98 protein-coding genes, 3 tRNA genes, 1 pseudogene and 2 riboswitches (1 of these 104 running past the window's edge) are annotated in these 115343 nt (G+C 38.1%); of the genes and pseudogenes, 80 read left to right on the top strand and 22 right to left on the bottom strand.

Features of this window, described 5'->3' with window-relative positions:
• The 6 genes from mnmG to ACFQRG_RS19575 form a co-directional block, all read left to right on the top strand.
• On the top strand, positions 1-1863 hold the 3' portion of the coding sequence (gene mnmG, locus ACFQRG_RS19600; protein ID WP_380969312.1) for a tRNA uridine-5-carboxymethylaminomethyl(34) synthesis enzyme MnmG. 30 nt of this gene lie to the left of the window's left edge; only the last 1863 of its 1893 coding nucleotides appear in the window; its start codon lies off the left edge, out of view; its stop codon occupies positions 1861-1863.
• A gap of 14 nt (positions 1864-1877) precedes the next feature.
• Positions 1878-2585, top strand: coding sequence for a 16S rRNA (guanine(527)-N(7))-methyltransferase RsmG (rsmG, locus tag ACFQRG_RS19595; protein ID WP_380969310.1), 708 nt, complete (start codon positions 1878-1880; stop codon positions 2583-2585).
• 128 nt (positions 2586-2713) lie between these two features.
• Entirely contained in the window at positions 2714-3553 is an 840-nt protein-coding gene (noc, locus tag ACFQRG_RS19590; protein WP_380969307.1) for a nucleoid occlusion protein, read from the top strand.
• Positions 3554-3613: 60 nt separating this feature from the next.
• Positions 3614-4375: a ParA family protein gene (locus tag ACFQRG_RS19585; RefSeq protein ID WP_380969305.1), complete on the top strand. Its 762-nt coding sequence runs from the start codon at positions 3614-3616 to the stop codon at positions 4373-4375.
• Positions 4368-5228 (top strand): ParB/RepB/Spo0J family partition protein, encoded by an 861-nt coding sequence (locus tag ACFQRG_RS19580; protein ID WP_380969303.1) that lies wholly within the window; start codon positions 4368-4370, stop codon positions 5226-5228. Before ACFQRG_RS19585 ends, ACFQRG_RS19580 begins: the two co-directional genes overlap by 8 nt.
• Positions 5229-5466: 238 nt before the next feature.
• Positions 5467-6183: a DUF554 domain-containing protein gene (locus ACFQRG_RS19575; protein ID WP_380969301.1), complete on the top strand. Its 717-nt coding sequence runs from the start codon at positions 5467-5469 to the stop codon at positions 6181-6183.
• Between the two features lie 37 nt (positions 6184-6220).
• Here the strand turns inward: ACFQRG_RS19575 and yyaC are convergent, their stop codons facing one another.
• Positions 6221-6856 carry a spore protease YyaC gene (yyaC, locus tag ACFQRG_RS19570; RefSeq protein WP_380969299.1) on the bottom strand — a complete coding sequence of 212 codons (636 nt, stop codon included), beginning with the start codon at positions 6854-6856 and terminating at the stop codon, positions 6221-6223.
• 92 nt (positions 6857-6948) lie between these two features.
• On the opposite strand from yyaC, the gene ACFQRG_RS19565 reads away from it, so the two are divergent.
• The 7 genes from ACFQRG_RS19565 to rpsR all read left to right on the top strand — a co-directional run bounded on the left by ACFQRG_RS19565 (position 6949) and on the right by rpsR (position 12613).
• Entirely contained in the window at positions 6949-7986 is a 1038-nt protein-coding gene (locus ACFQRG_RS19565) for a YkvI family membrane protein (RefSeq protein ID WP_380969297.1), read from the top strand.
• A 322-nt stretch (positions 7987-8308) separates the two neighbouring features.
• The gene (locus tag ACFQRG_RS19560) at positions 8309-9691 is read left to right on the top strand and encodes a glycine--tRNA ligase (protein WP_380969294.1); all 1383 of its coding nucleotides are present in this window, start codon (positions 8309-8311) and stop codon (positions 9689-9691) included.
• 18 nt (positions 9692-9709) lie between these two features.
• Positions 9710-9910, top strand: coding sequence for a DUF951 domain-containing protein (locus tag ACFQRG_RS19555; protein WP_380969291.1), 201 nt, complete (start codon positions 9710-9712; stop codon positions 9908-9910).
• A gap of 199 nt (positions 9911-10109) precedes the next feature.
• Complete coding sequence (gene ychF, locus ACFQRG_RS19550) at positions 10110-11210, top strand: redox-regulated ATPase YchF (RefSeq protein WP_380969288.1); 1101 nt, start codon at positions 10110-10112, stop codon at positions 11208-11210.
• A gap of 276 nt (positions 11211-11486) precedes the next feature.
• On the top strand, positions 11487-11777 hold the full coding sequence (gene rpsF / locus ACFQRG_RS19545; protein WP_380969285.1) for a 30S ribosomal protein S6: 291 nt from the start codon (positions 11487-11489) through the stop codon (positions 11775-11777).
• Positions 11778-11802: 25 nt separating this feature from the next.
• The gene (ssb, locus tag ACFQRG_RS19540) at positions 11803-12297 is read left to right on the top strand and encodes a single-stranded DNA-binding protein (protein WP_380969282.1); all 495 of its coding nucleotides are present in this window, start codon (positions 11803-11805) and stop codon (positions 12295-12297) included.
• Between the two features lie 88 nt (positions 12298-12385).
• Positions 12386-12613 carry a 30S ribosomal protein S18 gene (rpsR, locus tag ACFQRG_RS19535; RefSeq protein ID WP_380969280.1) on the top strand — a complete coding sequence of 76 codons (228 nt, stop codon included), beginning with the start codon at positions 12386-12388 and terminating at the stop codon, positions 12611-12613.
• Between the two features lie 19 nt (positions 12614-12632).
• Here the strand turns inward: rpsR and ACFQRG_RS19530 are convergent, their stop codons facing one another.
• Together ACFQRG_RS19530 and ACFQRG_RS19525 are read right to left on the bottom strand one after the other, a co-directional pair.
• Positions 12633-13136 (bottom strand): chemotaxis protein CheW, encoded by a 504-nt coding sequence (locus ACFQRG_RS19530; RefSeq protein ID WP_380969278.1) that lies wholly within the window; start codon positions 13134-13136, stop codon positions 12633-12635.
• A 203-nt stretch (positions 13137-13339) separates the two neighbouring features.
• Positions 13340-14242: a cation diffusion facilitator family transporter gene (locus ACFQRG_RS19525; protein ID WP_380969276.1), complete on the bottom strand. Its 903-nt coding sequence runs from the start codon at positions 14240-14242 to the stop codon at positions 13340-13342.
• Between the two features lie 439 nt (positions 14243-14681).
• On the opposite strand from ACFQRG_RS19525, the gene ACFQRG_RS19520 reads away from it, so the two are divergent.
• The 8 genes from ACFQRG_RS19520 (at position 14682) to ACFQRG_RS19485 (ending at position 21883) form a co-directional block, all read left to right on the top strand.
• Entirely contained in the window at positions 14682-15620 is a 939-nt protein-coding gene (locus tag ACFQRG_RS19520; RefSeq protein ID WP_380969274.1) for a YybS family protein, read from the top strand.
• A gap of 29 nt (positions 15621-15649) precedes the next feature.
• The gene (locus ACFQRG_RS19515) at positions 15650-17626 is read left to right on the top strand and encodes a DHH family phosphoesterase (protein WP_380969271.1); all 1977 of its coding nucleotides are present in this window, start codon (positions 15650-15652) and stop codon (positions 17624-17626) included.
• The gene (gene rplI, locus ACFQRG_RS19510; RefSeq protein ID WP_380969269.1) at positions 17623-18066 is read left to right on the top strand and encodes a 50S ribosomal protein L9; all 444 of its coding nucleotides are present in this window, start codon (positions 17623-17625) and stop codon (positions 18064-18066) included. Before ACFQRG_RS19515 ends, rplI begins: the two co-directional genes overlap by 4 nt.
• Positions 18067-18099: 33 nt before the next feature.
• Complete coding sequence (gene dnaB, locus ACFQRG_RS19505) at positions 18100-19467, top strand: replicative DNA helicase (protein ID WP_380969267.1); 1368 nt, start codon at positions 18100-18102, stop codon at positions 19465-19467.
• 490 nt (positions 19468-19957) lie between these two features.
• Positions 19958-21244, top strand: coding sequence for an adenylosuccinate synthase (locus tag ACFQRG_RS19500; protein WP_380969265.1), 1287 nt, complete (start codon positions 19958-19960; stop codon positions 21242-21244).
• 207 nt (positions 21245-21451) lie between these two features.
• Positions 21452-21528 (top strand) — tRNA-Met (locus ACFQRG_RS19495).
• Between the two features lie 184 nt (positions 21529-21712).
• Positions 21713-21788, top strand: a tRNA-Asp gene (locus ACFQRG_RS19490).
• Positions 21789-21807: 19 nt separating this feature from the next.
• Positions 21808-21883 (top strand) — tRNA-Phe (locus tag ACFQRG_RS19485).
• 53 nt (positions 21884-21936) lie between these two features.
• Here the strand turns inward: ACFQRG_RS19485 and ACFQRG_RS19480 are convergent.
• The 4 genes from ACFQRG_RS19480 to ACFQRG_RS19465 form a co-directional block, all read right to left on the bottom strand.
• Positions 21937-23148, bottom strand: coding sequence for a Gfo/Idh/MocA family protein (locus ACFQRG_RS19480; protein ID WP_380969263.1), 1212 nt, complete (start codon positions 23146-23148; stop codon positions 21937-21939).
• A gap of 103 nt (positions 23149-23251) precedes the next feature.
• Complete coding sequence (locus tag ACFQRG_RS19475) at positions 23252-24061, bottom strand: sugar phosphate isomerase/epimerase family protein (protein WP_380969261.1); 810 nt, start codon at positions 24059-24061, stop codon at positions 23252-23254.
• 2 nt (positions 24062-24063) lie between these two features.
• Positions 24064-25227, bottom strand: coding sequence for a dihydrodipicolinate synthase family protein (locus ACFQRG_RS19470; protein WP_380969259.1), 1164 nt, complete (start codon positions 25225-25227; stop codon positions 24064-24066).
• Positions 25220-26398, bottom strand: a complete 1179-nt coding sequence (locus ACFQRG_RS19465) for a Gfo/Idh/MocA family protein (RefSeq protein WP_380969257.1) — start codon at positions 26396-26398, stop codon at positions 25220-25222. Before ACFQRG_RS19465 ends, ACFQRG_RS19470 begins: the two co-directional genes overlap by 8 nt.
• A gap of 435 nt (positions 26399-26833) precedes the next feature.
• Between ACFQRG_RS19465 and ACFQRG_RS19460 the strand changes: the two genes are divergently transcribed.
• From ACFQRG_RS19460 to ACFQRG_RS19445, 4 genes are all read left to right on the top strand, one after another.
• Positions 26834-27514 carry a GntR family transcriptional regulator gene (locus ACFQRG_RS19460; protein ID WP_380969255.1) on the top strand — a complete coding sequence of 227 codons (681 nt, stop codon included), beginning with the start codon at positions 26834-26836 and terminating at the stop codon, positions 27512-27514.
• Positions 27515-27841: 327 nt separating this feature from the next.
• A complete protein-coding gene (locus tag ACFQRG_RS19455) occupies positions 27842-29395 on the top strand; it encodes an MFS transporter (RefSeq protein WP_380969253.1) in 1554 nt (517 codons plus the stop codon).
• A 103-nt stretch (positions 29396-29498) separates the two neighbouring features.
• Positions 29499-30917, top strand: a complete 1419-nt coding sequence (locus ACFQRG_RS19450) for a family 4 glycosyl hydrolase (RefSeq protein ID WP_380969251.1) — start codon at positions 29499-29501, stop codon at positions 30915-30917.
• A 137-nt stretch (positions 30918-31054) separates the two neighbouring features.
• Entirely contained in the window at positions 31055-33094 is a 2040-nt protein-coding gene (locus ACFQRG_RS19445) for a polysaccharide lyase family protein (protein WP_380969249.1), read from the top strand.
• Positions 33095-33161: 67 nt separating this feature from the next.
• On the opposite strand, the gene ACFQRG_RS19440 is transcribed toward ACFQRG_RS19445, so the two are convergent.
• On the bottom strand, positions 33162-34154 hold the full coding sequence (locus ACFQRG_RS19440) for a LacI family DNA-binding transcriptional regulator (RefSeq protein WP_380969247.1): 993 nt from the start codon (positions 34152-34154) through the stop codon (positions 33162-33164).
• 269 nt (positions 34155-34423) lie between these two features.
• Here ACFQRG_RS19440 and iolB point away from each other — a divergent pair, with 269 nt between their 5' ends.
• On the top strand, positions 34424-35224 hold the full coding sequence (gene iolB / locus ACFQRG_RS19435) for a 5-deoxy-glucuronate isomerase (protein ID WP_380969243.1): 801 nt from the start codon (positions 34424-34426) through the stop codon (positions 35222-35224).
• Positions 35225-35325: 101 nt separating this feature from the next.
• On the opposite strand, the gene ACFQRG_RS19430 is transcribed toward iolB, so the two are convergent.
• Positions 35326-36555, bottom strand: a complete 1230-nt coding sequence (locus ACFQRG_RS19430) for an MFS transporter (protein WP_380969241.1) — start codon at positions 36553-36555, stop codon at positions 35326-35328.
• A 239-nt stretch (positions 36556-36794) separates the two neighbouring features.
• Between ACFQRG_RS19430 and ACFQRG_RS19425 the strand changes: the two genes are divergently transcribed.
• The gene (locus ACFQRG_RS19425; protein ID WP_380969239.1) at positions 36795-37859 is read left to right on the top strand and encodes a Gfo/Idh/MocA family protein; all 1065 of its coding nucleotides are present in this window, start codon (positions 36795-36797) and stop codon (positions 37857-37859) included.
• 67 nt (positions 37860-37926) lie between these two features.
• Here ACFQRG_RS19425 and ACFQRG_RS19420 read toward each other — a convergent pair whose 3' ends face one another.
• Positions 37927-38475, bottom strand: a complete 549-nt coding sequence (locus ACFQRG_RS19420; RefSeq protein WP_380969236.1) for a PadR family transcriptional regulator — start codon at positions 38473-38475, stop codon at positions 37927-37929.
• Positions 38476-38680: 205 nt separating this feature from the next.
• On the opposite strand from ACFQRG_RS19420, the gene ACFQRG_RS19415 reads away from it, so the two are divergent.
• Together ACFQRG_RS19415 and ACFQRG_RS19410 are read left to right on the top strand one after the other, a co-directional pair.
• Complete coding sequence (locus ACFQRG_RS19415; protein ID WP_380969355.1) at positions 38681-39139, top strand: DUF3237 domain-containing protein; 459 nt, start codon at positions 38681-38683, stop codon at positions 39137-39139.
• Between the two features lie 15 nt (positions 39140-39154).
• The gene (locus ACFQRG_RS19410; RefSeq protein WP_380969234.1) at positions 39155-39640 is read left to right on the top strand and encodes a phenolic acid decarboxylase; all 486 of its coding nucleotides are present in this window, start codon (positions 39155-39157) and stop codon (positions 39638-39640) included.
• A 250-nt stretch (positions 39641-39890) separates the two neighbouring features.
• Here ACFQRG_RS19410 and ACFQRG_RS19405 read toward each other — a convergent pair whose 3' ends face one another.
• Positions 39891-41222 carry an MFS transporter gene (locus ACFQRG_RS19405; RefSeq protein WP_380969232.1) on the bottom strand — a complete coding sequence of 444 codons (1332 nt, stop codon included), beginning with the start codon at positions 41220-41222 and terminating at the stop codon, positions 39891-39893.
• Positions 41223-41574: 352 nt separating this feature from the next.
• Between ACFQRG_RS19405 and ACFQRG_RS19400 the strand changes: the two genes are divergently transcribed.
• From ACFQRG_RS19400 to rlmH, 16 genes are all read left to right on the top strand, one after another.
• Positions 41575-43644, top strand: coding sequence for a bifunctional aldolase/short-chain dehydrogenase (locus tag ACFQRG_RS19400; protein ID WP_380969230.1), 2070 nt, complete (start codon positions 41575-41577; stop codon positions 43642-43644).
• A 108-nt stretch (positions 43645-43752) separates the two neighbouring features.
• Positions 43753-44976, top strand: a complete 1224-nt coding sequence (rhaI, locus tag ACFQRG_RS19395) for an L-rhamnose isomerase (RefSeq protein WP_380969228.1) — start codon at positions 43753-43755, stop codon at positions 44974-44976.
• A gap of 197 nt (positions 44977-45173) precedes the next feature.
• On the top strand, positions 45174-45545 hold the full coding sequence (locus ACFQRG_RS19390; protein WP_380969225.1) for a sensory rhodopsin transducer: 372 nt from the start codon (positions 45174-45176) through the stop codon (positions 45543-45545).
• A gap of 108 nt (positions 45546-45653) precedes the next feature.
• Entirely contained in the window at positions 45654-47141 is a 1488-nt protein-coding gene (locus ACFQRG_RS19385) for a rhamnulokinase (protein ID WP_380969222.1), read from the top strand.
• Positions 47142-47236: 95 nt separating this feature from the next.
• Positions 47237-47998, top strand: coding sequence for a DeoR/GlpR family DNA-binding transcription regulator (locus ACFQRG_RS19380; protein ID WP_380969220.1), 762 nt, complete (start codon positions 47237-47239; stop codon positions 47996-47998).
• A 257-nt stretch (positions 47999-48255) separates the two neighbouring features.
• Positions 48256-48987 carry a (Fe-S)-binding protein gene (locus ACFQRG_RS19375; protein ID WP_380969218.1) on the top strand — a complete coding sequence of 244 codons (732 nt, stop codon included), beginning with the start codon at positions 48256-48258 and terminating at the stop codon, positions 48985-48987.
• Positions 48988-48990: 3 nt separating this feature from the next.
• The gene (locus ACFQRG_RS19370) at positions 48991-50427 is read left to right on the top strand and encodes a LutB/LldF family L-lactate oxidation iron-sulfur protein (RefSeq protein ID WP_380969215.1); all 1437 of its coding nucleotides are present in this window, start codon (positions 48991-48993) and stop codon (positions 50425-50427) included.
• The gene (locus ACFQRG_RS19365) at positions 50427-51122 is read left to right on the top strand and encodes a LutC/YkgG family protein (RefSeq protein WP_380969212.1); all 696 of its coding nucleotides are present in this window, start codon (positions 50427-50429) and stop codon (positions 51120-51122) included. The genes ACFQRG_RS19370 and ACFQRG_RS19365 overlap by 1 nt, the downstream gene beginning before the upstream one ends.
• A 269-nt stretch (positions 51123-51391) precedes the next feature.
• Positions 51392-52093 carry a response regulator YycF gene (yycF, locus tag ACFQRG_RS19360; protein ID WP_380969210.1) on the top strand — a complete coding sequence of 234 codons (702 nt, stop codon included), beginning with the start codon at positions 51392-51394 and terminating at the stop codon, positions 52091-52093.
• Between the two features lie 6 nt (positions 52094-52099).
• A complete protein-coding gene (gene walK, locus ACFQRG_RS19355; RefSeq protein ID WP_380969208.1) occupies positions 52100-53923 on the top strand; it encodes a cell wall metabolism sensor histidine kinase WalK in 1824 nt (607 codons plus the stop codon).
• Positions 53920-55248: a YycH family regulatory protein gene (locus ACFQRG_RS19350; protein ID WP_380969206.1), complete on the top strand. Its 1329-nt coding sequence runs from the start codon at positions 53920-53922 to the stop codon at positions 55246-55248. The genes walK and ACFQRG_RS19350 overlap by 4 nt, the downstream gene beginning before the upstream one ends.
• Positions 55245-56093: a two-component system regulatory protein YycI gene (locus tag ACFQRG_RS19345; protein WP_380969204.1), complete on the top strand. Its 849-nt coding sequence runs from the start codon at positions 55245-55247 to the stop codon at positions 56091-56093. The genes ACFQRG_RS19350 and ACFQRG_RS19345 overlap by 4 nt, the downstream gene beginning before the upstream one ends.
• 4 nt (positions 56094-56097) lie before the next feature.
• A complete protein-coding gene (locus tag ACFQRG_RS19340; protein WP_380969202.1) occupies positions 56098-56892 on the top strand; it encodes an MBL fold metallo-hydrolase in 795 nt (264 codons plus the stop codon).
• A gap of 326 nt (positions 56893-57218) precedes the next feature.
• Positions 57219-58427: a S1C family serine protease gene (locus ACFQRG_RS19335; RefSeq protein ID WP_380969200.1), complete on the top strand. Its 1209-nt coding sequence runs from the start codon at positions 57219-57221 to the stop codon at positions 58425-58427.
• Positions 58428-58496: 69 nt separating this feature from the next.
• Complete coding sequence (locus ACFQRG_RS19330; RefSeq protein ID WP_380969198.1) at positions 58497-58667, top strand: CxxH/CxxC protein; 171 nt, start codon at positions 58497-58499, stop codon at positions 58665-58667.
• Between the two features lie 82 nt (positions 58668-58749).
• Positions 58750-59229 carry a 23S rRNA (pseudouridine(1915)-N(3))-methyltransferase RlmH gene (gene rlmH / locus ACFQRG_RS19325; RefSeq protein WP_380969197.1) on the top strand — a complete coding sequence of 160 codons (480 nt, stop codon included), beginning with the start codon at positions 58750-58752 and terminating at the stop codon, positions 59227-59229.
• Between the two features lie 113 nt (positions 59230-59342).
• Here the strand turns inward: rlmH and ACFQRG_RS19320 are convergent, their stop codons facing one another.
• Complete coding sequence (locus tag ACFQRG_RS19320) at positions 59343-59762, bottom strand: hypothetical protein (RefSeq protein ID WP_380969195.1); 420 nt, start codon at positions 59760-59762, stop codon at positions 59343-59345.
• Positions 59763-59996: 234 nt separating this feature from the next.
• Here ACFQRG_RS19320 and ACFQRG_RS19315 point away from each other — a divergent pair, with 234 nt between their 5' ends.
• The 4 genes from ACFQRG_RS19315 (at position 59997) to ACFQRG_RS19300 (ending at position 63557) form a co-directional block, all read left to right on the top strand.
• Positions 59997-60242 (top strand): helix-turn-helix domain-containing protein, encoded by a 246-nt coding sequence (locus tag ACFQRG_RS19315; protein ID WP_380969192.1) that lies wholly within the window; start codon positions 59997-59999, stop codon positions 60240-60242.
• 97 nt (positions 60243-60339) lie between these two features.
• Positions 60340-60975, top strand: a complete 636-nt coding sequence (locus ACFQRG_RS19310) for a hypothetical protein (protein WP_380969190.1) — start codon at positions 60340-60342, stop codon at positions 60973-60975.
• Between the two features lie 259 nt (positions 60976-61234).
• Entirely contained in the window at positions 61235-62365 is a 1131-nt protein-coding gene (locus ACFQRG_RS19305; RefSeq protein WP_380969189.1) for a DUF5677 domain-containing protein, read from the top strand.
• A 313-nt stretch (positions 62366-62678) separates the two neighbouring features.
• The gene (locus ACFQRG_RS19300) at positions 62679-63557 is read left to right on the top strand and encodes a LysR family transcriptional regulator (RefSeq protein ID WP_380969187.1); all 879 of its coding nucleotides are present in this window, start codon (positions 62679-62681) and stop codon (positions 63555-63557) included.
• 38 nt (positions 63558-63595) lie between these two features.
• Here ACFQRG_RS19300 and ACFQRG_RS19295 read toward each other — a convergent pair whose 3' ends face one another.
• Complete coding sequence (locus ACFQRG_RS19295; protein ID WP_380969185.1) at positions 63596-64492, bottom strand: PhzF family phenazine biosynthesis protein; 897 nt, start codon at positions 64490-64492, stop codon at positions 63596-63598.
• 304 nt (positions 64493-64796) lie between these two features.
• Between ACFQRG_RS19295 and ACFQRG_RS19290 the strand changes: the two genes are divergently transcribed.
• From ACFQRG_RS19290 to ACFQRG_RS19240, 11 genes and pseudogenes are all read left to right on the top strand, one after another.
• Positions 64797-65573 carry an isocitrate lyase/PEP mutase family protein gene (locus ACFQRG_RS19290; RefSeq protein WP_380969183.1) on the top strand — a complete coding sequence of 259 codons (777 nt, stop codon included), beginning with the start codon at positions 64797-64799 and terminating at the stop codon, positions 65571-65573.
• 21 nt (positions 65574-65594) lie between these two features.
• Complete coding sequence (locus ACFQRG_RS19285) at positions 65595-66170, top strand: bifunctional transcriptional activator/DNA repair enzyme AdaA (RefSeq protein ID WP_380969181.1); 576 nt, start codon at positions 65595-65597, stop codon at positions 66168-66170.
• Complete coding sequence (locus tag ACFQRG_RS19280) at positions 66154-67071, top strand: DNA-3-methyladenine glycosylase family protein (RefSeq protein ID WP_380969179.1); 918 nt, start codon at positions 66154-66156, stop codon at positions 67069-67071. Before ACFQRG_RS19285 ends, ACFQRG_RS19280 begins: the two co-directional genes overlap by 17 nt.
• Positions 67055-67543, top strand: a pseudogene (locus ACFQRG_RS19275) (methylated-DNA--[protein]-cysteine S-methyltransferase). The gene ACFQRG_RS19280 and the pseudogene ACFQRG_RS19275 overlap by 17 nt, the downstream one beginning before the upstream one ends.
• Before the next feature lie 324 nt (positions 67544-67867).
• Positions 67868-70012 carry a BglG family transcription antiterminator gene (locus tag ACFQRG_RS19270; protein WP_380969177.1) on the top strand — a complete coding sequence of 715 codons (2145 nt, stop codon included), beginning with the start codon at positions 67868-67870 and terminating at the stop codon, positions 70010-70012.
• A complete protein-coding gene (locus tag ACFQRG_RS19265) occupies positions 70009-70452 on the top strand; it encodes a PTS sugar transporter subunit IIA (protein WP_380969174.1) in 444 nt (147 codons plus the stop codon). The genes ACFQRG_RS19270 and ACFQRG_RS19265 overlap by 4 nt, the downstream gene beginning before the upstream one ends.
• On the top strand, positions 70449-70715 hold the full coding sequence (locus ACFQRG_RS19260; protein ID WP_380969172.1) for a PTS sugar transporter subunit IIB: 267 nt from the start codon (positions 70449-70451) through the stop codon (positions 70713-70715). The genes ACFQRG_RS19265 and ACFQRG_RS19260 overlap by 4 nt, the downstream gene beginning before the upstream one ends.
• 23 nt (positions 70716-70738) lie before the next feature.
• Positions 70739-72040 carry a PTS ascorbate transporter subunit IIC gene (locus ACFQRG_RS19255; RefSeq protein ID WP_380969170.1) on the top strand — a complete coding sequence of 434 codons (1302 nt, stop codon included), beginning with the start codon at positions 70739-70741 and terminating at the stop codon, positions 72038-72040.
• A gap of 80 nt (positions 72041-72120) precedes the next feature.
• Positions 72121-73113, top strand: a complete 993-nt coding sequence (locus tag ACFQRG_RS19250; RefSeq protein WP_380969168.1) for a phosphotriesterase family protein — start codon at positions 72121-72123, stop codon at positions 73111-73113.
• A gap of 15 nt (positions 73114-73128) precedes the next feature.
• Entirely contained in the window at positions 73129-73869 is a 741-nt protein-coding gene (locus ACFQRG_RS19245; protein ID WP_380969166.1) for a creatininase family protein, read from the top strand.
• Between the two features lie 49 nt (positions 73870-73918).
• Positions 73919-74653 (top strand): SIS domain-containing protein, encoded by a 735-nt coding sequence (locus ACFQRG_RS19240; RefSeq protein ID WP_380969164.1) that lies wholly within the window; start codon positions 73919-73921, stop codon positions 74651-74653.
• Between the two features lie 152 nt (positions 74654-74805).
• Here ACFQRG_RS19240 and ACFQRG_RS19235 read toward each other — a convergent pair whose 3' ends face one another.
• From ACFQRG_RS19235 to ACFQRG_RS19220, 4 genes are all read right to left on the bottom strand, one after another.
• Complete coding sequence (locus tag ACFQRG_RS19235; RefSeq protein WP_380969162.1) at positions 74806-75594, bottom strand: sulfite exporter TauE/SafE family protein; 789 nt, start codon at positions 75592-75594, stop codon at positions 74806-74808.
• 56 nt (positions 75595-75650) lie between these two features.
• On the bottom strand, positions 75651-77000 hold the full coding sequence (locus tag ACFQRG_RS19230; protein ID WP_380969160.1) for an amidohydrolase family protein: 1350 nt from the start codon (positions 76998-77000) through the stop codon (positions 75651-75653).
• A gap of 65 nt (positions 77001-77065) precedes the next feature.
• The gene (locus tag ACFQRG_RS19225) at positions 77066-77518 is read right to left on the bottom strand and encodes a hypothetical protein (RefSeq protein WP_380969158.1); all 453 of its coding nucleotides are present in this window, start codon (positions 77516-77518) and stop codon (positions 77066-77068) included.
• A gap of 4 nt (positions 77519-77522) precedes the next feature.
• Positions 77523-78380 carry a DUF3100 domain-containing protein gene (locus ACFQRG_RS19220; RefSeq protein WP_380969156.1) on the bottom strand — a complete coding sequence of 286 codons (858 nt, stop codon included), beginning with the start codon at positions 78378-78380 and terminating at the stop codon, positions 77523-77525.
• A gap of 154 nt (positions 78381-78534) precedes the next feature.
• Positions 78535-78636: riboswitch (purine riboswitch) on the bottom strand.
• Positions 78637-79220: 584 nt separating this feature from the next.
• Here ACFQRG_RS19220 and ACFQRG_RS19215 point away from each other — a divergent pair.
• The 10 genes from ACFQRG_RS19215 (at position 79221) to ACFQRG_RS19170 (ending at position 95519) form a co-directional block, all read left to right on the top strand.
• Positions 79221-80750, top strand: a complete 1530-nt coding sequence (locus ACFQRG_RS19215) for a malate:quinone oxidoreductase (protein WP_380969154.1) — start codon at positions 79221-79223, stop codon at positions 80748-80750.
• Positions 80751-81202: 452 nt separating this feature from the next.
• Positions 81203-82609, top strand: a complete 1407-nt coding sequence (gene uxaC, locus ACFQRG_RS19210) for a glucuronate isomerase (RefSeq protein ID WP_380969152.1) — start codon at positions 81203-81205, stop codon at positions 82607-82609.
• Positions 82610-82882: 273 nt separating this feature from the next.
• Positions 82883-84298, top strand: a complete 1416-nt coding sequence (locus ACFQRG_RS19205) for a glycoside-pentoside-hexuronide (GPH):cation symporter (protein WP_380969150.1) — start codon at positions 82883-82885, stop codon at positions 84296-84298.
• 244 nt (positions 84299-84542) lie between these two features.
• On the top strand, positions 84543-85541 hold the full coding sequence (locus ACFQRG_RS19200) for a LacI family DNA-binding transcriptional regulator (RefSeq protein WP_380969148.1): 999 nt from the start codon (positions 84543-84545) through the stop codon (positions 85539-85541).
• 87 nt (positions 85542-85628) lie between these two features.
• Entirely contained in the window at positions 85629-87110 is a 1482-nt protein-coding gene (locus tag ACFQRG_RS19195) for a tagaturonate reductase (RefSeq protein WP_380969146.1), read from the top strand.
• 3 nt (positions 87111-87113) lie between these two features.
• Complete coding sequence (locus ACFQRG_RS19190) at positions 87114-88601, top strand: UxaA family hydrolase (RefSeq protein ID WP_380969144.1); 1488 nt, start codon at positions 87114-87116, stop codon at positions 88599-88601.
• 623 nt (positions 88602-89224) lie between these two features.
• A riboswitch (purine riboswitch) is annotated at positions 89225-89328 on the top strand.
• Positions 89329-89535: 207 nt separating this feature from the next.
• Positions 89536-90414, top strand: coding sequence for a 5'-methylthioadenosine/S-adenosylhomocysteine nucleosidase (locus ACFQRG_RS19185; protein ID WP_380969142.1), 879 nt, complete (start codon positions 89536-89538; stop codon positions 90412-90414).
• Positions 90415-90663: 249 nt separating this feature from the next.
• Complete coding sequence (locus ACFQRG_RS19180; RefSeq protein WP_380969140.1) at positions 90664-91284, top strand: PDDEXK-like family protein; 621 nt, start codon at positions 90664-90666, stop codon at positions 91282-91284.
• 29 nt (positions 91285-91313) lie between these two features.
• The gene (locus ACFQRG_RS19175; RefSeq protein ID WP_380969139.1) at positions 91314-92462 is read left to right on the top strand and encodes a hypothetical protein; all 1149 of its coding nucleotides are present in this window, start codon (positions 91314-91316) and stop codon (positions 92460-92462) included.
• Between the two features lie 243 nt (positions 92463-92705).
• Positions 92706-95519, top strand: coding sequence for a DEAD/DEAH box helicase (locus ACFQRG_RS19170; RefSeq protein ID WP_380969137.1), 2814 nt, complete (start codon positions 92706-92708; stop codon positions 95517-95519).
• 19 nt (positions 95520-95538) lie between these two features.
• On the opposite strand, the gene ACFQRG_RS19165 is transcribed toward ACFQRG_RS19170, so the two are convergent.
• A complete protein-coding gene (locus tag ACFQRG_RS19165) occupies positions 95539-95937 on the bottom strand; it encodes a (deoxy)nucleoside triphosphate pyrophosphohydrolase (RefSeq protein WP_380969135.1) in 399 nt (132 codons plus the stop codon).
• Between the two features lie 301 nt (positions 95938-96238).
• On the opposite strand from ACFQRG_RS19165, the gene ACFQRG_RS19160 reads away from it, so the two are divergent.
• The 4 genes from ACFQRG_RS19160 to ACFQRG_RS19145 all read left to right on the top strand — a co-directional run bounded on the left by ACFQRG_RS19160 (position 96239) and on the right by ACFQRG_RS19145 (position 103739).
• Positions 96239-99580: an Ig-like domain-containing protein gene (locus ACFQRG_RS19160; RefSeq protein ID WP_380969133.1), complete on the top strand. Its 3342-nt coding sequence runs from the start codon at positions 96239-96241 to the stop codon at positions 99578-99580.
• A gap of 205 nt (positions 99581-99785) precedes the next feature.
• A complete protein-coding gene (locus ACFQRG_RS19155; RefSeq protein ID WP_380969132.1) occupies positions 99786-100466 on the top strand; it encodes a helix-turn-helix domain-containing protein in 681 nt (226 codons plus the stop codon).
• A 300-nt stretch (positions 100467-100766) separates the two neighbouring features.
• Positions 100767-101039 carry a hypothetical protein gene (locus ACFQRG_RS19150; protein ID WP_380969130.1) on the top strand — a complete coding sequence of 91 codons (273 nt, stop codon included), beginning with the start codon at positions 100767-100769 and terminating at the stop codon, positions 101037-101039.
• A gap of 354 nt (positions 101040-101393) precedes the next feature.
• On the top strand, positions 101394-103739 hold the full coding sequence (locus tag ACFQRG_RS19145) for an Ig-like domain-containing protein (protein WP_380969128.1): 2346 nt from the start codon (positions 101394-101396) through the stop codon (positions 103737-103739).
• A gap of 582 nt (positions 103740-104321) precedes the next feature.
• Here ACFQRG_RS19145 and ACFQRG_RS19140 read toward each other — a convergent pair.
• Positions 104322-104915 carry a hypothetical protein gene (locus ACFQRG_RS19140; protein WP_380969126.1) on the bottom strand — a complete coding sequence of 198 codons (594 nt, stop codon included), beginning with the start codon at positions 104913-104915 and terminating at the stop codon, positions 104322-104324.
• 328 nt (positions 104916-105243) lie between these two features.
• On the opposite strand from ACFQRG_RS19140, the gene ACFQRG_RS19135 reads away from it, so the two are divergent.
• The 4 genes from ACFQRG_RS19135 to ACFQRG_RS19120 all read left to right on the top strand — a co-directional run bounded on the left by ACFQRG_RS19135 (position 105244) and on the right by ACFQRG_RS19120 (position 110597).
• Positions 105244-105384 carry a hypothetical protein gene (locus ACFQRG_RS19135; RefSeq protein WP_380969124.1) on the top strand — a complete coding sequence of 47 codons (141 nt, stop codon included), beginning with the start codon at positions 105244-105246 and terminating at the stop codon, positions 105382-105384.
• A gap of 168 nt (positions 105385-105552) precedes the next feature.
• Positions 105553-108774, top strand: coding sequence for a DEAD/DEAH box helicase (locus tag ACFQRG_RS19130; RefSeq protein WP_380969122.1), 3222 nt, complete (start codon positions 105553-105555; stop codon positions 108772-108774).
• Between the two features lie 67 nt (positions 108775-108841).
• Entirely contained in the window at positions 108842-108979 is a 138-nt protein-coding gene (locus ACFQRG_RS19125) for a hypothetical protein (protein ID WP_380969120.1), read from the top strand.
• A gap of 334 nt (positions 108980-109313) precedes the next feature.
• On the top strand, positions 109314-110597 hold the full coding sequence (locus ACFQRG_RS19120) for an MFS transporter (protein ID WP_380969118.1): 1284 nt from the start codon (positions 109314-109316) through the stop codon (positions 110595-110597).
• 78 nt (positions 110598-110675) lie between these two features.
• On the opposite strand, the gene ACFQRG_RS19115 is transcribed toward ACFQRG_RS19120, so the two are convergent.
• On the bottom strand, positions 110676-111050 hold the full coding sequence (locus ACFQRG_RS19115) for a cyclophilin-like fold protein (protein ID WP_380969115.1): 375 nt from the start codon (positions 111048-111050) through the stop codon (positions 110676-110678).
• Between the two features lie 284 nt (positions 111051-111334).
• Between ACFQRG_RS19115 and htpG the strand changes: the two genes are divergently transcribed.
• Positions 111335-113212 carry a molecular chaperone HtpG gene (gene htpG / locus ACFQRG_RS19110; RefSeq protein WP_380969113.1) on the top strand — a complete coding sequence of 626 codons (1878 nt, stop codon included), beginning with the start codon at positions 111335-111337 and terminating at the stop codon, positions 113210-113212.
• A gap of 264 nt (positions 113213-113476) precedes the next feature.
• Here the strand turns inward: htpG and ACFQRG_RS19105 are convergent, their stop codons facing one another.
• Together ACFQRG_RS19105 and ACFQRG_RS19100 are read right to left on the bottom strand one after the other, a co-directional pair.
• Complete coding sequence (locus ACFQRG_RS19105) at positions 113477-113677, bottom strand: putative holin-like toxin (protein ID WP_380969111.1); 201 nt, start codon at positions 113675-113677, stop codon at positions 113477-113479.
• A gap of 63 nt (positions 113678-113740) precedes the next feature.
• The gene (locus ACFQRG_RS19100; RefSeq protein WP_380969109.1) at positions 113741-114676 is read right to left on the bottom strand and encodes an aldo/keto reductase; all 936 of its coding nucleotides are present in this window, start codon (positions 114674-114676) and stop codon (positions 113741-113743) included.
• 311 nt (positions 114677-114987) lie between these two features.
• Between ACFQRG_RS19100 and ACFQRG_RS19095 the strand changes: the two genes are divergently transcribed.
• The gene (locus tag ACFQRG_RS19095) at positions 114988-115242 is read left to right on the top strand and encodes a hypothetical protein (RefSeq protein ID WP_380969107.1); all 255 of its coding nucleotides are present in this window, start codon (positions 114988-114990) and stop codon (positions 115240-115242) included.
• The last annotated feature ends 101 nt before the right edge of the window (positions 115243-115343 follow it).

Raw genomic sequence — 115343 nt, 5'->3', positions numbered from 1 at the left:
GTGATTGTTGTCGGTGCAGGCCATGCCGGTGTTGAAGCAGGCTTGTCTTCAGCCAGAATGGGTGCAAAAACGCTTATGCTGACAATTAATTTGGATGCCATCGCTTTTATGCCATGTAATCCATCAGTCGGCGGCCCGGCTAAAGGCGTTGTTGTACGGGAAATTGATGCTTTAGGCGGAGAAATGGGAAAAAATATCGATAAAACGCACATTCAAATGCGTATGCTGAATACAGGAAAAGGACCGGCTGTAAGAGCTTTGCGTGCACAAGCGGATAAAGTATTGTATCAACAAGAGATGAAAAAAACGCTTGAACAAACGGAAAACCTTACACTCCAACAAGGCATGGTTGAACGCTTAATTGTTGAGGATGGTGTATGTAAAGGTGTCATAACGAAGACTAACGCTGAATATCGTGCCAAAACAGTTATTATTACAACTGGCACATTTTTAAGAGGTAAAATTATTATTGGCGACCTGTCTTATGAAAGCGGACCGAACAACATGCAGCCATCCATTAATTTGTCTCACCATTTACAAGAACTTGGCTTTGATATTGTTCGTTTCAAAACCGGAACCCCGCCTCGTGTCAACAGCCGTTCAATCGACTATTCAAAAACTGAAATACAACCTGGCGACGCGGAACCTCGAGCGTTTTCATATGAAACAACGGAATTTATTACGGATCAAATTCCTTGCTGGTTAACTTACACAGGAGAAAAAACGCACGAAATTATTAATAACAATCTTCATCGTTCGCCGATGTACTCAGGAATGATTAAAGGAACCGGTCCTAGGTATTGTCCTTCGATCGAAGATAAAATCGTTCGCTTTAATGATAAGCCGCGGCACCAAATTTTCTTGGAACCTGAAGGACGAAATACAGAAGAAGTCTATGTACAAGGCTTGTCAACAAGTCTCCCGGAAGATGTACAGCGGGAAATGTTAACAACAGTACCGGGTCTTGAAAATGCTCAAATGCTCCGTGCCGGCTATGCCATTGAATATGATGCCATTGTTCCTACCCAACTTTGGCCAACGCTGGAGACTAAGAGGGTTAAAGGACTGTTTACTGCTGGACAAATCAATGGTACCTCCGGTTATGAAGAAGCAGCAGCTCAAGGCATTATGGCAGGTATTAATGCTGCGTGCACCGTATTAGGCAAAGATCCTGTTATTCTTGACCGTTCCCAAGCTTATATTGGTGTTCTTATAGATGACCTTGTAACAAAGGGGACAAACGAGCCTTACCGTCTATTAACGTCACGTGCGGAATACCGTTTGTTGCTGCGTCATGATAATGCTGATCTAAGGCTGACTGATATTGGCTACGATATCGGACTTATATCTGAAGAACGTTATAAAAAGTTCACAGAGAAGAAAGCCCTTATTAAAAAAGAACGTGAACGCTTATCACAAATATCAATTAAACCGACTGAAGAAGTACAAGCTCTTCTTAAAGAAAAGGGAGCGAATGAATTAAAAGAACCGGTTAAAGCCGATCATCTATTAAAACGTCCTGAATTGACTTACTATGATATTCTCAAACTTATTCCTGAGCCCGAGGAAACAATCACGGAAGATGTCGCTGAACAAGTAGATATTCAGACAAAGTATGAAGGGTATATCAGTAAGCAACTACAACAAGTTGAAAGAATGCGTAAAATGGACAATAAAAAAATCCCTTCAGATCTTGATTACTCAGCTATTAACGGTATTGCGACAGAAGCAAGGCAAAAACTGAGCCAAGTTAAACCATTATCTGTAGGTCAAGCTTCTCGTGTCTCTGGTGTAAATCCAAGCGATATTTCAATTTTACTTGTTTATCTGGAACAAGGTAAATTGGCTAAGGTTGCTGAATAAAAATGGAGGAAGCAATGGATAAGTTTACTAAGGTTTTAGAGGAGAAGGGGATAACCCTATCTCCTCATCAAATTAATCAATTCAAAAAGTACTATGAGTGCCTTATTGAATGGAATGAAAAAATGAATTTAACAGCCATAACAGATGAGGAACAAGTATACATAAAGCATTTCTATGATTCTCTTACACCAAGTTTTTATTTTGACCTAACCTCTGAATTGACCTTGTGTGATGTTGGTTCGGGAGCAGGATTTCCAAGCATTCCTTTAAAAATTGTTTTCCCCAATCTGAAAATTGCCATCGTCGACGCACTAAAAAAACGGCTGTCATTTTTAGATACTTTGGTCAAAGAACTTTCTTTAAATCATGTTACACTGTATCATGATAGAGCAGAGACTTTTGCAAAAAAAACAGAAATTCGCGAGACCTTCGATATTGTTACAGCCCGTGCTGTTGCTAAATTATCAGTACTCAGTGAATATTGTTTGCCGCTGACAAAGATAAACGGCACTTTTATTGCATTAAAAGGAGCAAGTGCCGAAGAGGAAATTAAGGCTTCACAAAAAGCAATAAAGGCCTTAGGTGGAAACATAAAAGATGTCCAAGCTTTACTTTTACCGGAGGAGCAAAGCCATCGCCACCTGATTTTTATAGATAAAATTGAAAAAACACCAAAAAAATATCCTAGAAAACCTGGGACACCAGGCAGAAACCCGTTGTAATCATAGATGGAAAAACGATTTTAATAACTTCTTGTCGTGTTTCACGTGAAACGATTTAAGTATGAAGGATTTAAAGCCTAAAAAGCGAAATTATTATTTGGGAAATAACGAAAAGGGTGGTGACATTTATGAAACATCCTTTTTCCAAAATATTTGGTCAAGGGGAAAGAGACGTGACTATTGATGAACTTGAACACGAACATGTTCAAGATATTGATATAAAAAATATCATCCCAAACCGTTTTCAGCCAAGAAGTGTTTTTAACAAAGAAAAGATTGAAGAGCTTGCACAAACTATCCAAACGCACGGGATTATACAACCGATCGTGTTAAGAAAAATTGATGATAAATATGAAATTATTGCCGGTGAACGGCGGTGGCGAGCGGTTACCTTTCTTGGTTGGAAAACTGTCCCCGCAATTATTAAGGAATTTGATGATGCTCAAACTGCTGCTGTTGCACTCATTGAGAACTTGCAGCGGGAAGAATTAACTGCAATTGAAGAAGCGGTGGCTTACTCTAAATTAATGGATATACACGGGCTTACGCAAGAAAGCCTTGCAATAAAACTTGGAAAAGGGCAGTCAACGATCGCAAATAAATTAAGATTGTTAAAATTACCAGACTCAGTACAAAATGCGCTTTTAGAAAAACAAATCACTGAGCGTCATGCCCGGGCATTAATCGGCCTGAAAGATGAAGAAAAACAAGAAAAACTTTTAAATGAAATTATTGAAAAACAGCTTAACGTGAAACAAACGGAAGAAAGGGTCAAAAAATTAAAAGAGGATCAGCCGGCGAAACCGAAAAAAAAGAAACGGGTATCGCTGAGCAAGGATATGAGAATAGCGGTTAATACAATAAGACAATCGGTAGGCATGGTTGAGGATACCGGCTTAAATATAGATACTGATGAACAAGATATGGGAGACTATTATCAATTTACGATAAAAATACCTAAAAAGTAATTTTGCCTTGTAAAATTTATTCAATGTCTGCAGGCAAATAAAGGTAGGTGAAATTGTGCAGTGGCCAAAATTCTAGCCATCGCGAATCAAAAAGGCGGTGTTGGCAAGACAACAACATCGGTGAATCTAAGCGCTTGTTTAGCATATTTGGGTAAAAAGGCTTTACTTGTTGATATGGATCCCCAGGGAAATGCTACGAGCGGTGTTGGTATCGATAAAGGCGATATAGATGAATGTATCTATGATGTATTAATAGAGGATGTTAATCCCAAAGATGTCATAAGACCGACAATCATAGAAAATCTTGAAATTATTCCTTCAACCATTCAATTGGCGGGAGCGGAAATTGAACTTGTACCAACTATATCAAGAGAAGTAAGGCTTAGCAGGGCGCTGGAAAAAATCGATAACCAATATGATTACATTATTATTGATTGTCCGCCTTCACTTGGATTATTAACAATTAATGCCTTAACTGCATCCAATGCTGTAATGATACCAGTCCAATGCGAATATTACGCGCTTGAAGGTTTAAGCCAATTATTAAATAATGTCCGTTTAGTCCAAAAGCATTTAAACAGTCACCTTCAGATTGAAGGTGTACTTCTTACTATGCTCGATGCAAGAACAAACCTTGGACTCCAAGTCATTGAAGAAGTGAAAAAGTATTTTCAAGACAAAGTCTATCAAACTATTATTCCTCGCAATGTAAGGCTGGGTGAAGCACCAAGTTATGGGAAACCAATTATCATCTATGATCCTAAGTCAAGAGGTGCTGAAGTATATCTTGAGTTGGCAAAGGAAGTGATGATGGATGAGTAGGGGATTAGGTAAAGGCATTAATGCTTTGTTTCCCACTAATGTCGTTGATGAGCAAGATTCCGTTCAGAAAATAAAAATTAAAGATCTAAGACCGAATCCCTATCAGCCGAGAAAAACATTTGACGACGAAACCATTAATGAATTAAAGACATCAATTGAAGAATATGGCATTATTCAGCCGCTTATTGTACGGAAAAGTATTAAAGGCTATGATATAGTGGCCGGCGAAAGAAGATATCGTGCAGCTATCGAGGCAAAATTAAAGGAAGTTCCTGCTGTTGTCAAAGACTTTACAGATAAACAAATGATGGAAGTCGCTCTCATTGAAAATCTTCAAAGGGAGAATTTAAATCCAATTGATGAAGCATTAGCTTACCGTAAACTTATGGATGAGCTTGGGGTAACCCAAGAAGAATTGGCAAAAAAATTAGGTAAAAGCCGCCCGCATATTACTAATCATATAAGGTTATTACAACTTCCTCAACCTCTGCAATCTCTGATAGCCGATGGGAAACTATCAATGGGACATGGCAGGACGCTTCTGGGATTAAAAGACAAAAAGAAACTGCCGGCGTTAGTTGATAAAATTATTAAAGATCAAATGAACGTTAGAGAATTAGAAAAGCTTATTCAAAAACTAAATCAAAACGTTTCGCGTGAAACACAAAAAAAAGACAAAATAAACCTTAATCCCGAATTAAAGCAGAAAGTGTCTTTATTAAGGGAAAAGTTTGGAACATCTGTTGCGATTAAGCCTGTAAAAAATAAAGATAAGGGCAAAATAGAAATTGAGTATTATTCGCAGGATGATTTAAACAGGTTAATTGAAATACTTGAAGGCCCGCAAACATAAGTTGATAAAAAACTTCTTTAATGAGCGTTGGCGAAGGTAAGCGACAGCATGAATATACATCTTTGCAGCTTTGTGACGAGAAATGGCGATGCTGCTATGAATAAACGTCGGCGTAGGAACGAGCAAAGCATCTCGGAAAAACAACGAGCTGCGACGAGAAGTGGCAATATTTTTTGAATAAGCTACGGCGAAGGAGCCAGCTACCCGAGTTAACATTTACAAAGTAGGTTTTTAAATTATGGTATTACTAGGGACAATCGTAAATACACTGGCAATTATTTTAGGTTCAATTTTAGGAAATATGTTAACAAGGATTCCAGAAAAAATAAAGCAAACAGTTACTCAGGGAATGGCACTTGTTATTGTTTTATTAGGTATACAAATGGGGCTGAAAACAGAAAATTCTTTGTATGTTATAGGTAGCTTAGTACTTGGCGGTATCATTGGTGAACTGTTTGATTTAGAAAGATTATTAAACCGATTTGGTTATTTTCTTGAAAAAAGAGTCGGAACAGGTAAAGATGGAAATATTGCAAAGGCATTTGTTACCGGCACACTCGTTTTTGTTGTCGGCGCCATGTCGATCGTAGGTGCGTTAGACAGCGGCTTAAGAGGCGATCATAGCGTCCTGTTCACAAAGGCTGTTTTAGATGGATTCCTGGCTTTAATTTTTTCGACAACATTAGGCATAGGGGTTATTTTTTCAGCTGTTTCAGTATTCCTGTATGAAGGGATCATTGCAATATTTGCAAAGTATATAGCAATGGTTATTCCCCATCCATTAATGGGACATTTTATCAATGAAATAACAGCAACCGGCGGCATACTTATCATAGCTATCGGTTTAAATTTACTCAATATCACTAAGATTAGAACAGCCAACCTTTTACCAAGCATTGTTGTTTGCGCATTGATTGTTTTGATCATTTATTATTGGAATATATCCTTTACATAAGGCACTCATTTTAAATCAATGGGTGTCTTTTTATTATTTATGTCTTCAAGTTTTTCTTAATCGTAATGTTTTCTTTAAAGTGTACTTTTTGTGTTATTAATTTATTTGTATGATTAGAGATTGCAAGATGAAGGCATTCGGAAATCACTTTTGCCATACTCATGACGAGACTTAATCTTGTATTTTGCAAAACGAAATACTCCATATAGCCGCTGACATTGACAATTCCGGTAATATGCATATTACCCACCGGTGAAAGCTTTTTATTAACCCCTGCCCCTGGCAATACAGGCCCCTCGCCAATTGAAATGGTACCAATATTGTTGTATTTGCCTAAGCAAGCATCAATAGCAATAATAAACGGTTCGGTGTAGGCATGGTTAATTTCCTGTAATTTTTCATCTAAATTGACAGCGTGAATCGGCTGTTCCAAAGTTCCGTAAACAGGATACTGATTGCCATTTAATTCTGTTAATTTTGTCCCGATAAGAGGACCTAATGAATCACCTGTTGACCGGTCTGTACCAATGCAGACAATAACAATGGGTACATCCTTATTATCAGGCAAAAGGTTTTCAATATTTTTAATCAACTTCATATGAGAAGGAAAATCATTGTAATGAATGCGGTTGTCAGACTTTTTTAATGCTGCAAACTTTTGTTTAAGATTCATAGGTTCCTCCCCTTAATAATAATACTTATAGTATACGGAATTTGTTGTATTTCTATACATGAGAAATGTTAATTTCGGAGGGGAAGAGACGCATGGTCAAAGCTGGACTGAAATGGATGTTTCTGATTAGCGGAACGTTAATTGGCGCGGGGTATGCTTCCGGCCGGGAATTATGGCAATTTTTTGGACAAGAAAGTGCCTTGGCCATCTTTATATTTACGATTCTTTTTATCATTTCGACGTATGTTATTATGAAGATTAGCTTTGATCAAAAAACGATGCATTATCTTCCGGTTTTAAAATATTTATTGGGCGATAAAATTGCGATGTTCTATGACTTTTTAATATTGCTTAATCTATTTTCTACAACGGTCGTTATGTTAGCCGGTGCCGGTACGTCGCTTGAAATCATGCATGTCCCGTATTGGCTTGGAGTGGCGTTAATTTGTATTTGTCTTATTTTATTATTTGTACGGGGTAATAAAGGAATGGTTCTAATGAATGCCATTGTCATTCCCCTGCTTATTCTTCTTCTAACCTATGTGCTTATTAAATTTATAGATACAACAGATCGTGTCCTTTCCTTTGATTGGCTTGAGCAATCCAATTGGCCGTCGGCATTTACATTTACCGCGCTAAATATCTTACCGGTTGTTGCTGTTTTGTCAGCTGTTGGACGAGATGTAAAAACAAAAGGTGAAATATGGATAGCAAGCATTGGTAGCGGTTTAATATTTGGCGGTATGTCCTTTTTATATAACCAATCCTTAGTTAAAATGATTAATGAAATAAGACTCTATGAAATTCCATTATTTATATTTGTTAAATCATATCCTTACACCATGACTATCATCATGTCATTTTTATTATTAACTGCTATTTATACAACATCAGCTGCAGGTGTGTTTGGGTTGATTACACGGTTTGAAAATTATTTCCGTGCACCGTTATGGAAACTTGCCCTTGTATTCATTTTATTGATGCTTCCGCTGACAACTTTCGGGTTTTCAACACTCGTTGCAGTTTTATACCCGATTTATGGCGTTTTAAATCTTTATTTGCTTGCTGCAATTTTAATATATCCAATTATTCACCGGCTTGACAATAATCATAAAATCTATAAAGAGTAAAACCAAATTTAAAAATAAATTAAAATATAATTGATTATTTATTGCAGTTTGTTCTATAATACAAATTATAAATCAAAAAGTTACGATAATGATAAACAGTGATGATGGAAAAGAGTATCTAAAGCAAACTTGATGACAAGCGACTAGGGATGGTGGAAGCCTAGACAAGACTTTAGAGAAGGGCGTTCCTGAGCTGCGGCAATAAAAAAAGAGGGTACGCTTTGCGTACCAATTAGGGTGGAACCGCGTGAGCTGGAGCTCTCGTCCCTAGGCTGAGCGCCTTAGGGATGAGAGCTTATTTTAATTTCTAGGAGTGATTGAAATGACTGTAACAATGGATCAAATTGTCAATCTTGCCAAACAAAGAGGATTTATTTTCCCTGGTTCAGAGATTTATGGCGGATTAGCTAATACATGGGATTACGGCCCGTTAGGTGTTGAATTTAAAAATAATGTAAAAAGAGCTTGGTGGAAAAGGTTTGTACAAGAATCTCCCTATAATGTAGGTTTAGATTCAGCTATTTTAATGAACCCAAAGACATGGGAAGCCTCAGGCCATTTGACTAACTTTAATGATCCTATGATTGATTGTAAGCAATGTAAAAGCCGTCATCGTGCCGATAAACTGATCGAAAGCCAATTAGATGACTCGCAGCTTGATCAGCCTGTTGATGGCATGCCTTTTGAAAAAATGGAAGAACTCATTAAAAAGTATCATATTAATTGTCCGGATTGCGGTGCGCATGATTTTACTTCGATTCGACAATTTAACCTTATGTTTAAAACGTATCAAGGTGTTACCGAAACAAGTGCCGATGAAATTTATATGCGTCCGGAAACGGCGCAAGGCATTTTCGTCAATTTTAAAAATGTGCAAAGAACGATGAGGAAAAAGCTGCCGTTTGGCATAGCACAAGTTGGTAAGTCATTCCGTAATGAGATTACACCAGGAAACTTCACCTTTAGAACAAGAGAATTCGAACAGATGGAGTTGGAATTCTTCTGCAAGCCTGGCGAAGAAATGAAATGGTTTGATTATTGGAAGACGTATTGTAAAGATTGGTTAATTTCCCTTGGCATGAACGAAGAAAAATTAAGATTAAGGGATCATTCTGAAGAAGAGCTTTCACACTACAGCAATGCAACAACAGATTTCGAATATAAATTCCCATTTGGCTGGGGAGAGTTATGGGGAATTGCATCAAGAACTGACTTTGATTTGAAACGCCATATGGAAGTTTCCGGGGAAGATATGAATTACATTGACCAGCAAACGAATGAACGTTATATTCCTTATTGTATCGAACCGGCATTAGGCGCGGACCGTGTCACTTTGGCTTTCCTCATTGATGCTTTTGAAGAAGAGAAAATTGGAGAAAATGACAGCCGCCATGTGCTTCATTTGCATCCGGCGCTTGCACCTTACAAAGCAGCAGTGCTTCCTTTATCTAAAAAATTAAAAGATGAAGCCCAGCAAGTTTTTGCTGATCTTTCCAAAGATTATATGGTTGATTATGATGAAACAGGATCAATTGGTAAAAGGTACCGACGCCACGATGAAATCGGCACACCATTCTGTATTACCTATGACTTTGACTCAAAAGAAGACGGCCAAGTAACCGTTCGCGACAGAGACACAATGGAGCAAGTCCGTATGCCGATTAACGAACTAAAGGCATTCTTAGACAGCAAAGTTAACTTTTAAAAGGTTAGGGGTGAGCTTATGAGTCAACAAGAGGTTTCGTTTGATTTAAATGATATTGTAGAGATGAAAAAGCCGCACCCATGTGGAACAAATAGATGGAAAATCATTCGTATGGGCGCTGATATCAGGATTAAATGCCAAGGGTGCGACCATAGTGTTTTGATTCCAAGGAGCCAATTTAAGAAAAAGTTAAAAAGAGTTGTTACCGAAGAAGAATAAAAAGTTTAAGTCGAAATTTCCCAGGAAATAGCGAATCAGCGCGATAGAATAGAAAGCAAACTGATAAATAAAAGAGGGTTAATAGCCCTCTTTTTTGTACGTTGTAATCTGGCTGTAAGTTGTCACTTGTATTTTATCTGGCCAGTCCATATAATTGGAATGGACTGTCATTGAGCGATTATATGAAGGAGTGTGGACGATGGCGTTAACGACAGGAATTGTTGGCTTACCTAATGTTGGTAAATCAACCTTATTTAATGCTATAACACAAGCTGGCGCAGAGTCAGCAAACTATCCATTTTGTACAATTGATCCAAATGTCGGCATTGTGAATGTACCTGATGAGCGTCTTGAAAAACTGACAGAGATGTATCAACCAAAGCAAACAATTGCAACTACCTTTGAGTTTACGGACATTGCCGGATTAGTTAAAGGGGCAAGCAAAGGTGAAGGTTTGGGCAACCAATTCCTGGCGAATATACGTCAAGTTGATGCTATTTCACATGTTGTCAGATGCTTTGAAGATAAAAATATTACCCATGTCTCCGGTAAAGTAGATCCTATAGATGATATTGAAACAATTAATCTGGAATTAATTTTGGCTGATTTAGAATCTATTAATAAGCGGATTGACCGCGTTGGAAAATTAGCCAAGCAAAAGGATAAAGAAGCTGTTGTTGAATTTTCTGCTCTCGCTAAATTAAAAGAAGCCTTTGAAAATGAACAAACTGCCAGAAGTGTTGAATTAACAGAAGATGAGGAGCATGCGGTTAAACACTTAAATCTGTTAACGCAAAAGCCTGTATTATATGTTGCTAACGTATCGGAAGAAGATATTCTTTCACCTGAAGACAACGAGTTTGTCAAACAAGTCAAAGACTTTGCTGAGAAGGATGGTTCAGAAGTTGTCGTTATTTCTGCAAAAATTGAATCGGAAATAGCAGAATTAGAAGGGGAAGAGAAACAAACTTTTCTGGAAGAACTGGGCATTGAACGTTCAGGCCTCGATCAGCTTATTGAAAAGGCTTATAATCTTTTGGGGCTGGCTACTTATTTTACAGCGGGCGAAAAAGAAGTCCGTGCCTGGACTTTCCGACAAGGTATGAAGGCGCCGCAGGCTGCGGGTATTATTCATACTGATTTTGAACGGGGTTTTATTAGGGCAGAAGTTGTTTCTTATGAAGATTTAATGGCTGCCGGATCACTCTCCGGTGCAAAGGAAAAAGGAAAGTTACGGCTTGAAGGAAAAGAATACATTGTCCAAGATGGAGATATTATCCACTTCAGATTTAATGTATAATTTACAGTCTAATCTTGTAGAGGATGTTCAAAAAGTCCGGGAAAAAGTGCTGTCGAATTTCCGCGTCAGCTTGCTCCTCCGCTCCTCACGTATTAAAAGTATACGCTCCGGTGCTCGGAGACTGCGCTTCCTTGAACTTCTCGGCTCTTTTTGTCCTCCTTTTTGAACACGTACTTGTAGAACCATTTTGGATTTGCTATAATAGATATCTGTGAGTGAGAAGACTTGCTCTCTGCTCCATAATGGAGCCGTTTAGACCAAAGGGAGGTGACTAACGTGCGTAAATACGAAATTATGTATATTCTTCGTCCGGATCTTGATGAAGAAAGCGAGAAAGCAGCTAAAGAAAAGCTTGCCGGCATCTTAACTGACAACGGTGCTGAAGTTAATAAAGTAGACGAAATGGGTAAACGCCGCCTGGCTTATGAAATCAAGGACTATAACAATGGCGTTTATACTGTCCTTTATGTAACTGCTGGAAATGAGGCTATCAATGAATTTGATCGTCTTGTAAAAATCAATGACGATGTTCTGCGTTTCATGGTTATCAGCGATGAGCGTGAATAATCTTTTTTAATGGGGAGAGGTTCTGATGATTAATCGAGTGGTATTGGTTGGCCGGTTGACGAAGGACCCCGAGCTTAGATATACGCCTAATGGTGTTGCAGTAGCTAACTTCACCATTGCAGTCAATCGTCCTTTTACGAATCAACAGGGCGACCGTGATGCTGATTTTATTCAAGTTGTCGTCTGGCGCAGACAAGCTGAAAATGCCGCCAATTACTTGAATAAAGGAAGTTTGGCAGGAGTGGACGGCCGCCTGCAAACGCGAAGCTTTGAAAATAACGAAGGCCGCCGGGTTTACATTACAGAAGTTGTCGCTGACAGCGTGCAATTTTTGGAGCCGAAGGGTTCGAGTTCCAGGAATAATAACAACTTTGGAAATGACTTTCAGCCAGGACCGCCAAGAGATAACAATAACCAAAATCATAATCAAAATCAGGACTATAAAAACCCGTTTGATGATGATCCATTTGCGAATGATGGTAAGCCGATTGATATTTCGGATGATGATTTACCATTTTAAAATAAGAGTTCAAAGCGGGGATGACTTTCCTCACGCTTTTTGAACAGCGTATTGAACGGATAAAAAAAGAATAAAGGAGGAATGTGAAATGGCACGTCGCGGACGCGGTAAACGTCGTAAAGTTTGTTATTTTACAGTGAATAACATCACTTATATCGATTACAAAGACGTTGACCTTCTCAAACGTTTCGTTTCAGAACGCGGTAAAATTTTACCTCGTCGTGTAACTGGTACAAGTGCAAAATACCAACGTCAATTGACTCGTGCAATCAAACGCGCTCGTCAAATGGCTCTTCTGCCATACACAACTGAGTAAATAAATAAGAACACAGCAGTCATGACTGCTGTGTTTTTAATTTATGTTTGTATATGTCCAGATACTTTCTCTGATTTAAAGTTTTTATTACGCTGAAAAGGGCATCAGTGTTTAACATGATTATCTCATTATCATTGTCCTTTATGACAGATGACACGATTGATTTTAAATCCTCAGAAAGAAAATCTTTTTCCAGCGATACGTGATTAAATTTATTTATTTGATTGACGTTTTGAACAGTAAGAGTAATTTTTCGATTATGATATGATGTTATAACATATTTCCCGCTGCTTTTGCTTGTTAAGGGCGGTTCTGAGACGCCAAAAACGTTATAAAGGTCTGCAACGGGAATAATATCGTTTCTGTGACGAATGAATCCTTTAAAAAAACGGTGGCAATGGGGGACGTTGACAACGGGAAGGGGTTCAATGATTTCCATTATGTGATGGATATCGAGCCCGATAACCTTGTTTCCAATATTGAAAGTCATTATTTCATTCACAGATACGTCAGTATAGGGCATTAAATCACCTCGTAACAATAGACAATAACTCTATTTATTATTTCGGCGAAAAAACCCGGATTTTTAACACTTTAAGAAAGTATAAATTTGCAGCACAGATGATAATTCGACGAAGGGGCAAATTTTAGGTATAAAGTATAAGCGCAACTAAGCAGTTGCCTGCGCCTTTACGGCTTGGCACCAGTCAAGTTTTCTTTATTTATTTATTTGTTTGGATGTTTTTCCGGATACCAAGGGTTTAAATGGATGAGGACTTCTTCAACGTCTTCGTTTTTTTTCATAATTGTATTACGAATTTTTTTCGTAACATTATGCCCTTCCTGGATGGTCATATTTCCAGGTACACTAATTCTTACATCAACTAAAATATAATTGCCATGCTCCCTTGCCCGAAGGCGGTCAATTCGCTTGACTTCCGAAAAGGATAAAATAATATCGCTGTACCCATCTTGCTTTTCTTGTGAAACACTGCTTTCCATTAGAACATTGACGGAATCCGCTCCCATTTTAATGGCGACTTTTAAAACGAGGATAGAGACAATAATACCTGCGAGCGGATCTCCATAAGCCGCAAGCGAAATATTAAATATGTCGCCGACCCAGGCAATGCCAAGTCCGATAACAGCAGCAAAGGAAGCATAGACGTCGGCAAGGTGGTCATAAGCGGTAGCAAGCAAACTCTTGCTCTTATCTCTTTTACCAATCTTGATCGTGTAAATATACAATAAATATTTCCAAACGAGTGAAACAAGCGCTGCTGCAAAGGCCCATAAGCTGATGTTTACTGCCGGTTTTAATAAAGACATCACTGACTCATAAATTAGAAATAAAGCGGCAAGCCCTAAAATGATCGCAATCATACCCGAAGCAATATCCTCAGCCTTGCCATGTCCATATGGATGTTCCTTATCAGCCGGCTGCTTAGAGAGTTTCATGGAACTTAGGGTTGCAATCGAGGCAATTACATCACCGCCGTTATGCACACCGTCAGCAATCAGTGCGGTACTATGGAAAATAGCTCCGACAAGGATTTTCAAAACGGTTAATAAAAAATTACTAATTAAACTAATCCATGCTGCAAATAATTTTGAACCTTGTACAGGCATGATTGAATCACCCCATTGAATTTGCCTTAAGGCAAAATAAAACCGACCCCGTATTATGGTCGGCATTTTCTTTATAATATATGTTATGTAAAATGATTTTATAAAAGGTCATAACAGCACCTGCTCAAAGTTTAAAGAATGTTTTAGATCATTCAATGATCTAAAGTGTAACTTAAGTATAAAGAAATCTTACTAAAACTTCAATAGAATACCATTTTAAATTCAGGTTAAAATATGATAACTTTGCATTTTGTATAGACTTTTGTATAGTAGATGTTATAGCATTATTTTTATATGCTTATTAATGATAAAGCTTAATCCTTTTAAAAATTAACAAAAGGATTTTTTATATAGGGGGTGTGTTCGGGGCTGGGACAAATATTTTCCTGACCTTTGAACAGTCTTTATATTAATGTGGAATTAGAGGTGGCGTTAATTAATGAAGCAAACAAGGGTTCTTGCTGAAGGAGCACTGTCTACCGCAATTTTTCTATGTATTTTTTTAATAACAACATACATCCCGTTTGTCAGTATTATTACAATGTGGTTCCTGCCGCTGCCGATAATCTATTTTACAGCGAAAAACAGCTTGAAACCAGGTATTTTGGTGTTAATAGTTTCTTTGCTTTTATCGCTGCTTCTTACAGGGATTTTGCCGCCTGTTATGGCTTTGTATTTTCTGCTTTCCGGATTAGTCATGGGCTATTTATTGCATTTAAAAAAATCTGCATTGGTGATATTATTAGGCGGAAGCTTAGCTAATATTTTTGTTATTATCTTACTTTATGGAGTGGTCGTCACTTTCTTCCATATAGACCCTATGGAAATGATAAAGCAAATGATGACAAAGTCTTTTGATACAGCCCAAAAACTGAGTGGTTCATTTCAGCAAGATGCCAAAAAGGAAATGGATATTTTACGGCAAAGCATGAATATGATGACTTATATGGTGCCTGCTGTAATGGTTATAACGGGTGTTTTCAATGCCTTAATCACTGAATTGGTCAGTACGCCTATCCTGAGAAGATTGCGCGTTGACTTTCCGAAATGGCCGCCGTTTAGAGAGTGGCGCTTTCCAAGAAGTCTTATCTGGTATTTCTTAGCCGCCTTGATTATCGAGCTTTTCGGTCATCTTGAGCCAAATCAATGGCTGTTTACTGTAGTGGTTAATGTTTATGCAATCCTTGAACTTGTGGTGATGATTCAAGGCTTTGCTTTTATCTTTTATTTATGTTACGCGAAAAATATCCATACATCTGTACCGATTATTGTAGTAATTATTTCCTTATTAACAGGACCGATCTTACTTTATATTATTCGCGTATTAGGTATAATTGATTTAGGTTTTGATTTAAGAGCGCGGCTGAAAAAGAAATAAATGCTCATTAAACAGTAGGAGCTGACAGTATGCCGAAACAACTTAAACATCGTTGGCGTAAAGATCAGCTAATAGTCCTTGGAGTATTATGTATCATATATATCGCCTTTACAGCCATTTTTAATTGGATTATTGGCTTAGTAGGGATTATTTTATTAGCTGTTATCTTTTATTGGGTCCTTCGCAACGATGCTGCGTATAAGAAAGATTTAGAAGCTTATATTAGCACGTTGTCTCATCGTTTAAAGAAAGTCGGCGATGAGGCATTGCTGCAAATGCCGATCGGAATTATTCTGTATGATAATGATCATAACATTGAATGGATGAATCCTTATATGGTCTCTCTAACCGGCGGAGAATCCTTTCTGGGTAATTCTTTAAATTTGGTTTCTGAAGCCCTCATCCCTATTATAAAAGGGGATTCCGAGGAAGAGGTTATCAAGATTCAGAAGCGGCGTTATTGTGTGACGTTTAGACGTGAAGAACGGCTTCTTTATTTTTCCGATGTCACAGAACTGACAGACATTGAAGCACGTTATAACAATGAACAGTCAGTCTTTGCTATTATATATCTTGATAATTATGATGAAGTGACGCAGGGAATGGAAGATCAGGTCAAAAGTAACATTAATAACGATATAACGGCTATGATTAAAGATTGGGGAGCCGATTACGGTATTTATTTAAAACGCTTTTCTTCGGACAAATTTTTTGCTGTTTTAAACCAACAAATATTAAAGGAACTTGAGAAATCAAGGTTTAGTATTTTGGATAATGTACGTGAATTAACAACACAAAGCCATGTGCCATTAACGTTAAGCATAGGTATCGGTTCTAACATGCATTCGTTAACCGAGTTAGGTCAGCTTGCTCAATCGGCATTGGATCTTGCTTTAGGGCGAGGAGGGGACCAGGTTGCGATTAAAGAACCGCATGGCAGAGTGAAGTTTTTCGGCGGTAAGTCCAATCCTGTTGAAAAGAGAACCCGGGTAAGAGCAAGGGTTATTTCCCACGCGTTATCAGAGCTCGTATCTGAAAGTGATCAAGTGATCATTATGGGACATAAACAGCCCGATATGGATTCGATTGGCTCGTGCATCGGGATCATGAAGATTGCCAAGGCTAATGACAGGAAAGCAAGCATCGTTCTTGATCCTGAGAATTATGGAACTGGCGTCATCAGGCTTATTGAAGAAATACGGAATAAAGATGAATTATGGAATAAATTTATTTCACCGGAAGAAGCTATAGATCGCATCACAGCACGGACGCTTGTTGTTGTTGTCGATACAAGTAAGCCGTCAATGGTTATGGAGCCTAAACTTTTGTCAAAGTCGGAACGTATCGTTGTTATTGATCATCACCGCAGGGGCGAAGAATTTATCAGTGATCCGATCCTTGTATACATGGAGCCTTATGCTTCATCAGCTTCAGAATTAATTACAGAACTGCTTGAATATCAGCCTAAGACATTAAGTCTTGATCTCATCGAAGCAACATCTATGCTTGCAGGCATTACCGTAGATACAAAGAGTTTTACATTCAGAACGGGTTCAAGAACTTTTGATGCTGCCTCTTATTTGCGCAGTCATGGCGCTGATACTGTCCTGGTTCAAAAATTATTGCGTGAGGACCTTAAGCAGTATAAACGGCGTGCAAAGCTGATTAAGAACAGCGAAATTTATAATGACAGCATTGCGATTGGCATGGGAGAACAAGATGAAAAATATGATCAAGTACTCATTGCCCAAGCGGCCGATATATTACTGTCAATGGATGGCATACGGGCGTCATTCGTTATTGCACTTCGGCTGGACGGAAAAGTAAGCATAAGTGCCCGTTCTCTTGGAGAAATCAATGTACAATTGATTATGGAAAGTCTGGGAGGCGGCGGCCATTTAACAAATGCCGCAACCCAGTTTGAAGATATAAGTCTTGAAGAGGCTAAGGAAAAACTGCAATCTACTATTAATGAGTATATTGAAGGGGGAGAAGAAGAATCATGAAGGTGATTTTTTTAGAAAATGTCAAAGGCAAAGGAAAAGCTGGAGAGGTAAAGGATGTTTCTGAAGGTTATGCACGCAATTTTCTTTTCCCAAAGAAATTAGCAGTAGAGGCTAATAAAGGCAACATGAAGCAGCTGGAAATTAAGAAGAAGGGCGAAGAAAAGCGCGCGGAAGAAGAACAAAAGCAAGCAGAAGAACTCAAAAATCACATTGAGAACTTAAATATTGAATTAAAGGCAAAGTCCGGAGAAGGCGGCCGTCTATTCGGTTCTATTACCAGCAAACAAATTGCACAAGCTCTGAAAAGCAAAAACATTAAAGTTGATAAAAGGAAAATAGAGTTAAATGAACCGATTAGAACACTCGGGTACACTGATGTACCTGTTAAGCTTCACCATAATGTTACAGCGACTTTGAAGGTTCATGTCACTGAACAATAAAAAGGTAACTTCTACAAGAGGAGATTTATATATATGAGTGACTTATTTGCGGACAGAACACCTCCGCATAGCATTGAAGCTGAACAGGCTGTTTTGGGGGCGATATTCCTTGAGCCCCCGGCTATTGTCACGGCTTCGGAAGTGCTCATACCTGAAGATTTTTACCGGGCAGCACATCAAAGCATCTATGCCGTGATGCTGGAATTAGCCGAACGTGGAGAGCCTGTTGATGTTATTACGGTAACCTCTGAACTTCGTAATCAGAAAAGACTTGATGAAGTCGGGGGTGTTTCTTATTTAAGCGAGCTTGCGGATTCAGCACCGACAGCCGCGAACATTGAATATTACAGTGAAATAGTCGAAGAAAAGTCATTGCTAAGGCGGTTAATACGTACGGCAACAAGCATTGTTTCAGACGGCTATACTCGGGAAGATGAAGTTGACAGCATACTGGATGATGCTGAAAAGACAATTCTGGAGGTTGCTCAACGGAAAAGAGCGAGCGCCTTTCAATCTATTAAAGATGTATTGATAGAAGCCTATGATAATATAGAGATGCTGCAAAACCGTAAAGAGGATATAACGGGCATCCCTACAGGATTTATCGAATTAGACCAAATGACTGCCGGATTCCAAAAAAATGACTTAATAATAGTGGCGGCACGGCCATCAGTTGGTAAAACAGCATTTGCCTTAAATATAGCTCAAAATGTTGCAACGAAAACAGATGATAATGTAGCGATTTTCAGTCTTGAAATGGGCGCCCAGCAGCTCGTGATGCGTATGCTTTGTGCAGAAGGCAACATTGATGCGCAAAGACTCAGAACAGGGCGCTTGGAAGAAGAGGATTGGCAGAAACTGACGATGGCAATGGGCAGCCTGTCCAATGCCGGTATTTACATTGATGATACACCGGGTATCAGGGTCAATGATATACGGGCGAAATGCCGCCGTCTGCAACAGGAAAAAGGGCTGGGCATGATTTTAATAGACTACCTGCAGCTCATCCAAGGCAGCGGCTCCAGCCGTTCTGAGAGCCGCCAACAGGAAGTCTCGGAAATCTCACGGACATTGAAGGCTATTGCCCGGGAATTAAATGTCCCTGTCATTGCCCTCTCTCAGCTGTCCCGTGGTGTTGAAGCAAGGCAGGACAAGCGTCCGATGATGTCTGACATCCGTGAATCGGGAAGTATTGAACAAGATGCGGATATCGTTGCCTTCCTGTATCGTGATGACTATTATGACAAAGAATCAGAGAAACAGAATATCATAGAAATCATTATTGCTAAGCAGCGTAACGGTCCGGTCGGCACAGTTGAACTGGCTTTTATCAAGGAATATAACAAGTTTGTTAATCTTGACCGGAAACACAATGAAAGCGATATGCCGCCTGGCGCATAATTTTCCTCCGCAATTTGCGGAGGATTTCTTTTTAGAAAATGAAAATGTTAGACGACCTAAATTCATAGCACCAATAATTTAAATCAAAACAAAAATACTTTTTATGTATGGTTTTTGCTGTTAAGATAAATAATGTTATACATACATAACAATTATTAAAAACAACAAAATATCGAACAATAAAGTTAGTAATATAATTTAATGTTCGTTTTTTCATTGACTTTTAATGCTTAAACTTGATAAACTTAATGTGTTGTTTAGAGAATGATATTTACTTACAGTGTGTGTCCAAAGGGAGGACAAACAGGGCCGACACTGGCTAAAAACGTCACGTCCATGTGACAACGCCAGTACTAGCACGTCCTGTGCGTCGGAAGTTCGAGGCGCGGAAGCCGTGAGAACCGGAGCGGCGCAACGAAGAAATTCGACAGCCATGTTTCCCGGACTCTTTGGATATCCTCTACATTTTGATAAATTTGGGGGCGTTACAATGTCTTCTGTAGTAGTCGTAGGAGCTCAATGGGGCGACGAAGGGAAAGGTAAAATCACTGACTATCTTTCTGGAAATGCTGAAGTTGTTTCTCGCTATCAAGGCGGCAACAACGCTGGTCATACAATTGTTTTTAATGGCAAGAAGTACAAACTGCATCTGATTCCATCAGGAATTTTTTATGATGATAAGATTTGTGTCATTGGCAATGGCGTTGTTGTTGATCCAAAAGCATTAGTTGAAGAAATTAAATATCTGCACGATAACGGTATTTCAACAGACAACCTTCGCATCAGCAACCGTGCTCACTTAATCTTGCCTTATCACATTAAACTTGATATTGCCGCAGAAGAAAGCAAAGGTTCAAATAAAATTGGCACAACAAGAAAAGGTATCGGCCCGGCTTATATGGATAAAGCAGCACGTGTCGGCATCCGGATGGCTGACCTTTTAGAGCCGGAAACATTTAAAGAAAAGCTTGAGAAAAACTTAGAAGAAAAGAACAGGCTTTTAGAAAAAGTTTATGAAACAGACGGTCTCCGTTTGGAAGATATTCTTGATGAATATTTAGGTTACGGTGAAGAAATTAAATCTTATGTATGCGATACATCCGTTGTTTTAAATGATGCGCTTGATCAAGGCAAAAGAGTTTTATTTGAAGGTGCACAAGGTGTTATGCTTGATATAGACCAAGGTACGTATCCATTTGTTACTTCATCAAATCCTGTTGCAGGCGGCGTCACAATTGGTTCCGGCGTAGGCCCTTCTAAAATCAAGCATGTTGTCGGTGTTACTAAAGCTTATACAACAAGAGTCGGTGACGGCCCGTTCCCTACTGAGTTAAATAATGAAATCGGCGATCGCATCCGTGACGTTGGCAATGAATACGGAACAACAACAGGCCGTCCTCGCCGCGTCGGCTGGTTTGACAGCGTCGTTGTCCGTCATGCCCGCCGTGTCAGCGGTATGACAGACCTATCTTTAAACTGCTTAGATGTTCTCTCAGGTCTTGATACGGTAAAGATTTGTGTGGCATACAAATATAACGGTAAAACGATCGAAGAATTCCCGGCAAGCCTAAACATCCTTAGCAAATGTGAACCAGTTTATGAAGAAATGCCAGGCTGGAAAGAAGACATTACGAACGCAAAAACATTATCAGACCTTCCTGAAAACGCAAGGCACTATGTTGAACGCGTATCTCAGCTGACTGGTATTCCTTTATCCATTTTCTCTGTCGGTCCGGATCGTGAACAAACACGCCTTGTCCGTGGTGTGTTTGCATAAATAAAGCTGTTTAGAGGCGCCAGTACAGGTTGCAACTGGTGCCTTTAAAATTTTTTTAAAAAACCCCTTGCATTTATTTTTTAAGGTGATATAATTAATTATGTTGTCGCGTTAAGTAATAACTTACCTCGGCGGTATAACTAAAACTGCATTTTAACTAGAAGAGGAAGAGACAGTTTAACGACTGCGTTCTTCATTGATTATCATCGCGGGGTGGAGCAGTCTGGCAGCTCGTCGGGCTCATAACCCGAAGGTCGCAGGTTCAAATCCTGCCCCCGCAACCAATATTTATCTAACGAACTACGTCGAATAAATTTCATGTTCGTTTTATATCTGAGTGTTTTAGTGCAACCAATCTAGAAATTAGAAGTAGAGATAAAGCTTTTCAGAGAAGAATAGTCTTTTTTCTAACGTCCAACATCTTATACATATATTACTTCTTATGAGAGTTTGTCTAACATCTAGGAAGGTCCCGTGGTGTAGTGGTTAACATGCCTGCCTGTCACGCAGGAGATCGCCGGTTCAAATCCGGTCGGGACCGCCATACATAAGTAAACGTTTGTGGCTCGATAGCTCAGTCGGTAGAGCAGAGGACTGAAAATCCTCGTGTCGGCGGTTCGATTCCGTCTCGAGCCACCATTTATTGCAAATTCAGCACGCTGTCCCATGACAGCGTGCTTTTTGGCAGTTAGTTACAAATTTTTAAAAACAGATTTATGATATGTTAAATCGATGGTCTTTCCTTTTACACTCCAGTTAATTCCTATCTCATTCGGTAACATCCAATGATCATAACAGTTAATTAAGGTTTCCTCTAGGCCATCTACCCAAATTAAATTTGTTGCTTTATCCCGTTTAATTAATTCTTTTGGAAAATTAGGAATATCAGTGACCGACTCCTGCATAGCATTGATAGATAAAGTGTGCGGGAAAGAAGCTTCCGGTCCGCAAAGGATGTCTTGATTTCCCTTTAAAATAGCTTCAATACATGTCTCGAATTTTTGCAAATGATTTTTTTCCGGATCGGTGTATCTTTTTTCTGTGCCATCATGAAAGCGGGCAATAACATCGGTTTTGTCTTCCATTGAATAGGTGATGGTTGCTTTTTCAAACTCCAAGGTAAACTTAGGGCCGATTTCGTCTTTAACAGGATGAGCGGCGTAAAATAAAATATCGATATTATCTTCTGTCTGTGCTTTAACGGCGCAAGTATCGAAATTTTCAATTTGGTTGGCGCGGTAAAGTTCAGCTGTTAAATGGGTTAAGCGGGCACTTTCATCGGTTTTAGAACCTAAAAGATAAAACATATGATGCAAAAAGTGAGCTGTTGCATTATTCGCCACGCTGTCCAAAATTAATTCGCCATTTTGGTTGCGTTTTTTTCCTGCCCAAGATGCACGATGATAATAATCTTCATTTCGTGGCCAAAGAACCATTGTTTTTAAGCGTTTAGGCTTTCCGAAAACTCCGTCAATAATATCCTGTTTAAGTTGTTGAACAGAAGAAGTAAACGACCAGTTGAATCCAATAGCAACAAATTTTTTGGTTCGGTTGCGTGTATTGATGATCATTTCAGCATCCTTGGCACTTGCACTCATCGGCTTCTCACAAAGTACGCTGCTGCCGTGATTTAAAGCATAACACGTTTGCGACGCATGAAAGTTAATAGGTGTAGAGATAATAGCTAAGTCAGCTGAATGCTTTTTATAAAAGTCTTCAATTGATGTATAAACAGGAATATTGTTTTCCTTAATCCAATCATAATGCTCGCAATTTTCCGGATGCGGATCTACGACACCTGCTATGGACACATTGTTTGGAAGGCTATTGTTCATGATACGGTTAACGTATAAATTTCCATAGCCCCCGATGCCAACTAAGACAACTGAAACAGATTTTACCATGACTTTTACTCCTTACATGAAGAAGTCTATGATCAATACAATCATAGACTTCAGCTATTTTTATTAGACCGGGTTAAAAATTTTAAACGTATTAACGATGTATCTAGACAAGTTCCAGAAAGCGTTCTTTTGTAAGTTTAAGGGTCTTATCACAAGGCATTTCCCAAATCTTATCGTTAAGAATTTCAACTTCGATTGGACCATTGTAGCCCGCGTCTTCTACAGCATGGCGAATACGTTTCAATTCTATCACACCATCGCCCATCATTCCTCTTGAGGTTAGCGGATTTCCTGCATCTTTACACCAGTCATTGACATGGAAACCTAATATATGTCCTGAAGAGCGTTCTATTTCCTCATAAAGCTTAGGATCCCACCATACATGGTAGACATCGATAACAACGCCTACCTGAGGAGATGAAATGCGCTCTGCTATATCATTTGCTTGCCCTAATGATACGATCACAGAACGGTCAGCGGCAAATGAAGGATGAAGCGGCTCAATCCCTAATTTAACACCGGCCTGCTCTGCATATGGAATAAGCGCTTCTATACCTTCTTCCACCATAGCTCTTGCACCATCGATATCGCGGTCAGGAGCGGCGCCGCATACAAGGACAAGGACATCTGTACCAAGTTCCGCTGCTTCATCAATAGCCCTTCGATTTTCGTCAATCCGTTTGAGCCGCTCAGCTTTTGAAGCAGCTGGGAACATGCCGCCGCGGCAAAGGCTTGAGACTTTAAGATTTGCCTCACGAATGATACGAGCACTTTCTTTTAGGCCGGCATTAGCTATTTTATGACGCCAAGGGGCAATCCAATCAATGCCTTCATTTTGACAATTTTCTACGACTTCTATTAAACTGTTGTTTTCGCATGTGATTTGGTTAAGACTGAGACGTTGAATATCCATATTTAAACGACCCCCGCTACATTAAGGACTTTTTCCATACGAACTGCTGCATGTTCCGGATCTAAAAGCATGCCGGCTTGGTCAGCCAATATAAAGAGTTCGGATAAATGGGCCGTTGAGCGCATGCTCTCAAGGCCGCCTACCATTTTAAAGTGAGATTGATGCCCGTTAAGGTAGGCGAGGAAGACGACGCCTGTCTTATAAAATTGGGTAGGCGCTTGAAAAATATGTCTGCTTAACGGCACCGTCGGCCCAAGAATATTTTTAAAACTTTGCGTATCGCCCGCGTCAAGTGACTTAAGGGCTGCGGATGCAAGCGGTGCAATCGCATCAAAAATACCTAACAGCGCATGACTGTAACCTTGTTCATCACCAAGGATAAGATCAGCGTAATTAAAATCATCACCGGTGTACATTTTAACGCCGTCCGGCAATCTGCGGCGCATTTTCACTTCAAGATCAGCATCCAGTAAAGAAATTTTAATACCATCAATTTTCGATGCATATTCATTTAAAATGGCTAAGCACAGCTCCATAGCCGTTTCCTTATCATGGTGACCCCAATAGCCTTTAAGCGCCGGATCAAACATATCTCCGAGCCAATGAATAATGACAGGCTGTGACACTTGAGAAAGAATTTTCCCGTAAACTTTGACATAATCATCAGGCCCCTTAGCAACAGCTGCCAGCGCACGGCTTGCCATAAGTATCATTCGCCCGCCGACCCCTTCGATATATTCACATTGTTCCTCGTATGCTCTTATGATGTCATCAAGGCTAATAGCGGGCGTTAAATCTAAATGATCGGTACCCGCTCCGCAGGCGATACCGCCGTTATAGACTTTTGCTTCGGCCACAGAGCGTCTGATTAACTCTTTTGTTGCATCCCAATCAAGCCCCATGCCGCGTTGCGCGGTATCCATGGCTTCAGCTACAGACAGCCCTAACGACCATAAGTAGCGTCTATAGGAAAGTGTCGCTTCCCAATCAAGTGCCGCACTTGATGATGGATCGGTAGTTGCGAGCGGGTCAGCAACAACGTGTGCTGCCGAAAAAACAGACCGGCTTTTTGACGGACCGTCAAGCGTTTCAGGCATATCCTTTTTTTTCGGAGTGTACGGTTCAATTTTTCCATTTGCCCGGGGGAGAAGGATTTGCTTAGACATGGTTAAGCCCCCTGTTAGCTGCCTGTTCAATCTTAAGTTCAGGAACATCAAGCCAACGGCGTTCATCCCAAGATTTCAAACCGAGCTCAGCCAATTGTACGCCTTTTGCTCCTTGCAGCAGGTCATAAGGGAATGGTTCATCATTGACGACATGTTTAAGGAACATCTCCCATTGAATTTTGAAGGCATTTTCAGGTTCATCGTTCAAAGGAACATCAATCCATTGAGAACGGTAGTCGTTTTCGTCAGGAATATCAGGGTTCCAAATCGCTTTTGGCGTATTCATTCGATGTTGAATTTTACATTCACGCAATCCTGCTACGGCACTGCCTTCTGTACCATCGACTTGCAGTTCAAAGAGTTCGCCACGGTTAACACGGACACACCAAGAAGAATTAATGTGGGCAATAATCCCGTCCTCGAGTTCAAATGTAGAATAAGCGGCGTCGTCAGCCGTTGCCTCGTATGGATGACCAGCTTCATCCCATCTTTTAGGAATATGCGTTTTCCCGTAACAAGAAACACTTTTTACCTCGCCAAAGATATTATCGAGAACATAACGCCAGTGACAAAGCATATCGACAATGATACCGCCCTCATCTTCTTTCCGGTAATTCCAGGATGGCCTTTGTCCAGGCTGCAAGTCTCCTTCAAAAACCCAATAACCAAATTCCCCCCGTACTGAAAGGATCTTTCCAAAGAAACCGCTGTCAATTAACCGCTTAAGTTTAAGGAAGCCCGGCAAAAACAGTTTATCTTGGACAACGCCGTTTTTGACATTCTTTTCATAAGCCAACCGGGCTAATTCCAGAGCTTCTTCAGATGACACTGCTGTTGGTTTCTCGCAATATACATGCTTGCCTGCCGCTATGGCTTTTTTTACAGAGTCGGCCCTGCGATTTGTCGTTTGTGAGTCAAAGTAAATTTCATAATATGGATCAGCCAATGCTTTATCCAAATCAGTACTCCACTTCTCTATATCATACTTTTCAGCTAAAGCTTGCAATTTATCTTCATTGCGCCCAATAAGAATAGGATCCGGCATGATTCTGGTTCCATCGGGTAAAACAGTGCCTCCTTGTTTTCGAATAGCAACAATAGATCGCTCCAAGTGCTGACGGGTTCCCATTCTTCCAGTTACGCCATTCATGATAATGCCAATCTTTCGCATATTGTTAATAGCCCCTTCCTAAGTAACTTAAATTACAATTATAGATTATATACTATATATTATTATAATATTTTATCAATTTCAAGGAGGGAAGTAAAATGACATTTTCGAATAATAATAGTTAATGCAGTTGATGCAGGGGTAAGGTAATTTTCAGGATGAAATGAATTTTATGAGAAAGAATGATTATCAGTTTACAAAGTAAATGATATTGTTTATTATAAAAATAAAATTATATATTATATATTTTTTAAACATTGCGTTAACTTTTAAAGACTAAATATGTAGTTAATTATCTCCCGGTTATGAGTTTACCTTATCCAAAGTATTATCTTTATCAAACTGGGGTTGGTATTACACAATGTCTATAAAAAGTTAATTATGTTATTATGATATACTGTTATAAAATTATGTTAATTATGGGGCGTGGGGCATATGGAACAGATAAAAATCCCTCAGAATGTTGTTTATAAGTCTAAACAAGAGTATGTCTTTCAAGTGTTGCGGGAAGCTATTATGCGCTGTGAACTTGAACCCGGGGAAAAGTTAATTATAGGAGATATAGCGAAACAGCTTTCGGTAAGTTCAATACCGGTACGTGAAGCGCTTCGCTTGCTTCATTCCGAAGATTTAGTAGAGTATGGGACACATACAGGTGCCATTGTTTCAGAAATTACGACTGAATCTATTGTAGAAACGTTTACTTTAAAAGAAGGATTGGAAACAGTGGCTTCCCGGGTTGCCGTTCAGAAAATGACAAATGATTATTTATCCGCGCTTAATGAACTATTGCTGAATATGGATGCGGTCATTAAGAATGGCAAATACGAAGATTGGGGAAAGCTGAATGCCGAGTTTCATATGACAATAGTCAATGTTACAGAAATGCCGATGCTTAAAGAAATGATATCAAAGGTCTTAAATAAATGGGATAGGATTCGGCGCTATTTTTTCAGCGAGGTTTTGTTTCATAGACATATTCAATCGCAAGAAGAACATCGTGCTATAGTAAAAGCGATAGAAGAGAAAGATAGTGTAAAAGTAGAGCAGTTAACAAAAGAGCATAATAGAAACGCTCTGAAAGACTACATGGATTACATTAACAGAAAGAAATAAATACTTTTAATTACCTCTTTTGTTTTTCACATATAAATTATTGCCATTATAATTTATATGTCTTTTTTTACCTAAAAACAAAAGTAAACAGTAATAAAATAACATAAATAAATATTGATATATTGGATTTAACAAAATATAAAGCAATGGTTTGAATTGAAGCTGGACTTTAAACAGGGTAGAAACTAACAAATCAGCACTTTTCTTAAGGGAGGTGATTAATAAGAAAAGTTGCTTGAATCATTTTAAGAATAACCCGATTTGAACATTTTATGAAAGCGTTTCCTTTCAAAACTAAAAATTTTTCTGGAAAAATGAGGTGAAAAAATGGGTGATCAAGTTAGAAAACCAAAGTTTATCAATTATATCGCATATGGTTCAAACGATTTTCTTGGCGCAGGGGCTTTTGCATTAACCAGCGCTTGGTTGTTGTATTTCTATACAACTTTTTGCGGTTTGTCAGCCGCTGAAGGCGGAATTATCTTTGCCATTGCCCGGGTTGTAGATGCTGTTGCAGCGCCGATTATGGGGTATATAACAGACAACTTTCATAAGACGAAATTGGGTAAAAGGTTTGGGAGAAGGAAGTTTTTTATATTAATATCCATTCCACTTGTAATTTCTTATACATTAATTTGGGTTGGCGGAATGAACTTTTGGTATTACCTGCTTACTTATATTTTATTTGAAGTAGTCTACTCGATGATATTGATTCCTTACGACACCTTAGCTGCTGAGATGACAACAGATTATAAAATACGCTCAAAATTTACCGGAGCCAGAATGTTTATTGCTCAATTATCTGCCGTTTTTGCGGCTTATATTCCAGGACGATTGGTTAAAGCATTAGGAAAAGACAATCCAACGACATTTTTGTATGCTGGTTTGATTTTTACAGTTATTTTTATGATTGTCTTGACGCTCGTTTATAAATTCACATGGGAGCGATCTTTAGAGGAAATAGAGGCTGGAGAAAAACAAGAAGAAAAATTGCCTTTCTTTGAAAATCTTAAAAAGGCATATATTGATCTCATATCAACCTTAAGGATTAAAACATTCAGGCAACATTTAGGTATGTATTTGGGGGCATATCTTAGTCAAGATATTTTCAATGCAGTGTTCACTTATTTCATTGTGTTCTCACTCGCGCAAAATGCTGTCGTTGCTTCGAATATGATGACAGTGATGTATATATTTCAAATTATAGGCGTAGGGATAGCCTTAACTATCACTGTTAAATTAAATCCTGGACCCGCATATAGAACGGCTATTATGTTTTTCTTGATTAGTGTCATTGGCTTAGTCGTCATATATTTTGCTAATCCATCAAGTTTGATGATGTTGTTGACTGTTATGATAGGTATTGCAGGATTAGGAAGAGGCGGACTTAACTATATTCCGTGGAATAACTACACATTTGTACCTGATGTTGATGAAATATTGACCGGCCAAAGGAGAGAGGGCGTATTTGCTGGGATGATGAGCATTGTCCGTAAGGCTTCCCAGGCACTAGCAGTCTTCCTTGTCGGTGAAATTTTAGATGCGTTTGGCTTTGTTTCGGGACATTCAAAACAGCCTTCTTCTGCTCTTAATGCTATTTTGGCTATTTTAATAGTTGGTACATTGGCTTTTCTTGTTGCTGGTTTGATCATTTCCTTTAGATATCAATTAACGAAAGAAACCCATCGGACCTTATTAAATGAAATAGAGAGATTAAAAAACGGCGGCTCTAAGAGTCAGGCAGATGATGAGACACGCAAGGTAGTTAAACAATTAACAGGTTGGGATTATGAGAAGGCATGGGGCAATAATCCAGTTGGTTATAAAAATAGAATGAAATACAAAAATAAAAACAGTCAGGAAATATCAAATTCTATATAGTCAAAATCTTCTTATCCTTGTTACAGCATATATTTATGAGATCAGTTAATGAATCAAAATAACAACGTTGTTATTAGAAATAATAATTTAGGAAGGTGTAAAAATGGCGTTAAAAGAATTAAAAGAAAACAATAAGGAACAAATTGAGGACACTGTCAAAGATATTAAGATTGCCTATATTGGCGGCGGATCACAAGGTTGGGCAAAAAGATTAATGTCTGACCTTGCGTTAGAAAGTAAAATTTCCGGAACAGTCGCTTTATATGATATTAACTTTAAAGCAGCATTAGATAATGAAAAGGTTGGTAATCTTTTATCAAAACATCCGGATGTTAAAGGAAAATGGCATTATCAAGCTGTACAAACCATCCAAGAAGCATTGCAGGGTGCAGATTTTGTTATTATTTCTATTCTTCCGGGTTCTTTTCAGGCAATGGGATCTGATGTGCATCAGCCTGAGAAATATGGTATCTATCAATCTGTCGGCGATACGGCAGGACCAGGCGGATTAATGAGGGCATGCCGTACCATTCCGATCTACGCTGACATTGCCAATCATATAAAAGCTCTTGCGCCTAATGCATGGGTCATTAACTATACTAACCCAATGTCTTTATGCACCCGAACCCTTTATGAAATATTTCCGGAAATTAAGGCATTCGGCTGCTGCCACGAAGTGTTCCATACACAAGAATTATTAGCTCATATGGTAACAGATTTACTAGAAATAGAAGTAAAAAGCCGAAAAGAGATAAAGATTAATGTTCTTGGAATCAACCATTTTACATGGATTAATCGAGCTTCCTATAAAAATATTGATTTAATGCCTTTGTATCAGACGTTTGTTGATAAGTATTATGAAGAAGGCTACGAGATAAAAAAAGGTGCCTGGCGGGAAAGTGTATTTGAATCATGCAACAGAGTGAAATTCGACTTATTTAAAAGATATGGGTTAATAGCCGCAGCTGGTGACAGGCATCTTGCTGAATTTATGCCGCCATGGTATTTAAAGGATCCTGAAACCGTCAAGGCGTGGAAGTTCAGGCTGACTCCAGTTGATTTTCGTATTCAAGATCAACAGGAGAAAATCAATAAAAATCAAAAGCTGCTTTCCGGAGAGGAGCAATTAGAAGTCAGGCCTTCCGGTGAAGAAGGAGTTGAAATGATTTTGGCGCTTCTTGGAATGGGGGATTTGGTCACTAATGTTAACCTTCCGAACCAAGGCCAAATTGCCGGGCTCCCATTAGGATCTGTTGTAGAGACAAATGCTTTGATTCGAAAAGACAGTGTGTTGCCTGTCATGGCCGGACAATTGCCGCTTGATATTCATAACATGGTTCAAAGACATGTATATAATCAGGAATCTGTTTTACAAGCCGCCCTAAATAAAGATAAACAATTAGCCTTCAATGCCTTTATTAATGAACCATTGGTTGCCAATATTTCCAGATATAAGGCAGAAAAATTATTCAATGAAATGATTGAAAATACAAAAGACTATTTACCTGGATGGGATATTTGATATTAATGGGGGGGATTGTTCATCACCACTGATGGTTACGTTGAACTTATTGGGATAAAACTTATAAACTCTTCGCAGTGAATGGCAAGGCTGCTAACCGGCAGTCTTGTAAAAAATCATAATAAGGGGGCATTTTAATGGGCCAAAGCTGCCTTAGATTTAAGAAATTTAAATTAGTAAGTTTAATTGCGGTCATTATTTTACTCCTAGGCAATCTTACAGTGTTTCATCCTGTAAAAGCTGCATCAAAAGAAAAAAACGATGAAAATGTAAGTCTTACTGTAAACGGGAAGAATGCAACTTTGTCGAATGGTTTAATAACAATAAAGTTTAATAGTCAGGGCATGGTCTATTCATTAATAAAAAATGGACAAGAGCTGGTCAGCCATTTAGATGGTGCTGAAAATGATCCGGATAAAAAACATACATTTTATGTAGATTATCATACGAAAGACGGGGTTAAACATTTAAACGTCAGCAAATTGAAAATCATCAAGCATACAGCAAATACGGCACACATCGCCTATATTGATGATACGGGTGAGCTTTATCTTGAGTATCATATTATTATGATGAAAGGAAAAAGCGGGATCTATTCTTATGTTGTCGCAAAGAACAATAATAAGAAAAGTGTATCTATTGAGGAATTGCGATCTATTTACCGGTTTGACCGCGATATTTTTGATTATGCCTACAATTCTGAAAGGACGGGCCAACAGCCGAGATACGGTTATTTAGAAACTTTGCCAGAAGTCCAGGATGAAACATGGCAGCTGCCGAACGGAAACTATTATACTAAATACGATTATGCCGGATATTTTAGCGATAATCCTGTATGGGGGCACTATGGACACGGGTTCGGCGCTTGGTTTATCCCGGCTGGCACAGAATATTACCCGGGAGGGCCATTGAAGCAGGATTTGTTAGTCCATCAAGACGCAATTGCCTTAAATTATATGACAAGCAGGCACTTTGGTACGGGTAACCTGACAGTCCCTCCAGGGTGGCAGAAGCTATACGGACCATGGTTTGTTTATATAAATGCGGGCAGTCATCAGTCGGTCATTAAAGATGCTAATCATCAGGCAAAAATTGAAGAAGCAAAATGGCCGTATAAGTGGATGAACGACCCTCTTTATCCAACAAACAGAACAAAAGTTACCGGCCGTTTACATGTTACGGATGGCCGTTCCGCTGCAGGAGCGATAGTTGTCCTTGCGCAGCCGGGAGGTGACTTTTACAGTCAAACAACTGGTTATATTTTCTATGGAAAAGCTGATTCTCACGGCAATTTTACAATCCCTCATGTTCGTCCCGGGAAATATTCGCTTTATGCCTACGCTGCAAATGGAACAATAACGGATCAGCTGGAGAAGGATAATGTAGAGGTTAAAGGTCCTGTTAAAAGTCTTGGAACTGTCAATTGGTCTCCTGCCAAAAATCACTTTATTCATTGGCAAATTGGTAAATCCGACAGAAAGGCAGGTGAATTTAAATATGGCGATAAACTGCGTAATTATAAATGGATGGGTATGACGCCTGCTGATCTAACTTATACCATTGGTAAAAGCCGGGACTCTAAAAATTGGTATTATGCTCAAACAAAAAAAGGGGATTGGCAAGTCAATTTTAACCTTAATAAACACTACAAAGGTGATGCTGATTTAACAGTAGCCCTTGCAGCTGCCTCTAACAACCCAAATATAGCTGTAAAGGTAAATGGGACGACCGTTAACAAACTTTCATATGATAATGATCAAGCTATTTATAGGAGTGCAAACCAAAGCGGGCATTACCATCTAGAGAAAATTAAATTCAATGCTGCATTGCTTAAAAAAGGAAAAAATACAATTACTTTTAATTTAACTAACGGCGGATCGGTCATGTATGACGCGATTATGCTTGATACAGATGAACCTGGAGACATAGCAACTGTCCGTCAATTAGTTAAAGGATTTTTATCATCTGAAAAGCTAGATCATCCTCTGGCAGACCAGCTGGAAAAAAGACTGGATTTGGCTCAGCATCAACTCAATAACGGAGATCATAGACTAGCAATAAAGCATTTAGAGGATTTTAAAAGATTATTAAATAACCGTTCCTTAAATACAGACGGCTATGAAAGTACAAAGGAAATTTTAAACACAGATTTAAATGCAATAATAGATAAAATTTAAATCCAAAAAAATGACAGTCTTTTGATCCGCGAGGCTGTCATTTTAATTGAAAATAGTATCCTGAGCCTTATTTTAAAGGAGGGCCGCATGATGCTCTTTCATTAAGTTCAATATCAATGTCATCGAAAGGATGAATCGAATCGGGGTGCTCAATAATTTTTAAAAGGGCTTCTACAAGGTTTTCAGCAAGTTTATCAACGGGCGTACCGACAGCAGTTAAGGGAATTTCTAAACCTGCCATTTGCGGGATGTTGTCATAACTGATTAGAGAAATATCAATAGGAATGCGTAATGACGCATCACGGACAGCCCGAATGATACCCGCGCTGAGGTCATAACTTGCACTGACAATAGCTGTGGGACGATACGATGATTGAAGCAGCTGCTTTGTTGCCCGAAAGCCTTCTTCCCAAGACAGCTTTTTTACGTGGACAGCCATATCCGGGTGTGATACTAGGCCAAATTGCATTATACCTTCTGAAAAGCCAATAAGTTTTTCCTGCTGATTGGCTTCTTTGTGGGATAAGTCTCCAATGTATGCGATCCGGCGATGGCCCATCTCAGCAAGATAACGGACAGCCTCAAAGATCGCCTTTCTCCGGTTAACATTAATTTCAGGATAATGGCTGCTGCCTGATTCTCCATAAAACAATATTGGTACAGTTGATTTGATATCTGTACTTTCTAACAAAGTCCGTTCTTCTTGGAAAACAAGAATGCCATCCACCCGGAACTGGTTAAAAATTGAAATGGCTGAAGCCAATGGGTTTATAGACAAAAGCATATTGTAAGATTTTTTAACAAGGGCGTCATTAATATTTGTCGCAAGTGCTGACCAAGCCATCCTTTCTACTGTAGGCCAAACCACCCCAATGATACTGCTTTTTTTTGAAACAAGACTTTTGGCGGCGAAGTTTGGCTGGTAGCCCAATTGTTTGGCTGCTTGTAAAATTTTTATTTTTGTTTTTTCTTTAACAAGCGGGCTGTTATTAAGGGCTTTGGATACAGTTGAATAACTGACACCTGCAACTCTTGCAACATCTTTTATCGTAACGCTCATTTTGCAACCTCCGGGGAAAACATTTTCATTTTTTTATTACACTATCAGAAAGCAAGATAAAGTCGATGGTGTAAGTGCAACAAAGCAAGACTGCGAACGTAGTGAGTTAGCGGGACTCGTGCTCTGAAGTACTTGGCCTAATCGCCGCCTAAAAGGCTTGGCAATCGGCAAGTTTTCTTTATTAATATATCAAAATACATTGAAAATACAATGATCGTAACGTATACTTCAAAATAACAACGTTGTTATTTTTGGGAGGGGTGAGAACAATGCAAAGATTTTATAAAGGACAACAAGTAAAGGGCTACCAAGATATTATTCCAGAAAACGGCCAAGTATTAAAATACTTAGCTCTTGGAAAAATCACTTTGGAGAAAGGGGAAGAATACAGCAGTCAAACCGGTCATTACGAGACAGCTCTAGTCATTTTGTCAGGGAAAGCGTCTATAAGCTGCGAAGATCAGACATGGGAACATCTCGGCGGCAGGAAAACGGTCTTTGAAGATAAAACGGCAGCCGTTTACGTTCCTTGTCAATCTGAATACCAAGTGACCGCTGAAACTGATGTCATAATTGCTGTTTGTAAAGTCAAAGGGGAAGAAAAGCATTCTCCTTTTGTCATCAAGCCTGAAGATATTGTTACAGAGCATCGCGGCAAGGAAACTTGGCAGCGTGAGGTAAAAGATATTATTACAGATAATGGAGAGGGTCGCGTTCATCGTATTGTCTTAGGTGAAACGATCAACCGGCCAGGGCATTGGTCCGGCTATCCGCCTCATAAACATGACGGAGAACATTACCCTGAAGAGCCGAATCTGGAGGAAGTCTATCATTTTCAGATTAATCCTGAGCAGGGATTTGGTGTTCAGCTTCATTACACAAAAGATCAAAGCATTGATGATGCTTATATTATCCGGCATGGAGATAGTTTTGCTATTGATAAAGGATACCATCCTGTCAGCGCTGCAGGCGGATATGAGGTTTATTATTTATGGTTTATGGCGGGAGATGCAGGCAGGGAGCTGCGTCCTTATGAAGATCCTGATCATAGATGGTTTAGCACCAAATAAATGATCATTTTAAATTGAGAAATTAAAGAGCTATATGCGAAGCTTGATTTAAGAAATAGGGATTATGGTTGAGCGGAGAAGTTAATCACTTCTTCGCTCGGTTAGTTTTTAAGGTTTATAGGATCATAAGTTTTTTCTTTATCAATCATTGATGTTTCAACTTTACCTGTAAAAAATAAAAGAACAATACTGGCCATCATAACAATAGCAGCAACAAACCAAATGCCGGACATTTGGTAGTGTTCTGACAGGACACCTAAAACCACCGGTGAAATGGCACCGGCTGCCATTCCAACATTTGTTACAAACCCCAACGCAGATCCGGCAATTTGCTTAGGAACTAAATTAGATGTTACAGCAAGTACAACCGGTGTGATTGGATAACCAAAAAAGCCAAGAAGGAAAATGCATATTGTTATTAACCATGTTGGCATATCAAGAACAATCGCTGCCATTAACAGGCCGCTTAAAACAGTGATTGAAATGAGCACAACCATTTTTCTCTGCAGTGAACCAAGGTCGCAATATTTGCCGATTAACAGTCCGCCAATAGCGCCGGAAATTCCCGCCAGGCTTGCGATCGTTCCGCCTACGGATAAACTCATATGTTTTGCTGTAACTAAAAAGGTAGGCGCCCAAAGCAGCACAATCCACCATCCGGAAAGCAATACAAAATAATAGAGTGCAATTAAGATGACGGAACGCTGTTTAAAAATTATACGGATAGGGACTTTTTCAGAAGAGGTTTCAATGTTTGCGCTTACATTATTTTGAGTCGGTTTGATTAAGATCCCATATAACAGTGCAATGATCAAACCAAGAAAGCAAGTCACATAAAAAACAGCTCTCCACCCATATAAAGGGCCAATGATTGCTCCAAGCCAAGTACCGAAGAAACCGCCGATGGGATAACCTGCCCAATAAAGAGACATCACTGTTGTACGTTGTCTTTCTGTCGTAACCTTAGCAATTTCCAGTGAAGCAGCCGGCCAAAAAACCCCTTCACCGACACCTGTAAGTATTCGGTACACAATTAAAACTGTAAATCCAGTTGCGAGTCCAGTTAATCCTGTAAAAAGCGAGAATAAAGCAATACCTATAATCACAACACTTTTGCTATTAAACTTATCCGAGAAAATACCCCCAATAAAAAGGAAAGCAATGAAGCCATAGAAAAATGAACTTAAAAGAACGCCTGATTGTGCCTTTTCCAAACCCAGCTCCTTTGCAATTAAGCCAACAGAAGAAGACATTACCATACGGTCAACAGAATACATCATGTAGCCGAGACCGCACAAAACTGAAACAAGTACGATTCTTTTTGTATTCAACCCAAACACCTCTTTTTCCAGTTTGAAAGGATACAGATTTTCAATGCTTCACAGATTGTAGTAAGTAAAACTCATTAAGATGATGGTAAATTCAGATTATTGGATATTTCTAAAACTAAGAACATCCCTCCTCCAATGTCTTTTATAAATAGAATAATCATGATAATATATATTATATATTATTACAAAATTTAATCAATTATAATAAAGTAAAAAGTATAAGAAAGGTAAGATTGAATATGGATTGGATACATGACATGCTTCAGGGAAAACCGAAACCCGTTTGCTATCAGGGAGAATTTCTATTTGCTGCAATTGGGCTGGAGCATGGCCATATATACGGTATGTGTGATGGGTTGATTGAAGCCGGCGCAAATCTAAAATGGGTTTATGATTCGGACCCAAAAAAAACAGCAATGTTTCAAAAGGCATATCCATATGTACGCATTGCCAGATCAGAAGAGGAAATATTACAGGATCCTACAATAAAGTTAGTGGCCGGAGCAGCCATTCCATCTGAACGTTTTGATTTAGGTATGCGTGTCATGGATCATGGCAAGGATTATTTTACAGATAAAGGCCCTTTTACGACCTTGGAGCAGTTATCAGGAGCACGTCTTAAAGTACAGGAAACTGGTCTTAAATATGCGGTTTACTTTAGTGAAAGAATACATGTAGAAAGTGCTGTTTTTGCCGGGCAATTGATTGAACAAGGTGCCATTGGCCGTGTTATACAAGTGTTAGGTACCGGACCTCATCGGTTAAACGCTGCTGAACGGCCTGAATGGCTTTTTAAGAAGGAGACTTATGGCGGTATTTTATGTGATATTGGCAGCCATCAAATTGAACAGTTTCTGTACTTTTCAGATGCAAAGCATGCAAAAGTTGTACAAAGTAAAGTGGCTAACTATAAATATAAGCAATACCCGGAATTTGAGGACTTTGGAGACGCGACGCTTATTGCCGACAATGGGGCTGCAAATTATTTCAGGGTCGATTGGCTGACGCCGGATGGACTTGGTACTTGGGGAGACGGAAGGACATTTATTTTAGGAACTGACGGTTATATTGAATTAAGAAAATATATTGATATTGCCCGTGATGCAAAAGATGAACATTTATATTTAGTCAATAACCAAGGCGAATATCATATAAATCTCAAAAATAAAGTTGGTTTCCCATTCTTTGGTGAATTCATTTTGGATTGTATAAACCGTACGGAAAATGCGATGTCCCAAGATCATGCATTCAAAGCAGCTGAATTATGTTTGCAGGCCCAAAAACAAGCATTAAAAGTTGAGTAAAACTATAAAAGCTAATCAGTGCATTATGTACCGATTAGCTTTTAATCTTAAATTCATTTCATTGAACTCATTTATTTAACATCGGTAACATTCTTTCCAACCACTCTATATATCCTTTTTCACGTTCAATTGCTTTTGTTAAAACTAAAAAATGACCAAAGTGCGGAGAATCAAAAGAAATTGGATCATCTATTTTTTCCTGTAACTCGTTAAATCTTTCATCAAGATGATTGAGTTTCCTTTTTCTTTTGATAAGCTGGTCTGTAAATAATTCATTTGCTTCTTCTTTTGACATTGAGGAAATGAAATAGGCTTTTAACATAAATTCATCTTTAGCCGTTTCAGGAATAGGGCTGAAAGTATTTAACCATTTATCTAATTCTTGTTTGCCGCTTTTTGTAATGGAGTAGATTTTTTTTTCTAGTTTTGTTCCTTGGATGACTGTTTGATATTCAATGAACCCCTCGTCTGTCAGTTTTTTTAGTTCCGGATAAATTTGACTATGCTTTGCACTCCAAAACTGGCCAATTTCCTTTTTAAATTGACTCGTAATATCATAGCCGCTTAACTCACCTTTATCTAATAATCCTAATATAGCGTATTTTAATACCCGCATGACTATCCTCCTGCATCTATTGACAATATTTAAATATAGATTTTATAATATATATGTCAATATTGACATGTTTATAATTACAATATTAATTGTTCAATTGAACTGTTCTTGTATTATATATGTCTTTCCCATGGCAGGACAAATCGGTTTAGAAAATATGTAAAAATATTAATTAGAAGGTGCATGTCCAATGGATGCAAAGCAAATTCCTGCTCCTTTATTAGAAGAAGCAGCAACACTAAATATTCAGGTTGCCGAACCAATAGTTGTAGGAGAAAGTGAAAAAGGCAGACGTCAATTTATCCCTATTATATCCGGAACCGTGAATGGTCCGAAAATAAAAGGAAAGGTATTGCCTGGAGGTGCTGACTCACAAATTATTCGGCCGAACGGGTTAGTAGAACTTTCTGCACGTTATGTCATTGAAACTACAGACGGCGAAAAGATCTATATAGAGAATAACGGTATTCGCCATGTACCGGAGGAGTTCGTTGACCAAGTAAAGGCCGGGAAAATCATTGATCCAAAACATGTATACTTCCGAACAATACCAACATTTGAAACTGCAAGTTCTCCATATAAATGGCTGACAAATCGTTTATTTATTGGCTCGGCAGTACGATTACCTAATGAAATCATATTGAAAATATATCTTATTAATTGAAAGAGGGCATTTGTAATGGAAGAATTTATAGGCAATCATATGATATATACTTATGAAAATGGCTGGGAGTATGAAATCTATATAAAAAATGACCATACCATAGATTATCGCATTCACAGCGGCATGGTCGGGGGCCGCTGGGTTCGTGACCAGGAAGTTAATATAGTAAAATTAACAGAAGGCGTTTATAAAGTATCATGGACAGAACCGACCGGTACGGACGTTTCTTTGAACTTTATGCCAAATGAAAAGCGTATGCACGGGGTTATTTTCTTTCCAAAATGGGTTCATGAACATCCGGAGATAACCGTTTGCTACCAAAATGATCACATTGATTTAATGAAAGAATCCCGTGAGAAATACGAAACATATCCGAAATATGTTGTCCCGGAATTTGCTGATATCACCTATATTAAGAATGCCGGTATTAATAATGAAGAGCTCATTTCAAAAGCCCCTTATAAGGGAATGACGGATGATATTCGTGCAGGGAAATTATAATTTATCATGATGAATAATCTTTAATCTGAAAGCGGGAGATTTACTTATAAGGAAAATCCCTCCATTTTACATTGAAAGTTAAACAGGATTTGTCCTTGATGAAAGACATTTTTTGTTGATCGACAAATTTTGCCCTTTATAAAGGCGCCTCTTCTGTAGGACAGGGAATGGGTTTTTCAATAGAATAAAACTTGATTAAATAGAAAAAGAACATGCTATTCGGCATGTTCTTTTGGCTATATTATAATATTCAATCAATTGATTCACCTGTTATAGTGAGATCTTGGTTTTTAATTGTAGTTTCAGTTCCAAAACGTTCTTCTTCAATTTCTTCGAGCGTTTTACCTTGTGTATTCGGCGCAAGTAAAATTCCAATAATACAGTGAATGGCCAAGAACACAATCATAACAATACCGGCCGTTTTGAATCCCAGCGTATCCATTATTAATGGAAGGACGAATGACCAAATGGCAATACCGAAGCGGACAAGGAAATACATGAAACCTTGAGCGCCTGCCCTGTACTTTGTAGGAAATAATTCGCTTGCCCATAAGCCGTAAAAGGCTTGCGCGCCAAATCCTGCTGCACTGCCCCAAAGAATAACAAAGGCAAATAATGAAAACCATCCCATGGTTGAGAATGTTAAGATTAACCAGGCGGCGATTCCCATGACAGCTCCCAATCCGAATAGGAACCGGCGGCTGTATTTATCGCCAAGCTTCATAAAGACAAAGAATGTCGTTAAAACGGTTAAAATCCATAAGAACGCTTGCAGCAAGTTTGCTTGTTCACCGGAAAGGCCGCCGACATTTTGATAAATATACGGCATAAAGTAGCCCATTGCGCCGGCAGTTAAGTTCCAGAACAGATAAATGCCAATTAATAAAAACAATGCTTGCCGATTAACTTTTAATCTGAACAATTCTTTCAGTGTACTTTTGGAAAGTTTATCAACTTGAGGATCTTGTTCTTCAAGGGCTTTCTGTTCTTTCCAAATGGTTGATTCTGATAAACCTTGGCGAATATACCAAGTAATAAATGCAATAATTAGCAAAATAATAAAAATGATACGGCTGCCTAATAAACCAAGCGGGGATAACAGTACTGCAAGTATAAATGTAATTGCCGGTCCGCATGACCAAGCCAGCTGCGCAGTACCAACATGTGCAGCGCGTTTGTCAGAAGGCGCCTCTTCAGCAATATATGTCCAAGATGCCGGTACACCTGCGCCTACGGCAATCCCGGTTATGATTGTTCCGATAAGCAGCATCGGGAAATTAAATGAAACAGCGATTATGAAAACACCGAGCATATACGCTAATAAATCATAGGTATAAATAAATTTCCTTCCATACTTATCGCATAAATAGCCTCCAATTAACGCACCAACAGCGGCGGCAAAAGCATTGGCGCTTAATGCACTCAAAAGTCCTATTGCTAAGCTGTCAAGTTTAAGAAATGATTGCCACAAAGTGAGACTGCTGGCAGCAGCGATGATTGAACCCGCTTCGATATAATTTGCCATTGCAACGGAAATGGTTGCTTTCCACCCGCTCGTATGTTTACTTCCTATTTTGGCCATTTGTTTCCCCTCTCTTTTTCAAAAATTTGAAACCGCCTTCAAAAAGGCGCTTACGGCAACTTAATTGAAACATAAGTGAATTGGATTGAACTTTCTGATTTATACAATTTGGAATCTTAAATTTTGAATGCCTTTTCAATTATACGCTTATTATAAATTTATTTCCAAAGTAAATCAAATATAAATAAAAATAAACAATAATTATATATTTATTTATGTGGGTTTTAATTGCGTTAATAAAGCTATTCCATTGATTTTTTGTTTAAAAGATAATTAAAAGCCTTTTCAAATTCAAATAAAACAGATATAATCAAAAATAAACAAACATAAAATATCCAATGGAGGTCATCATATGCCTGTTAATACTTGGGTTCGGGAAAAAGCTGACAAAAAACAAGGAATAGAAGAGCTTGTCTATCGTTCGAATTTGCTTGGTCAAGATCGCAGTATTGCAAATTGGGGCGGCGGCAATACTTCAATGAAAACAGTAGAATACGATTTTCGCGGCCGTGAAGTTTCTGCCATGTGGGTAAAAGGAAGCGGTTCAGATCTTGCAACAATGAAAGCGCATAACTTTACAGCTTTACGTTTAGATGATGTACAGCCGCTTATTGAAAAGGAAGATATGAGTGATGAGGAAATGGTATCCTATTTAACTCATTGCATGCTTGACAGTTCACATCCACGCATGTCAATTGAAACATTGCTTCATGCATTTTTACCTTATAAACATGTTGATCATACACATCCGGACGCTATTATTAGTATTTGCTGCGCGGATAACGGCAAAGAAATTGCTAAGCAAGTATACGGAGATAGATTTGTATGGGTGCCATACATTCGCCCGGGTTTTAAACTGTCCAAAATGATTGCTGAAAGCGTAAAAAGCAACCCCAATGCGGAGCTAGTCTTAATGGAAAAACACGGGCTGGTAACTTGGGGTGAAACTTCAGAAGAGTGTTTTCAAACGACACTGCGTATTATTCAAGAAGCGGAAGATTACATTAGCTCACGGGTTGAAGAAGCGGGCGAACAGCTTTTTGGCGGCCAGAAATACTCAACACTTGATGCGGAAACACGCCATCAAATGGCAGAAGAAGTGATGCCTTTTATCCGGGGGCTGGTAAGTAAAGAAAAGAAAATGATCTTAAGCTTTGACGATTCAGAAGATGTACTCCAGTTCATTAATAGTATTGATGCGCCGGACTTATCGCAAATTGGCGCTGCGTGCCCGGACCATTTAGTTCATACAAAGCGGGTGCCTTTATATATTGATTGGGATCCGGCGTTAAACAATGTTGCAGAGTTATCCCGTAAAATCGAAACAGGTATTAAAGATTACGCTGAAGAATATATCAATTACTTTAATAGATATAAAAGTGAAGATGACAATATGTTCGAACCTGTACCGCGCGTCATTCTTATTCCCGGGTTAGGGATGGTGACAACCGGCAAAAGCAAGAAGATGGCTGAAGTCAGTGCTTCATTGTATCATCGGGCATTATCAGTAATGAAAGGTTCGACAGTGCTCGGACAATTTGTTTCACTGAATGAAGAGGAATCATTTCATGTTGAATATTGGCCTCTTGAATTATATAAATTAACGCTCGCTCCGCCTGAAGCAGAATTTTCACGGCAAGTGGCGCTTATAACCGGCGGCGCCGGAGGCATTGGCAGTGCAACAGCACGTGAATTGGTTGAACAAGGCGCGCATGTTGTATTGGCTGATTTGAACTTTGAAGGCGCTGAGAAGGTTGCCAATGAGTTAAACGAAATAGAAGATGGCAGAGCGCTTGCGGTTAAAATGGATGTTACTGATGAAAATATGATTGAAGCGGCTTACGGTGAAGCTGTCCGTTTTTACGGCGGTATAGACATTATTGTTAATAATGCCGGCTTAGCTTCTTCCAAACCTTTTGATGAAACCTCCCTTAAAGAGTGGAATTTAAATATCAATGTCCTTGGAACAGGATATTTTCTAGTTGCCCGGGAAGCTTTCCGGCTTATGAAAAAGCAAGATATCGGTGGGGCAATGGTCTTTGTTGGCTCCAAAAACTCGGTATACGCCGGTAAGAACGCCGCCGCCTACAGCACTGCTAAAGCTGCGGAGGTTCACTTAGCCCGTTGTATTGCCGCTGAGGGAGGAGAATATGGCATTCGCGTCAATTCTGTACTTCCGGATGCTGTCTTGCAAGGGTCAGCCATTTGGAATTCTGCATGGCGTGAAGAACGGGCAGCCGCATATGGTATTGATCCGGATCAGCTTGAAGAACATTATCGTAATCGTACGACCCTTAAAGTTAATATTTATCCGCAAGATATTGCTAAATCTATTGCCTTCCTTGCTTCATCTAAAGCATCAAGAACAACCGGCTGTATGATCACGGTTGACGGCGGTGTACCGGCGGCATTTACAAGATAAATTTTATTTTATTAATCATTAAAGAAACAGGCGGGGAGTTAAAACTCCGCCTGGTTAAATAGTTTTGAAGGCTAGGAAAAAGTCATTTTTAATAGGAGGTTTGAGAAAATGAGCGATGCCAGATACCAAATGTTCGAAGAGATACAACGAGAACGCGGAATTAATGTTGAAGAAGCAAAGCAAATGTTGAAAAAGCTGGCAGTTGAAACACCATCATGGGGATACGGGGACTCTGGAACACGGTTTAAAGTCTTCCAAAAAGAAGGTGTGCCCCGTAATCCGTTTGAAAAATTTGAAGATGCCGCTCAAGTCCAAAAGTATACAGGTGCTAGTCCGTCCGTTGCCATCCATATACCGTGGGATAAAGTAGAAGATTATAGCCAGCTTCGCCAACACGCGGAATCATTAGGTCTTAAGGTCGGCGCCGTTAATCCGAACCTGTTCCAGGAACCTGAATATATGTTAGGAAGCATCACAAACTCGAATAAAAAGGTCCGGAGAAAAGCGATTGACCATTTACTTGAATGCGTCGATATCGCAAAAGAGGTCGGTTCTGAAATTATCAGCCTATGGCTGGCAGATGGAACGAACTATCCCGGGCAGGCGGACATTCGTAAGCGCAAAAATTGGATGGAAGAAGCGCTTCGTGAGACATATGACAAACTTGACGATCATATGCGTCTGTTAATTGAGTATAAGTTTTTTGAACCGGCTTTTTACCATACTGATCTTGCTGATTGGGGCATGGCTTACAATACAGCAATGAAATTGGGACCGAAAGCGGAAGTGTTGGTTGACCTTGGGCATCATCCGCAGGGAACGAATGTTGAACATATTGTTGCTTATTTGCTCGATGAGAAGCGTTTGGGCGGTTTTCACTTTAACGCAAGGAAGTATGCGGATGATGATTTGATTGCAGCAACAACCAACCCTTATGAGCTGTTCTTAATCTTTAGTCAAATTTTATCGGCTTTGCGTGATGAAGATCATCCAGAAGTTCAAAAGACAGCCAGGCGGATTTCGTATATGATTGATCAAAGTCACAACATTGAACCGAAAATACCTGCTATGATCCGTTCGATCTTAAACATCCAAACTTATTATGCTAAAGCGCTGCTTATTAATTGGGACGAGCTGGTCAAGGCACAGGGCGAACAGGATGTTCTTCGTGCAGAAAATATCGTCCGTGAAGCATTTGAACAGGATGTAACGCCGCTGTTAAACGCGGTACGCGAGGAAATGAATGTACCGCAAGATCCGATAAAGGCATTCTTAGAAAGCGGTTACCTTGAAAAAATACGGGTTCGCGGTATCGGCGGCGCAAGCTGGTAAAGAAAACTTGCCGATTGGCAAGCCTTTTAGGCGGCGATTAGGCCTAGTACTCCAGAGCACAAGTCTCGCTAACTCACCACGTTCGCAGTCTTGCTTTGTTGCGCTTAAACTATCGACCTTATCTTGGCAGCTGCATCGAATCCCATCTAAGTTGCCAAGATATACTTTCTAATAGGATAAGGTGAAGGGAGCGATTGATGATGCTGCATTACGGTGAAAAAGTTTGGTTAATATCAGATGCATATTTGCCTGAACATAGTTCAGGCCGTTTTCCAAGTCATGAGTCGGTTTGTCTGCTCAATACAGGTGAGACGGATGCGAAGGTGCACATCACGCTTTACTTTGAAGATAAAGAACCAATGACAGGCTTTAAGATTAATTGTCTTGCATCGCGTACATTACATGTGCGTATGGATCAATTGACAAGTGAAGATGGACAGTCAGTGCCTGTCGGCGTTCCTTATGCCATCCTGGTTGAATCAGATCAGCCAATTGTCGTTCAGTATTCCCGAATGGATACGTCACAACCTGAGATGGCCTTAATGACGACCATGGCTTATAAAGGATAAGATACGGGGCAAGTAACGGGCCAGGACGTTACTCGCCCTTATTATATAAAATAGTATGAATAAAGCTTAGCATCTGCTTTTTAAAGTAAAACAGCGGAGGAATACGATATGGGAAGCAAAGCAGCTTGGCGCGGACTCGCCATTGATCTTGGGGCTTCAAGCGGGCGAGTGTTATCCGGCCGTTTTTATGGCAGTAGGTTATGTATAAATGAAGTTCATCGCTTTGAAAATGGCCCGGTCAATGTTCAAGAGACATTATATTGGGACATATTGAAACTCTTTCAAGAAGTTAAGTATGGTTTGGGTTTAGCAAGCAGAACGGACCGGGAGATTCATTCCCTGGGTATCGATTCTTGGGCGGTAGACTATGGTTTGTTAGATCGCAACGGTCAATTACTCAGTTACCCTGTTCACTATAGAGACCATAGGACCGAGGGAATCATGGAAGATATATTTGATAAAGTCAACCGGGATGACGTCTTTTATGAAACCGGTATTCAGTTTTTGTCTTTTAATACCATTTTTCAGCTTCTGGCGGAAAAAAACATCAATAACGACCGTTTAGTGCAAGCTGATAAACTATTAATGATTCCTGACCTCCTCCATTATTTTTTAACTAATGAAAAGGTGACAGAATTTACGAATGCGACAACCACCCAAATATTTAATCCAACTGAAGGTGCGTGGTCCAGAAAGCTTATTGAACAATTTGATTTCCCGGAGCACATATTTCCGTCAATAGTTCAGCCTGGTACAAACCTTGGGAAAATGATGCCGTCTGTTTCTGATGAACTTGGAGGTATGGATTTAGATGTTATAGCCGTTGCCAGTCATGATACAGGTTCAGCGGTTGCAGCCGTTCCGGCAGCCTCCCAAAAATTTGCTTATTTATCGTGCGGGACCTGGTCGCTCTTAGGAACAGAGGTTAATAAACCTGTTTTAACTGAACGAGCCTTGGCATTAAACTTCACGAACGAGGGCGGAGCCGAGGGAACCTTCAGGCTACTAAAAAATGTGATGGGGCTTTGGCTGCTTCAAGAATTAAAACGTGAATGGGAGCGTCTTGGCCACTCATTAAGTTGGACCGAGATAACAAAAATGACAGAAGCCTCTGCGCCATTTATTTCATATGTAGATCCAGACGATCCATTGTTTTTAGCACCGGGAGATATGACTTCGCGTATTCGCAATTATTGTTTGAAAACAGGTCAATCCGTTCCAGAATCAAACGGAGCTTTTTTAAGATGTGTAACCGAAAGTTTAGTGCTTAAATATCGCTGGGTGCTTGAACGCCTTGAGGAATTAACAGGTGATAAACTTGAAGTTCTTCATATGGTAGGCGGCGGCATTCAAAATGAGCTGTTATGCCAATGGACAGCCAATGCTTGCGGACGCCCGGTTTTGGCTGGACCTATCGAAGCAAGCGGCATAGGTAACTTGATGATACAAATGATAGCTGCCGGGGAACTGTCATCCTTAGCAGAAGGGCGACAATTAATTAAACAATCCTTTCCGGTTAAAACGTATTATCCTAAAGATAAAGAAAAATGGGATGAGGCATACGCAACATTCGAAGGATTGATACGGCAAATATGATTATGATAATATAAGTGGAAAAATGTAGAACGTAAAACTTTAAATCTAATATAAAAAACATAGACTTTTAAAGATGTTGGGCAGGAGGAAGAGTCATGCTTGTTGCGGAACGCCGTCGTGAAATTGTCCGCCTTGTGGATCAAAAGAACAGTATCAGAGTGACAGAGTTAGCCAAGTTGTTTGCTGTAACAGAAGAAACCATTCGCCGGGATTTAGAAAGCTTGGAGGAACAAGGAAAACTTTTACGAAGCCACGGTGGTGCAGTTACTGTTAAACATTTAGAAAAAGAAACGCCCTTTCATGAAAGGGAAATTACCAATGAATCTGAAAAAATGCTGATAGCGAGCGAGGCGGTCAGACAAGTAGAAGAAGATGATACGATTCTGCTTGATGCAAGTACCACTGCGTGGCAAATGGCAAGGCTTTTGCCGGATATGAGGCTTACCGTATTAACAAATGCTATTAAGGTAGCGGTTGAGTTAGCGGATCGTCCACAAATCCGTGTTATTTCTACCGGCGGCACTTTGACCTCGGCGTCGCTATCTTATGTTGGACCGTTAGCAGAGAGGTCATTGGAAGGATATTTTGTAAACAAGTTGTTTTTCTCCTGCAAAGGCGTCGATCCGAGGTATGGTTTAAGCGACTCAAATGAATGGCAGGCCATGCTTAAACGCCGTATGATATCGATTGCCGACCGCTGTTATTTTCTTGCAGACCATAGTAAATTCGGCAGCAAAGCTTTAACAGTATTTGCGCAATTGAATGATATAGATGAAGTAATCACTGACAATAAGATTGATGAAAAAATGATAAATATCTTAAATAGTAAAGGCGTTACAGTAAAAATAGCTGAATGAGGATTAATGCTTTTTTAACACTTTAAGGAAGTATAAATTTGCAGCACAGATAATAATTCGACGAAGGGGCAAATTTTAGGTATAAAGTAAAAGCGTAACTAAGCAGTTGCCTGCGCCTTTAAGGCTTGGCACCAGCCAAGTTTTCTTTATAAGAACGGACTAGTTTTTTGAAATAACTAGTCTTGTTTCTTATACATTAGGAAAACGTTATCAATTTGCAATTATAAAATAGCAGATATTCTAGGGAGGGCTTTTATATGAGAGTGTCCTTATTCATCACTTGTCTGGGAGACATCTTTTATCCGAATGTCGGAAAAGACGTCGTTGAAATTCTTGAACGGCTTGGCTGCGAGGTTGATTTCCCTGAAAATCAGACATGCTGCGGACAGCCGGCCTTTAACAGCGGTTACCGTGCTGAAGCGACGAAAGCGGCGAAACAAATGATCAAGGCCTTTGAAAATGCCGAGTATATTGTAACCCCATCCGGATCGTGTGCAGCCATGTTTCGTGAATATCCCGAATTGTTTGAGGATGGGTCAGAATGGCATGAACGGGCTAAGGCTGTTGCCGAGAAAACTTACGAATTTACACAATTTATCGTCAATGTTCTTGGTGTCGAGGATTTAGGTGCGGTTTATCCGGCTAAGGCGACGTACCATACATCTTGCCATATGACACGGTTGCTTGGCGAGAAGGAAGCACCTTTTAAATTATTAAAACATGTCAAAGGCTTGGAGCTTGTTCCGTTGCCAAATAACTATGATTGCTGCGGTTTTGGCGGAACGTTTGCTGTAAAAATGGTGCCTATTTCTGAACAAATGGTTGATGAGAAAATCCAGCACATTGAGGAAACGGATGCGGATATTCTCATTGGTGCGGACAATGCCTGTCTTATGAATATAAAGGGGCGAATTGACCGGAGAGGAAAACCTATTGAAGTGAAACATATTGCACAAATTCTTAACACCCGTGTTGAACAGGAGGTATAAGCGATGGCAATGAAAATTGGCAGCCAGCCGTTTTTTGAACGGGTCGATGAAGGGATAAAAAATACATTTGCCCGTGACGCTGTTTCTTCTGCTCAAGATCGGCTGCGGGATAGAAAGTTGAATGCAACTGATTGCGACAAAGCTTTAGGCGATTGGCAAGACTGGCGGAGCGCGGGTGAGGAAATCCGCCGTCACACATTAGAAAACCTTGATTTCTATCTGGAACAATTGAGTCATGCCGTTGCAGAACGCGGCGGCCATGTCTTTTTTGCAGAGACGGCTGAAGATGCCAACCGGTATATTCAAGAGGTCGTTAAACAAAAGAATGCCAAAAAAGTTGTTAAAGCAAAATCTATGGTGACTGAAGAAATCGGCCTGAATGAAGCTCTTCAAGATGCCGGTTGTGATGTTTATGAAACTGACCTTGCCGAATACATTTTACAAATAGACGGCCATGACCGTCCTTCGCATATTGTTGTCCCGACTCTCCATAAGAATAAAGAGCAGATCCGCGATATCTTTAAGGAAAAGAGAGGTTATGCAAAGACGGACAAGCCGGAGGAGCTGGCCGGATTTGCCCGGGAACAGCTTCGCGATGTTTTTCTGGAGGCGGATGTCGGCATTACCGGCTGTAATTTTGCTGTAGCGGAAACGGGATCTGTCGCGCTTGTAACTAATGAAGGTAACGCGAATATGGTGACAACCTATCCGGAAACGCAAATTAGCGTGATGGGGATGGAGAGAATTGTCCCAACCTTGGAAGAGCTCGATATCCTTGTGACACTTTTATGCCGGAGTGCGGTAGGTCAGAAGATAACGAGCTACGTCACAACATTAACTCCGGGCGTTGAAGAAGACAGTGTTGATGGTCCAAAAGATTTTCACCTTGTCATTGTTGATGCAGGCCGGTCAAATGCTCTGGGCACAGAATTCCAGTCGGCATTACACTGTATCCGCTGTGCCGCTTGTGTCAATGTTTGTCCTATTTATCGCCATATCGGCGGCCATGCTTATGGATCGATTTATCAAGGGCCAATCGGCGCTGTACTGTCTCCAATTTTAGGAGGGTATGAGGATTATGGAGAACTCCCTTATGCTTCAAGCCTTTGTGCTGCCTGTACGGAAACATGCCCTGTTAAAATTCCTTTGCATGAACTATTGATCAGACACCGTGAAAATTATGTTTATAGGCAAGGGAAGCCAAAAACAAATGAAAAGCTGGCAATGAAAATGTTTGGCATGGGAGCAAGCTCGCCATCGCTTTTTCAAATGGCTGAGAAACTGGCCCCGGCTATGACAAAGCCATTTGTTAAAGAAGGGAAAATTCCTAAAGGACCCGGGCCTATGAAATCTTGGACGGACATTCGCGATTTCCCGGCGCCAAGTAAAAGCAGCTTCCGAAAATGGTTTAATGACCATAATAAAGGAGGCAATAACTGATGACAAAAGGAACGATTCAAAATCAAGAAGCTTTTTTAAATAAAATTGCCGGGAAATTAGGACGGGAACGGCGTACATCTGTGGAACGCCCCAAATGGCACCATCAGCCGCAATGGAACGTTTATAAAGATGCTTCACAGGATGAACTGCTCAATATTTTTAAAAAAGCATGTGAAGCGATTCATACAGATGTTCATGAAACACAAGCATCGTCACTGCAGAAAGTATTAGATAACGTGATATCTGAGAATGGGGGCGGCCCTGTTATTATTCCTGATGACCAGCGCTTTAAGGAATACGGCATTCTATTAAATGAAAAAGAGGTCCACGTGTGGGATATCACACGCGGTAGTGAAAATATAGAAATAGCTAAGAAGGCTAATACAGGGATCACCTTCAGTGACATTACGTTGTCGGAATCGGGAACAGTCACCCTTTTTAATGACAAATATATCGCGCGTTCAATCAGTCTTCTGCCAGCGGCTTATATCGCTATTGTCCCGAAGAGCAGTCTTGTACCAAGGATGACGCAAGCTTATCACACGACCCAAGATAGAGCAGAATCCGGAGAAGCTGTCGCCACATGTATTAATATGATCTCCGGACCAAGCAACAGCGCTGACATCGAAATGAACCTCGTCGTAGGCGTCCACGGACCAATCAAAGCAACCTATATTGTCGTCACAGACTTATAACAACTAAACATAGAGAATTGTCCACAGTTCACGGGGTCTGACCCCGTGAACTGTGGATATTTTGAAGAGGGGAACAGCACCCTCTTTTATCACTTTAAATATAAATTTGCTTTTCTGTCTTCGGCTCTTAAGGTTTGCCAATGGCAAGTTTTCTTTAGTTCTCAGACCCCAAATAAAACCACATCACAATTGACAAGATATATGATAAAATAGAAGGAATGAAAAACTGTGTTTCTAAAATGAAGATTAGCCAGAAGGGGTAGACCTCAATGGATAAAAAGATACTTGTTGTTGATGATGAGCAGCCAATTGCTGACATCTTGCAATTTAATTTAGAAAAAGAAGGCTATGAAGTCATTTGTGCCTATGATGGCGATGAAGCCTTGCAGAAAGTTGAAGAAGAGAAACCGGATATGATTCTCTTAGATGTCATGCTTCCGGTGAAAGACGGCATGGAAGTATGCAGAGAAATCCGTAAGAAATACAACACGCCGATTATTATGCTGACAGCCAAGGATTCCGAAATCGATAAGGTGCTCGGGCTGGAACTTGGTGCGGATGATTATGTCACCAAGCCGTTCAGCAATCGTGAATTGATTGCCCGGGTAAAGGCCAATCTCCGCCGTCATCAAAATGATGCTGAACAGGAAGAACAGACAAGTGAAATCACGATCGGCGCTCTTGTCATTCATCCCGATGCCTATCTTGTGACCAAGCGCGGCGAAGCGATTGAACTTACCCATCGTGAATTTGAATTGCTTCATTACTTGGCCAAGCATTTAGGACAAGTGATGACCCGTGAGCACTTGCTGCAAACCGTGTGGGGATATGATTACTTTGGCGATGTACGTACGGTTGACGTTACTGTGCGCAGATTGCGTGAAAAAGTTGAAGATAACCCGAGCCGTCCCGCATGGATTATTACAAGGCGCGGCGTAGGATATTATTTAAGAAATCCAGACCAGGAGTAGTCTAACATGAAGAAAGTCGGTTTTTTTAAATCGATTCAATTTAAATTTCTATTAATCTACACTTTGCTTATTCTTTTAGCCATGCAGCTGATCGGTGTTTATTTTACCGACCAGCTGGAGAAAAATTTTCTTAATAACTTTAATAACTCATTAAAATCTCAAGCGAGCATGCTTTCTTATAATATTGCTGAAGCGATAAAAGAAGCGAAGGAAAGCGGACAAGGAAACCCTAACGATGTTATAGACAAGATAAAAGACCAGCTTTCTGAAACAGGCGGGGGTTTAAAGGTTGCCCAGGTCATTGACCAATCAGGTAAAATCGTTGCCACATCAGACCCGGCTCACTCGGATATTGTCGGCAAACGGACAACCAATAATGCGATCATGCGCGATGTTCTGACATCAAACGGCATGAAGCTTTATACGAAGAGAGATGCCTCATCAGGGGAGAGAGTCAGAGTTTTAACTGACCCAATCGAGGTTGATAACCAGCATTACGGGATTCTCTATATTGAAAAGTCGCTTGAGTATGTCTATAAAGATTTAAGATCTATTAATAGAATTCTAGCAACCGCAACGTTGTTTGCACTGATCGTAACGGCGGCCCTCGGCGTATTTTTGGCAAGAACGATTACGAAGCCGCTCTCACAATTGCAAAGACAAGCGGTGGCTGTTGCTCAAGGGGATTTTACGAGAAAAGTCCGCCGTTTTGATGAAGATGAAATCGGCCATCTGGCGGCTTCCTTTAACAACATGACTGAGAGATTGCATGAAGCAAATGAGACGACCGAGGCTGAAAGGCGCAAGCTGAAATCCGTGCTTGCTTATATGACAGACGGCGTTATAGCGACAGATAAAAACGGCCACGTCATTCTCATGAATAATCGTTCAGAGGAACTTCTCGGTGTTTATAAACAAAATGTACTGGGTTCTTCTGTTATCGATTTGTTAAAGCTGCAAGGACAATTTACAACCTATGATCTCTATCACCTGGATGATTCGGTTATTCTCGATTTCAGTTCAGATGAGCAAGTTTTCTTATTAAGGGCTCATTTTTCAGTCATTAAAAAGGAAAATGATGATTTAAACGGTCTGATTGCCGTGCTGCATGATGTCACTGAACAAGAACAAATAGAAGCGGAACGTCGGGAATTTGTTTCTAATGTTTCTCATGAACTTAGAACGCCTTTAACAACGATGAAAAGCTATCTTGAAGCGCTGCAAGACGGTGCGGTAAAGGATGAAGGACTGGCAACGAAGTTTTTAGACGTGACACAAATGGAAACAGAACGAATGATCCGTCTTGTTAACGACCTGCTGCAATTATCAAAGATGGATGCCAAAGACTATACCATCAATCAGCAACGAACCGACTTTGTGGAGTTTTTCCATAAAATTATTGACAGGTTCGAAATGTCGAAGAAACAAAACATCCGTTTTATAAGAAAGCTGCCTAAAAATCCGGTTTACGTCGATATTGATCGTGATAAATTAACACAGGTTATTGATAATATCATTTCAAATGCCCTTAAATATTCTCCGGAAGGCGGCGCGCTGACTTTTAACGTTGTGAATCTGGGGACTTTTATTAGAGCGAGCATTAGTGACCAAGGAGTCGGTATTCCGAAAGACCACTTATCGAAAATTTTTATGCGTTTTTACCGTGTAGACCGTGCCCGTTCAAGGAAGCTTGGCGGTACAGGATTAGGACTGGCTATTGCCAAGGAAATGATCGAAGCGCATGGCGGAGAAATTTGGGCCAACAGTGAATGGAAAAAAGGATCTACCATCTCGTTTACCCTCCCGGTGCATAAGGAGGAAGAAGTATGACGCGTGAAACAGGAAAAACGATCCTGCTTACGATCTTGGTTCTATTAAGTGTTGTACTGACGTGGAATATTTGGTTTTATCAAACGGAATATAAATCTTCCAAAAGTCCTTCTGATTCCGTTAAAAATGTCGCTATTGCCGATTCGAAGAGCTTGAAGGATGTTGTCAAGCCCGATTTGGCGGTTTATTATCATAATAATGATATGTTTGGTGTAACCAAAAGCGAATCCGTCAGTAAGGTATATTCCCTGTTTCGGAAAGCTACATTTACAAACGTTTATCCAATATACGGGCAGCACAGCATACCCGCCCGGGGCGGGAATAACGGCTATGAAATAGTATTTCCCGCACCGGTAACGATCAACACATTGCAAAAGCTTTTTAATTTTGATTCAGAAGACTTGTCTGTCCAAAACAACTTGATGATTGACAGGATTGAAATTTTTAAATCAGCGACTAACAATAATCAAGTCATGGCGCTTTTTAAAACGGAAAAAGATAATGCGGCTTTTTATGCAGCGGTTAAGGGTTTAAACGTCAATAATCTTTATACGTCATTCAGCAATGCTAATCTAGTGCCTTATTATAAACAGCCATTAAGGGTAAAAACAGCCTATTTACCGGCGGTTAAAACTAAAGTTAAGTCTATTTTAAGCTTTTATGATACGGTATCCTTTACCGATTTTGTCCCTATTTTGTTTAGTGATCCGGATAATGCGATCTATAGTAAAGGTTCTTATTCGGATGGCAGCCATCAGCTTGAGAAATCGGGGAATGTCTTGCAATATGTTAATCCGGCGATAGGTGACACATCAACTGATATCGAAGACCCGATCATTCACAGTTATGATTTCGTTAATGGTCATAAAGGGTGGACAGATGATTATATTTACGATGGCATTTCTCAAAATCCGTCGTCAGAACATCAAGAGGTTAATTTCCGGATTATGACGGGAGACTACCCGATTATTAGTACAGAAGTTTATCCGAACCAATATTTGTGCTTAATTAATCTTAATTGGAAGGATAATGAGCTGCAAAAATTAAACAGGACATTATTGAATCTGAATCCGATTGATACAAGAGAACCGCAGACATTAGCATCTGGACAAGAGGTTCTGCATCTGCTCAAGACCAAGGCTTCTATAAAACCAAAGGATATTGAGGATTTACGGATCGGCTACCGTCTGAGAACCGTATCTGATTCGGATTCGTCCATTAATTTGGTTCCAGAGTGGTTCTACAAACAAAAAGGAAAATGGTATTCAGTTCTCGATGCCGCGCAACCCGAAAAGCCATTACAAGGGGAGGCGAGCGCGTCATGAATTGGAGTAAAACAAAAACAATCTTTATTATTTGTTTCTTATTTCTCGATCTTTTCTTAGGCTATCAATTATATGAACGGCAAGTGCGAAACGAGAATTATGATAGCCTGGCCAAGAACAGCGTTGAAAATATTTTGCAAAAAAATAACATCAAAGTTGAAGTTCCGCTTCCTAATATTGATAATCAAAATATAACCTTTTTAAAAGGAAAGAGCGTTAAATTTGTCAATGAATCAGGGGACTTAATTGATGATTTGAAACAGCTGGAAGGGCCTAAAGACAAGCCGATTGAAAAAATTGAAGCCTTTAATAATGGCACGGTTATTCAAGGAACTTTCCCGAAACCTTTGCCAATGCCGAAAAATAAATCGGATCGTCAGGATTTCCTGAATGAGTATATTTACAAAGGTGACAACTACACCTATTGGAAAACTGATAAACAAGACAAGATGATGCTGTTTGTACAAAATTGTGATGATAAACCTATCTTTATAAAAGACAGGAAAGACATTAATATACTGCAATTGTTATTATCAAATGGTAAAATCACAGGTTACCGGCAAAGCTATTTTAAATTTACTAAGACAAATCAATTGGATATTATTAACCCGACGACAGCGATTAATAATTTATGGAGCAAAAATGATTTGCCAGTCAGTGAACATCCAAAAATTAAAAAAGTTGAATTAGGCTATTATAATCTCGTCGGTGACATTAACACTAATCAACCTTTGATATTTGTACCAATATGGCATATTAAAGTTAAAACCGATTCCGGACAGCACGAATACTTCGTTAATGCCGTCTCAGGATCGGTACAACCTACGGATGATAAACAGGAGTGACACGATGACTTTAAAGTACAGTGTTCTCGCAAGCGGCAGTACAGGCAATGCGATATATTTAGAAACAGAACAAAAAAAGCTGTTAATTGATTGCGGCTTAAGCGGCCGTAAAATGACTAATTTATTCAATCAAATTGGCAAATCCCCCGAAGATTTGGACGCTATTCTCGTCACCCATGAGCACAGCGACCATGTCAAAGGTCTCGGGGTATTCGTCAGGCGCTATAAGACGCCTATCTATGCTAATACGAAGACATGGCAAGCCATGTCTTCTGTTATTGGCGATATTTCTGTTGATCAGAAATTCACCTTTGAAACGGGGACAACGAAAGTTTTCGGCGATATTGACGTCGAATCATTTGGCGTTTCTCATGACGCGGCGGACCCAATGTTTTTCACCTTTCATTCTGCCGGCAAGAAATTAACTTTACTGACGGATCTCGGATATGTGTCAGACAAAATTAAAGGCATTATTAAACATTCCAATGCCTATATCATAGAGTCCAATCACGATATTCAAATGTTAATGATGGGAAGATATCCATGGAATATTAAACGCCGCATTTTAGGCGACTCCGGGCATATTTCAAACGAAGATGCAGGATTAGTATTATCTGAAGTGATTGGCAATGAAACAAAAAGCATATACTTAGCGCACCTTAGTAAAGATAACAACATGAAAGAACTTGCCAGAATGAGTGTCCAGCAAAAACTAGAGCAATATGGACTAAAAATAGGCGAAGACCTGTCTATTTACGATACCGACCCTGAAAATCCAACAACTTTAACTGCAATTTGAGGTTTAGAGATTGGCATTTTGGGTTAAAGAATAAAGCGTGAAAATTTAGATGATGTTTAAAAGGTCCGGGGAAATTGGCAAGTGATTGAGATTTGGGTATGTATTTTTGTTTGGTGCTCCTTCGCCGAGCTATAATCAAGGGAGAATTGCCACTTCTCGTCGCAGCTCGAAGCAGTTCGTGATGCAATGCTCGTTCCTTCCTTTTGAACACATAATTTTGCGTAAGTTATCAAAAATGTCCCATATTTAAATGAAATTTGGCACCAAGAGATATAATAAACATAGATCATATGACGCATAACAGAAGGGTAAGGTGATTAATTCAAATGGGATTCTACGATGATGAGCATTCACATTCAGAAGAACCCCGCCGCGAAAAACCGCGTCGAGGCTTATGGTTTCTCTCAGGTTTAGTCGGGGCCATCGTTGGTGTTGTAGTCATGTTATTTTTAACACCCGTTTTGTCCAATTTAGGCATCCTTCCTTATAATGTTAATACACAAGGTCAGACCAACGTTACAGGTCCAACAACAACCAAGAATGTTAAGGTTGATGTCAATTCGGCCGTTACAAATGCTGTTGCTGATGTTTCACCAGCGGTAGTCGGCGTCATCAACGAACAGAAGCAAGGGCAAGACTTCTTCAGCAACCTTAGCGACAAATACAGCGAGGCAGCCTTAGGATCAGGCATCGTTTATAAGAAAGATAATAAATATGCCTATGTTGTCACAAACAATCACGTCGTTCAAGGTGCAGGCAAGGTTCAAGTTCAGCTGGATAATAATACGAAAGTCAATGCACAAATTCTAGGTAAAGATGCTTTATATGATCTTGCTGTCTTAAGAATACCGGCTGACAAAGTGAAGAAAGTCGCTCAATTCGGCGATTCTTCTGACTTAAAACGCGGCGAACCGGTTGTTGCCATTGGCAACCCGCTCGGTTTCTCCGGATCCGTTACAGAAGGTATTGTCAGCTCAAATAACCGCGTGATTCCATCAACACACGGCAACGTTTCTTATCAAGCGCCGGTTATTCAAACGGATGCAGCCATTAACCCTGGTAACAGCGGCGGCGCACTCGTTAATATTGAAGGGCAAGTCATCGGCATTAACTCATCGAAGATTTCTGAGCAAGATGTTGAAGGCATCGGCTTCGCCATTCCGATCAATGTCGCAAAACCGGTCATTAATCAACTTGAAACAAACGGTAAAGTCGAACGCGCCTACCTTGGTCTTCAAATTATGGATCTCAGCATGATGCCTGCTAGCGAAACACAAAAGCTAAAAGTGCCAGCTGGTGTGAAAAATGGCCTTGTCGTTGCTCAAGTGTCCAATGGATCTCCAGCAGATAAAGGCGGTATAGAAGCCGGTGACGTCATCACAGAAGTCAATGGCAAGAAGATCACAAGCTATATCGATTTCTCAACTTACCTCTATACTAAGCTTAAACCAGGTGATACTGTGAACATGAAATTGTACCGCTTCGGTAAAGAAAAGAATGTTTCATTCAAACTCGGAGGTAAAGTATTCTCATAATGATCATACGGGGGCAGGAGAGCAGGGACTCTCCTGCTTTCCTGTGTTTAAAGAAGAAAAAATGAAAGGATGAAAAGATTGCGTTATCTTGTTTGTTTAGAACATGTCGAATTAGCCCTTGAATCAATTGTTGATAATTATCAAACAGCACCAGTCATTGAAGAAATTAAAAAAGAAAATAACTTATCCACACCCTGTGAATACTGCGAAAAAACCGCGGAATATATAGTGACAAACTAATGTACCCATACACCATATGGATAACAAATGTGGATATGTGGATAACTTCTGTGTATAACTTGTTTATAGGAAGGGATAACTTGTGAATATCAACATATTAACAGTCGGCAAACTCAAAGAGAAATATTTAAAGCAAGGCATTGAAGAATATGTCAAACGATTAGGCCCTTACGCAAAGATAACCATTTTCGAAGTACCGGATGAAAAAGCGCCAGATCAATTGAGCGACGCCGAAGTTGAAGAAGTCAAACAGGTTGAAGGCGAGAAGCTCCTAGCCAAAATCAACCCGGATACATACGTCATAGCCCTAGCCATTCAAGGGAAACAAATGACCTCAGAACAATTAGCGGACAAGCTCGACCAGCTGGCCACTTACGGAAAAAGCAAGATTGCTTTTGTGATCGGCGGGTCTCATGGGTTGAGCGATGAGGTGCTGAAGCGTGCGGATATGCATTTGTCTTTTTCGAAAATGACCTTTCCGCATCAGTTGATGAGGTTGATTTTAGTGGAGCAGGTGTATCGGGCTTTTAAGATTAATCGGGGGGAACCGTATCATAAGTGAGGGTAAAATAGAAAGGGACTTCAACGTGTCCCTTATCTCTTTATCTGTTGGATTTTGTATTTCCAAAGCTGATAAATCAACTTTTTTATCATGAGCATAGCTTCCCATCTTCCTTATGAGGTCTTTTGACTTTTTTTTACACCAGCTGGCGTGAAATCAAAATGAAGATGTATCTTGGTTATTTGCCTTCCTTTTCTTGGAGAAGGAGCAGCAGGCGTAATTTCAATTTCTTTAATGACCATCCGAAGGAGCTCTTTCTTTTCTTCACTATCAGCTTGTTCTAATATGCTGTCGAGATTTCTTACAAAGTAAAGCAGTGCCATCAAGTCTATTGGTTTACCTGTTGTATTAGCTAGATTTTCTTCAATTTCATCTAGTTGCAGCTGAAAAGAAAGTTTTACTTGTTGTTGTTCTTTTAACTTTTCAGTGAACATTGGCAACAGTTCAGGGTCTTTCATTAGGTTGTCAGTAATATTAGCAATATACTTTTCGCATTTATTTATAGATGCTTCCAGGCGTTTCTTTTCTTCCAATAGTGGTTCTTTTGCGTGCTCTCTTTCCTTATTCATTTTTTGAACGAGTCGCTGAAGAAATTAGCACCTAATGGATGAAATCAAAGTAACAAAACGGATGAAAGTAAGGCTATCCTATTTGTAATTTGAATGAGAAGGTGCGGAAACAGCATGAAAACAAAATTATGTCAGGGTTTTATGTACGAAACCGAACAGGAACTACAGAAATTGTTGGGTATTGAGGAATACCTGGATATGAAGTTCGACAAAGGAAATGCAGATTGGGAACCAGACCTGGAAGAAGATGGTGATGTATATGATCTGTCTTTATCATTAGCGATGGATGTCTATGTAAAGCGTAAAGCCGAAGGCCTAACGCAAAGAGAACTAGCACGAAAACTTGGAGTCGGTCTAGAAACTTTATCGAAGATTGAGAACGGCCATGAGAACCTTCGAACAAAAGTGAAAATGAAAACTGACGAATATTTGAATGAAGAATAATGTTTGAAATTAACTACTTCAGAAGAGCAGCCAATGAATAGCTATATTTAGGCTGCTCTTTTTTATTATGAAGTCACAGTAATGAAGGGAGAAAAGAATGAGCACTAGAACAAAAGAAGAAGTTGAAAACTATGTGGAAGGACAATGCAAATGCAATGATATACATTCTAAGCCAGAGCAATCATATAATGACTTGGGCTTTGAAGTCACCGTGTGGAATGTAAAAACAGATGAAGATGGGTCTTGGTGGGTGGTTGAAGGTGAAGGTTTACCAATGAATTTATATCCTCAAGACCAAGCATATTATTTTTCAACGGATGAAGCTTACTCCTTTCACTTGGGTTTAATGACTAGATTATTAAATGATGACAGTAAAGAGCCGTCAAAAAAAATTCAAGAAATTGAAATAGGAATAGAAATATCTATTGCAGTAAGAAGAAAGCTCACACAAGCCGCAGCAGTTTTGAATAATGCCATTGAATCAGAAGAGATACAATCAGTAGGGATGATTTGTAGAGAGGCATTAATAGTCCTTGGTCATAACATATTTTCTGAAGAATTCTTAGAAGATGGAGAAGAAGAACCCAAAAGAAATGACTTTAAAAATAGGAGTAGAATCGCAATCAGTGGTCTATTGCCAGGTGGGGATAACTCCGAGTTGAGAGACCATTTAAGGAAAATTTCTTATTCAGCCTGGGATTTTGCCAACAAAATTACCCATTTCAGATATTAGGACTATATATGAAGCCTCTATATGCTTAACTTTATGTACCGCAGTAGCATCATCTTTTGAAAATCTTTTAGCTAAACAAGGTGATCCATTTGGTAACCATCGATGCAAGAAGTGCGACAGTAGAAACTTTGAAATATATAGTCCTGATGGAGAACAGAAAGATACGGAAGAATTGTTAATTGTTTGTGAGGTTTATAAGTATGGACAACTAGTTACAGTAGACTAGTAGCATAATATTTAAATGAAAGGGGTCCACACAATGTACGAAGATTTCTTAAAAGATGTATTAGGAGATGCCACTTCCAAGGAAAACGAAGAAAGATACTCTTTGTCAAAGCTCATTTTTATGTCATGGATAAGCAAAAAACTTAAAGAGTACGAACAGGAACAGTTTGAAGAACAATTAACCAAGACTTTAGAAAACCTAGGAAATTATGATTTGGTTGAAGACGATGATATAAATGATTTACTTTTTTTATTTGGATACAAAATGCGGGAAGACCTTCGATTAGAGGAGATAGGATTTAACAACAGGTTAGCTCAACATTATGGTCTGGAGTTTTATTATTTGGAACTACTAGAGATACTGAGTAGGGAGTTAGGAGCACTATTTTCGAAAAATATAAATGATAATAGAGAAAAGGCTTTAACAGATTTTTTATTTCACCAACATATCCGTGCCTGCTCTATATACTCTGAAATAATATATTTGATCAAAGGTGGATTTGGAACAGGTGCAATTACAAGGTTTCGGTCCCTACATGAGTTAGCTGTAATAAGTGAATTTGTTGTGGAGAATGGTGAAGATGCAGCGGAAAGCTACTTCGATTATTTACCAGTTATGCAAATGAAGGACTTGATGTTTCAAGAAAGACTTGTAGGTGAGAGCCTTGATGACGAAACAGTTAAGAAAGAATTAAAGGTGCATTTACGTGAAATAACGGAGAAAAGAGGAAAAGATTTCACTAACTTGAAAGAGAGAAGTGACTACATATGGGCAAAGAAGTATTTGAAGAAGGGACAAAATGCTTCATTTAACCAGATTAGAAAAAGTATTAACAGGCAACATGGTTTGAAGCCTTATAAAATTGCATCGAATAATATCCATTCTGCACCCAAATCTATAGTATCATCACTCAGTACATCTAGTGGAACCTTTGGAAGCGGTGCAAGTAATATAGGGATTAGTCTAGCAGGTACGTGGGGGACATATGAAATGATTCAGGTGAACAGACTTGTCTTTAGTCAGCTAATACAAGAGAAAGAAAGTGAGTTAGTTGATCGCATGCAAGGTATGTTTATTATGAAAATGATGAACCATTTAGCTAAGCTATTGTATGAGGATTTTCCTGATAAAGAAGCCCAATTGTTAATGGATGAGGAGCAGTAAGAATATCATCATACTTATGTATCCGTACTGCTCAATGTTATATTAGTTTACCCTATCCAATGTTACGGTGAACCGTATCATAAGTAAATGAGGTTGGTTAAATAAATAACCTTCGATGAAACCAAAAGGTTTATCTTGTTTACTCAAGATAGACTTTTTTTTATATTGTTAAAGTATACTTAGATTGTAGTGAAATATCTTACCGATTTCTTAAGCGATAGATAGGCTGTGACCAAAATAAATGAAATAAATCAAATATTTTTTGCTGAAAGTCCAATATAAAGTTCAATAGAAATGAATCGAGGTGTAGATATTGGCTATTTTTCAGTATGAAGTTTTTTTAGCAGTGGTTGAAAGTGGCAGTTTTACAAAAGCCGGCGAAAAGCTGGGATTGTCTCAATCCGGAGTTAGTCATAACATTTCAACCCTTGAAACAGAATTAGGAATCGTATTGCTTCGGCGTAATCGGAATGGAATCTCTTTAACAGATGCGGGAGAGCGAGTTTTACCACATATTCGTCAGCTCATTCATTATGCAAAACTGCTTGAGCAGGAAGCGGCACTTATACAGGGAATCGAAGTAGGAAGCATTAAAGTCGGAACTTTTCCCAGCTTTTCGTCTAGATTTCTTCCGGGTCTCATTCGTAACTTTATCAATAAATATCCTGGTATTCAGATAGAGTTATATGAAGGCGGCTACGACGATATCAAAGATTTGATCACTTCTGGAACGGTTGATATTGGTTTTTTAACGCTTCCAGTTAAAGAATTTGAAACCATTCCATTACTAAAAGACGAATTATTTGTGTTAGTACCAGAAAATCATCGATTGAACACACCAAAACCAGTTAAAGTCGAATCAATACATAATGAATCATTTATTATGCCAAAAGCAGGTTGTGATATTTTAATAAAGCGGCTGTTTAGAGAAAATAACGTACATCCTCATGTTATTTTTGAAATAGAAGATAATAATACAATCATTTCTATGGTTCAAGAAGGACTTGGGATCACCATTATCCCAGAAATGGTCTTACCGAAAAATACTCCTAACTTGAAAGGGATTCCACTTGAAACGGTGTTGTTTCGCGAAATAGGTATAGCACTAAAATCTACTAAGCAAGCGGCACCTTCCATTAAGAAATTTATAGATATTATAAAAGAACAATTTAAGCAAGACCAGCTTGAATGAAAAGTCCATAAGAAGGGCCTTCATTCAAGCTGTTTTGTTTATATCGTTAAGATACCGCGTATGGTGATGGCAGCTGCTCCTGCTGCTTTGATGACTGGTCCTGATTCATTGGGAATGACAGTCACGTTGAGCATTCCAGGTCTTCCAATCGCATCGCCTTGAGCGATTTTAAGATGTGTTATCTCACTTTGAGGAATAATACTTTCTAAATAGAGGTAACCAGCTAATGCGCCGTTTGCTGCCCCTGTTACGGGGTCCTCAGGTATACCGATTCCCGGTGCGAAATCCCTGGTATATAAATCATATTCTTTTAAGGTGTTAAAAGTATAAAGGTGTGTCGTGCTGATATTATGTTCTTTATTATGCTTCCCTAATGCCGCTAAGTCTGGCATAGCATTGTCAATGTCCATTTGATTTTTTATAGGAACAAGTAAATGCCAGTTTCCAGTATTCGCTAGTTTGATTGGATAGGTTGGGTCGATACTTTCAGTTTTGACGCCGATCAACTGACTAAGTTCTTGCGGATCAATTGTGAACTCTTGCGTTTTTGGCGTAACTTGTGTCATTTCCACATCAATTATGACTCCATTTTCTTTATGCCATTCAACCGGTACTTTACCTATATTCGTTTCTAACACAATCCTACCTTTTTTCTCTGCTAGACCAAACTCAGTTGCCAATAGCCAGGTTAGTCCAACAGTTGCATGGCCGCAGAAGTTGATTTCTTCAGCAGGAGTAAAATATTTCACTTTATAATCAATGTCCTCGTTATTTGAAGGCAATAAAAATACGGATTCCGGTAAATTTAATTCTTTTGCGATACTTTGCATTTCATCTTCCGTTAATTTTTCTGCATCTAACACCACACCTGCTGTATTGCCTCCAAATTTTTCTATTGTAAATGCATCCACATGATAAACTCTTATTTCTCTCATCTTATTAACTCCTTTCAAATATTTTTTGATACTTCCATACTATGCCTTGATAATACATTAGTAAAATGAATATTTTTCATTAAATAAATCGGAAATACTAATGCAATATAAACCTCATTTAGGCATATTGCAGAGAGCATTATCATAAATGAATGAGGTTTTTATAATAGAGCTTAGAAGTGGAGCACAATATTGCTTCACTTTTTTCTTGCTCTAAAGACTGACCATAAGAGCAAGAATGAGGACGAAATGGAGGCAGATTACTTGTTAAAATGGGTCCAACAAACATTTGGAGGGAAATAAAATGAATAAGATTCAGGAATTCAATGAGCTGCATTTTTCAGAGGAACCATTATTTCTAGGAAACGCTTGGGATTTGCTTTCCGCCTTAACACTAGAAAAAGCAGGATTCAAAGCTATTGGTACAACCAGCTGGGGAATTGCTAACTCCCTAGGACATGCAGATGGAGAATTAATCGATTTTGACAGACACTTAGGAATAATAAGAACCATAACGGAGAATGTGAAAATTCCTGTTTCCGCTGATATCGAAGCTGGGTACAGTGAGGACACTAACAAGATTATTAATAATGTTTTAAAGACAGCTGATGTTGGGGCAGCTGGTATCAATATTGAAGATTCATTGAAAAGTTCAAACGGATTAAGAGAAATTCCAAATCACTGTAAACTTCTGGAGGAAATAAGAATAGCGTTAGATCAAAATGGGTATAAAGATTTTTATATCAATGCCAGAACTGATACTTACTTACAAAGGACAAATCCCTTACTGGAAACAATTGAACGAGGAAAGGCATATGTTGAGAGCGGTGCTAGCGGGATTTTTGTTCCCGGGTTAAAAGAGGATGATGAGATTAAAGAAATTACAAAGAATATTAGTGCTCCACTAAATGTATTATCTTTACCTGGACTAACGAATTGTAATAAGCTTAAAGAATTAGGTGTAAGAAGATTCAGTTTTGGAAATGCCCTATCTGATAATGTAATTGCTTATTTAGAAAAAAAGGCTGGCGAATTATTAGAGTTTAAGGATACTTCCCTTTTGTATGGGAACGAGTATTAATGTGAAAGGATAGTGGCTTACATGACGACTAATATCAATCTTTCATTTGAAGAGATGTGGGAGAAAATCATCACTTGTGATCGTAAATATGATGGGCTATTTTTTACGGCAGTAAAAACAACGAAAATTTACTGCCGTCCTTCCTGCAGATCAAGGAAACCCAAAAAAATGAATGTTGAATTTTACCATGACATGAATGAAGTTGAAAAAGCTGGTTATCGTCCTTGCAAAAGGTGTCAGCCAGAAGTTGAACATTCCCCGCATATTGAACTTGTCAGAAATATCATTACCTTCCTAGTCAATCATTATAAACAAAATTTGATTTTAAAAGATATAGCGGATCAAGTCGGTTTGAGTCCCTTTTATTTGGAACGCTTATTTAAACAGGAAACTTCTGAAACTCCGCGTACTTATTTAGAAAAAATTCGCATCGATAAAGCAGCCCACCTTCTAAAATGCACCGCTATGACAAACTTAGAGATTTGCTATGAAGTGGGATTCCAGAGCCCTTCCAATTTTTACAAAGTATTTCGAAGCTTAAAAAACTGTTCTCCTAGTGAATATCGAAAGGGACCCCTAAATGAATTGGATCGATAATGAATCCTATTTGGAGATTTATCCTCCAAAGGAATTTAATTTTGAAGAGTGTTTAATTTTTTTGGGCAGGTCCAATCAGGAAGTGCTTCATCAGATTAAAGAGGGATGTTTATATAAACTAATGAAATTTAATGAATCCTTAATTTTATGTAAAGTTGGATCTATTAATCATACCATAAGGGTTGAATTCCCAATAAGCCCTTCATCGATTGACCTACGCAAAAAAGTGGCAGAGTATATTTGGGAATGGTTTGATTTGGATCAGGAATTAGGGGAATTTTATCAATTGGCTGGTCAAGATAAAGTTTTAAAGACACTCGCCCATAAATATTATGGATTACGGATTATGTGCATTCTTGATTTATTTGAAGCGCTGGTATGGGCGATTATAGGACAGCAAATTAATTTAACATTTGCTTATACGTTAAAGAAACGCTTCGTTGAAAAATATGGCGAAAGCCTGACTTTCGAAGGAGAAACGTTTTGGTTATTCCCCTCATTTGAAAAAATAGCATCAATAAATGTCGATGATTTAAGGAAACTTCAATTTACGCAAAGGAAGGCTGAATATATTATTGGAATCGCTAAAGCAATGACAAATGGAGAATTAACCAAAGAATTATTGCTTCAGAAGAATGATGATCAGCACATACAAAAATCATTAATGATGATAAGAGGTATCGGAGCATGGACGGCAGATTATGTAATGATGAAATGCCTGCACTACACCTCTTCCTTCCCCATTTCGGATGTCGGCCTTCATAATGCATTAAAGAATCAATTAGTTCTTGAGAGGAAACCGACTATAGCAGAAATAGAAGAATTTGCAGCAGATTGGGAAGGTTGGCAGGCGTATGCCACCTTTTATCTGTGGAGGTCCTTATATGACAAGGAAATATAAATTAGACTATGAATCACCGATTGGCGTGATAGAAATAGTCGGTTCTCATGAAGCCGTCAACTCTATTTTGTTCTCTGAAGAGTGTAAAAAGGTGAATCTTTTACATGCTGAAACTCCTCCAGTTTTAAAGGAATGCTATAACCAATTTGACGAATATTTTAAAGGTGATCGCCATGATTTTACATTCCCGTAACAATTTGAAGGGACTGAATTTCAAAAAAAAGTATGGAAAGCCTTAACGGAAATCCCCTATGCAAAAACGGGGGCCTATAAAAATATTGCCGTTTCCATTGGGAATGAAAAAGCCATCAGAGCTGTAGGGAGTGCAAATGGAAAAAACAAGTTAAGTATTGTCATTCCTTTTCACAGAGTAATCGGTTCAAATGGGAAATTAACCGGTTATGCAGGAGGTCTGTGGAGAAAAGAATGGCTGCTTCGGCATGAGAAGTCTTGTAATAAGGAACATAAGTAGATGTTAAGAACTCTAGACCTCACTTAGATCTGTTATGGAGAGCCTTATCATAAATAAATAGAGGTTTTATTTTCGAGTATTTGAAAAGGGAAGTTACTAAAAACTTCTCTTTTTATTTTGGATATAATTTGAATAGGAGCTTATTAAAGTCCAATTTTGCACAAATAAGAGAACAGGATTTAGTCCTAGTTTTTGCACAAAAAGCAGGGCGATATTTGGTCTCTACATTCTTTAAATAAAGGGTTATATTATATTTAAGCAATTGCTAATAGAATAAAAATACTTTTTTGCACAAACTTTGTGTGCAAGGGAGGTATTTATCTAATGTCATTAGATCAGCGCAGTACTGCAATACTTTCATATTTAATTAATGCACAAACCTACGTCAAGACTAAGGAATTAATTGAGAAATATCATATTTCCAGGAGGACCGTTTATTACGATATCGGAAAAATTAATGACTGGTTGAAAGATAATGATTTGCAGCAGATAAAACATGTTCGCTCAGCTGGCTTCCTTATTGAAACTGAAACAGCTAGAGAGGTTTCTAAAAAATTAGGAACATTAAGAACCTGGCATTATGAATATTCCGCAAAGGAGCGGAAAGCTTGGCTGGCCATATATTTAATGGCACGGGACAATCCACTATATCTTGAGAATCTAATGGAGAAAATTCGTGTAAGCCGGAATACCACCATTGAAGATTTAAAAAATCTAAAGGTAGAGTTGGAGCGATTTCATTTAAAGTTGGAATTTCATCGAAAATCGGGTTACGTGATTAATGGCGATGAAGAGGATAAGCGAAAGGCAATAGTACATTTTATTCAGCATGTTTTTCCAAATGAAAACTGGCAGACATTTTTATCAAAAATTCCAATGATTATAAATGCTGACTCTAACCAATTTGATTTTGAAAAATTGAAAGCGATTCAGCAAATTATAGGGGAAATTGAACAAAAATTAAATATTCAATTTACTGATGAGATTTTGTACAGTCTTTCTTTTCGTCTTTTATTATTTTGCAGGCGGGTTTCCCAAGGAAAGAAAATTAAGATTGATCCAATCGAAAAAGATGTTTTACGGAAAATTAAACAGTATGAAGCGGCTCAAAAAATTGGTGAGAGACTTGCTGCACTCTTTGAAATTGATTTCCCTGAAGATGAAATTTTTTATATTACGCGGCATCTATTAAGTTCTCGAATTCAATTTTCAGAGGGGATAGAATCGACCAGATATAGTAATGATTCAGAAATTCTAACAAAAGTCGTTGCACAAATGGTTACAGACTTTCAAAAGTATGCTTGTGTCTTTTTTAAGAATCGTCAAGAAATAGAGAAAAGCCTCCTTCTCCATGTGAAGCCGGCTTATTACCGAATTCGATATGGTTTGGAATTTGAAAGTGATTTGACTGAGTCTATTAAGGAACAATATCATGACATCTTTCTATTAACCAAAAAGGTTATTTCTCATTTGGAAGCCGTTGTCGGAAAAGAAATCAATGAAAATGAGATTGCACTCATTGCCATGCATTTTGGTGGTTGGATGAGAAAAGTAGGAGCTAAGCCTGCCGTTCGAAAGAAAGCTATTCTCGTTTGCACAAATGGCGTTGGCACTTCCCGATTGCTTTTACATCAATTGGAAGGGCTATTTTCCACAATAGATTTAATTGGTAGTGTTTCATTAAGGGAATATAAAAAAAATCAATATGATGTCGATTTTATTATATCCACTATTCCACTAGAGGAAAAAAATAAACCAGTCTTTGTCGTAAATCCAATTTTAACAGAGGCAGAAATGGAAAGCTTATTAAAAAAAGTAAATGTCTATTTCGATAGGGGTTCCAAACGAAGTTCTTCCATAGATGTATTGATGGAAATCATTCAAAAACATGCAAATGTATTGGATAAAGAAGGACTTCAACAGGAACTGAAACAATATCTTTATAAGCCTGAAAAAGTGGTAAAAGAAATCGAAAAGCCTTCTTTAAACAGCATCCTTCAAAAGAAGCATATTCAATTGAAAAATGAAGTATCGGATTGGAAGGAAGCTATTCAAACGGCATCAGCGCCTCTTCTTAAGGAAGGATTAATTTCGGAAGAATATGTTCAAGCCATGATACACAATATTCATAAGATGGGGCCATACATTGTGATTTCACCGAAAGTGGCGATACCGCATGCACGCCCAGAAGATGGGGTAAACAAACTGAGTATGAGTTTGTTAAAGCTTTCGAATGCGGTCCCATTTTCGGAAAAAAGAGAGCATGATATTCAAATTGTGATTGTGTTAGCAGCGATTGATGGTGAAGCACATTTAAGAGCACTTTCACAGTTAACGAAAATGTTTTCAGTTCCGAAAAATGTAAATAAAGTTTTACTGGCTAAATCCTCAGAAGAAATTTTTAGTCTAGTTAATGTCTATTCCATGCAGGAGAGAAGTTGTGGTAACAGTGAGGGGATTCTAGAATGAAGTTTTTAGAAAAGTATCTTGTTGAATTTGACGTCGATGTCTCATCTCCAGAAGAAGCAATCCGAGCAGCAGGTAAATTGCTTGCTGAGAAAGGCTTGGTAGAGGGAAATTATGTGGAAGCAATGGTTCAATCCTATCATAAAAACGGCCCATATTTTGTCCTAGCTCCCCAAATTGCACTTCCGCATGCAAGACCGGAAGATGGGGTAAAGGAGGCATCTGTTTCCTTTTTACGATTAACAAATCCAATTGTTTTTGGAAGCGCCGCCAATGATCCGGTGAAATTGATTTTTGCTCTTGGGGCATCTTCCAGTAATGAACACATAGAGATTTTGCAAAAATTAATGACTTTATTAAGCAATCAAGATAACGTAAAAAAGTTGATGGAAATTACTTCATATTATGAACTGGAACAAATATTAGGAGGAATCAAACTATGAAAATTTTATGTGTATGTGGATTAGGTCAAGGGACAAGCTTAATTTTGCGAATGAATGTTGAGACTGTTTTACGTCAATTAGGGATTCAAGCAGATGTGGATAACGCCGATGTGTCCAGTGCTTCTAGTGAAAGACCTGATTTAATTATTACAAGCAATGAATTGGCTGAATCATTAGCAGGACATCCTACTAAAATATTAATTGTAAATAATTACTTTGATTTGGATGAAATTAGACAAGCTTTGGAGGGCCATTTTAACTAATATTTGATGGAGGGGGGCAGCCTATGCAAGTAATAACTTGGATTGCTAATAATATAATCGGTGTTCCAGCGTTTTTAATTGGAATTATTGTTTTGCTTGGATTAATATTGCAGAAAAAAACAATAAGCCAAACTATAACCGGTACATTTAAGGCTATGATTGGCTTTTTAATCATCAATGCCGGTGCTGGAATCATTACTGGTGCATTAAATATATTCCAACCAATGTGGGCAGAAGTATTTGGTTTAAAGGCAGGCAGTTTAGGCCAGTTTATGGGGCAAACTGCATTTAATATAAAATTTGGTTCTGCTGTAACATTAGCGATGTTTATTGGATTTTTAATCAACGTATTGTTAGCTCGCTTTACGAAGTTTAAATATATTTATTTAACGGGACATATGATGTTTTGGACAACAACCATCTTTGCTGGTGTTATCGTAGAAGCGGTAGGTCCTGGTCATATATCCATGGTAAAATTGGTTGCTTTCTTATCTGTTTTCATGGGTCTATATTGGACTTTCCAACCGGCACTTGTTCAACCATTTATGAGAAAAGTGACGGGAGGGAACACTATTGCATTAGGTCATACTTCAGCAATAGTGGCAATTCTCTCTGCTTTGCTCGGAAAAGTTCTTGGGAATAAAGAAAACGATTCAGAAAAGATAAAATTGCCAAAAGGCCTCGAATTCCTAAGGGATTCCAATGTTATCACCGCTTTGACAATGGGTGTATTATTCTTAATTGGTGCGATTATCATTTCTGTAAAAGGTACACCGGGATCCCATGCATTAATTAAACAAGCTGCTGGGCAAAGCTTCCCTATGTACTCCATCGTTCAATCATTTACATTTGCAGGTGGTATTGCAGTTGTATTGCTTGGGGTAAAAATGTTCATTGGTGAAATTGTCCCTGCATTTAACGGTATTGCAACAAAATTAGTACCAGGCGCTGTACCGGCACTTGATTGTCCGGTAGTATTTACCTTTGCTCCAAATGCAGTTATTCTTGGATTTTTAGGAGCATTCTTTGGTTCGTTAATTTGGTTAGTAGTGATTGGTAATACCGTATCTTATGTATTTGTTCCGACGATGATTGTATTGTTCTTCCATGGTGCAACTGCAGGGGTTTTTGGTAACTCTACCGGCGGTGTACGTGGTGCATTAATTGGCGGATTTGTAACATCAACAGTTGTTGCTTGGGGCCAATATATCATGGTTCACTTCCTGGTTGCATCTACTATCCCTGATACAGCAATGTGGGCAGCAGATTGTGATATGTTTGTTCTAGGACCAATTGTGAAAGCGCTTGCCCATATACTCTTTTAATCTTAAAACCTAGTTTAAAGTAAAGGGATGGTCATTGCCCTTTACTATCGTTTTTAATTTTACTTTATGGAGGAATTAACATGAGTTTCGTTCGTACATTAAAAGGTGATATCAAACCAGAGGAATTAGGATTTACCTATTCCCATGAACATATTGTTTGCCGTCCGGCTTATTGGGCAGAAAGAGGAGAAGACGATCTTTTACTTGATGATAAGGAAAAATCAAAATTAGATGTCCAAGATTTTAAAAATCATGGCGGGCGTTCTATTGTGGATGCCACTGCCGTTGACTACGGCCGCAATGTACAAGCTGTTAAGGAAATTTCAGATGAGTTGGATATTCAAATTGTTGGAACAGCAGGCTTTAATAAAAGCTTCCTTTGGGATGCCAAAATTAAAGAAGATTTAAAATCAGCTATTGGAAACTTCAATACTTATGGAGAATGGATTGAAACTGCCAGTATCAATGAATTAACAGAATTTGTTGTTCTTGAAGTAGAAGAAGGTTTAGAAGGAACTCCCTTTAAAGCAGGTCAAGTAAAATTTGGAACAGGTTATAACCGGATAACTCCTTTAGAAGAAAAAACATTACGTGCTGTTGCACGGGCCCATCATGAGACAAAGGCTCCAATGCACTCCCATACAGAAGCAGGAACGATGGGACTTGAACAAATTGAACTTTTAAAAAGTGAAGGGGTCAACCTTGAATATATGAGTTTTGGTCATATGGATCGTAATCCAGATCCTTATTATCACGAACAAATTGCCAAAACAGGTGCATTCTTGAGTTTTGACGGAATCGCAAAAATCAAATATGCCCCGGAAAGCACTCGCATTCATTGTATTCTAGAGCTTGTTAAAAAAGGCTATGAAGATCAAATTCTAGTCAGTGGTGATACGGCTAGAAAAACGTATTATAAGCATTATGATTATGGTCTTGGTCTAGAATACATTATTGCTAAATGGGTGCCTCGCTTTATTGATGATGCCAATCGCCAAGGTTTTGACGGAGAAAAACTAATCCGTAAATTCTTTATCGATAATCCGGCTCGATGCTTTGCATTTAAAAAATAATAGGGGGCCTTAAGCATGATTTTTCAACAAGAAAATTCATTTGAGGTAAAAGGCAAAATTGAAAAAAGCTTAGTGGCCATATTACCAATTGGGGCTGTAGAAGCGCATGGCCCTCATTTACCGCTTGGAACCGATAACTTTTTAGCTGAAAGACTAGCTGAACGGGTGGCCGAAAAAACAGGTGCCTATGTTCTGCCAACTTTGCCTTATGGGCAAGTTTGGAGTTTGAAGAACTTTCCCGGAAGCATCAATATCAGTAATGAATCGTTAATCAGCTTTATTTATGATATGGGTGTTAGTCTCTATGAACAGGGATTCCGTGTTTTTGCCATAATCAACGGCCATTTAGGAAACGCAGTTGCCATGAAAGAAGCAGCACGTAAGCTCTATGCGCAATACCCCGATTTTAAAATACTTTATCTTTTCTATCCTGGCGTGAAAAAGGTAACAGAAGAAGTAAGAGAAGCGAAATCGGTTCATTCAACATATTTCCATGCTTGCGAAATTGAAACGTCTTATATGCTTTATTTGGCAGAGGAGTATGTAGATATGTCCAAAGCGCTTCCAGAAGATCCGCAAATTCCAATGAGTGCTGATGTAACACCAACACCATGGGAAGCGTTCACTTCTACTGCTGTATTAGGCAATGCAACCCTTGCTACAAAAGAAAAAGGGGAAAAAATTATTGAAATTGCCATTGAAAATATGATTAAGCTGATTGAAGGCGCCAAGAGAGGATTTAAAAAAGCTGAATAAATTAGATGACTTTTTACTATTAATTTTCTTGATTAGGGGATGAAAACATATGTTATCACAGTATTTTTCAATAGCTAGGGAAAAAATTGAATTAGTTGAAAAATATGAAATGAACAAAATGAGAGAAGCAGCTGAAAAAGTAGCAGAAGCTATCCAAAACGGCGGTATCATTCAGCTTTTTGGCTGTGGGCACTCTCATATTTTAACAGAAGAAGTATGCTATCGGGCAGGCGGACTTGTTCCGATTAATCCTATTTTATATGAACCATTAATGCTTCATGAAGGCGCTTTACGCTCCTCTGAATTAGAACGGCAAAATGGCTTAGCAGCTAAATTTATGAAGGACCAAGACATCCGGAAAGAAGACGTTATGTTTGTAATCTCTACTTCTGGCCGCAACCCGGTCCCTGTAGATGTTGCTCAAACAGCAAAAAGAAAAGGTGCTTTTGTGATTGGAATAACTTCTTTGGAATATTCTCAAAGCCAGCCATCTAGGCATGAAAGCGGGAAACACTTATTTGATTCTGTAGATTTAGTCATTGATAATTATTCGACAAAAGGGGATGCAGCTCTTTCCTATAATAAAGTTAGCGTTCCATTTGGGCCTACTTCAACTGTTGTTGGAGCTGTAATCATCAATGCCATTCTAGCCGAAGCTATAAAAATTCTTGCTGACAACGGCGTTGAACCCCCAGTATTCTTAAGCGGAAATATTGATGGGGCGGATGCACATAACCAACGGTTGGTGGAGAAATACTGTGGAAGGATTGCATTATTAAAATAGAATTTGTGCCTGTTTGACCGTGGAGTTTAAAAAAACCTGTGTTTTTAAATTATTAATTATGTAATTTTAGAACCACTATTAACGGATGGTGGTTTTCTTTTTGCTAGGAAAAAACCTTTGACCGGGTCTCCTTTTTATACTAAAAGTGGGGGTCAAGCCCCCGCTTTTAGCATAACGAGCATATAAACCGAAGATAATATGGTAATAACAGCGATGAATATTTTTAAATAGTTAATAGGTACTTTATTTGCAAGGCGTGTCCCTGTTAAAATACCTGCAATTGTCCCTAGTAAGCTGGAAATAATTAATAGTTTAATACTTCCCATACTTGCATGAGCAAAGTAACCGAAAATGGATGGAATGGCGATGATAATGGAATTAAACAGACCAACGCCAACCGCCGTCCTTATATTGACGCCAAGGCTTGCCAGTAAAGGAACTACTAAAATAGGGCCGCCTGCACCTGTTAACGAACAAATAGCCGCTGTCATAAATCCGAGAAGTATTATGATTGGAGATTTATCCAATAACCTCGATTGTTTTTTTTCTATAAGAGAATCTGTGCTTTGAGAGTTTTTCTTTAGTAATATTGAAAGTCCGGCTAATAAAATAAAAATGTAGAGAAGTAGCTTTGCCAGAAAATCTGAAATTAACACATTGATTTGTACGCCCAAAAATGCACCTGGCAGACTGCCAATACTTAAATAAGTGGCAAGTTTTAGATCCATGTTTTTAGATTTCCAATAGGAATAGGCGCCGATGATGCCTGAAACAGCAAAGGATAAAAAACTGAGCGCCAGTGAGTCATGCACGGGCATATTTAATAAACCAACATAAATTAGCGGAAGAAGAAAGCCAGAAATTCCGGACATTCCCAATAATACACCAATAATTAAATTTGAAAAGAAGACGATACAAATAAGATATAAATAAGTGAACATTCTCTGACTCCAATTCCTGTAAAGCACAGATACTATTCACTATGCTTCATCTGAGATTATATTTTAGCTCTAATGGAAAGGTCCTTCATTGCACGTTTGCTTTCATATTTTATTTTCTCTTCATCAAGTGTAAGAACTTCTCTGTTTTTCATTAATAGTTTACCGTTCACGATTGTATCAGTGACATCGTTACTGTTTACAGACTCTATCAGCGTGTTTACTAATTGATGTGTAGGCTGAATATGCGGTTGGTCAATGTTAATCAGAATCATATCTGCTTTTTTACCAGCTTCAAGCGTTCCAAGCTGATGCTCCTGCAGCATTGATTTTGCCCCGCCTAATGTTGCCATTTCTAAAATATTCTTTGAAGGCATCACAACCGGATCAAAAATAGGGACGCCCCAAAATGCGCGCATTAATGATTTAAACACTTTCATCTGATCAAATAAGCTTAAGCCGGAATGAGCAGCACCATCTGTTCCTAATCCAATACCTATTCCTTTTTGAAGCAAGCCGGGTGTTTTTGTAAACCCTTTTCCTGCATTACTGATCGGACAGTGGACGATTTTGCTATTATATTTTTTAATGATTTCCATTTCGTTTTCCGATAGCAGAATACTGTGGGCTCCCAAGAAATTTTGATCCAAGACACCTAATGATTCAAGAAATTCATATGGCCGCATTTGAAAGTTTTCTAAACAATAGCTGACTTCATTCGGATATTCGTTCATATGGGTTTGTACACCTGTTGAGCAGTCTCTTGCCATTTCAAACACTTTTTGGATTAAGCCGGGTGTGCAAGTAATAATGGATCTAAGGGAAAACCATACGTCTAATCTGCCGTCGCCTGCCCCGTGAAAATCGTTAAACAGCTGCTTGTTAACACAAAGGTTTTCCTCAATACTGGATTTCATTGTATCTGGAATATCCTTGCCGCTATCCATCGTGGAACAAGTAAGCACACCGCGCAAACCTGATTCTATAACAGCTTCTGCCACTTTATGCATGTGTCTTCCGCCAGCATCAATAAATGCAGTTGTCCCGGACTCAATCATCTCAAGGCAGCTTAATTGAGCGCTCGTAAAGACATCCTTTTCCTGCAGATTACTTTCAAACGGGACCATAATGCGTGTCCAAATCATCGGATATTCATCAGTAATTCTTCCGCGCAAAAGCTGCTGGCATATATGGGTATGGGCATCAATTAAACCGGGCATGACTAATTTTCCATTGCCGTTTAAAGTTTCTTTGGTCTTATAGTTTTTAGAAAGTATGGTCTCATCACCAATATCTAAAATGTTTTTATCTTTGATAACCACACACTGGCCGCTTTTTACTTCAAATTCGGGGGTGAGTATCGAACAGTTCTTAATCATTAAATCAGCCGTATACACTTTATTCTCCATTTTATCCTCCTGTACTGAAAAGATAGGGGAGGACAGTGCCTCCCTTTTTTCTGCTTTATTTAGAACTAATTAATGGCGTGTGTTAAGTCTAAAAATACTTGAGCAAAAACAGCTTGGATAAGAAATGTGCCTGTAAAGACTAAAATGGCCACGATGAACATTTTCCAGCTCTGGCTGATGAAAGATTTAAAATTAAGTCCAATGCCTGCCATTGTACCAACAATCGTGATTGGCGCCATAAAGGTTATTTTGCCCGTAAATTCAATGACTGGTTTTGCGATAGGGGAAATAGGACTGGCGACAAGCAATCCTACTAATACAACGTAAACAATCGCAGGGATTTTTAAAGGAATTACTTTGCCGATCGATATCCCTACAAATGCTATAGCAGATAAAATCAGTACACCAGGAATAGAGTCAGAAATGGACATATGATTTTCAAAAAGGTTTGCAATAATCGTCGTAATAACTGAAGTCAATAATAGAGAAATTGTCCAATCCCGCATGTTCATGGCCATTTTATCAACCTTCCTTCCTGTTGCTTATTTGTTGGATTCCCGTTTTATGAACAAGGCCGATGACCGGCTCCAGCCAATAATAGAGTTTCTTTGTCAGAGGAAGTGAAATAAATAAAGTAAAATAGATCCCAATGACGGCGGACAGCATATCACTTGCGCCGGCCAGCATGACGATTTGGTCAGCATAATGAGGATAAATGGCTGCCAAAGTGCTGGATGCTGCTGCCATCATCACGCCGCTGCCAATGCCGCAAGCCATGGCAAGCGCCAAAGGATGAAAAAGATGCGTAGAGGCAACTATACTTGCCAAAAATCCGATATAAGTCGTTCCAATAATAAAACCGATAATATAAATAGAGAGCGCTCCCCTGGCTTCGGGTGATTCGGCTCCGTATAGGTGGCAAATTAATCCGTAATCTTTATCTCTGCAGGTTGAACTTGTTGCACCTATAGCTTCCCTTTTGATGCCGAGCAATAAGGCTATTGGCAAGGCTAAAAGGATGGTTCCTACGTGCCCTAACTCTTGAAAAGCTAGAGCGGGTCCCACATCAACTAATTTTGGAAGATTTGCTCCAGCAAGCACCCCTGCTTTCGCCATAAAAGGGGCAATTGTTACAAGAACAAGAGAAGAAGCTCTTTTTGCTTCCTTTTTCTTAAAAAATCCAAGAATACCGGGTCCAAGCAAGATACTGATTACGATCGCAAATAACATTGGATAAATAATAATTAAAGCTGATCCCAAGTGGATTTTTTTCATTCCAATCAGTTCCGCAAGTATGACAATGATGATAGCAGATAAATATAACCGGTAATTCTCTTTTAAATGCCCCCAAATGGATTTGCTTTCCTCTGCTTGTTTCATTCCCTTTGCCTCCCTCGTTAATTTCGCAATTCATTCGTATAAAAAGCGATAAAAAATAAAAAAAACTCTAGATTTCACTAGAGTTTGACATACAGAAAAAACATAAAACGAAGGATAGCATAAAAAGGCCCGGGTAATTCCGAGTTATTGCATTCCGTTTTTTGTTATTCTCCATAGTCAAACTATTTACGGTAGTTTGGTAGAAACTTTTGGACCATATCTCCAAATTTATACGAAGAATTAAAAATACGTATATTAAATTTTTATAAAGTAAAATCGTTCGTATATTTGGTAATGTACATTATTTTCATCAGAGTGTCAAAGTTTAATTATTCCTATTTGCGAAATATAAGGGAGCAGTAAGTGGGGAAGGGAAGGTACATGTTTAAGCGGGAAAATGGCGGAATGATAATGCGGGCCCTGAAGAACATTTTTTCAAAAATATCAAGCAAAATGTCCTTCATAAGCTGTATGAAAAGTAATTTCCTTCCGTTATTATGGATGACAAAATTCAGGATATACACAGGAAAAATTGCCTTTCATATTTAATTCAATCATCAGTTTTTATAAAAATTTTGGTCCTTATAAGCATCCGTGTTAAGGCTTTTGTAACGTCCTCTCCTTCCAGTATGTCACTACTAAACTTACCAACTTTTAAATAGCTTAACAAATATTAAGTCATTGTAAATATTTCAATCTATTAATAATAGTGATACACTATAGTTAGGTAATAATGATCCAGAAAAGGTGTGTGACTAATCGCGCCCTGACTTGCTGTTATGCCAAAGCCGGAGCGCCTGCACCCTTTCTGCAAATTTTAGGGTATAAGGGACGGTAAAAATGAGTAACAGACAATCTAAAACAGACGTTATCTTAATTGGCGCCGGAATCATGAGTGCAACTTTGGGGACACTCTTGAAAGAATTAGTACCGGACTGGAAAATTACAGTGTTTGAGAAACTCGAAAACGCAGGAGAGGAAAGCTCCAACGAATGGAATAATGCTGGAACAGGGCATTCTGCACTGTGCGAGCTTAACTACACCGTCGAAAAACCAGACGGATCCATAGATATTAGTAAAGCTATCAATATTAATGAACAGTTTCAGGTTTCAAAGCAGTTCTGGTCTTATCTTGTTAACGGCAATCAAATAAGCAATCCGCAAGACTTCATCATGCCATTGCCCCATATGAGTTTAGTACAAGGGGAAAAAAATGTTGAATTCTTGAAAAAAAGGTTTAAAGCGCTTTCTGACAATCCTCTGTTCCAAGGAATGGAATATTCCGATGATCCGGAAAAATTGAAGGAATGGATTCCGCTAATTATGGAAGGACGCGCATCGAATGAACCTATTGCGGCAACAAAAATAGACTCAGGAACTGATGTCAATTTTGGTGCTTTAACACGCATATTATTTGACCACTTAAAGAGTAAAAACGTTGATATAAAATTCAAACATAAGGTTGACGATATTAAACGTACTAGTGACGGCACGTGGGAATTAAAAGTGCGTAACGCAAGCGGCAACGTTGAGCGTCATACTGCAAAATTCATCTTTATCGGCGGCGGCGGCGGAAGTCTCCATTTACTTCAAAAAACTGGTATTCCTGAAAGTAAACATATTGGAGGATTCCCGGTAAGCGGACTATTCCTTGTATGCAACAATCCGGAGGTTACAGAGCAGCATCATGCTAAAGTATACGGCAAAGCAAAAGTTGGTGCACCTCCAATGTCTGTGCCGCATCTTGATACAAGATATATAGACAACAAAAAGTCATTACTTTTTGGACCGTTTGCCGGCTTCTCGCCAAAATTCTTAAAAACTGGTTCAAATATGGATCTAATACGTTCTGTAAAAATGAATAATATCTTAACTTTGTTAGCGGCAGGTGCAAAAAACATTCCGTTAACAAAATACCTGATCCAACAACTTATGTTATCGAAAGAACAACGTATTGAAGAGTTGCGGGAATTTATTCCGAATGCTAAAAGCGAAGATTGGGATATCGTGGTAGCGGGCCAACGTGTACAAGTAATTAAAGATACTGAAGATGGCGGTAAAGGAACACTGCAATTTGGTACCGAAGTTGTCAGTGCCGCTGACGGCTCGATCGCTGCATTGCTCGGCGCTTCTCCGGGTGCTTCTACTGCCGTTCACGTCATGCTTGAAGTAATCAAAAAATGCTTCCCGCAACATCTAAAAGAGTGGGAACCGAAAATTAAAGAAATGATTCCTTCTTATGGATTGAAACTGGTAGAAAACCCGGAACTTTTTAACGAACTTAGTATCTCAACATCGAATGCGCTTCGTCTAGGTGAAAACAGCCCACAAACAGAACAAAGAGAATCAAAAGTAACGGCGAATTTTTAATTGCTATCTTTTATAATTGATTATTTATTTGTTTAACCCCATGTTTACATGGGGTTTTTATTTTGAGTGTAAAATCTTTAAGATTCTTTGAACACCTGATGAAGCGGGAAAGTTTAAAGAGCGATTTACAAGAAAAATCCAAGGATAGTTTTTAGAAAAGCACTTTAATAGGCCGGAAATAGTTGGAGAAATCAGATCAAATCTGTAACAGAAATATTACTATCGGTGTTTCCAGTAGTATAAAGATATCTTTATTTTTTAAAAAGTAATTGAAAGGCATTTTCTTTTGGGTTAAAATATTATCAAGAAAAATGTTAACGTTAACATTTAACCGATACAAAATGAAATATAGATATACATCTATATTGCCCTTTATTTTGTTAACGTTAAACCTTTTGTGTATTTTTGGAAGGGTTTTCATTAAGCGAAACTATTAGGAAGATGGTGGACATATGCGTAACTTTATGGATGAAAAATTTCTCTTGAAAAATGAGACAGCGGTCAAATTATATCATGATTATGCAAAGGAAATGCCAATAATTGATTATCATTGCCATTTAAGTCCCAAAGAAATTTATGAAAATAAGACGTTTAAAAATATCACAGAAATTTGGTTATACGGTGACCATTATAAATGGCGCTTGATGAGAAGTAATGGCGTCGATGAAGAATTCATTACAGGTAGTGCTAGTGATTATGACAAGTTTATGGCCTGGGCAAAGACAGTTCCAATGACAATAGGGAATCCAGTATTTAATTGGACACATTTAGAATTGCAAAGGTTTTTTGGAGTTTACGATTTACTAAATGAAAATAGTGCACCTGAAATTTGGGAAAAAGTGAATGCTTTATTAAACAGTGACGGCTTTGGAGCTCGGGACTTCATCAAAAAATCCAATGTGAAAGTTGTTTGTACAACAGATGACCCTACAGACAGTTTAGAGTATCACTTGAAATTAAAAGAGGAATCTGATTTTGATGTTAAGGTTTTGCCAAGCTTTAGACCTGATAAAGGTTTAGAGATTAACCGTGATGGATTCGTTCAATGGGTTAGAAAATTAGAAGACGTGTCGGAAATAAAAATAGAATCATATGATGACTTTTTGACAGCGCTTGAGTCAAGAGTGAGATTTTTTCATTTTGTAGGAGGAAGGGTTTCCGACCATGCAATTGACAAAATGATGTATGGTGAATCCACTAAAGAAGAGGCTGCAAAGTTTTTCAATGAAGCATTACAAGGTGGAAAAGTCTCAGCTGAAGGTGAAAAAAAATATAAAACCTTTACATTAAAGTTTTTAGGTCAATTGTATTCAGAATTAGGCTGGGGCATGCAATTTCATATCAACGCACTCAGAAACAATAATTCACGTATGTTCGATGTATTAGGTCCAGATACAGGATTTGATTCAATGAATGATGAAGAAATTGCGAAGCCATTAGCCAGTTTGTTAAATCAATTAGAAAAGGAAAATAAACTTCCGAAAACAATTATCTATTCTCTTAATCCTAACGATAATCATGTTATTGCTACAATGATCGGTAATTTCCAAGGGGGCGGCATTCCGGGGAAAATTCAATTTGGAACGGCATGGTGGTTTAATGATAATAAAGACGGAATGATTGAACAAATGAAGGCGCTATCAAATGTTGGCCTTTTCAGCAGATTTATAGGGATGTTGACAGATTCACGGAGTTTTCTTTCTTATACAAGACATGAATATTTTAGAAGATTAGTGTGTTCGGTTATTGGAGAATGGGTTGAAAATGGAGAAGTTCCGAACGATGTTGAGTTTTTGGGGAAAATTGTTCAAGGTATATCGTTTGATAACGCAAAAGAATATTTTGGTTTTGAATTATAAAAAAGGAGTCTCAAATGCTCATGCCGGTTTAATTACGTTTGAAGCGGCATGAGTAATAATCCATACTTTTCGAAGAAACTCTACCAAAAAAATATTTTATCAAGTTATACCGATTGATTTGCCTGAAAAAATGACTTAATTACAATAGCTAACGAAAAAAAGTTTATAAGAAGGTACCTAATGGACTTTAGTTTTGAAAACGGATTCATATTTGACTTTGCCTGACTTAAATTATTGAAATTTTAGGACGTACTATATAAAGGTGGTGTAATTATGGCAGAAAATGTTTTACATAAACCGGTTAAAGAAAATACCGATTTGGATCATAGAACAAAAGATATCCCAAAAAAAGAGAAGATAAGTTACGGATTTGGGGACTTTGGCAATGGATTTATGTTTGATTTAGGTCAAGCCTATTTAACCAATTTTTTTACTGACGTTGCAGGCATTGGTGCCGGAGCGGTGGCAACAATTTTTTCACTAACCAAAATATTTGATGCCTTTATGGATCCTTTGGCAGGATCAATTATTGATTCAAGGAACCCGGGTAAACGCGGTAAATTTCGCCCTGTAATGATGGTTTCGTCTATTTTATTGGCAATTATGACGGTAATTACATTTACTATGCCAAACTTTTCAATGACAGGGAAAATAGTTTGGGCATGTGCTACTTATATGACATGGGGTGTTTTATACTCTTTTACAAATGTTCCTTATGGTTCTTTAGCTTCCGTTATGACCCGGGATGTCAATGAACGGTCATTTATGGCATCGACAAGGCAGGCAGGATCTATTGGTGCTCAGCTGATTACAGGTGTTGCCTTTGTACCGGTTTTGATGCTTTTTCCTAGCACGAAAATAGGCTATCCAGTTACTGCAGCAATTATGGCCTTCATTGGCGTTTGCGGTTTCTTTATATGCTATAAAAATACCAAGGAACATATTAACGCTGAAGCCTCCCGGGGCAAAGAACGTCAAACCATGAAAGACTATTTTCGTGTTGTTTTTACTAACCGTCCATTGTGGAGCGTAATTTTTATGACTTTGTTTACGATTTCAGCAATGAATACGAATAACGCAATGATGATTTACTTTTGCAAATATAATCTTGGCAGCCTTGGTTTGCAGCCAATTATTAACTTTATTCAGATGGGCTGTTCGGTAGCAGGGATTACTTTGATTCCAATATTGGTACGTCGATATGGTAAAAAAAGAACAGCAATGGCTGGTTTGCTTATTGGTGTCGTTGCAGATGGTTTAAATTTTGTGATCCCAACAAATATTTATTCATTTATCATTTTGGTAACAATCGGCTATGTCGCTTTAGCAATTCCAAATGGTATCACATGGGCTTTTGTTTCGGATTCTATTGATTTTGGTCATTGGCACACAGGTGTCCGTAAAGAAGGAATTACCTATGCCGCGTTCAACTTCTCACGGAAAATAGCACAGTCAATCGCTGCTCTTGTTTCAGCTGGTGTTCTAGCAGCAACTGGATATGTTGCGAATGCTCATCAATCCGCAGGAACGCTGCTTGGAATTAAAGGAACAATGACACTTTATCCAGCGGTTGCCTTACTGCTGGCAGCAATTATTATTGGTCTGCTATATAACTTGCCTGATGAAAAATTTAAGAATATTGCTAATGATTTGGACCACGGCCGTTGGGAAAAAGGGACTTTCCACTAGAATTCGATTGGGGAATTACAGGGGGTTTAGTCCCCTGCTAATTAGATGTGTTCAAAATTGGACGATAAGATGTATAGTCTTATTCGTATAGAAATGTTCTTTAACGGTTTATTGTACAGATTGGAATAAAAGAAATGATTTAAGAAATTCATTAGATTTTTAGGGTTGAGAGGTCAAAAAAATGTATAATAAAGAGAGTGCTTTCTAGTGTTTTAATAGGTTGTTGGGAAAAAGGTGAAGAATAGTGGTCACAATTAAAGATATAGCCAAACTTGCAAATGTATCACATACAACGGTGTCCCGGGCATTAAATGACAGCCCGCTTATAAAACCAGGGACAAAGAGAAAAATATTAGAAATAGCCTCTCAGCTTAACTATACGCCGAACTTTAATGCTAAAAGCCTTGTTATGAAGAAATCATATACAATTGGATTGTTTTTTACAAGTATAACAAACGGAACGTCACCTAGCTTTTTTACCGATACGGTAAAAGGTGTAAACAGTGTCATCAATGAAGATTACAATTTATTTGTACGAGGGATAGATGATTATCAGAACTATTCATCTATTAATAATAAAAGATTTGATGGTATTATTTTGATGAGTCAAAGTGAAGTGGATAATTCATTTATCTACCATGTCATTAACCAAAAAATCCCGATTGTTGTCCTGAATAGAGAGCTCAATGACCAATCCGTAATGAATATTTTGTCCAATGACCGTGAAGGATCCTATCATGCAGTCAAGCATCTTATTAAGAATGGACACAGGAAAATTGCCATTATAGAAGGGATTAAAGGGTTTAAATCAACAATAGAGCGGCGGGAAGGCTATTTAAAGGCTTTGATAGACCATAATATACCAGTGCAAAAAGAATATATTGCTAGCGGGAATTATGATATGCAAAGCGGTCACAATGCTATGGAAAAACTGTTATCCTTAAAAAATCCGCCAACAGCTGTGTTTTGTTCTAATGATGATATGGCAATAGGTGCTCTTAATACCGTATTTGCAAAAGGATTAAGTGTGCCTAATGATATTTCGGTGATTGGCTTTGATGATATTACGTCAGCGCAATATACAAATCCATCCCTTACCACAGTTAAGAGACCCATTGAAAAAATAAGCCAACTTGGTGCACAAACTATTCTTGAAATGGTTGAAACTCAAGTAAATAAAGACAAAAAAGTCTTTGTTGAAACAGAATTAATTATTAGAAAGTCAGTAACATCCCGAAAGTAGATCCCCGTTTATGAGTAGTTTTACTTATAAACGGGAAAACCTTATTAATAAAATGTTAACGTGTGCATAAATAGGAGGAAGGGAATTGTGAAGAAATTAAGCAAGAGTATTGTGGAAAACTACGAGAAACATCCAGAAAAGGTATTGCAGTTTGGTGAAGGCAATTTCTTAAGGGCATTTGTAGATTGGCAAATAGAAGTTATGAATAAAACAGCTGATTTTAACGGCAGTATTGTTGTTGTTCAACCGCGCGGCAGTAAGAAAATTGAAAAGCTAAATGAACAAAATGGCCTATATACACTTTATTTACAGGGGATGAAAGAAGGAAAAGCTGTTAAGGAGCATATGTTGATCCATTCAATAAGCAGAGGAATAAATCTCTTTACCCAATATGAGGAGTTTGAACAACTGGCGCATAATGATGAACTTCGCTTTATTTTTTCAAATACAACAGAAGCGGGAATTGCATATGACGAGACAGACCGGTTGGATGATCGTCCTCAAAAAAGCTTCCCCGGAAAACTAACAGCATTTTTATACTATCGATATAAAGCCTTTAACGGTAACAAGGATAAAGGGTTTATTATTATTCCTTGTGAATTAATTGACCGCAGCGGTGAAAAATTAAAGGAAATCATTCTTCAATATGCTTCTCTTTGGAACCTTGGTGAAGGGTTCATCCGTTGGGTTCATGATGCTAATACATTTTGCAGCAGTCTTGTTGACCGGATTGTTCCGGGTTACCCAAGAGATACCATTGAAGAAATCACAAATGAGCTTGGTTACCAAGATGATATGGTTGTAGTCGGGGAACAGTTCCATTTATGGGTAATTGAAGGGCCGCAATGGATTAGAGAAGAGTTCCCAGCCCATATATCTGGGTTAAATACCTTATTTGTAGATGATTTGACTCCATATCGGACAAGAAAAGTAAGAATTTTAAATGGCACCCATACAGCAATGACTCCAGTTGCTTATTTATATGGTTTAAATACGGTAGCTGAAGCAGTTAAACATCCGGTTATGGGGCGTTATATCAAAGAAATGATTTTTGAAGAAATTATCCCAACATTGGATCTGCCGGCCGATGAACTCACCAATTTTGCCAATGCTGTTCTTGAACGATTTGGGAATCCATTTATCAAGCATCTCCTTTTAAGTATTTCACTAAATTCGTTCTCTAAATATAAAACAAGAGATTTACCTTCTTTATTGGCGTATTTTAACCTAAAAAAGGAATTGCCTAGAAAACTCGTATTCTCATTAGCTGCTCTTATTTGCTTCTATAAAGGAAAAAGAGGGGCGGAGGAAATTAAAATCGAGGATAATCGGGAGATAATCGAATTGCTTAGCAGACATTGGCGTGCATTTGATGGAACAGTAGAGAGTGCAAGAGAGATCGTTACAGCTGTATTAGGATATGAAAGGATTTGGGAAATCGATTTAAATAGCGTACCCGGATTAACGGATAAAGTCACTATGTATCTTTATGAAATTGAAACAAAAGGCATGACCGAAGCACTCGAAACTGTCTTACAAGTAAAAGCGAAAAATCAAGGAGGCGAATGAGGCATGCTAGAAATAATCCGTATAAATGAAAATGATAATGTTGCAGTCGCTTTAAAAGATTTAGCAAAAGGCCAGTCCATTTTAGTAAATGAGAATGAGATTGAATTAATGGATGATGTGAAGCGGGGTCACAAGGTGGCAATCAAAGATATTCATAAAAATGATCATGTCGTGAAATACGGTTATCCGATCGGTCATGCAACAACTGATATATATTCAGGAGAACATGTTCATACTCATAATACAAAAACAAATCTGGACGGAATTCAAAACTATCAGTATAAAAAGAAGCCAACTAATAATCCGTTTCACAATGAACATTTAACATTTAATGGGTTTAAACGAAAGAACGGAAATGTTGGAATTCGCAATGAGCTATGGATTGTTCCAACAGTTGGTTGTGTGAATGGAGTGGCTGAAACCATTATTAAGTGTTTTGAAAAAGAAATAGGTAATATCAGTCCATTTGAAAATATTCTTGTGTTAAGGCATAACTATGGATGCTCTCAACTTGGGGATGACCATGCCAATACAAAAAGTATCCTGCAGGATGCGGTTCACCATCCAAATGCTGGCGGGGTGCTGGTTCTAGGATTAGGTTGTGAGAATAATGATTTGTATGAATTTAAAGAGGGACTTGGGGAATTTGATGGAGAAAGAGTGAAGTTCCTCGTTTCCCAAGAGGTTTCAAATGAAATTGAGGAAGGCGTTAAGTTATTAAAGGAAATCTATGAAAATGCTAAAAATGATAAGCGTGAAGAGGTACCATTATCCGAATTAAAGATTGGTTTAAAGTGCGGTGGATCTGATGGCCTGTCAGGTATTACGGCAAATCCATTGCTTGGAAGACTTTCTGATTTCCTTGCAGCCCAAGGAGGAACAAGCGTTTTAACAGAGGTACCTGAAATGTTTGGGGCTGAAACTATTCTTATGGAAAGGGCCGAAGATGAAGATGTTTTTTCAAAAACAGTTGAATTAATTAATGACTTTAAACAGTATTTTATAGCTAATAACCAGCCTATCTATGAGAATCCTTCCCCAGGGAACAAGGCAGGCGGCATTACAACATTAGAGGATAAATCCCTGGGTTGTACGCAAAAGGCAGGAACATCAACAGTTACGGACGTTCTTAAATATGGCGAAAGATTGAAGAAAAGAGGTTTGAATCTCTTGAGTGCTCCGGGAAATGATCTTGTCGCAGCATCTGCATTGGCATCAGCAGGTTGTCAAATAGTTCTCTTTACAACAGGCCGGGGAACACCTTTTGGTACCTTTGTGCCAACCATGAAGGTTTCAACCAATACTCCGCTTTTTGAAACGAAGCCGCATTGGATTGATTTTAATGCCGGGGTATTGCTTGAGGAGTCATCTGATGCAGTATTGCGGGATTTTATCGACTACATCATTAAAGTAGCAAGTGGCGAGCTTGTAAATAACGAAAAAAATGGCTTTAGAGAGATTGCGATCTTTAAAACAGGCGTAACTTTATAATATCACTATGTTTAGTAAGATAGTTATGAAATCTAACAGCTGTTATTTATTAGAGGGAGCAAGCCAATAGAGATTAAATTACTTTCCTTATGGTCAGAAGAAAAAAACACTGGTATTTTTCAAGGGTATCCAAAAGAATTTGTTCTAATAGAAAAGGTGTCAGATAAGAATTTTTTGTATTCTTAGTCTTGCACCTTTTTCAACTTAATTGCCAAGTAGAGTTTTTAGAACCGACAGCTGGTGATAAAAAATAAGCTATTAACAAACTAAACTATTGAGTCTATCCATATTCAATAGGAGATCCATTAATATCTGTTGTTCTCGTCACAGCGGGCAGGGCTCATTGCAAAATGAAGCTATCATAAAATCAACTTCATGAGTTTTAAAGAAATCATACTTATTCAGCATAGTAAACTAATTTAAGTCATATCTAAAAACAGTAACAGGTTCGGCTTCAAAAAAAGAGGAAGGAATTTAAGTAAATAGGGTGCTTTCAGGTACAGATTGAGAGTAAGAGAATATTTTTTATTCTTGTAAAAGACGAACGTTAACCTTATTTTTTTGATGTAATGTTCACCTTTTTATTGATTGTTTAAAACAAGTTTGCTATATTATACAAAGTAACAACATTAAATAAGATTACTCGTATATGCTCGGTAATATGGTCTGAGCGTCTCTACCTGGTTCCCATGGAAAGAACTAGACTACGAGTTAAAGTATAAGGCATTTTTAAAAGCCGATCACGTTATATTTGGCATGGGGTTTCCCTTTTGCCGCTGAATTACCTATACTTTAACTTATTGGTCTAGAAAGTAGAAGTTTTCTACATTTTCTAGGCCTTTTTTATTTTCCAAAACAGCGAGTAACAAGGTGGCTAGGGGATTTAGTTATGAGTCCAAAAAAGGGCTTTTCAACAGCAAAGGAGGGGTCATCCATGAAAAACAAAAAGCTAAAAATATATAGCTATTTAGCACTTATCACCATACTTTTATTATCGATATTATCTGGATGCGGTTCGTCTTCACAATCAAAAACGGTTACTAAAGAAAAAACTAAAAAACCTATTTTAATTGAAGGGGCAATGCCAATAGAGGTAAAAGATTTCTCTAAAAAGTTGAAAAATGTTAAAGAAGAAAAGTCAGGAACATTTGTATTTTACAAAGGAACGATAGACAATTATCCTGTGGTCATTGCTAAAACAGGCAAGGGGATGGAAAATGCAGCAGCCGCTACAGCGGTGGCTATTGAAAAATATCACCCTAAAGCAATCATCAATCAAGGAACAGCAGGCGGACATGACCCAAAGTTACATGTATCTGATATTGTTTTAGGAAAAAGAACGGTAAACATTGGGTCATTTAAAACAGAAGATAAGGGTAAAAACCAGGGAATAGATCCAAAGCAATGGAAACCTATGGATTTAATGGCCTCTGAAGGTAGCGGTTCAAGTTCCAAATCTGAAAATATCCGTTACTACGAAGGAGACAAGGGTTTACTTTCAGCGGCTAATAGTGTCAAAGATAAATATACTAAGGGGAACGTTGTTGAAGGAACAATAGGTTCTGGAGACATTTGGGATAATGAAATTGACAGAATTAAATGGTTCCATGATAAGTATGGGACAACTGCAGAAGAAATGGAAGGATTTGCAGAAGCACAAATGGCCAATGCCTATAATATACCGTTCCTAGATATTAGAGTACTATCCAATAATAAAACGAATGGCGGTAAATATAATCCCAATACGGCAGTGCCATGCCAGGATTATGTATATGATGTTGTAGAGAAATATATTTCTGATGTGAAAAAATAATAATGCAAAACTAAGTTTAGATAATTATAGAAAGTATCAACTAAGGATACTATTTGATGACCTAGGTATTATTCCAAGGTCATCTTTTTTTCATTCTTTCTTCTTAGATTGATCCAATCCAAAGTTACGGCGAACCAGTCTGATTAAATGAGGTCTTTAGAAGGTCCAACAATGCTAAAGAATTATGTTATATAATTTGCTGATATAATGATAATTGTAAATTGCTATTAGCAACAGGAGTGAACCCAGATGGAAATTCAGGATTTATTTGAGTTAGAAAATGATGCAACCTTTCAACAGCTCAATCAGCAAGTGAGTTCGTTCAATACACTAAAAATCTTAAAATTAGAAAACCATGAAATCCGTCATTCAAATATTTTAGCGTGGTTGTTCAATCCGAAAGAAAATCATGGTCTGCGTGACTATTTTTTACGTAAAATGATTGAACATCTCGTATTAATGGATGAAAACAGCAATAATCTCCAATATCAAATAGTAGGCGAAATTCTCAATCATTCATTAATGGATAGTTATGTATATCGTGAAGTTAAAACAGAAAGGAACCGATTTATCGATTTACTTATCGTGAACCAAAAGTTGAAATCTATCTTTCTTATTGAAAATAAATTTTATTCCACAGAATCGGAAAATCAATTGGATGATTATTTAAACTTTATCCAAGAGACATATAAGGATTTTACAATAATACCGATTTATTTAACACTTGATGGGGAAGAGCCTTCTAATTATCAATACTTTATCCTTACTTATGGGCAAATCCAATCCATTTTACATACAGTTCTTATGTTAAATCGGGATCAACTAAGCGATAGCGTTTACAAGTTTATTGAAGATTACAACCAGGTATAAAAGAAAAATTTTACCCAAACCAAGATCAAATGTTGCTAGCTATAGATATATATCGTAATCATAAGCAGACAATAGATACATTATTCGAAAAAACGTCTATGCTTTATAATCCATTGCAATTTGAATCAGGTTATCAATTTGAATTCATGATGAAGTATAAAAATACAATCAATTATATTTTTAAACATGGGCAAAATATCCTGTCATATAGCTTTGAACAATTTATGGATCAACAGTTTGAAGAAGAAGTTCTTTACCATGCACATCCAACTGTCCCGAATTTACTTCCACCTGAGTGGCAACCCATTAGCCATATTCAATTACGAGAGCCAAATTATTGGTTGGGGAGAGGACTAATTGTTTGGTTTGAAAAAGCAAATGATAGTCGTTTACGTCTTATAGCTGAAGTGGGGCCATTGGAATATGATGGACGCCTTTGGCTGATAGAACAATTAGAAAAAATCGGTTTGGCGTTAAGAGGGAATTCAAAGTTAGAAAAGGCGCGTTATACACGATTTTTCTCACAAAAGATTGATGTAAATAAGTGGGATGATATGGATGAACTTACGCAGGCAATGGCAGATTTATATAATAGCCCGGAGTTTACTTTGTTACGGAAACAGGTTGCAGCAATTTTAAATAATGAAAATCCAGTAGCGGAAGACGTTAATAAACCTATGGAAGATTCTCCTTTACATGAAGCGAAAATACAAGTCCAAAACGCATTTATAAAATGGATGGAATCTAAAAAAATTCCTGAAAGTCATTATCGTGTATCATCACGAAATCTATCATTTAAAATTCCATTGTTTGATGCGTTCAAAGAGAAATTAGGAGAAACAAGAGAAAAATGGTGGTGGGATAATGGCCCATTTCTATTTTGGATGAATTTCAACCAAGATTCACTGTACTTTACGCTGGAAATCGGCCCGATTAAAGCTGATAAACGCGTTCTGTTGATGGAAAAGGTTAAAGAAAAGGGCATTAAATTTAGTAAAAAAGGATTGGCACTGGAAGCAAAGTTTAACCGTATTTACTCTGAAACAATTTCAATTAAGGGTCTAACGGAATCGGAAATATTGAATGTTCTTGATGCTTTATATGAAAACAGGGAGCTGCAAATAATTTTAGAAAAACTTCAAATGATTTATGATGAAACGGTTAGCAAATTGGAGTAAATTCTTGCAGGTCAAACAGGCTACCTTATCGTATAATAGATATAGGGAGTGTTCCTCAAAATCACTGTAGTTTTGTGTCGCAACTTACTATTTCAGCATTTGGGGAGGTACTCCTTTTTTTGCTAAAGATATAGCCTTATGTATTCGTTTCTATGTATAAAGATATGCCTTTAATCCTTTAACAATAGCCTAAATTGCTAAAATTCTTAATTGTAATCAATATATATATAGGTAGGTTAATCCATGAAACCAGTTGAAAAGAAGCTAATTGTTAATTCAGAGATGGAAAATTTATTAATAGAACTAATAAAATCGATGAATGAATGTCAGCGGTTTTATTTTAGTGTTGCTTTTATAAATTTTAGTGGGCTGCAGCTTCTTCTCGATCCATTAAAAGAAGCTGAGAAAAAGGGAGTTAAGGGAAAGATTATTACTTCCACTTATCTTAATTTTACAGATGTAAAATCACTAGAGAAAATTGGGGAGTTTAGGAATGTCAATTTAAAGGTATTTGTGACTGAAAAAGAGATTGGTTTTCATACCAAAGCATATATATTTGAGTATATTGATAGCTACAAGATAATTATTGGTTCATCTAATATCACTCAAAGTGCCTTGAAAAGTAATATTGAGTGGAATGTTAAGATAGTTACAAAAGAGGATAATCAGTTTATTCAAGATGTTTTAAAAGAATATGATTATCTTTGGAATATAAGTGAGGATGTAAATTTAGATTTTATTAAAAGATACGAAAGCTTTTTGGAGAGTTTAGGGAAAATAGGAAATCCGCATCAAATAATTTATGAAAATAAAAAATATATTGTTCCAAACAAAATGCAAAAGCGGGCAATAGAGAATTTAGAAAGGCTTAGGGGTTTTGGTGAGAAAAAGGCACTTGTTATTGCGGCTACAGGTACAGGGAAAACTTATATGTCAGCATTTGATGTAAAAAACTCACATCCGAAAAAGCTCCTTTTTATTGTACATAGGGAAGAGATTTTGAAAAAGGCAAAAGAAACTTTTGAAATGCTTCTTCCGAATGAAGGTGTTACTTTTGGATTTTTAACTGGTAATCATAAGCAACGCAACGTTGATTACATATTTGCTACCATTCAAACTATTTCCAAATGCCTTCATGAGTTTAAAAAGAATGAATTTGATTACTTAATCATTGATGAAGCCCATCATGCAACTAGTCAAACATATCAAAGTGTCTTAAATTATTTTGAGCCTAAATTTACTTTAGGAATGACGGCAACTCCGGAGCGAAGTGATGGGAATAATGTCTTTGATCTTTTTGATAATAATGTAGCGCTAGAAGTACGATTACATGAGGCTTTAGAAGATGAATTGGTTATTCCTTTTCATTACTTTGGAATAACGGATATCGAAGGTATTGATCTCAGTGATGTAAATATTGATGATATTGCTGAAGTTACAAAGAGATTAAAGATTAATGAACGCGTAGATTTTATTATTGAAAAAATAAATTTCTATGGTCATGACGGTAACAAAAGGAAAGTACTTGGTTTTTGCGCAAGTGTTGATCACGCCCAATACATGGCTAATGAATTTAATAAAAGGGGCTATAAAAGTGTTTGTTTACATGGCAACGATTTGCCGGTAATTCGTGAACGTTATATAAAAAGATTAGAAAGCGATTATGATGATTTAGAATTTATTTTTACGGTTGATATTTTTAATGAGGGAATGGATATTCCATCAATAAATACTGTTATAATGTTAAGGCCAACCAACTCTCCGATTGTTTTTATTCAACAACTTGGTAGGGGACTAAGAAAGCATGCGGGAAAAACTTTTTTAACAGTTCTAGATTTTATAGGGAACCATAATAAAGCGTTCCTTATTGCACTAGCTTTGAATGGAAGTCGTTACTATGACAAAGAAAGTTTGAAAGTAGCAATAGCAACTGGATTTGCAAATATACCAGGTTGCACCCATATTCAAATGGATAAAATATCCCAAGAAAGAATTTTGGCTCAGATTGAAAATGAAAACTTTAATTCTATGAAGTATTTAAAGGACGAATACTACGAATTTAAAAAGCTCAATCAGGGGCGAATTCCTTATTATTTAATGGATTATCTAAAATACGATGGTGCGCCAGACCCTATAAAATTTATTGATCGAGAAAAGTCATACCTAAGGTTTGTAGCGAAAGTAGAGAAGGAAGAAAGTTTAAACAAACTCTTACTAAATAATATCTTTGAAGAGGCTATAAAAGAACTTTCAAGTAAGCTTCCACTTAAACGAATCTATGAATTTGTGATTATTCGCTATTTAATAGGAAATGAAGATATTACAATTGAAACTGCAAGACAGGAAGTCCTAAAAGTGGTAAAAGATGTAGATGATGATAGTATATTTCACGCATTCGAATGCTTAAATCAAAACTATTATGATAATGTACAGAAAAAAGGCAAACCAAAATTATTCCAATATAATGATGGTAAATTGGATAAATCACAAACTTTTAAAGGCCTATTGGAAAATAATGATTATAAAAAATATATTGAAGACATTATAAACTATGGAATTATTAGGTATGAAATGGAATTTAAAAGTGATTATTATGGAGTTCCACACTTTAAACTTTATGAACAATATCAAATGATCGATGCAGCACTCCTATCAAATTATCGAAAAATCCATAGTTCTTTTAGAGGCTCTGGACTTCTTGCAAATGGAAATGAATATTTTCTATTTATTGATTTACATAAGGAAAAAAATATAAAGGAAAGTATTAAATACAAAGATAAATTTATTAATTCGCAGGAATTCCAATGGCAGTCTGTGAACAACACTACTCAAAAGTCTGAGAGAGGTAAGAATATTATTTTTAATAAACAGCGCGGAATCAATCTCCATCTGTTTATTAGAAAGTATCGTGAAATTGATCGGAAAACACAGCCCTTCATTTATATCGGTAAGGGAAATTCTATTCACTATGAAGGTGAAAAGCCGATCACAGTACGAATAGAATTGGAGAACGAAGTACCTCCAAATCTATATATAGAATTTACAAAAAAAGTGTAGTCTTCTCATTTTGAGAAGACTAACTTTCATTTATTAACTGCTCGACTGCGGGAATGTCTGCAGGGGCCCATTTCAGGGAAGTTAGATTCTCTTTTTTAAGCCAAATTAGTTTAGAATGTTCAGTTAGTTTGGGTTTTCCTTCTACAATCTTACATTTAATTGAAATTAAATTTATAATAAACGTTTCGTATTCATGGGTATTGGCGTTAAAAACTTTATTTGATGTCTCAATTTCACAGTCCAACTCTTCATTAATTTCCCTTTTTAATGCGGAGTAAATATCTTCATTCTCTTCAACTTTTCCACCTGGAAACTCCCACATATTTGGAATAGACATTTCGGGAGATCTTAACGCGCATAAAATTTCATCTTGTTCATTTTCGACAATGGCCGCGACAACTTTTACTTGTTTCTTCAATTTTATCCTCCTTTTACATAACCTCATAAATAATAATATCATTTCTTAAAAATTTAAGTAATTTCTATATGGATGTAACTTTTAATTATGGCCAACTAAAAAATGATTTACACCTGACAAATTCAAGCAGGATTTTTACCCTTACATTTTTAAAATAAAATCTAGGTATTATATCACGCGTCCAAAGTTTTAATTGAAAAAATAAGAATACGGACCGTAAAGCGATGTGAAAGAAGGAGTTTAAATAAAAATAAGCTAGCTATATCGTAACGATTAAAACTTAAAAAAGGGGGCTGCTGGATTGCGGGTTAAAAAGAAAGGAATTTATTTGTTTCTAACCTTATTGTTGCTGCTTTCTACTTTACCTACTGGAGCTTTTGCCAATGATAAAGGCAAAACAGAATCCTCTAAAAAACCAAGAATAAAGGTTCATCTAAATCAAAAAACATCACCTCTTAAAGACAAGAATAAAAATCACGATTATCATAATCCAAACGACTATCCTTTAGTAAATCCTGGTCAGTCTATTAGAACGTTAACGGATAAAAAGGGCGGCCATCACTATCTTACATATAACTCTATAACCGCCTATTCAGCATCTTTAATGGAAGTTGAAATTGGTTACAGAAGTTATGACTATAATAAAGACCCTTACCTTAATATTGAGTTTTTTACAAATAACAATGGGGAAATGGTGTATTTAGGAAGTTCAGATTTTTATGTAGGGGATATAAACGGAGGTATTGCTAGCTTATCTACGGGTTTTAGCAAATCATTATATTCTAATGATCCTTTTATTTATATGAGAATTGGCACTTTAGCCAACTTAACTGATAAATACTACTCAGATGTCACCTATTTCAAAGTCGCCAACCCATTCTACAAAGGCAGCCAAGGACCTTCTGATTCCAACAATTATGCACTTGTAAGTAATGAGTCGACAGATGGCTATCAAAGCGAAAATTTAGGTTCATTTAAGATAAATAATGATAAGTATACCTTTAATAAAAAAATTGACAAAGATGCCTATAGAATGGATACTGTCATACCGTTTGATGTTAAAAAATACAAGGATAAATTGATTAAGAAAAATTCCAAATCAATTAAATCAAAAGATGAGATTGGCGATAGTAAATCATTTTGGGTGGATAATCTTGAGACCGATGATTATTATCCTTTGAGTGCGACCCTGTTGTACAGCGGCGCACACTCAAACGTTTGGGTGAATGATAATCAGATTACTTCTGAGCAAGCCGCACAATTAGGAAAAGAATTTGAGGATAGAATTTATAACTCCGATGTAGACAATTTTGGCAATGAGTCGGATGTCGACGGTAATGGCAAGGTCAATATTCTTTGTTACGATATACAAGATGGTTTTAGCGGCAGCGGGGGGTATATCGCAGGCTATTTTGATCCAAGAGATCTTTTCAACATGGAACATTCAAATGAGTCAGAGATTTTTTATATTGATACTTATCCGCTCATGGGAATGGGTGATTCAAAGGATGTTTCTGAGGCTTATTCAACGCTGGCCCATGAATTTCAACATATGATTAATTTTAACCAGAAGGTATTTGTGCAAGGGAATTTTAATGATATGGATACATGGATGAACGAGGGGCTGTCCATGGCCGCTGAACAAATTTACCTAGGCAAGGCACTTCAAGATCGAATTGATTATTATAATTATGATACGGATATTGCCAACGGGCATTCCCTTTTATATTGGGATAACTACGGTGATACTTTAGCAAACTATTCCTTGTCCTATTTGTTTATGCAATATCTAAAAGTTCAATCAGGTCAAGGGAATCATATTTTCAAAGAATTAATTGATGATCCTCACACAGATTATGAGGCTGTTGAGGACATGGTTAAAAAGTATATCGATCCTAATCTTACCTTTGGAAAATTCATGACGGATTACAGGGCTGCATTACTTTTAAAGGAGAATTCCGGATTGTACGGATTCCAAGGTGAGTCTGGCTTCGATTCTATTAAAGAAAGAATTTATAATGGAAGTTCGCTGTCGTTAAGGGGCGGTGGTGCCATTGTTAAAAGAATAAGTTCCCCGGATGACTTTAGTATCCCGGCCGATAAGGGTGAAGATGTCACTTATACATTTCTGAAAAAAGGCGGGGATCAGAAGAAGCTGACTAAGCCGAGTGTGAATCCTGTTGGAGATAATGATACAAGTGTAACTGGGAAGGCTGATTCAAAAGTAAAAGTCACTGTAACATCAAAAAGCAATGAATTGGGTCATGTTAATGCAGATGATCAGGGTGATTTTCGCGTAACCATTCCAAAGCAAAAAGCAGGCAGTGAACTACACGTCTACGCTGAGGATGCGTATGGAAATAAAAGTGAAGAAACAATTGTTACAGTAAGCGACAAGACACCTCCGGAAAAGCCAAAAGTGAATGAGATAAGCGACGCTTCAACAAAGGTAAGCGGAACAACTGAATCAGGAGCAAAAGTAACAGTGAAAAATGGATCAACGGTTCTAGGCAGCGGTAAAGCAACTGAAGGCGGGGCCTTTAGTATTCCAATAGCTAAACAAAAAGCGGGCACAAAATTAACAGTTTACGCTGAAGACGATTCAGGAAACAAAAGTGAAGAAACAATTGTTACATTAAGCGACAAAACGCCTCCGGAAAAGCCAAAAGTAAATGAGGTAAGTGATGCTTCAACAAGCGTAACTGGAACGACTGAAGCGGAAGCAAAGGTAACGGTAAAAAGAAGTACAACAGTTTTAGGGAGCGCTAAAGCTGAAGCAAACGGCAAGTTTAATATTACAATAAATAAGCAAAAAGCAGGAACGAAATTAACAATCTACTCAGAAGATGATTCAGGAAATAAGAGTGAAGAAGCGACGGTTACAGTAAGCGATAAAACACCGCCAGCGAAGCCGAAAGTCGATGAAGTAAGTGATGCTTCGACTTATGTGACGGGCTCGGCTGAAACAGGCAGCAAGGTAACTGTAAAAAACGGTTCAATGACTATTGGAAGTGGCAATACCGATAGTAAAGGCGCTTTTAAAATCAAAATAACTAAGCAAAAGGCTGGTACAACATTATCTATCTATGCCGAAGATGCAGCACATAATAAAAGTGCAACGGTAACCATCAAAGTGATGGATAAAACACCACCGGCGAAGCCAACAGTCTCAACTTTTGGCGATAATCAGACAACGATATCCGGAAAAGCAGAGCCTGAATCAAAAGTGACCATCAAATACGGTAAAACGGTACTAGGATACGCAACCGCCAATAGTAAAGGGAACTTCCAAGTCAAAATAAAACATAATCAAAAAGCAGGAACAACATTAACTGCTTATGCCACAGATAAAGGTGGAAACCAGAGCCAAGGAGCAACATTTAAGGTCATTGATAAAACACCGCCTACCCAACCAACTGTTAACAAAGTGACATCTAAATCGACTGTTGTTACCGGAAAAGCGGAAAAAGGTTCGACTGTATACCTATATAACGGTAGCAAATATCTCGGAAAAGCCACTGCTAATTCAAAAGGAAATTACAGCATTAAAATACAAAAACAGAAAAAGGGAACAACTTTAAAGCTTTATGCTAAAGATAAGGCCGGAAATAAAGGTAAGTATAAATATATAAAGGTACAGTAGCCAAATAGCCTTCCCCAAAAGATTGGGGGAGGCTGAATTTTGCTTAGGAGGATGGTACATTTTAAAAGAAAAATCAAGGGTATTTTTATATTGTTGAATTGTAACTCAATTTTTGAATTTTAGGTTTATCTTTTGTTAAATTTTTTGATTTTGTTGAATATGTTGATTTTAGACGGTAAAATATAGAAAGAAAGGAGGGGTTTAAGTGAATAATGTTATCATTTATAGTCAAGATCAAATGTGGGAAGCGATTAAAAAATTGGCAAAAGTTGATGATGAAAAAGCAGCTGCAGAAGTCCTGAAAGCAACAATTGAGAAATCTTTTCGATATGTCGGGGTATATACACCTATAATTTCGACTCTCACATTCGCTATGCCAAACGAATTAATGTTAAAAAAATTGCAAGAAGTTGATAGGGAAATGTTGATAGCCTACGATGAAAAGGGAATAGAAAAGTCGTACGAATACTTGATTGATTATATTGACTTATTAAGTCAAATAACACCTAAAAACTCACAACTTATACGAAAAAAATTACTTGCCTCGATCTTAATAAAAGGAAAGCCAAGAAGAAGATATTCATTAAATTCGGATTTGGCTAGAAAGTCTATTTCAGCCACTGATGTCTTTGTCGAAGAAGAAACGCGTGATTTTTATACACCAAAAGAAGCTGCCAAAAAATTGGGTTTATCAGATCAAACTATTCGTCGGATGTGTGAACAAGGTAAATTTGAAGATGCCTATCAAACGCCTGGAGGACATTGGCGTATTCCTGATACTAATTTTATTACTTCCAGAGAACAAGATAGGAGAGCAGAAAAAATTCTTGATAATATAGATAGAAAAAATAGTAAAGCGGGGGATGTTGATGAGTTTGACCTTTAATCATGACAATTCTCCCCCTAAAATCTTTTTAGATACTACTGTGTTGTGCGGGGCCATTCGAAGTAACGGGATAAACCGAAAAATTTTAAAAGCTGCTCGGCTTCCTTATTTTTATGGCCAGTCATTTCGAAGGTCTGCCTATTTGAATTTGTTCGAAATACTTCAAATGGACTTGGTAAAGGGGATAAGATGATAAAGTATGACCAATCTGAAATTGAGTTATTTTTGGATGAATTTATCAATCCAATATTTGAGTATTACATGGAATAACCAGTCAATAGTATTGTGGGAAGATATAGTGTGGAAACGATCATTAGAGAGAATCGCCCAATAGGTGATGTATTAGTTGAATTAAGCGGGTGCAGTTGTGAAATTGCGAGCCAGATTGCATCATCCCAGGAAATGAATGAACCGCTTCATCAATTTGATCAGGATGATTTTCATGTATGGGTAACAGCGATTAAAGAGGAATGTGATTGGATAGTAACAACGAATAGTAGACGTTTTCCTTTAAAAATCGGTAAAATTGAACGGATCCATCCAAAGGATTTCTATAATTTTTTAAACTTATAGATTAGTTGAAAATATACAAATTGCCTCCTTTATTTACAAATCCTCCTACGAAAAAGATAAAAATACTTGAAAAATATAAATTTAAGATATGTCTAAAATTTATAAGAAGCTATGTAAGCTTTAACAAAACTAGCCATAAAAATAAATAATCCCCCGCCAAATTCCAGCAGTATTTTCATTCCTTTTCACTTAAAATCAAACTAGATATCTCCCACACAAGTCCAAGGTTTTGATTCTACTAAACTATTAGACTTCATATCATTGAGAGAGGTGACGAAAAGGACAAATACCAATCCCGGTAAGTTTAATTGAGTGTTACACTAACAACCAAACTTTTAAAGGGGGCTGCTGTTATTGAAGGGTTTAAAGAAAGGAATTTATTTGTTTTCAACTTTATTGTTGTTGTTAATTTCTTTACCTGCCGGAGCTTTTGCTAATAATAAAGACACGGCTGCGTCTTCAAATCCTTCAAGTTCTAACAATTATGTGCTTATCAGTAACGAATCAACGAATGGTTATCAAAGCGAGAATTCAGGGTCATTTTCGATAAATAATGATCATTACAGCTTTAATAAAAAAATTGATAAAGATGCCTATAAAATGGATGTCGTAAAGCCATTTGATGCTAAAAAGTATAAAGATAAAGCGATTAAGAAAAATGTCCGGTCAATTCAACCGAAATATCAAGTTGGCGACAGTAGATCATTTTGGGTATCTAATCTTGAGACAAATCAAGATTATCAACTGAAGGCAAACTTATTTTACAGCGGTTCCCATTCAAATGTTTGGGTGAATAACAATCAGATATCGTCACAGCAGGCCAAGCAATTAGGAAAAGAATTTGATGGTCGGATTTATAAATTGGATGTAGAGAATTTTGGAAAAGAGCCTGATGTTAATGGCGACGGGAAAGTCAATATTCTTTGTTATAACATACAAGACGGTTTTAACGGTTACGGCGGCTATGTTGCCGGCTATTTTTCACCGATGGATCTTTATGATGTTACCCATTCTAACCGTTTTGAAATCTTTTATATAGATACATACCCGTTGATGGGAATGGGTAAATCAAAGGATGTTTCTGCAGCTTATTCAACTCTGGCTCATGAATTTCAGCATATGATTAATTATAATCAGAAGGTCTTTGTGCAAGGGAAAACTTCGATGGATACATGGATGGATGAGGGGCTTTCCTTGGCGGCGGAACAGATTTATTTAGGCCGAGCGCTTCAAGAATGGGTTGATTACTATAATTTTGACCCCGAAATTACCAATGGACATTCTCTGCTATATTGGGACTATGACGGGGATAATTTGGCAAACTACTCATTGTCCTATTTGTTTATGGAATATTTAAGGACTCAATCAGGTCAGGGCAATCATATTTTTAAAGACTTAATTAATGATCCTCACAGTGACTATCAGGCTGTTCAAGATATGGTAAAAAAATATATTAATCCAAAGCTTAGTTTTGGAAAGTTTATGACGGATTACAGAGCAGCATTGCTTTTAAAAGAAAAATCAGGTTTGTACGGATTTCATGGCGACAAATCTTTTGATTCTATTAATGAAAGAATATACAACGGAAAGTCGCGTTCATTAAATGGCGGAGGTGCAATTGTTAAAAAAATTAGTTCTCCTAATGACTTTAGCATCCCTGCCAATAAAGGTGCTGATGTCACTTATACATTGCTGAAAAAAGCCCAACAGCCGACAAAGCCAACCGTAAACCCTGTAGGAAATAAGGATACGAGTGTAACCGGAAAGGCAGATCCTAAAATAAAAGTCATAGTAACAGCAAAGGGAAAAGAACTGGGTCATACCAATGCGGATAGCAAGGGCCATTTTCGTGTTGCAATTTCTAAACAAAAAGCGGGAAGCGAATTACGAGTTTATGCTCAGAATTTAGAAGGAAATAAGAGCAAGGAAACGATTATCACTGTAAGGGACAATACACCATCGGCAAAGCCTAAGGTCAAGGAAGTCAGTGATGCAACAACTTATGTTTCTGGAACAACTGAAGCTAAAGCTAAGGTGACGGTAAAAAGAGGTACAAAGGTTTTAGGCAGCGGTAAAGCCGATAGCAAAGGCATTTTTAAAATTAAAATAGCCAAACAAAAAGCCGGCACAACATTGTCCATCTATGCGGAGGATGCGGCACATAATAAAAGTACAACGGCAACAGTAAAAGTGGTTGATAAAACGGCACCGGCAAAGCCAAAAGTTTCAACCTTTGGCGATAACCAGACAACAATATCTGGAAAAGCTGAACCCCGATCAAAGGTAACGATTAAACACGGAAAAACGGTGTTAGGATACTCAACAACAAGCAGTAAAGGGAACTTTCAAGTTAAAATCAAGCATAAGCAAAAGGCGGGAACGACATTAACGGCTTATGCAACGGATAAAGCCGGAAACAAAAGCTCGGGTACTTCCTTTAAAGTTGCTGATAAAACAGCGCCAAGCAAGCCTACTGTCAATAAAGTGACGACAAAAACGACAACAGTTTATGGAAAAGCTGAAAAAAGCTCAACTGTATACCTGTACAGAAGCAGCAAATATTTAGGAAAAGATAAAACAAATTCAAAAAGAAATTACAGCATTAAGATACGAAAACAGAAGAAAGGAACGACTTTAAAACTTTATGCCAAAGATAAGGCGGGAAATAAAAGTAAGTATCAATATGTGAAAGTAAAGTAATCCAATTGCCTCCCCAATACCATAAGGGGAGGTTATTTATTGTTTTGGGAAACTTTAAAATATCGGCTTGTGTGTGAATTTACGCGAATATATCTTATATTTTGGGATAGGAACATGGGGGACCTGCAAAACAATGAGTAAAATTATCTATGAATAATTATTATGGAATACATATATCTGTGATAGAAGAACTAAATTCCTTAATAACTAATGAAAATTATGGTTAATCCTGATACTCTAATTAATGGCAATAATTATAAATGATAGCAGTTGAAAGCTAAAAAAGGAGGTTCTTTGGAAGAAAAATAAGCATTTAGAAAAATTCATCTGAGAGGGGACAATTATGATTTTAAAATCAATTATTACAGCTATAATAGCAGGAATTATTTTCACGATAATTTTTAGGCTCTTTAAATCAAAAAGCAGCAAAAATAATTCTTCAAATATATATTTTCAAGGAATCCTTTTTACAGTCATTATTTTTGTTTTACTTTTAGTATTAAGGCCCTTTTAGTTAATAACAATTTAATAAAATCAACCAACCTTAGGAAACTATTAAGGTTGGTTGACGTACTAATTTATTTACCACCAACAAGTGGCATAGTAACCAAGTCCACCTGCTGCTCCACCAATTAAGCCACCGGGAACTGCTCCGACACCTTCACCACCAACTGCACCGGTAACAGCTCCACCAATAGCACCACTAACAATAGCTTTACTTCCACCTTTAGCAGAACATGATCTAGGAGCAAATTTACCTCCTTGTGAATCATTGGTTGCATACTTGTCATAGTTTGGTCCTTTTATAAAAGATTTATGATCTGGTGCAAATTGAGTAGCACCTCTTTGAATATCTAAGTTAATGTTAGCTAAGCCTAATTTAAATACATTAGCTACGCCAGTACCATATTTTTTCTCAATAGCTGAAATGTCCATAGTTGCATATCCGTCTTTATCCTCTTTAAATAAAGAATCTAATGATTCACCTGCAACTTCATTAGCTTTTTCTACATCCTCTTTTGTGATGGAGTTAACATCAAAACTTTCACTTTTTAATTGATCCCATGTTACTCTTTCATAGTTTGAGCTTTGAGCATTAGCAGAAACGTTAAAGGTAAATGCTAAAACTAAAGCGAGTCCTAAAGAACTCATTAATAACTTTTTTAGTTTCTCCATTTCTCTCTCTCCTTTTGTTTATGTATAGAAGTATCACAGGTGATTTTATTTCCCCATTTAACCTGTAATACCTAATATATGAAATTATAGCAAAATCACCCTAATTATGATACCGAATATATTAAAAAAACGACAATTTATTTAGATTAAACCATAAAATAAATACTACAACTTAAAGTAGTATTTAAAATTAATAGCAATTCATAAAAGATAGTTTCGTTTTAACCTATGGATCAATCGAGAATTAACTTTTAAAAAGGTAGTGTTGGTATCAAAAACATCATTTTGTAAAATCTTGGCTCGGTTTGGCTTGTAGGATAGGGTATCCGTGGGAAGAAAATTAAAAATAGTTTTATGGGTATTAGCGGTTATTTTGGTTACTTTTCAAGGGGGGAAGGAGCTTGCTAAATTTACATCTAGAGATAAAGGAGCAGCCTGGTCATTCGATGGTATAATAAATCCTAAATAGCCTAATCGCCTTAAATGTTTTTTACTTTTTAAGGGTATCAGGAGTACGGAAACGCCAAATGATAAGAAATAGCTTGTCGATCACCATAGGTATTAATGTTAAGAAGAGACGTACCACAGAGAATGACACAAAAGTAAAGTGAAATATCCTCAGGAAGGAGCAAAGCATTTGAATATAAAATTAAATAAAAAAATGATTAAAGAAATGTGCGGTACAGTCTCCTTCAAAAGAGGTGACACTTTTCATCGTGCTAATAAAATAACATTTGAAAAATACAGTCCTGATAGTTGTAAAGCCACGGTTACGGGGCTGGAGGATTTCCGCGTCACCATAGAAAAGGATTCCCGCGGGGGGATATGCACAACATGCAGCTGCCCGACACTCGCTTCTTTTAAAAGCGATTGTCAGCATATTGCAGCGGTTTTACTATCGATCTATGAGCATCAGCGTAAAGGGACAACCCCAATTATTCAAAGCAGGCAAAAGCTTGGCTCTTCGCCAAATCAGGTACTCACAGAAGGCTTGCTGACCCTTTTTAATAATCAGCCAAAACGATCAAGCGGGCAGCAGTTTCATTTTGAAAACAGAAAATTACTTGACGCAGAATTTATATGTAAACCTGTCGCCATAAGCATGGGGCGAACCATGATCGGCATAGAGCTTAGAATTGGTACAACCAATGTGCAATATATCCGGGATTTTCTGGAGCGGGTAAAAAACGGCCAACCGAGCTTTCTTTCTGAATCCTTCACGTATGACCCAAACCTTTATTGCTTTCAAAAAGAAACAGATGCTGTTATTCAGAAGCTTATTCAAGTGATCCATGATGAAGAGGTGTATGTTAATACACTGCCAGACAAATTTGGCGATACAATCGGTCATCACACATTACTTATTCCGCCATCATCTTGGGAACAGCTTCTTCCTTTACTTTTAAAAGCACCTGTGGTGAAGCTGAAGTATGATGGAAAAGCATTTGACGGGTTTCGCTTAATGAGGGGAAAGCTCCCATTACAGTTTGTTTTTTCAGAGACTAATGATGAAAGCTATGAATTAAAAATCCAAGGTTTGAATCGGATGATATTGTTGACTTCATATCAATCTGTTCTATCGGGGCAGAATTTAATCCAGTTAGAAACTGAGGATAGCGAACGCCTTTCAGAACTAAAACAGATGCTGAAAGCTTCAGGTTCAAATAGTATTCCAATTTCCCGCGAGCAAATAAATTTTTTCATGGAAAAAGTGGTTCCGGGGTTGAAAAAGCTAGGGGATGTCCAAATATCCGAGGCTATTTCCAATAAGTGTTTGAAGACACCGCTGATTGCCAAACTATACTTAGATCGTGTGAAAAATCGCCTTTTGGCAGGGTTGGAGTTTCACTATGGTAATATTGTGCTTAATCCGTTGGAAAGCCGTGAACCCCGGGCAGGCACTATGGTCATTAGGGATGTAGAGAGCGAGGAGGCAATCCTGCAACTGATGGAGGAAAGTTCGTTTGCTCAGACGGACAGCGGGTATTTTTTGCATAATGAAGAGCTGGAATATGAGTTTTTACACAATGTCGTTCCAAAACTTCAAAAGCGTGTCCAAATATATGCGACTACGGCAGTAAGAAACCGGGTTTTCAGAGGGAGGGCTCATCCGCGGATAAGGGTAAGTATCAATAAGGAACGGACCAATTGGCTGGAATTCAAATTTGAAATGGATGGCATTCCTGATAAGGATATACAGGAAATTCTCTTGGCATTAGAGGAGAAGCGAAAGTATTATCGTTTAAGGAACGGTTCGCTTCTCTCGCTGGAGACAAGAGAATTTGAGGAAATTAACCGCTTTCTAAATGCACTGCCGATCCAGAATGAAGATCTGGAAAGCCGCTTGAATGTCCCAGTTGTCCGGGGGCTTCAGCTTCTTGACTCTGCTGATGGGAGTCATGTATTCAAGTTAGAGGAATCGTTTCGTCAGTTCTTGGAAAATATCCAAAACCCGGACAGCTTGAAGTTTGACGTCCCAAAAAGCTTGGAGCCGATATTGCGAGACTATCAAAAGCTCGGCTACAAATGGATGAAGATGCTCTCTAGTTATGGGTTCGGAGGAATTCTTGCCGATGATATGGGGCTTGGTAAAACACTGCAAAGCATCACATTCATCCTTTCAGAGCTTCCAAACATTCAAGAAAAAAAGCTTCCGGTTCTTATTTTATGTCCATCCTCATTAACGTACAACTGGCTTAATGAAATAATGACTTTCGCTCCCGATATAAAAGCCGACGTCATTGATGGCAATAAATCAGAACGTTTCAAAATACAAAAGAATTTAACGGATAAGGACGTTGTCATTACCTCGTATCCGTTGTTGCTTAGAGATATAGATTGGTATGCGAAACAGTCCTTTCACACTGTTTTTTTTGATGAGGCCCAAGTTTTTAAGAACCCTCTCACACAAACAGCAAAAGCAGTGAAGAAGATCCAGGCAAATCATCGTTTTGCTCTTACGGGAACACCTGTGGAGAATTCATTGGAGGAATTGTGGTCGATATTTCACGTCGTATTTCCCGAACTATTCCTCGGTTTAAGGGAATACAGCAACCTTTCAAGAAAAAAGATTGCCCGAAGAATCCGTCCATTTTTGCTTCGCAGGACGAAAGAAGATGTCCTTGCAGAACTGCCCGGCAAAATGGAGTCATTGGAATCAGTGGAGCTGCTTCCTGAGCAGAAAAAGCTATATGCAGCTTATTTGGCGAAACTAAGACACGATACGTTGAAGCATCTGGACAAGAATACCCTTCGGAAAAATCGTATCAAAATCCTTGCCGGTTTAACCCGGTTAAGGCAGATTTGTTGTCACCCCGCCTTATTTGTGGACGGATATAAAGAAAGCTCAGCAAAGTTTGAACAGCTGATGCAAATTCTAGAGGAATCAAGACTTTCTGGAAGACGGGTGTTGATCTTCTCACAGTTTACAAAAATGCTTGAGCTTATAGGAAGAGAGTTATCGATGCAAGGACAGTCCTTTTTCTATCTCGACGGCCAAACCCCGTCAGAAGAACGAATGGAAAGATGTCATCGATTTAATGCCGGTGAACGTGATTTATTCCTCATCTCCTTAAAGGCAGGGGGGACAGGGCTCAATCTGACGGGTGCTGATACCGTCATCCTATATGACATTTGGTGGAATCCCGCCGTTGAGGAGCAAGCGGCAGACCGTGCCCATCGCATTGGTCAGACAAAGGTTGTACAAGTCATCAAGCTTGTTGCCCGCGGTACAATTGAGGAAAAAATGAATGAACTGCAAGAGAAAAAGAAACATCTGATTGAAGAAGTTATTGATTCTAAGGAGAAATCACTGTCCGGCCTTACTGAAGAGGACATTCGGGAAATATTGATGATTTAGACAGGGGCTTTTTAAGGAAACAACAAAAGCTATTAATGAACAGTGGTCAGACTATCAATCAGGGGAAATGTCACTTGAGCAAATGATCAAGAAAATTATCGGTCATAAGCCTTTTTGGGGAAAAGGCCTAAATAATTATGTCGGTCTTAGTGATGCAGTGATTCATGAATTACGGGTAATGATTAATCATGAGGTTAGGATTTGACCATATGGGGGAACAGGTAAATGAGGGCCCCTCTACAAATAGATGGCGTAAAAATTATAACTGAATGAAAGTGACAGCTGTCCCGCCTTTTCAAGGAACGGGGCGGCTATTTTTTGATTTGAAGGGATGAAATTTATACAACTTTAAACCTCCCCGTCATATCGTTTATATTTAGTTTTACAAAGAAATTTGTGAAATTTAATTTGTTTCACGTGAAACATTTTACATGAAACATCTTTTTTATAAGAAAGCGCAACCATTAAAAAATGGTAAATGCATACATGGAAAAATAGTTTATAATATTAAGAGAATATCAGCTACAGGGGTAGAGGCCATGGATAGACAAAATAGCAAGTACAGATGGGTTGTTTTTACGTCGGTATTGGTTACGTATCTTTTAATCGTCAGTCAAAGAACAGCGCCGGGATTGATTTCTGACCAATTGATGAAGGATTTTCATGTTTCAGCAGCTACGATTGGATTACTGACAAGTATTCAATTTTTGGCATATGCTGGGTTGCAAATTCCAATCGGAATCCTGTCAGATCGGTTTGGGCCCAACTTTTTTCTTATTATCGGAGCGTTGCTTGATGGCTTAGGGACTTTAATTTACAGCCTTGCAACAAATGAAATGATTCTTCCTATTGCCAGGTTATTGGTGGGCATAGGCGATGCGACAATGTGGGTCAATTTGGTTTTGATATTAAGCCAATGGTTTAAAGCGGAGGAATTTGTTGGATTATTGGGCTTAGCGGGAATGACCGGGAGCCTTGGTTTCTTGACGGCGACCGTTCCTTTTTCCGCTTTTATTGCTTTAACGGGTTGGCGGCCGCCTTTTTTTACAGCGGGTCTATTGATCTTTCTTTGCGGCATTCTTCTTTATTTTGTACTGGTTAAAAAGCCGAAACAAATGTTTAAAGATAATTCCGTAAAAAGTAAATCTGCCCGTAAAAACAATCTTAAACGTGAAAACACGTTTATGTTGTTGCGCCGGATATTTTCTCACCGGCAGGCATGGGCGACATTCTTATGCCACTTTGGCCTGGTCGGGACGTATGTTGGGTTTATCGGTTCGTGGGCCGTTCCATACGGGATGAATGTCTATGGCATGACACGGTCAGGGGCAAGCCAGCTTATTATGATTGGACTTATTGGGGCGCTTATTGGTGCGCCTATGGGCAGTTGGTTTTCAAAACGTTTTGGGTCAATAAAACGTCCTTATACTATTGTTCACTTTATTACTTTTTTATGCTGGATTGCTTTTCTATTATTTAACGGGAAGCCGCCGTTTTTCATGTTGATTATTCTTTTCTTGATCATTGGTTTTGGAAATGGAGCCAGTGCTTTAACGTTTGCGGTCGTCCGTAAATCCTTTGATATTAAAGAGGTTGGTGTTGTTTCGGGTTTTGCCAATACAGGAGGGTTTTTAAGTGCTGTCCTTTTACCGAGCCTGTTTGGGAAGGTGTTAGACCATTTCCATGCCGCTCCGAGCAGTGTTGGTTATCATTACGGTTTTATTATTTCAGTTATTTTTTCATTGCTGGGCTTGGTCGGCGGTATTCTTATCAAGGAAAGGCGCCGGGAAGTAAAGGAGCAAAAGCAAGCTATTGGCAGTTAATTAAAAAAGGGATAAAGCAGCCATACACCTGCTTTATCCCTTTTTTGGGTAATTAAGCAAAATCCAGATAGCTTTCGCTTACGATTCGGCGCGTTCAATCACAACGTTTGGAGAACGTTTGATTTTCTTTAAAACATTAAAATCGTCAGTCACTTTCCCGAATACTTCAACACTGCTGGCCGGGCGAACTTCATCTTGCACGCTGACAGGCGTCGGTCCGTAAAAAATGCAAAAGGCCGATCCAGGGGGCCAGTAGGCAAGATCCCCTTCGTTAACGACTTCTTGTGCGTTATTCAGTTTCACATCAGCATTGATCGAAAAATAAATTTCATCGCCCCAAATGTTCCCGCGTGAGGATATAGGGAGGCTGTTCCAAATCTTTTTTCCCGCCGGAGTGTCATGGAGTACGCCATTTAATTGATGGTTATTTACCTTTATTTTGATTTTTTTCATTTTCCCCCTCCATTGCACAAAAGGTTTATCTTATTGTAATTTGAAAATTAAAACGGGTCATTATGCAAAGGTGCCAAAATAATAGAGGGCTGATTGTGCAAATATGTTATTGAAAGGGAAAAATTTGAAACCAGCAAACTTTTAGGGTTATATTGACACAAATAAAAGTGTATGGTATTTAATTAGTGTTTAGCACTTTAGTGGATAGAGTGCTAATGGGTTGCTGATAATACTTAATCAATGATTTTAAATGGGTTACTTTATTTATGAAAGGGGAAACATCAATGGAAAAAATGCAGTTTAAAGCAGAATCCAAACGTCTGTTAGACATGATGATTAACTCCATTTATTCGAATCGGGAAATATTTCTCCGCGAGTTAATATCTAATGCCAGCGATGCGATTGATAAGATCTATTACAAAGCATTAACAGATGATTCATTAACCTTTGACAAAGACAGCTACTATATAAAAATAGAAGCAGACAAAGACAATCGCACATTAAAAATTACGGATACCGGGATCGGTATGACAAAGGAAGAGCTTGAAAATAACCTTGGCACGATTGCCAAAAGCGGTTCTTTATCATTTAAAAATGAAACTGAATTGAAAGACGGCCATGATATTATCGGCCAATTTGGTGTCGGATTTTATTCAGCCTTTATGGTAAGTGATGAAATAACGGTCATCAGTAAAGCATTGGGCAGTGATGAAGCGTATAAATGGGAATCTAGGGGTGCCGATGGTTATACGATTGAACCATTTGAAAAAGATCATGTTGGTACAGAAATTACGTTGAAAATTAAAGAAAATACGGAAGATGAGCAGTATGATGAGTATCTTGAAGAATATCGCTTAAAAGCCATCATTAAGAAATACTCAGATTTTATTCGTTACCCGATCAAAATGGAAGTGACTGAAAGCAGATTAAAAGAAGGCAGCGAAAATGAATATGAAGAGGTCAAAGAGGAACGGGTCATTAACAGCATGGTTCCGATTTGGAGAAAAAATAAAAACGAACTGACCGATGAAGATTACGAGAATTTTTATCAGGAGAAGCATTACGGTTTTGATAAGCCGATCAAACATGTCCACATTAAGGCTGACGGTACGGTAAGATATAATGCCATTTTATTTATACCGGAGAAAATGCCGTTTGATTATTATACGAAGGAATTTGAGAAAGGCTTAGAGCTCTACTCCAATGGCGTTTTAATTATGGAGAAGTGCCCGGATTTGCTGCCGGATTATTTTAGCTTTGTCAAAGGTATGGTTGATTCTGAAGACTTGTCTCTTAATATTTCACGGGAAATTTTACAGCAAGACAGACAATTGAAGTTAATCGCTAAAAATATTAAAAATAAGATTAAAAAAGAATTGGAAAGTCTCATAAAAAGTGATCGGGAAAAATATGAAGCCTTCTATGAATCTTTTGGCAGACAGCTGAAATTTGGCGTTTATAATAATTTTGGACAAGACAAAGACGTCTTGCAAAACTTACTGATGTTCTATTCTTCAAAAGAAGAAAAACTAATCACTTTAGATGAATATGTATCAAGAATGCCTGAAGATCAAAAGTATATTTACTATGCAACCGGTGAAACAAACGAAAAAATCGCCAAGCTGCCGCAAACAGAGCTGGTCGCAGATAAAGGCTATGAAATATTATACTTCACGGATGATATCGATGAATTTGCGATCAAAATGCTGAAATCATACAAAGAGAAAGAATTCAAATCAGTTTCAAGCGGTGACTTAGGCATTGATGAAGAAAAAGAAAACCAAACAGAATCAGTCGAGAAGGATAACAAAGAACTGTTTGATTATATGAAAGATGTACTATCCGACAAAGTAAAAGATGTCAAAGCATCGAAACGTTTAAAAACGCATCCTGTCTGTTTAACAGCAGATGGCGAAGTATCCATCGAAATGGAAAAGGTGCTTAATGCCATGCCGAATAACCAAAATATTAAAGCCGATAAAGTGCTGGAAGTGAATGTTAACCATGATGTTTTCCAATCATTGAAAGCGGCCTTTGAACAAGATAAAGACAAGGTAAAACTGTTTACCAATCTATTGTATAATCAAGCGCTTCTCATTGAGGGTCTGCCTATCAATGATCCGGTTGAATTTACGAATGATATTTGCAAGGTGATGGTGTAAAAAGCAAGGGCTATTGGTTAAGTACAAGCTTTAAGGATCATCTTTTTCAAAAATGACTTTGTGATGGTATTAAATGCGTCCTATCAGATGTACAAACAATATTAATGTGATATAATAAACATAGAATATGAAATATTGAATAAAATAAATAAAGCCAACAGCGCGCGAACGCTGTTGGCATACAATAGACCGAACCCCATCAAGAAGGGCTAGGCTATACTGAGGAGAAATAATCCCCCAAACGCCGGCAAGCACATGAGGGGATTATTTTTTTTGATTTTTGTCGGACATTATCGCCACTATAAGCGCTCCAAACGAAATCATGAGCGTTAAAGTTTGATAAATATCCAGAGGCAGCACCTCCCTTCCTTGGAGATCTCCAATCAAGAGACACGTCAGAAGGATGGTCAGTGCGCCAAACCCCTCATGTGAAGTCGATCTATTGTTCTTACTATTATAGCACATAAGTTTGCAAAATATAGATAATTTAAATATTTAACGGAACAGCTGAAGATGCGTGTTCCATTTTTAAGCCTGAAAAATTTGGTCAATTTTTTCAATTTCTTCGTCAGTCAGCTTAACATCTAATGTTTTTAAATTACTGCTGACCTGCTCCGGCCGTTTGGCGCCGGGGATCAATACATCAATGGCATCTCTTGTTAAATACCAAGCAAGGACTATATTGGCGACCGCTGTATTTTTTGCGTCGGCCATTTCGCAGATTTGATCAACTTTTTCTATATTGCGGACATACGTTTCGCCTTGAAAAAGAGGCTTGTCCTTACGCCGATCAGTAAATGTAGAATCCTTTGTATATTTTCCGCTGAGCAGTCCTGATGCGAGCGGGAAATAGGGTACAAATGAAATATGATTTGCCGCCGCATATGGCAGCAGATCTTCTTCTGCACCGCGTCTTAATAAGTTATATTCAGATTGTACTGCATCGACATAGCCGTCTTTATTAGCTTCTTTTAATTGCGCAAGGGAAAAATTTGATACACCAATCGCTCTTATTTTTCCTTCGTCTTTCAATTCTTTCAGTGCGCCAACCGCTTCGTCCTTCGGTGTATTTTCATCAGGAAAATGAATATAAAACAAATCGATAACATCCGTTTGCAGGCGTTTCAAGCTGCTTTCTACTGACTCTTTCAAAAAGGCAGGGGAGTTATCAAAGACAACCTCGCCGTTGACGAATTTATGCGCGCCCTTTGAAGCAATCACAATCTCGCTGCGCCTTCCGCTTTCTTTTACGACTTGGCCGATTAACTCTTCTGAACGCTCAGGGCCGTAAATGAAAGCCGTATCCAAAAAGTTAATGCCGTTATCTAATGCAGTACGGACTAATTCTCTGCCAGTTTCATCACTAAGATTCGGAAAAAGGTTGTGGCCGCCAACGGCATTTGTACCAAGACCAATTGGCGTTACATACAAACCTGTTTTTCCAATCTGCGTTTTTTCAACCACTTTTTGAATCATCTCCTTTTTCAAACTATTATTATCATAACAAAAGACAGGGCTTCCATAAATAAAAAGACCGCGTTGATGTTAATTTAATTATCTTTTAAATTACTTTATATGGTGAATGATCTTATAGGTAAAGCAGTTGGACTTTGAGTAAATGGGACGTGATGATAAAATAGGAGAACAATGTATTGTGAATCTATTGTTATTTTCCTCTTAGCGAAATGAGTTTGAAAGATGGGTATACAGCGGCTGGCCGTATGCGAGATAATAAACTGAATTTACTAATTATTTTTATAAAGGGACGTTAAGCTATGAAATTTCTTGCTAAATTTAAGCGGTTCGGTCTGTTGCCGCAAATGGTGCTGCTCATTTCTATTATTGTTTTTTCGAGTATGTTTCTTGGAAGTTTAATCTTTTCGCTTATTTTGAAAGATGTGCTCATCAAGAATATCGACAAACATGCCATGTCAATTGCCAAAATGACAGCCGCCGATCCGCGTATTATTCAAGCTTTTGATGATAAGAATCCCTCAAAAGTTATGGTTCTACGTCAAATGTTGGGGTAGGAGTAATAGCTCCTACTCCTTAACCTAACTGATATCCCATTGATTTATATTGATGATGTAATAAAACACGTAATCGTAAACGATCATAACGCTTAAAACCA

Origin of the sequence: Scopulibacillus cellulosilyticus, assembly GCF_042665295.1 — a bacterium.
Lineage (GTDB): Bacteria > Bacillota > Bacilli > Bacillales > Sporolactobacillaceae > Scopulibacillus_A > Scopulibacillus_A cellulosilyticus.
The sequence above is the reverse complement of the archived record's forward strand: the minus strand, read 5'-3'. Positions and strand labels throughout refer to the sequence as shown.

Excerpts from the sequence above, each read along its gene's own strand:
- ACFQRG_RS19350 (WP_380969206.1), top strand. The coding sequence starts at position 53,920 with ATGACGCGTGAAACAGGAAAAACGATCCTGCTTACGATCTTGGTTCTA.
- ACFQRG_RS19385 (WP_380969222.1), top strand. The coding sequence starts at position 45,654 with ATGGGAAGCAAAGCAGCTTGGCGCGGACTCGCCATTGATCTTGGGGCT.
- ACFQRG_RS19185 (WP_380969142.1), top strand. The coding sequence starts at position 89,536 with ATGAAAAACAAAAAGCTAAAAATATATAGCTATTTAGCACTTATCACC.
- ACFQRG_RS19375 (WP_380969218.1), top strand. The coding sequence starts at position 48,256 with ATGAGAGTGTCCTTATTCATCACTTGTCTGGGAGACATCTTTTATCCG.
- ACFQRG_RS19565 (WP_380969297.1), top strand. The coding sequence starts at position 6,949 with ATGGTCAAAGCTGGACTGAAATGGATGTTTCTGATTAGCGGAACGTTA.
- uxaC (WP_380969152.1), top strand. The coding sequence starts at position 81,203 with ATGCGTAACTTTATGGATGAAAAATTTCTCTTGAAAAATGAGACAGCG.
- ACFQRG_RS19240 (WP_380969164.1), top strand. The coding sequence starts at position 73,919 with ATGTTATCACAGTATTTTTCAATAGCTAGGGAAAAAATTGAATTAGTT.
- ACFQRG_RS19225 (WP_380969158.1), bottom strand. The coding sequence starts at position 77,518 with ATGGCCATGAACATGCGGGATTGGACAATTTCTCTATTATTGACTTCA.
- dnaB (WP_380969267.1), top strand. The coding sequence starts at position 18,100 with ATGAGTGACTTATTTGCGGACAGAACACCTCCGCATAGCATTGAAGCT.
- ACFQRG_RS19315 (WP_380969192.1), top strand. The coding sequence starts at position 59,997 with ATGAAGTTCGACAAAGGAAATGCAGATTGGGAACCAGACCTGGAAGAA.
- ACFQRG_RS19465 (WP_380969257.1), bottom strand. The coding sequence starts at position 26,398 with ATGCGAAAGATTGGCATTATCATGAATGGCGTAACTGGAAGAATGGGA.
- ACFQRG_RS19270 (WP_380969177.1), top strand. The coding sequence starts at position 67,868 with ATGTCATTAGATCAGCGCAGTACTGCAATACTTTCATATTTAATTAAT.
- ACFQRG_RS19520 (WP_380969274.1), top strand. The coding sequence starts at position 14,682 with ATGAAGCAAACAAGGGTTCTTGCTGAAGGAGCACTGTCTACCGCAATT.
- rhaI (WP_380969228.1), top strand. The coding sequence starts at position 43,753 with ATGAGCGATGCCAGATACCAAATGTTCGAAGAGATACAACGAGAACGC.
- ACFQRG_RS19255 (WP_380969170.1), top strand. The coding sequence starts at position 70,739 with ATGCAAGTAATAACTTGGATTGCTAATAATATAATCGGTGTTCCAGCG.
- ACFQRG_RS19405 (WP_380969232.1), bottom strand. The coding sequence starts at position 41,222 with ATGGCCAAAATAGGAAGTAAACATACGAGCGGGTGGAAAGCAACCATT.
- htpG (WP_380969113.1), top strand. The coding sequence starts at position 111,335 with ATGGAAAAAATGCAGTTTAAAGCAGAATCCAAACGTCTGTTAGACATG.
- ACFQRG_RS19575 (WP_380969301.1), top strand. The coding sequence starts at position 5,467 with ATGGTATTACTAGGGACAATCGTAAATACACTGGCAATTATTTTAGGT.
- ACFQRG_RS19335 (WP_380969200.1), top strand. The coding sequence starts at position 57,219 with ATGGGATTCTACGATGATGAGCATTCACATTCAGAAGAACCCCGCCGC.
- rsmG (WP_380969310.1), top strand. The coding sequence starts at position 1,878 with ATGGATAAGTTTACTAAGGTTTTAGAGGAGAAGGGGATAACCCTATCT.
- ACFQRG_RS19285 (WP_380969181.1), top strand. The coding sequence starts at position 65,595 with ATGACGACTAATATCAATCTTTCATTTGAAGAGATGTGGGAGAAAATC.
- ACFQRG_RS19245 (WP_380969166.1), top strand. The coding sequence starts at position 73,129 with ATGATTTTTCAACAAGAAAATTCATTTGAGGTAAAAGGCAAAATTGAA.
- rplI (WP_380969269.1), top strand. The coding sequence starts at position 17,623 with ATGAAGGTGATTTTTTTAGAAAATGTCAAAGGCAAAGGAAAAGCTGGA.
- ACFQRG_RS19515 (WP_380969271.1), top strand. The coding sequence starts at position 15,650 with ATGCCGAAACAACTTAAACATCGTTGGCGTAAAGATCAGCTAATAGTC.
- ACFQRG_RS19095 (WP_380969107.1), top strand. The coding sequence starts at position 114,988 with ATGAAATTTCTTGCTAAATTTAAGCGGTTCGGTCTGTTGCCGCAAATG.
- ACFQRG_RS19265 (WP_380969174.1), top strand. The coding sequence starts at position 70,009 with ATGAAGTTTTTAGAAAAGTATCTTGTTGAATTTGACGTCGATGTCTCA.
- ACFQRG_RS19180 (WP_380969140.1), top strand. The coding sequence starts at position 90,664 with ATGGAAATTCAGGATTTATTTGAGTTAGAAAATGATGCAACCTTTCAA.
- ACFQRG_RS19445 (WP_380969249.1), top strand. The coding sequence starts at position 31,055 with ATGGGCCAAAGCTGCCTTAGATTTAAGAAATTTAAATTAGTAAGTTTA.
- ACFQRG_RS19175 (WP_380969139.1), top strand. The coding sequence starts at position 91,314 with ATGTTGCTAGCTATAGATATATATCGTAATCATAAGCAGACAATAGAT.
- ACFQRG_RS19500 (WP_380969265.1), top strand. The coding sequence starts at position 19,958 with ATGTCTTCTGTAGTAGTCGTAGGAGCTCAATGGGGCGACGAAGGGAAA.
- ssb (WP_380969282.1), top strand. The coding sequence starts at position 11,803 with ATGATTAATCGAGTGGTATTGGTTGGCCGGTTGACGAAGGACCCCGAG.
- ACFQRG_RS19105 (WP_380969111.1), bottom strand. The coding sequence starts at position 113,677 with ATGTGCTATAATAGTAAGAACAATAGATCGACTTCACATGAGGGGTTT.
- ACFQRG_RS19475 (WP_380969261.1), bottom strand. The coding sequence starts at position 24,061 with ATGGATATTCAACGTCTCAGTCTTAACCAAATCACATGCGAAAACAAC.
- ACFQRG_RS19455 (WP_380969253.1), top strand. The coding sequence starts at position 27,842 with ATGGGTGATCAAGTTAGAAAACCAAAGTTTATCAATTATATCGCATAT.
- ACFQRG_RS19470 (WP_380969259.1), bottom strand. The coding sequence starts at position 25,227 with ATGTCTAAGCAAATCCTTCTCCCCCGGGCAAATGGAAAAATTGAACCG.
- ACFQRG_RS19280 (WP_380969179.1), top strand. The coding sequence starts at position 66,154 with ATGAATTGGATCGATAATGAATCCTATTTGGAGATTTATCCTCCAAAG.
- iolB (WP_380969243.1), top strand. The coding sequence starts at position 34,424 with ATGCAAAGATTTTATAAAGGACAACAAGTAAAGGGCTACCAAGATATT.
- ACFQRG_RS19525 (WP_380969276.1), bottom strand. The coding sequence starts at position 14,242 with ATGCCTGTACAAGGTTCAAAATTATTTGCAGCATGGATTAGTTTAATT.
- ACFQRG_RS19365 (WP_380969212.1), top strand. The coding sequence starts at position 50,427 with ATGACAAAAGGAACGATTCAAAATCAAGAAGCTTTTTTAAATAAAATT.
- ACFQRG_RS19295 (WP_380969185.1), bottom strand. The coding sequence starts at position 64,492 with ATGAGAGAAATAAGAGTTTATCATGTGGATGCATTTACAATAGAAAAA.
- ACFQRG_RS19120 (WP_380969118.1), top strand. The coding sequence starts at position 109,314 with ATGGATAGACAAAATAGCAAGTACAGATGGGTTGTTTTTACGTCGGTA.
- ACFQRG_RS19140 (WP_380969126.1), bottom strand. The coding sequence starts at position 104,915 with ATGGAGAAACTAAAAAAGTTATTAATGAGTTCTTTAGGACTCGCTTTA.
- ACFQRG_RS19560 (WP_380969294.1), top strand. The coding sequence starts at position 8,309 with ATGACTGTAACAATGGATCAAATTGTCAATCTTGCCAAACAAAGAGGA.
- ACFQRG_RS19190 (WP_380969144.1), top strand. The coding sequence starts at position 87,114 with ATGCTAGAAATAATCCGTATAAATGAAAATGATAATGTTGCAGTCGCT.
- yycF (WP_380969210.1), top strand. The coding sequence starts at position 51,392 with ATGGATAAAAAGATACTTGTTGTTGATGATGAGCAGCCAATTGCTGAC.
- ACFQRG_RS19220 (WP_380969156.1), bottom strand. The coding sequence starts at position 78,380 with ATGAAACAAGCAGAGGAAAGCAAATCCATTTGGGGGCATTTAAAAGAG.
- ACFQRG_RS19215 (WP_380969154.1), top strand. The coding sequence starts at position 79,221 with ATGAGTAACAGACAATCTAAAACAGACGTTATCTTAATTGGCGCCGGA.
- ACFQRG_RS19400 (WP_380969230.1), top strand. The coding sequence starts at position 41,575 with ATGCCTGTTAATACTTGGGTTCGGGAAAAAGCTGACAAAAAACAAGGA.
- noc (WP_380969307.1), top strand. The coding sequence starts at position 2,714 with ATGAAACATCCTTTTTCCAAAATATTTGGTCAAGGGGAAAGAGACGTG.
- ACFQRG_RS19310 (WP_380969190.1), top strand. The coding sequence starts at position 60,340 with ATGAGCACTAGAACAAAAGAAGAAGTTGAAAACTATGTGGAAGGACAA.
- ACFQRG_RS19330 (WP_380969198.1), top strand. The coding sequence starts at position 58,497 with ATGAAAAGATTGCGTTATCTTGTTTGTTTAGAACATGTCGAATTAGCC.
- ACFQRG_RS19530 (WP_380969278.1), bottom strand. The coding sequence starts at position 13,136 with ATGCCCTATACTGACGTATCTGTGAATGAAATAATGACTTTCAATATT.
- ACFQRG_RS19460 (WP_380969255.1), top strand. The coding sequence starts at position 26,834 with ATGGAACAGATAAAAATCCCTCAGAATGTTGTTTATAAGTCTAAACAA.
- ACFQRG_RS19555 (WP_380969291.1), top strand. The coding sequence starts at position 9,710 with ATGAGTCAACAAGAGGTTTCGTTTGATTTAAATGATATTGTAGAGATG.
- ACFQRG_RS19425 (WP_380969239.1), top strand. The coding sequence starts at position 36,795 with ATGGATTGGATACATGACATGCTTCAGGGAAAACCGAAACCCGTTTGC.
- ACFQRG_RS19340 (WP_380969202.1), top strand. The coding sequence starts at position 56,098 with ATGACTTTAAAGTACAGTGTTCTCGCAAGCGGCAGTACAGGCAATGCG.
- ACFQRG_RS19420 (WP_380969236.1), bottom strand. The coding sequence starts at position 38,475 with ATGCGGGTATTAAAATACGCTATATTAGGATTATTAGATAAAGGTGAG.
- ACFQRG_RS19580 (WP_380969303.1), top strand. The coding sequence starts at position 4,368 with ATGAGTAGGGGATTAGGTAAAGGCATTAATGCTTTGTTTCCCACTAAT.
- yyaC (WP_380969299.1), bottom strand. The coding sequence starts at position 6,856 with ATGAATCTTAAACAAAAGTTTGCAGCATTAAAAAAGTCTGACAACCGC.
- ACFQRG_RS19170 (WP_380969137.1), top strand. The coding sequence starts at position 92,706 with ATGAAACCAGTTGAAAAGAAGCTAATTGTTAATTCAGAGATGGAAAAT.
- ACFQRG_RS19250 (WP_380969168.1), top strand. The coding sequence starts at position 72,121 with ATGAGTTTCGTTCGTACATTAAAAGGTGATATCAAACCAGAGGAATTA.
- ychF (WP_380969288.1), top strand. The coding sequence starts at position 10,110 with ATGGCGTTAACGACAGGAATTGTTGGCTTACCTAATGTTGGTAAATCA.
- ACFQRG_RS19305 (WP_380969189.1), top strand. The coding sequence starts at position 61,235 with ATGTACGAAGATTTCTTAAAAGATGTATTAGGAGATGCCACTTCCAAG.
- rpsR (WP_380969280.1), top strand. The coding sequence starts at position 12,386 with ATGGCACGTCGCGGACGCGGTAAACGTCGTAAAGTTTGTTATTTTACA.
- ACFQRG_RS19235 (WP_380969162.1), bottom strand. The coding sequence starts at position 75,594 with ATGTTCACTTATTTATATCTTATTTGTATCGTCTTCTTTTCAAATTTA.
- ACFQRG_RS19480 (WP_380969263.1), bottom strand. The coding sequence starts at position 23,148 with ATGGTAAAATCTGTTTCAGTTGTCTTAGTTGGCATCGGGGGCTATGGA.
- ACFQRG_RS19115 (WP_380969115.1), bottom strand. The coding sequence starts at position 111,050 with ATGAAAAAAATCAAAATAAAGGTAAATAACCATCAATTAAATGGCGTA.
- ACFQRG_RS19410 (WP_380969234.1), top strand. The coding sequence starts at position 39,155 with ATGGAAGAATTTATAGGCAATCATATGATATATACTTATGAAAATGGC.
- ACFQRG_RS19390 (WP_380969225.1), top strand. The coding sequence starts at position 45,174 with ATGATGCTGCATTACGGTGAAAAAGTTTGGTTAATATCAGATGCATAT.
- ACFQRG_RS19290 (WP_380969183.1), top strand. The coding sequence starts at position 64,797 with ATGAATAAGATTCAGGAATTCAATGAGCTGCATTTTTCAGAGGAACCA.
- ACFQRG_RS19450 (WP_380969251.1), top strand. The coding sequence starts at position 29,499 with ATGGCGTTAAAAGAATTAAAAGAAAACAATAAGGAACAAATTGAGGAC.
- ACFQRG_RS19205 (WP_380969150.1), top strand. The coding sequence starts at position 82,883 with ATGGCAGAAAATGTTTTACATAAACCGGTTAAAGAAAATACCGATTTG.
- ACFQRG_RS19380 (WP_380969220.1), top strand. The coding sequence starts at position 47,237 with ATGCTTGTTGCGGAACGCCGTCGTGAAATTGTCCGCCTTGTGGATCAA.
- ACFQRG_RS19260 (WP_380969172.1), top strand. The coding sequence starts at position 70,449 with ATGAAAATTTTATGTGTATGTGGATTAGGTCAAGGGACAAGCTTAATT.
- walK (WP_380969208.1), top strand. The coding sequence starts at position 52,100 with ATGAAGAAAGTCGGTTTTTTTAAATCGATTCAATTTAAATTTCTATTA.
- ACFQRG_RS19345 (WP_380969204.1), top strand. The coding sequence starts at position 55,245 with ATGAATTGGAGTAAAACAAAAACAATCTTTATTATTTGTTTCTTATTT.
- ACFQRG_RS19370 (WP_380969215.1), top strand. The coding sequence starts at position 48,991 with ATGGCAATGAAAATTGGCAGCCAGCCGTTTTTTGAACGGGTCGATGAA.
- ACFQRG_RS19125 (WP_380969120.1), top strand. The coding sequence starts at position 108,842 with ATGTCACTTGAGCAAATGATCAAGAAAATTATCGGTCATAAGCCTTTT.
- ACFQRG_RS19230 (WP_380969160.1), bottom strand. The coding sequence starts at position 77,000 with ATGGAGAATAAAGTGTATACGGCTGATTTAATGATTAAGAACTGTTCG.
- ACFQRG_RS19440 (WP_380969247.1), bottom strand. The coding sequence starts at position 34,154 with ATGAGCGTTACGATAAAAGATGTTGCAAGAGTTGCAGGTGTCAGTTAT.